General features: G+C 70.5%; 102 protein-coding genes, 1 pseudogene and 1 riboswitch (1 of these 104 cut by a window edge). Of the genes and pseudogenes, 47 read left to right on the top strand and 56 right to left on the bottom strand.

Annotated elements, in window-relative coordinates; all coding sequences use genetic code 11:
- The 6 genes from ACFSKW_RS47950 to ACFSKW_RS47925 form a co-directional block, all read right to left on the bottom strand.
- A protein-coding gene (locus ACFSKW_RS47950) for a hypothetical protein (protein ID WP_379581304.1) crosses the window boundary here: on the bottom strand, positions 1-1,186 show its 5' portion. It extends 101 nt beyond the left edge of the window; only the first 1,186 of its 1,287 coding nucleotides appear in the window; its start codon is at positions 1,184-1,186; its stop codon lies beyond the left edge, outside the window.
- Between the two features lie 43 nt (positions 1,187-1,229).
- Positions 1,230-2,396 (bottom strand): glycosyltransferase, encoded by a 1,167-nt coding sequence (locus ACFSKW_RS47945; protein ID WP_379581303.1) that lies wholly within the window; start codon positions 2,394-2,396, stop codon positions 1,230-1,232.
- Positions 2,397-2,492: 96 nt separating this feature from the next.
- On the bottom strand, positions 2,493-3,848 hold the full coding sequence (locus tag ACFSKW_RS47940; RefSeq protein WP_379581302.1) for an MFS transporter: 1,356 nt from the start codon (positions 3,846-3,848) through the stop codon (positions 2,493-2,495).
- Positions 3,845-7,075 (bottom strand): MMPL family transporter, encoded by a 3,231-nt coding sequence (locus ACFSKW_RS47935; RefSeq protein ID WP_379581301.1) that lies wholly within the window; start codon positions 7,073-7,075, stop codon positions 3,845-3,847. The genes ACFSKW_RS47940 and ACFSKW_RS47935 overlap by 4 nt, the downstream gene beginning before the upstream one ends.
- Positions 7,068-8,681, bottom strand: coding sequence for a fatty acyl-AMP ligase (locus ACFSKW_RS47930; protein WP_379581300.1), 1,614 nt, complete (start codon positions 8,679-8,681; stop codon positions 7,068-7,070). The genes ACFSKW_RS47935 and ACFSKW_RS47930 overlap by 8 nt, the downstream gene beginning before the upstream one ends.
- 124 nt (positions 8,682-8,805) lie before the next feature.
- The gene (locus tag ACFSKW_RS47925; protein WP_379581299.1) at positions 8,806-9,441 is read right to left on the bottom strand and encodes a hypothetical protein; all 636 of its coding nucleotides are present in this window, start codon (positions 9,439-9,441) and stop codon (positions 8,806-8,808) included.
- A gap of 63 nt (positions 9,442-9,504) precedes the next feature.
- Here ACFSKW_RS47925 and ACFSKW_RS47920 point away from each other — a divergent pair, with 63 nt between their 5' ends.
- The 7 genes from ACFSKW_RS47920 (at position 9,505) to ACFSKW_RS47890 (ending at position 16,092) form a co-directional block, all read left to right on the top strand.
- The gene (locus tag ACFSKW_RS47920) at positions 9,505-10,131 is read left to right on the top strand and encodes an IclR family transcriptional regulator (protein ID WP_379581298.1); all 627 of its coding nucleotides are present in this window, start codon (positions 9,505-9,507) and stop codon (positions 10,129-10,131) included.
- Positions 10,132-10,203: 72 nt separating this feature from the next.
- Positions 10,204-11,364: a homogentisate 1,2-dioxygenase gene (locus ACFSKW_RS47915; RefSeq protein ID WP_379581297.1), complete on the top strand. Its 1,161-nt coding sequence runs from the start codon at positions 10,204-10,206 to the stop codon at positions 11,362-11,364.
- The gene (locus tag ACFSKW_RS47910; protein ID WP_379581296.1) at positions 11,361-12,119 is read left to right on the top strand and encodes a hypothetical protein; all 759 of its coding nucleotides are present in this window, start codon (positions 11,361-11,363) and stop codon (positions 12,117-12,119) included. The genes ACFSKW_RS47915 and ACFSKW_RS47910 overlap by 4 nt, the downstream gene beginning before the upstream one ends.
- The gene (fahA, locus tag ACFSKW_RS47905; protein ID WP_379581295.1) at positions 12,119-13,216 is read left to right on the top strand and encodes a fumarylacetoacetase; all 1,098 of its coding nucleotides are present in this window, start codon (positions 12,119-12,121) and stop codon (positions 13,214-13,216) included. Before ACFSKW_RS47910 ends, fahA begins: the two co-directional genes overlap by 1 nt.
- A gap of 52 nt (positions 13,217-13,268) precedes the next feature.
- Positions 13,269-14,465: a L,D-transpeptidase gene (locus ACFSKW_RS47900; protein WP_379581294.1), complete on the top strand. Its 1,197-nt coding sequence runs from the start codon at positions 13,269-13,271 to the stop codon at positions 14,463-14,465.
- Between the two features lie 120 nt (positions 14,466-14,585).
- Positions 14,586-15,017: an NfeD family protein gene (locus tag ACFSKW_RS47895; protein ID WP_379581293.1), complete on the top strand. Its 432-nt coding sequence runs from the start codon at positions 14,586-14,588 to the stop codon at positions 15,015-15,017.
- A gap of 7 nt (positions 15,018-15,024) precedes the next feature.
- Positions 15,025-16,092, top strand: a complete 1,068-nt coding sequence (locus ACFSKW_RS47890; RefSeq protein WP_379581292.1) for an SPFH domain-containing protein — start codon at positions 15,025-15,027, stop codon at positions 16,090-16,092.
- A 50-nt stretch (positions 16,093-16,142) separates the two neighbouring features.
- On the opposite strand, the gene ACFSKW_RS47885 is transcribed toward ACFSKW_RS47890, so the two are convergent.
- The 8 genes from ACFSKW_RS47885 to ACFSKW_RS47850 form a co-directional block, all read right to left on the bottom strand.
- Positions 16,143-16,808 (bottom strand): hypothetical protein, encoded by a 666-nt coding sequence (locus ACFSKW_RS47885; RefSeq protein WP_379581291.1) that lies wholly within the window; start codon positions 16,806-16,808, stop codon positions 16,143-16,145.
- On the bottom strand, positions 16,805-17,377 hold the full coding sequence (locus tag ACFSKW_RS47880) for an RNA polymerase sigma factor (protein WP_379581290.1): 573 nt from the start codon (positions 17,375-17,377) through the stop codon (positions 16,805-16,807). The genes ACFSKW_RS47885 and ACFSKW_RS47880 overlap by 4 nt, the downstream gene beginning before the upstream one ends.
- 145 nt (positions 17,378-17,522) lie before the next feature.
- On the bottom strand, positions 17,523-19,394 hold the full coding sequence (locus tag ACFSKW_RS47875; protein WP_379581289.1) for a hypothetical protein: 1,872 nt from the start codon (positions 19,392-19,394) through the stop codon (positions 17,523-17,525).
- Between the two features lie 2 nt (positions 19,395-19,396).
- Positions 19,397-20,566, bottom strand: a complete 1,170-nt coding sequence (locus ACFSKW_RS47870) for a Gfo/Idh/MocA family protein (RefSeq protein ID WP_379581288.1) — start codon at positions 20,564-20,566, stop codon at positions 19,397-19,399.
- Positions 20,567-20,596: 30 nt separating this feature from the next.
- Entirely contained in the window at positions 20,597-22,222 is a 1,626-nt protein-coding gene (locus tag ACFSKW_RS47865; protein ID WP_379581287.1) for a type 2 periplasmic-binding domain-containing protein, read from the bottom strand.
- 24 nt (positions 22,223-22,246) lie between these two features.
- Positions 22,247-23,128 (bottom strand): carbohydrate ABC transporter permease, encoded by an 882-nt coding sequence (locus ACFSKW_RS47860; protein WP_379581286.1) that lies wholly within the window; start codon positions 23,126-23,128, stop codon positions 22,247-22,249.
- A complete protein-coding gene (locus ACFSKW_RS47855) occupies positions 23,125-24,009 on the bottom strand; it encodes an ABC transporter permease (protein WP_379581285.1) in 885 nt (294 codons plus the stop codon). Before ACFSKW_RS47855 ends, ACFSKW_RS47860 begins: the two co-directional genes overlap by 4 nt.
- A gap of 235 nt (positions 24,010-24,244) precedes the next feature.
- Positions 24,245-25,378 (bottom strand): ROK family transcriptional regulator, encoded by a 1,134-nt coding sequence (locus tag ACFSKW_RS47850; RefSeq protein WP_379581284.1) that lies wholly within the window; start codon positions 25,376-25,378, stop codon positions 24,245-24,247.
- A 139-nt stretch (positions 25,379-25,517) separates the two neighbouring features.
- Between ACFSKW_RS47850 and tdh the strand changes: the two genes are divergently transcribed.
- The 3 genes from tdh to ACFSKW_RS47835 all read left to right on the top strand — a co-directional run bounded on the left by tdh (position 25,518) and on the right by ACFSKW_RS47835 (position 28,901).
- Entirely contained in the window at positions 25,518-26,561 is a 1,044-nt protein-coding gene (tdh, locus tag ACFSKW_RS47845) for an L-threonine 3-dehydrogenase (RefSeq protein WP_379581283.1), read from the top strand.
- A 48-nt stretch (positions 26,562-26,609) separates the two neighbouring features.
- On the top strand, positions 26,610-27,782 hold the full coding sequence (locus ACFSKW_RS47840; protein ID WP_379581282.1) for a glycine C-acetyltransferase: 1,173 nt from the start codon (positions 26,610-26,612) through the stop codon (positions 27,780-27,782).
- Positions 27,783-28,019: 237 nt separating this feature from the next.
- Entirely contained in the window at positions 28,020-28,901 is an 882-nt protein-coding gene (locus ACFSKW_RS47835; RefSeq protein ID WP_379581281.1) for a LysR family transcriptional regulator, read from the top strand.
- A 176-nt stretch (positions 28,902-29,077) separates the two neighbouring features.
- On the opposite strand, the gene ACFSKW_RS47830 is transcribed toward ACFSKW_RS47835, so the two are convergent.
- Complete coding sequence (locus tag ACFSKW_RS47830; RefSeq protein WP_379581280.1) at positions 29,078-29,527, bottom strand: hypothetical protein; 450 nt, start codon at positions 29,525-29,527, stop codon at positions 29,078-29,080.
- Between the two features lie 145 nt (positions 29,528-29,672).
- On the opposite strand from ACFSKW_RS47830, the gene ACFSKW_RS47825 reads away from it, so the two are divergent.
- Positions 29,673-30,497 (top strand): SAM-dependent methyltransferase, encoded by an 825-nt coding sequence (locus ACFSKW_RS47825; RefSeq protein WP_379581279.1) that lies wholly within the window; start codon positions 29,673-29,675, stop codon positions 30,495-30,497.
- Positions 30,498-30,501: 4 nt separating this feature from the next.
- Here the strand turns inward: ACFSKW_RS47825 and ACFSKW_RS47820 are convergent, their stop codons facing one another.
- Positions 30,502-31,356 (bottom strand): amidohydrolase family protein, encoded by an 855-nt coding sequence (locus ACFSKW_RS47820; protein ID WP_379581278.1) that lies wholly within the window; start codon positions 31,354-31,356, stop codon positions 30,502-30,504.
- Positions 31,357-31,451: 95 nt separating this feature from the next.
- Here ACFSKW_RS47820 and ACFSKW_RS47815 point away from each other — a divergent pair, with 95 nt between their 5' ends.
- The 4 genes from ACFSKW_RS47815 (at position 31,452) to ACFSKW_RS47800 (ending at position 35,337) form a co-directional block, all read left to right on the top strand.
- Positions 31,452-32,387: a TIGR04222 domain-containing membrane protein gene (locus ACFSKW_RS47815; RefSeq protein WP_379581277.1), complete on the top strand. Its 936-nt coding sequence runs from the start codon at positions 31,452-31,454 to the stop codon at positions 32,385-32,387.
- 225 nt (positions 32,388-32,612) lie between these two features.
- Complete coding sequence (locus ACFSKW_RS47810) at positions 32,613-33,113, top strand: GNAT family N-acetyltransferase (RefSeq protein ID WP_379581276.1); 501 nt, start codon at positions 32,613-32,615, stop codon at positions 33,111-33,113.
- Between the two features lie 379 nt (positions 33,114-33,492).
- Entirely contained in the window at positions 33,493-34,092 is a 600-nt protein-coding gene (locus tag ACFSKW_RS47805) for a TetR/AcrR family transcriptional regulator (protein WP_379581275.1), read from the top strand.
- A gap of 36 nt (positions 34,093-34,128) precedes the next feature.
- Positions 34,129-35,337: a cytochrome P450 gene (locus tag ACFSKW_RS47800; protein ID WP_379581274.1), complete on the top strand. Its 1,209-nt coding sequence runs from the start codon at positions 34,129-34,131 to the stop codon at positions 35,335-35,337.
- 36 nt (positions 35,338-35,373) lie between these two features.
- Here ACFSKW_RS47800 and ACFSKW_RS47795 read toward each other — a convergent pair whose 3' ends face one another.
- The 8 genes from ACFSKW_RS47795 to ACFSKW_RS47760 form a co-directional block, all read right to left on the bottom strand.
- Complete coding sequence (locus tag ACFSKW_RS47795) at positions 35,374-36,966, bottom strand: GTPase (protein ID WP_379581273.1); 1,593 nt, start codon at positions 36,964-36,966, stop codon at positions 35,374-35,376.
- On the bottom strand, positions 36,963-38,777 hold the full coding sequence (locus tag ACFSKW_RS47790; protein ID WP_379581272.1) for a GTPase family protein: 1,815 nt from the start codon (positions 38,775-38,777) through the stop codon (positions 36,963-36,965). The genes ACFSKW_RS47795 and ACFSKW_RS47790 overlap by 4 nt, the downstream gene beginning before the upstream one ends.
- 68 nt (positions 38,778-38,845) lie before the next feature.
- Positions 38,846-39,535: a response regulator transcription factor gene (locus ACFSKW_RS47785; RefSeq protein WP_379581478.1), complete on the bottom strand. Its 690-nt coding sequence runs from the start codon at positions 39,533-39,535 to the stop codon at positions 38,846-38,848.
- 33 nt (positions 39,536-39,568) lie between these two features.
- A complete protein-coding gene (locus ACFSKW_RS47780; RefSeq protein WP_379581271.1) occupies positions 39,569-40,942 on the bottom strand; it encodes a sensor histidine kinase in 1,374 nt (457 codons plus the stop codon).
- Positions 40,939-41,640, bottom strand: coding sequence for a response regulator transcription factor (locus ACFSKW_RS47775; RefSeq protein WP_379581270.1), 702 nt, complete (start codon positions 41,638-41,640; stop codon positions 40,939-40,941). Before ACFSKW_RS47775 ends, ACFSKW_RS47780 begins: the two co-directional genes overlap by 4 nt.
- Before the next feature lie 26 nt (positions 41,641-41,666).
- Complete coding sequence (gene lhgO, locus ACFSKW_RS47770; RefSeq protein ID WP_379581269.1) at positions 41,667-42,821, bottom strand: L-2-hydroxyglutarate oxidase; 1,155 nt, start codon at positions 42,819-42,821, stop codon at positions 41,667-41,669.
- Positions 42,818-43,780 (bottom strand): NAD-dependent epimerase/dehydratase family protein, encoded by a 963-nt coding sequence (locus ACFSKW_RS47765; RefSeq protein ID WP_379581268.1) that lies wholly within the window; start codon positions 43,778-43,780, stop codon positions 42,818-42,820. Before ACFSKW_RS47765 ends, lhgO begins: the two co-directional genes overlap by 4 nt.
- 64 nt (positions 43,781-43,844) lie before the next feature.
- A complete protein-coding gene (locus ACFSKW_RS47760) occupies positions 43,845-44,369 on the bottom strand; it encodes a class I SAM-dependent DNA methyltransferase (protein WP_379581267.1) in 525 nt (174 codons plus the stop codon).
- A 242-nt stretch (positions 44,370-44,611) separates the two neighbouring features.
- Here ACFSKW_RS47760 and ACFSKW_RS47755 point away from each other — a divergent pair, with 242 nt between their 5' ends.
- Complete coding sequence (locus ACFSKW_RS47755; RefSeq protein WP_379581266.1) at positions 44,612-44,986, top strand: hypothetical protein; 375 nt, start codon at positions 44,612-44,614, stop codon at positions 44,984-44,986.
- Here ACFSKW_RS47755 and ACFSKW_RS47750 read toward each other — a convergent pair.
- The 3 genes from ACFSKW_RS47750 to ACFSKW_RS47740 all read right to left on the bottom strand — a co-directional run bounded on the left by ACFSKW_RS47750 (position 44,958) and on the right by ACFSKW_RS47740 (position 50,112).
- The gene (locus ACFSKW_RS47750; protein ID WP_379581265.1) at positions 44,958-48,215 is read right to left on the bottom strand and encodes an SCO7613 C-terminal domain-containing membrane protein; all 3,258 of its coding nucleotides are present in this window, start codon (positions 48,213-48,215) and stop codon (positions 44,958-44,960) included. The genes ACFSKW_RS47755 and ACFSKW_RS47750 overlap by 29 nt on opposite strands.
- A gap of 159 nt (positions 48,216-48,374) precedes the next feature.
- The gene (locus ACFSKW_RS47745) at positions 48,375-49,538 is read right to left on the bottom strand and encodes a hypothetical protein (RefSeq protein ID WP_379581264.1); all 1,164 of its coding nucleotides are present in this window, start codon (positions 49,536-49,538) and stop codon (positions 48,375-48,377) included.
- Positions 49,539-49,638: 100 nt separating this feature from the next.
- On the bottom strand, positions 49,639-50,112 hold the full coding sequence (locus tag ACFSKW_RS47740) for a hypothetical protein (RefSeq protein WP_379581263.1): 474 nt from the start codon (positions 50,110-50,112) through the stop codon (positions 49,639-49,641).
- Between the two features lie 336 nt (positions 50,113-50,448).
- Here ACFSKW_RS47740 and ACFSKW_RS47735 point away from each other — a divergent pair, with 336 nt between their 5' ends.
- Entirely contained in the window at positions 50,449-51,417 is a 969-nt protein-coding gene (locus tag ACFSKW_RS47735; RefSeq protein ID WP_379581262.1) for an aldo/keto reductase, read from the top strand.
- Positions 51,418-51,421: 4 nt separating this feature from the next.
- Here ACFSKW_RS47735 and ACFSKW_RS47730 read toward each other — a convergent pair whose 3' ends face one another.
- Positions 51,422-51,673 carry a DUF2530 domain-containing protein gene (locus ACFSKW_RS47730; protein ID WP_379581261.1) on the bottom strand — a complete coding sequence of 84 codons (252 nt, stop codon included), beginning with the start codon at positions 51,671-51,673 and terminating at the stop codon, positions 51,422-51,424.
- 107 nt (positions 51,674-51,780) lie between these two features.
- Between ACFSKW_RS47730 and ACFSKW_RS47725 the strand changes: the two genes are divergently transcribed.
- Positions 51,781-53,235, top strand: coding sequence for an NCS2 family permease (locus ACFSKW_RS47725; protein ID WP_379581260.1), 1,455 nt, complete (start codon positions 51,781-51,783; stop codon positions 53,233-53,235).
- Here ACFSKW_RS47725 and ACFSKW_RS47720 read toward each other — a convergent pair.
- Positions 53,213-54,112, bottom strand: coding sequence for a hypothetical protein (locus tag ACFSKW_RS47720; RefSeq protein WP_379581259.1), 900 nt, complete (start codon positions 54,110-54,112; stop codon positions 53,213-53,215). The two genes, ACFSKW_RS47725 and ACFSKW_RS47720, sit on opposite strands and share 23 nt — an antisense overlap.
- Positions 54,113-54,254: 142 nt before the next feature.
- Between ACFSKW_RS47720 and ACFSKW_RS47715 the strand changes: the two genes are divergently transcribed.
- The 3 genes from ACFSKW_RS47715 (at position 54,255) to thpR (ending at position 56,557) form a co-directional block, all read left to right on the top strand.
- Positions 54,255-54,647, top strand: coding sequence for a MarR family winged helix-turn-helix transcriptional regulator (locus tag ACFSKW_RS47715; protein ID WP_379581477.1), 393 nt, complete (start codon positions 54,255-54,257; stop codon positions 54,645-54,647).
- 23 nt (positions 54,648-54,670) lie between these two features.
- Entirely contained in the window at positions 54,671-55,891 is a 1,221-nt protein-coding gene (locus ACFSKW_RS47710; protein WP_379581258.1) for an MFS transporter, read from the top strand.
- Between the two features lie 120 nt (positions 55,892-56,011).
- Positions 56,012-56,557 carry an RNA 2',3'-cyclic phosphodiesterase gene (gene thpR, locus ACFSKW_RS47705; protein WP_379581257.1) on the top strand — a complete coding sequence of 182 codons (546 nt, stop codon included), beginning with the start codon at positions 56,012-56,014 and terminating at the stop codon, positions 56,555-56,557.
- A 110-nt stretch (positions 56,558-56,667) separates the two neighbouring features.
- Here the strand turns inward: thpR and ACFSKW_RS47700 are convergent, their stop codons facing one another.
- The 3 genes from ACFSKW_RS47700 to ACFSKW_RS47690 form a co-directional block, all read right to left on the bottom strand.
- Complete coding sequence (locus ACFSKW_RS47700) at positions 56,668-58,098, bottom strand: carboxylesterase/lipase family protein (RefSeq protein WP_379581256.1); 1,431 nt, start codon at positions 58,096-58,098, stop codon at positions 56,668-56,670.
- 182 nt (positions 58,099-58,280) lie between these two features.
- Positions 58,281-61,238 carry a sacsin N-terminal ATP-binding-like domain-containing protein gene (locus tag ACFSKW_RS47695; protein WP_379581475.1) on the bottom strand — a complete coding sequence of 986 codons (2,958 nt, stop codon included), beginning with the start codon at positions 61,236-61,238 and terminating at the stop codon, positions 58,281-58,283.
- 88 nt (positions 61,239-61,326) lie between these two features.
- Positions 61,327-62,130: a DUF3027 domain-containing protein gene (locus ACFSKW_RS47690; RefSeq protein WP_379581255.1), complete on the bottom strand. Its 804-nt coding sequence runs from the start codon at positions 62,128-62,130 to the stop codon at positions 61,327-61,329.
- Between the two features lie 124 nt (positions 62,131-62,254).
- Between ACFSKW_RS47690 and ACFSKW_RS47685 the strand changes: the two genes are divergently transcribed.
- The gene (locus ACFSKW_RS47685) at positions 62,255-63,748 is read left to right on the top strand and encodes an MFS transporter (RefSeq protein WP_379581254.1); all 1,494 of its coding nucleotides are present in this window, start codon (positions 62,255-62,257) and stop codon (positions 63,746-63,748) included.
- Here the strand turns inward: ACFSKW_RS47685 and ACFSKW_RS47680 are convergent, their stop codons facing one another.
- Both ACFSKW_RS47680 and ACFSKW_RS47675 read right to left on the bottom strand, forming a co-directional pair.
- A complete protein-coding gene (locus ACFSKW_RS47680; protein WP_358131093.1) occupies positions 63,749-64,141 on the bottom strand; it encodes a cold-shock protein in 393 nt (130 codons plus the stop codon). It lies immediately after the preceding gene.
- A 175-nt stretch (positions 64,142-64,316) separates the two neighbouring features.
- The gene (locus tag ACFSKW_RS47675; RefSeq protein WP_379581253.1) at positions 64,317-64,919 is read right to left on the bottom strand and encodes an HAD family hydrolase; all 603 of its coding nucleotides are present in this window, start codon (positions 64,917-64,919) and stop codon (positions 64,317-64,319) included.
- Between the two features lie 75 nt (positions 64,920-64,994).
- Here ACFSKW_RS47675 and ACFSKW_RS47670 point away from each other — a divergent pair, with 75 nt between their 5' ends.
- Both ACFSKW_RS47670 and ACFSKW_RS47665 read left to right on the top strand, forming a co-directional pair.
- A complete protein-coding gene (locus tag ACFSKW_RS47670; RefSeq protein ID WP_379581252.1) occupies positions 64,995-65,351 on the top strand; it encodes a hypothetical protein in 357 nt (118 codons plus the stop codon).
- Between the two features lie 125 nt (positions 65,352-65,476).
- Positions 65,477-66,094, top strand: coding sequence for a TetR/AcrR family transcriptional regulator (locus ACFSKW_RS47665; protein ID WP_379581251.1), 618 nt, complete (start codon positions 65,477-65,479; stop codon positions 66,092-66,094).
- On the opposite strand, the gene ACFSKW_RS47660 is transcribed toward ACFSKW_RS47665, so the two are convergent.
- A complete protein-coding gene (locus ACFSKW_RS47660; protein WP_379581250.1) occupies positions 66,087-66,911 on the bottom strand; it encodes a hypothetical protein in 825 nt (274 codons plus the stop codon). The two genes, ACFSKW_RS47665 and ACFSKW_RS47660, sit on opposite strands and share 8 nt — an antisense overlap.
- Before the next feature lie 44 nt (positions 66,912-66,955).
- Between ACFSKW_RS47660 and ACFSKW_RS47655 the strand changes: the two genes are divergently transcribed.
- From ACFSKW_RS47655 to ACFSKW_RS47640, 4 genes are all read left to right on the top strand, one after another.
- Complete coding sequence (locus ACFSKW_RS47655; protein ID WP_379581249.1) at positions 66,956-69,268, top strand: helicase-associated domain-containing protein; 2,313 nt, start codon at positions 66,956-66,958, stop codon at positions 69,266-69,268.
- A 105-nt stretch (positions 69,269-69,373) separates the two neighbouring features.
- A complete protein-coding gene (locus ACFSKW_RS47650) occupies positions 69,374-70,837 on the top strand; it encodes an AMP-binding protein (RefSeq protein ID WP_379581248.1) in 1,464 nt (487 codons plus the stop codon).
- A 57-nt stretch (positions 70,838-70,894) separates the two neighbouring features.
- The gene (locus tag ACFSKW_RS47645) at positions 70,895-71,299 is read left to right on the top strand and encodes a hypothetical protein (protein ID WP_379581247.1); all 405 of its coding nucleotides are present in this window, start codon (positions 70,895-70,897) and stop codon (positions 71,297-71,299) included.
- Positions 71,300-71,356: 57 nt separating this feature from the next.
- Positions 71,357-72,997, top strand: a complete 1,641-nt coding sequence (locus tag ACFSKW_RS47640) for a DNA repair helicase XPB (RefSeq protein ID WP_379581246.1) — start codon at positions 71,357-71,359, stop codon at positions 72,995-72,997.
- A 173-nt stretch (positions 72,998-73,170) separates the two neighbouring features.
- Here ACFSKW_RS47640 and ACFSKW_RS47635 read toward each other — a convergent pair whose 3' ends face one another.
- Complete coding sequence (locus ACFSKW_RS47635; protein ID WP_379581245.1) at positions 73,171-73,473, bottom strand: hypothetical protein; 303 nt, start codon at positions 73,471-73,473, stop codon at positions 73,171-73,173.
- Between the two features lie 105 nt (positions 73,474-73,578).
- Here ACFSKW_RS47635 and ACFSKW_RS47630 point away from each other — a divergent pair, with 105 nt between their 5' ends.
- Positions 73,579-75,576: a HelD family protein gene (locus ACFSKW_RS47630; RefSeq protein WP_379581244.1), complete on the top strand. Its 1,998-nt coding sequence runs from the start codon at positions 73,579-73,581 to the stop codon at positions 75,574-75,576.
- Between the two features lie 94 nt (positions 75,577-75,670).
- Here the strand turns inward: ACFSKW_RS47630 and groL are convergent, their stop codons facing one another.
- The 6 genes from groL to ACFSKW_RS47600 all read right to left on the bottom strand — a co-directional run bounded on the left by groL (position 75,671) and on the right by ACFSKW_RS47600 (position 80,659).
- Complete coding sequence (gene groL, locus ACFSKW_RS47625; protein WP_379581243.1) at positions 75,671-77,299, bottom strand: chaperonin GroEL; 1,629 nt, start codon at positions 77,297-77,299, stop codon at positions 75,671-75,673.
- A gap of 191 nt (positions 77,300-77,490) precedes the next feature.
- Entirely contained in the window at positions 77,491-77,634 is a 144-nt protein-coding gene (locus ACFSKW_RS47620; protein ID WP_379581242.1) for a hypothetical protein, read from the bottom strand.
- A 123-nt stretch (positions 77,635-77,757) separates the two neighbouring features.
- Complete coding sequence (locus ACFSKW_RS47615) at positions 77,758-77,958, bottom strand: cold-shock protein (protein ID WP_106250594.1); 201 nt, start codon at positions 77,956-77,958, stop codon at positions 77,758-77,760.
- A gap of 402 nt (positions 77,959-78,360) precedes the next feature.
- On the bottom strand, positions 78,361-78,636 hold the full coding sequence (locus ACFSKW_RS47610; RefSeq protein ID WP_379581241.1) for a MoaD/ThiS family protein: 276 nt from the start codon (positions 78,634-78,636) through the stop codon (positions 78,361-78,363).
- 17 nt (positions 78,637-78,653) lie between these two features.
- Positions 78,654-79,886, bottom strand: a complete 1,233-nt coding sequence (gene thrC, locus ACFSKW_RS47605) for a threonine synthase (protein WP_379581240.1) — start codon at positions 79,884-79,886, stop codon at positions 78,654-78,656.
- Positions 79,887-79,899: 13 nt separating this feature from the next.
- Positions 79,900-80,039: riboswitch (SAM riboswitch) on the bottom strand.
- A 59-nt stretch (positions 80,040-80,098) separates the two neighbouring features.
- Positions 80,099-80,659, bottom strand: a complete 561-nt coding sequence (locus tag ACFSKW_RS47600) for an RNA polymerase sigma factor (protein WP_183654570.1) — start codon at positions 80,657-80,659, stop codon at positions 80,099-80,101.
- 23 nt (positions 80,660-80,682) lie between these two features.
- On the opposite strand from ACFSKW_RS47600, the gene ACFSKW_RS47595 reads away from it, so the two are divergent.
- Complete coding sequence (locus ACFSKW_RS47595) at positions 80,683-82,110, top strand: alpha,alpha-trehalose-phosphate synthase (UDP-forming) (RefSeq protein WP_379581239.1); 1,428 nt, start codon at positions 80,683-80,685, stop codon at positions 82,108-82,110.
- 14 nt (positions 82,111-82,124) lie between these two features.
- A complete protein-coding gene (locus ACFSKW_RS47590; protein WP_379581238.1) occupies positions 82,125-82,439 on the top strand; it encodes a hypothetical protein in 315 nt (104 codons plus the stop codon).
- Here ACFSKW_RS47590 and ACFSKW_RS47585 read toward each other — a convergent pair.
- From ACFSKW_RS47585 to ACFSKW_RS47575, 3 genes are read right to left on the bottom strand one after another with little or no spacing between them, the layout of a single operon-like run.
- Complete coding sequence (locus ACFSKW_RS47585; protein ID WP_379581237.1) at positions 82,417-82,956, bottom strand: hypothetical protein; 540 nt, start codon at positions 82,954-82,956, stop codon at positions 82,417-82,419. The genes ACFSKW_RS47590 and ACFSKW_RS47585 overlap by 23 nt on opposite strands.
- Before the next feature lie 10 nt (positions 82,957-82,966).
- Positions 82,967-83,764 (bottom strand): trehalose-phosphatase, encoded by a 798-nt coding sequence (gene otsB, locus ACFSKW_RS47580; RefSeq protein WP_379581236.1) that lies wholly within the window; start codon positions 83,762-83,764, stop codon positions 82,967-82,969.
- Between the two features lie 25 nt (positions 83,765-83,789).
- On the bottom strand, positions 83,790-84,089 hold the full coding sequence (locus ACFSKW_RS47575) for a DUF3263 domain-containing protein (protein ID WP_379581235.1): 300 nt from the start codon (positions 84,087-84,089) through the stop codon (positions 83,790-83,792).
- A 92-nt stretch (positions 84,090-84,181) separates the two neighbouring features.
- On the opposite strand from ACFSKW_RS47575, the gene ACFSKW_RS47570 reads away from it, so the two are divergent.
- From ACFSKW_RS47570 to ACFSKW_RS47545, 6 genes are all read left to right on the top strand, one after another.
- Positions 84,182-84,988, top strand: coding sequence for an SAM hydrolase/SAM-dependent halogenase family protein (locus ACFSKW_RS47570; protein ID WP_379581234.1), 807 nt, complete (start codon positions 84,182-84,184; stop codon positions 84,986-84,988).
- A gap of 298 nt (positions 84,989-85,286) precedes the next feature.
- On the top strand, positions 85,287-85,823 hold the full coding sequence (locus tag ACFSKW_RS47565) for a hypothetical protein (protein WP_379581233.1): 537 nt from the start codon (positions 85,287-85,289) through the stop codon (positions 85,821-85,823).
- Positions 85,820-86,956, top strand: coding sequence for a type VII secretion-associated serine protease mycosin (mycP, locus tag ACFSKW_RS47560; RefSeq protein ID WP_379581232.1), 1,137 nt, complete (start codon positions 85,820-85,822; stop codon positions 86,954-86,956). Before ACFSKW_RS47565 ends, mycP begins: the two co-directional genes overlap by 4 nt.
- Before the next feature lie 33 nt (positions 86,957-86,989).
- Positions 86,990-87,367, top strand: coding sequence for a Zn-ribbon domain-containing OB-fold protein (locus ACFSKW_RS47555; RefSeq protein WP_379581231.1), 378 nt, complete (start codon positions 86,990-86,992; stop codon positions 87,365-87,367).
- Positions 87,364-88,548, top strand: coding sequence for a lipid-transfer protein (locus tag ACFSKW_RS47550; RefSeq protein WP_379581230.1), 1,185 nt, complete (start codon positions 87,364-87,366; stop codon positions 88,546-88,548). Before ACFSKW_RS47555 ends, ACFSKW_RS47550 begins: the two co-directional genes overlap by 4 nt.
- Positions 88,549-88,655: 107 nt before the next feature.
- On the top strand, positions 88,656-89,813 hold the full coding sequence (locus ACFSKW_RS47545; RefSeq protein ID WP_379581229.1) for a hypothetical protein: 1,158 nt from the start codon (positions 88,656-88,658) through the stop codon (positions 89,811-89,813).
- A gap of 56 nt (positions 89,814-89,869) precedes the next feature.
- On the opposite strand, the gene ACFSKW_RS47540 is transcribed toward ACFSKW_RS47545, so the two are convergent.
- The 5 genes from ACFSKW_RS47540 to ACFSKW_RS47520 all read right to left on the bottom strand — a co-directional run bounded on the left by ACFSKW_RS47540 (position 89,870) and on the right by ACFSKW_RS47520 (position 95,560).
- Positions 89,870-90,886 (bottom strand): ABC transporter ATP-binding protein, encoded by a 1,017-nt coding sequence (locus ACFSKW_RS47540; RefSeq protein WP_379581228.1) that lies wholly within the window; start codon positions 90,884-90,886, stop codon positions 89,870-89,872.
- Positions 90,870-91,910 carry an ABC transporter ATP-binding protein gene (locus tag ACFSKW_RS47535; RefSeq protein ID WP_379581227.1) on the bottom strand — a complete coding sequence of 347 codons (1,041 nt, stop codon included), beginning with the start codon at positions 91,908-91,910 and terminating at the stop codon, positions 90,870-90,872. The genes ACFSKW_RS47540 and ACFSKW_RS47535 overlap by 17 nt, the downstream gene beginning before the upstream one ends.
- A gap of 16 nt (positions 91,911-91,926) precedes the next feature.
- Positions 91,927-92,841 carry an ABC transporter permease gene (locus ACFSKW_RS47530; RefSeq protein ID WP_379581226.1) on the bottom strand — a complete coding sequence of 305 codons (915 nt, stop codon included), beginning with the start codon at positions 92,839-92,841 and terminating at the stop codon, positions 91,927-91,929.
- Positions 92,834-93,775, bottom strand: a complete 942-nt coding sequence (locus ACFSKW_RS47525; RefSeq protein WP_379581225.1) for an ABC transporter permease — start codon at positions 93,773-93,775, stop codon at positions 92,834-92,836. The genes ACFSKW_RS47530 and ACFSKW_RS47525 overlap by 8 nt, the downstream gene beginning before the upstream one ends.
- Before the next feature lie 114 nt (positions 93,776-93,889).
- Positions 93,890-95,560 (bottom strand): peptide ABC transporter substrate-binding protein, encoded by a 1,671-nt coding sequence (locus ACFSKW_RS47520; RefSeq protein WP_379581224.1) that lies wholly within the window; start codon positions 95,558-95,560, stop codon positions 93,890-93,892.
- 480 nt (positions 95,561-96,040) lie between these two features.
- Between ACFSKW_RS47520 and ACFSKW_RS47515 the strand changes: the two genes are divergently transcribed.
- The 4 genes from ACFSKW_RS47515 to ACFSKW_RS47500 all read left to right on the top strand — a co-directional run bounded on the left by ACFSKW_RS47515 (position 96,041) and on the right by ACFSKW_RS47500 (position 98,696).
- The gene (locus ACFSKW_RS47515; protein ID WP_379581223.1) at positions 96,041-96,955 is read left to right on the top strand and encodes an ABC transporter permease; all 915 of its coding nucleotides are present in this window, start codon (positions 96,041-96,043) and stop codon (positions 96,953-96,955) included.
- Positions 96,948-97,799 carry an ABC transporter ATP-binding protein gene (locus ACFSKW_RS47510; protein ID WP_379581222.1) on the top strand — a complete coding sequence of 284 codons (852 nt, stop codon included), beginning with the start codon at positions 96,948-96,950 and terminating at the stop codon, positions 97,797-97,799. Before ACFSKW_RS47515 ends, ACFSKW_RS47510 begins: the two co-directional genes overlap by 8 nt.
- Positions 97,800-97,921: 122 nt before the next feature.
- Complete coding sequence (locus tag ACFSKW_RS47505; protein WP_379581221.1) at positions 97,922-98,443, top strand: YbhB/YbcL family Raf kinase inhibitor-like protein; 522 nt, start codon at positions 97,922-97,924, stop codon at positions 98,441-98,443.
- Between the two features lie 97 nt (positions 98,444-98,540).
- Positions 98,541-98,696, top strand: a complete 156-nt coding sequence (locus ACFSKW_RS47500) for a hypothetical protein (RefSeq protein WP_192781480.1) — start codon at positions 98,541-98,543, stop codon at positions 98,694-98,696.
- 575 nt (positions 98,697-99,271) lie between these two features.
- On the opposite strand, the gene ACFSKW_RS47495 is transcribed toward ACFSKW_RS47500, so the two are convergent.
- Positions 99,272-100,078, bottom strand: a complete 807-nt coding sequence (locus ACFSKW_RS47495; RefSeq protein ID WP_379581220.1) for a hypothetical protein — start codon at positions 100,076-100,078, stop codon at positions 99,272-99,274.
- 377 nt (positions 100,079-100,455) lie between these two features.
- Positions 100,456-101,778: a KamA family radical SAM protein gene (locus ACFSKW_RS47490; protein WP_379581219.1), complete on the bottom strand. Its 1,323-nt coding sequence runs from the start codon at positions 101,776-101,778 to the stop codon at positions 100,456-100,458.
- Positions 101,779-101,954: 176 nt separating this feature from the next.
- Between ACFSKW_RS47490 and ACFSKW_RS47485 the strand changes: the two genes are divergently transcribed.
- The 5 genes from ACFSKW_RS47485 to ACFSKW_RS47465 all read left to right on the top strand — a co-directional run bounded on the left by ACFSKW_RS47485 (position 101,955) and on the right by ACFSKW_RS47465 (position 108,961).
- Positions 101,955-102,512: a DUF1707 SHOCT-like domain-containing protein gene (locus tag ACFSKW_RS47485; RefSeq protein ID WP_379581218.1), complete on the top strand. Its 558-nt coding sequence runs from the start codon at positions 101,955-101,957 to the stop codon at positions 102,510-102,512.
- A 55-nt stretch (positions 102,513-102,567) separates the two neighbouring features.
- Positions 102,568-103,554 carry a phosphate acyltransferase PlsX gene (gene plsX / locus ACFSKW_RS47480; RefSeq protein WP_379581473.1) on the top strand — a complete coding sequence of 329 codons (987 nt, stop codon included), beginning with the start codon at positions 102,568-102,570 and terminating at the stop codon, positions 103,552-103,554.
- Positions 103,555-103,606: 52 nt separating this feature from the next.
- Entirely contained in the window at positions 103,607-105,814 is a 2,208-nt protein-coding gene (locus tag ACFSKW_RS47475) for an HAD-IC family P-type ATPase (protein WP_379581217.1), read from the top strand.
- Positions 105,811-107,538 (top strand): arginine--tRNA ligase, encoded by a 1,728-nt coding sequence (argS, locus tag ACFSKW_RS47470; protein WP_379581216.1) that lies wholly within the window; start codon positions 105,811-105,813, stop codon positions 107,536-107,538. Before ACFSKW_RS47475 ends, argS begins: the two co-directional genes overlap by 4 nt.
- Positions 107,539-107,629: 91 nt before the next feature.
- Positions 107,630-108,961 (top strand): hypothetical protein, encoded by a 1,332-nt coding sequence (locus ACFSKW_RS47465; protein WP_379581215.1) that lies wholly within the window; start codon positions 107,630-107,632, stop codon positions 108,959-108,961.
- 102 nt (positions 108,962-109,063) lie between these two features.
- Here the strand turns inward: ACFSKW_RS47465 and ACFSKW_RS47460 are convergent, their stop codons facing one another.
- Positions 109,064-109,444 carry a cell division protein SepF gene (locus ACFSKW_RS47460; protein WP_379581214.1) on the bottom strand — a complete coding sequence of 127 codons (381 nt, stop codon included), beginning with the start codon at positions 109,442-109,444 and terminating at the stop codon, positions 109,064-109,066.
- 166 nt (positions 109,445-109,610) lie between these two features.
- Here ACFSKW_RS47460 and ACFSKW_RS47455 point away from each other — a divergent pair, with 166 nt between their 5' ends.
- The gene (locus ACFSKW_RS47455; protein ID WP_379581213.1) at positions 109,611-110,558 is read left to right on the top strand and encodes a PhzF family phenazine biosynthesis protein; all 948 of its coding nucleotides are present in this window, start codon (positions 109,611-109,613) and stop codon (positions 110,556-110,558) included.
- A gap of 164 nt (positions 110,559-110,722) precedes the next feature.
- Here the strand turns inward: ACFSKW_RS47455 and ACFSKW_RS47450 are convergent, their stop codons facing one another.
- From ACFSKW_RS47450 to ACFSKW_RS47435, 3 genes and pseudogenes are all read right to left on the bottom strand, one after another.
- Positions 110,723-111,109, bottom strand: a complete 387-nt coding sequence (locus tag ACFSKW_RS47450; RefSeq protein ID WP_379581212.1) for a nuclear transport factor 2 family protein — start codon at positions 111,107-111,109, stop codon at positions 110,723-110,725.
- 55 nt (positions 111,110-111,164) lie between these two features.
- Positions 111,165-111,317 (bottom strand): annotated as a pseudogene (locus ACFSKW_RS47445) (IS5/IS1182 family transposase); the annotation flags it as partial.
- Between the two features lie 250 nt (positions 111,318-111,567).
- Entirely contained in the window at positions 111,568-112,251 is a 684-nt protein-coding gene (locus tag ACFSKW_RS47435) for a maleylpyruvate isomerase family mycothiol-dependent enzyme (protein ID WP_379581211.1), read from the bottom strand.
- Between the last annotated feature and the right edge of the window lie 424 nt (positions 112,252-112,675).

The following is a 112,675-nucleotide window of genomic DNA, read 5'->3' as shown; positions in this document are numbered from 1 at the left end:
GGCGCGGCTTGACCTCGCTGAGCCTGGCGAGCTGCTCCCAGGTGGCGTTGCCTGCCAGCTTCTCCCCGAGCACCCTGTTGACCGCGCCCTTGGCGTCCTGCCAGCGCGTCCACAGCGTCACGGTCTCGGCCGCGTCGGACTGCAGCGGCGTCGCCACCCGCTCGGTGATCGTCTTCAGCGCCTGGTCGGCGGTCAGCTTCGAGGAACCGGGCGCGGTGAAGACCGCGTCCTCGGCACCGATCGTGGCGTAGGCGTCCCACGCGCGGGCCCTGACCTGGATCCACTGGTTGCGCTGGGCGGCGGCGGCGTCGATCTTCCAGGCGGCGTACTCGGTGGCCAGGTGGCCGTTGTCGAGGGAGAGCTGGTCGACCAGGCCCTTGGACAGCCACGCGCCGACGCGCTCGGGGTCGAGCAGCGGGTACTTCTTGCCGATCTCGGTCTTGCACGCCTCGTTCGCCCCGCAGCCCAGCACCGGCACGACCGTGTGCAGGGCCAGCTTCCTGCCCGGGACCGCGTCACGCAGGGCTGCCGCCGCCTCGGTCACGAACCTGTCGATCTCCTCGGCGGAGGTGAACGTCTGGTTGTAGCCGAGCTGGGAGCTGAACCTGATGCCCGTGACGCCCTGCTGCAGCGCCAGCGCACCCACCCGCTTCACGGCCTCCGCGAGCTTGCCCGCCTTCCAGTCGTCGGCCAGGTCGGTGTCGATCCAGACCCGCAGCCCCGCCGCGGTCGCGGCCTTGACCGCCTGTCCTTCGGCGGTCTCGGCGGCGGTCTTCACCGCGGCCGCCGACAGCTCGGAGGGGTCGACGTAGCAGTCCTTCGCCCCACCTTCGCACTCGGGCGTGCCGCCGCCGTCGTTCTCCCCTGCGGGGTCGGGGTCGCCCACATCGCCGGAGGTGCTGTCGTCGGGCACTTCGGGGCAGCTGTTGCCCTCCTCGGTGCAGTCGATCGTCGGGCTGTCGACGGGCACGGTGTTCCGCATGTTCTCGCCGTCGTTGTCCAGCCAGAACCTGGCGATGTCGGCGGCCTCCTCCGGCGTCGCCATCCACCTGCAGACGACGTACGCGGGGGTGTCGCTCGACATCAGGTCGTTGCAGCTCCTGGGGTCGTTGTCCGACCAGGCAGGGACGCCGATGCCCAGCAGCGAAAGCGCCAGGCCGATGACGAAGATCTTCCGGAAACGCATGTCGCCTACTTCGCGGGGGGATCAAAGGTGGGCAAGTAGCACACTATCCGGACAGTTGTAAGAGATCCACTGCTTGTCGCACTCCGTCTTCCACCCGCAGTCGAGCGGCCAGTCGAGGATTCGGTACGGCACGCAGCACCCTCGCCGCCAGCGCCTCGGCGGTGAGGCGCCTGACCGGCAGCGGCGCGGGGCCCGCCCCGAGCGCGGCGACGCGCGCACCCCAGAAGTGCTGGTCGGCGAAGAACGGGCAGACGATGTTCGGCACACCCGCCGTGAGGCCGGTCGCCGTGGTGCCCGCCCCGCCATGATGGACGACGGCGGACACGAGCGGGAAGAGCGCGCCATGATCGACCTCCTCGACCTGCAGGACGTTCGCCGAACGCTCCACGTCCAGCCCCTGGACCACGGCCCGCACCCCCGCCAGCCTGAGCGCCTGGAGGACCCGCGTGGCCAGCCCCTCGGGCGGGCGCATGCTGCCGAACCCGACGAACACCGGCCGCGGCCCCTCCTCGACGAAGGCCGTGATCTCATCCGGCAGCGGCCCAGGCGGCAGCCGCCAGTAGCCGGTGAGGTGGACCCTCGCGGGCCAGTCCCGCGGCCTGGGCACGACCAGCGGGCTCACCGCGCACAGCACGGGCGCCTCGCGCCCCCGGCGTGCGGGGCCGAGCCCGAAAACCGAGCGCCGCAGCCTGTCGACCATCCGGCCCAGGACGAGCGAGCTCAGCCTCTCGATCACCGCGTAACTGACCCTGTTGCCCCATCCGCCGAGAGTGCGCGCGGGCACGAGCGGATTGGGGAAGGCGGCCGTGGGATGGCTGGGCTGGAAGTGCATCAGCAGGTACGGCATGCCGTACCGCTCCGAGAGGTGCGCGCCCATGCCGCCGAGCGCAGGGGCGAGGACCAGGTCGGCGTCGCGGGCGGCCGCGTCGACCTCGACCACCAGCTTCTCGGCGAGCGGTTCGACGACCCGCCTGAATCCGGAGACGAACCCGAGGGGGCCGCTGCGCAGCCACGCCTGGCCCTCGTCCGAGTCGAGCACGGCGACGGGGTCCACGCTGAGCGGCGCGAGGGCGAGCCCGTCCATCAGCGGCGCGTAGCGCGGAGCGGCGACGACCGTGACGTCGTGGCCGCGCGCTCGCACCCCGCGGCCCAGCGCGACGCACGGCTGAGTGTCGCCCCGCGAGCCGAACGCCAGGATCGCGACCTTCACCGCAGCGCCGCCACACGCACAGCCACCCCCACCAGGACCGCGACCTTCACCACAGCGCCGCCACGCTCACAGCCGCCCCTACCAGGATCGCGACCTTCACCGCAGCGCCGCCACGCTCACGGCTGCCCCCACCAGGACCAGCGCCGCCGCCACCAGCAACCCCGCCGAGTAGCCCGAGGCGAACGTCCCCGCGCTCTGCACGATCACCCCGATCGCCGCGATCCCGAACAGCCCGGAGATCTCCCTGCCCACGGTGAAGACGCCGCCCGCGACCCCCGCCCGCGTCTCGGGGACCGCTCCCAGGACCGCCGAGCCGAGAGGCATCGTCAGCGCGGACCCGACCCCGATCGCGCACACGGCGGGCAGCAACTCGCCCCACCCGTCGCCGGGCCCGAGGAAGGCGACCGACCCCATCCCCGCCGCCACGAGCACCAGCCCCGCCGCGACGGTCCTGCCCGCTCCCATCCGCCGCTCCACCAGCGGCACCAGCGGCGTCACCGCCACGACCAGGACGGCGAGCGGCACGAACGCCACACCCGAGGCGGTCGGCGAGAAGCCCAGCACCCCCTGCAGGAAGATCGCCGTGTAGAAGAAGACGCCGTTCACGCCGAGGCCCCACAACACCTGGGCGACCACACCGCCGGTGAAGGACCGGGCCGTGAACAGCGCCAGGTCCACCATGGGCTCGGCCGCCCGCCGCTCGACCACGACGAACGCCACCGCCCCCACCGCGCACGCCACCCCCGCCGCGACGATCACCGGCGACGTCCAGCCGTACTCGGAGCCGTGGATCAGCGCGAACGTGCCCGCCGACAGCACCACCGCAGAGGCGGCCACGCCCGGCAGGTCCACGCGCGCCGCGCCCCTCTCCCTGCCCTCGGGGACGACGGCGAGGGCCAGCGCGATCACCGCCGCCCCGACGGGCACGTTGATCAGGAACACCCACGTCCAGTGCGCGTGCTGGCTCAGGTACCCGCCGACCACCGGCCCGAGCGCCAGCGCTCCGGCACCCGACGCCATCCACACGGCCACACCCGCCGACCGCTGCCGCTCGTCCTTCCCCGCGAGGACGGCGAGCGTCGCGGGCAGGATCAGCGCCGCGCCCACCCCTTGGACGAGCCTCGCGGCGACCAGCAGCTGGACCGTGGTCGCCAGCCCGGCGCCCAGCGACGCTCCCGTGAACGTCACCAGGCCCGCCACGAGGACCCTCCTGCGCCCGTACACGTCGGCGAGGCGACCGCCGGCGAGCATGAGGCCCGCGAAGGTCATGATGTAGCTGGTCGCCACCCACTCCAGAGCCGCGAGCCCGGCGCCGAGATCCGCCCTGATGGTGGGGAGCGCGACGGTGACGACCGTGTTGTCCAGCGTCGTCACGAACCCGGCGAGCGCCACCACCACGAAGAGCGGCCACGTCCTGGCGCTCCTGGCCCCGTGGAGGGCGAGCTGGGTCATCCGTCCACCTCCTGCCAGCTCCACCCGGGGCCGTCGGGGTCGGCCCTGACGACCCTGGTCCGTGGCCTGACCTTCACCCAGGTCAGCCGGGGCTCGGGGGCGGCCCCGCCCTGTTCCCGCGCCTCCTGTCCCTGGGACGGCTGTTCCCGGGCCGGCTGTCCCCGGGCCGGCTGCTCCCGGGACGACTGCTCCCGGGCCGGCTGTTCCCGGGACGACTGCTCCCGGGACGGTTCCCTGCGGGGCCTGCGAGGAGCGGTGGTGCCGGGATACGGGTTGAGCCCCCGCCTGCGTCGCACGCTCCTCCCGTTGACCGGCTCGGCCCTCCCGTTGACCGGCTCGGCGGGCGCCGGGTGAGGGGTGGCGAAGGCCGGTGCGACGGGGTCGGTGTCCGCCCCAAAGAGCGAGCCGCGGTCGAGCACGGGGCCCAGGTCGGTGTCGAGCGGGCGGACGGGCGCGGGACCGGCCGGGAGACGGACGGCGGGCGCGGGACGGCGCTCGTCCTCGTCGGCCCACTGCCAGCCTGGTCCGTCGAGGTTGGGCCTGACGACCCGCCGGGTGCTCGCCGCCGCCTCCACCCGCTCCCTGGACACGACGGCGGGCGCGGGTTCGGACACGGGAAGAGCGGCAGGCGCGGCGAAGGGGGCGGCGGACGCAGGAGGAGGGGCGGGCGCGGCAAGCGGAGCGGGCGTGGGCACGGGCAGGGAGACGGGCGCAGGAGAGGAGGCAGGCTCGACAAGCGGAGCGGGGGCGGGCGCAGAAAGAGGGTTGGGCGCAGGAGAGGGGGCAGGCGCGGCAAGCGGAGCGGAAGCGGGCGCAGAAGGGGATGCGGGCGCGGGCGGCATCGGGAGGGCGGCCGTGGAACGCGGCGCCGTCACGGGAGGCGGCGCGGGCGCAGGGGCCGGGGCTGTCACGGGGTGGGGCGCGGGCACAGGCTCGGACCGGACGCGGGACACAGACCGGGTGGAAGACGCGGGCCGGGCCGGAGACGCGGACAGGGCCGGAGACGCGGACTGGGTGGGAGGGGCCTTGGCGGGATCGTCGGCGGCGTGCTCGCGGAGCTCGATCCGGCGGTGAAGGCCGCGTAAGGGGCCGGGCAGCCACCAGTTCGCCGCCCCCATCAGCCGCATCGTCGCGGGCACCAGCAGGGCGCGTACCAGCGTGGCGTCGACCACGATCGCCACGAACATCCCGACCCCGAGAAGCTTCACGATCGTGATCCCCGCCGTCGAGAACGCCCCGATGACCACCAGCAGCAGCAGCGCGGCGCTGGTGATGATCCCGCCGGTCTTCTGCAGCCCGGCCGCCACGGCGGCAGTGTTGTCGCCCGTCCGCAGCCACTCGGCCCGTACCCGGGACAGCAGGAACAGCTCGTAGTCCATCGACAGCCCGAACACCACCGCGAGGATCAGCACCGTGACCGTCGCCTCGATGGTGCCGGTGGGCGTGAACCCGAGGAGGGTGGCCAGGTTCCCGTACTGGAACGCCCACACGATCACGCCGAAGGAGGCGCCGATCGACAGGACGTTCATCAGCAGCGCCTTGAGCGGCAGCAGCAGCGATCCGAACGCCGCGAACAGCAGGACGAAGGTCGCCCCACAGACCACGAGCACCATCCATGGCAGGGTCGCGGTGAGGCTGGCGATCAGGTCCATCTGCGCGGCGGTGGGCCCGCCGACGACCACCGACCTGACGTTGGGCTCGGGCGCCATCGCTCTGATCAGCGTGACCAGCGAACGCGCCGAGGGCGACATCGGGTCGCCCTCGTAGCGGACGGCCAGCCGTACGGCGCCGTTGGTCTGGGAGAAGCCGGTGACGTCGACGCCCGTGACTCCGGGAAGGCGGCGCAGGCGGTCGGTGAAGGGTTTGACGTCCGTGGGCAGGACAGGGGTGACGGGGCTGACCACTGTGTGGCCCTGGCCGAGCGGTCCGGGCAGGAGCGGGTCGTTCTCCTGGAAGTCGCGTTCGACCAGCACGTGCACGTCGATCGCGGCCATGGAGTTCTTGGCGAAGGAGGTGTCGATCGCCTCCGCGACCTGGCGGCTCTCGACCCGCGCGGGCAGCACCCTGTGGTCGACGTTGCCGAACTGCACGTCGACGAACGGCAGCGCGAGCGAGATCAGAACCGCGGTGACCCCGACGAGGTACAGCAGCGGTGTGCGCATCACGCTGGAGGCGACGGCGTGCCACGCCCCGCCGTTCCTCGGCCCGCCGAAGGAGGGGGTCAGGCGCAGCGCGTCCACCCGCGGGCCGAGGATCCCGAGGACGGCGGGCAGCACCACGAGCGCGGCCGCCATCGCGACGAGCACGACGGCGGCGGCGCCGAGCCCGATCGAGCGCAGGAACATCTGCGGGAACAGCAGCAGTCCGAGCAGCGCGGTCGCCACCGTCAGCCCCGAGAAGGCCACCGTCCTGCCGGCCGTGGCCATGGTCGCCACGACGGCCGCCTCGGTGGACGCCCCTCGTCTGATCTCCTCGCGGAACGCGCTGAGGACGAACAGGGAGTAGTCGATCGCCAGGCCTAGTCCGAGCATGGTGACGACGTTCAGCGAGAACACCGACACCTCGGTGACCTCGGTCAGCAGCCGCAGCAGGACCAGCGCGCCGAGCACCGACAGCAGCCCGACCAGGAGCGGCAGTCCGGCGGCGACCAGGCTGCCGAAGACCAGCACGAGCAGCACCAGCAGTACCGGCATGGAGATCGCCTCGGCCCTGGCCAGGTCGGCGCCCGTCTGCGTGTTGAGGTCGTCGAGCAGCGGCACGGCTCCGCCGATCTTGACGGTGAGACCTTCGACGGTTCGCAGCCGCCGCTCGATGGCGGCGTAGGCCCGCTGCTTGTCGCCCTTGAGGGTGATCAGCGCGTAGGTCGAGCGCGAGTCGCGCGAGATCATCTTGGCCGAGTGGGTGGTCCAGTACGTCGTCATCCGCCGCACGTGGATGGCCGGCAGGCGGCGCAGCGAGTCGTGGACGGCCTTCTTGTACCTCCTGTCGCGGGCCGACACCGTGGGATGCGTGTAGAGCACCACCACGTCGGGCGAGTCGCCGCTGTACCAGTCGTCGTTCCAGGTCGCCGACGTGGTCGACTCGGCCGCGGGGTCCTCGAATCCTCCGTCCGCCATCCGCCCGAACACCTCCAGGCCGAAGGGCGCGACGAGTACCGCGGCGGCCACGCTCAGGACGAGGAGCGTCCAGCGGCCGCGGTGGACGAACCGGCCCAGCGACTCAAACAAGCACGCCCTCCAGATAGGCCTGCCGGCAGGCCCGCCGGGCGATCTTCCCGCTGGAGGTGCGCGGCACGGCGCCCGCCGCCACCAGCACGACCTCCGCCGCCACCTCGTGGTCGCGCGAGATCGCGGCGCGGACCGCGCTGATCACGCTCTCCTGGTCGCGCTCCAGTCGTGACCGCTCGGCCACGACGACGAGCCGTTCCGTCTCCGCCCCCGGCACGGCGAACGCGGCCACGTGTCCCCTGCGCACCCCGTCGGAGGCCTCCTGCGTGGTCGCCTCGATGTCCTGCGGGTAGTGGTTGCGCCCGTCGACGATCACCAGGTCCTTGATTCGCCCGGTGATGTAGAGCTCTCCCTCGTGGATCACGCCGAGGTCGCCCGTGCGCAGCCATCCGTCGACGAAGACCTCCGCGGTGCGCGTGGGGTCGCGCCAGTAGGCGCGGGCCACGTTCGGCCCGCGTACCTGGATCTCCCCCACCTGTCCGTCGCCGGCGGAGTCGATGCGCACCTGCTGCCCGGTCGGCCTGCCGCAGGAGACGAGCGTGCTGGCGAACCCCTGCCCGCCGTACGGCACGGCCTGCCCTTCCTCCAGGGCGTTCCTGTCGAAGCCGGTGACCAGAGGCGGCTCGTGGATCGAGCCCGCGGCGACGAAGACCGTCGCCTCGGCCAGGCCGTAGCCGGGCGTGTGCGCTTCGGGACGAAGGCCGTAGGGGCCGAAGACGGAGGCGAACCTGGAGATGGTCGAGGGCCGGACGGGCTCGGCCCCGTTGAGCATGACCCGCACCCCTGACAGGTCGAGCCCTTCGAGGTCGGCGGGGTCGGTGGCTCGTGCGGCCGTGTACTCGAAGGCGAAGTTCGGGCCGCCGGTGTAGACGTCGTCGTGCCCTGACAGCAGCCGCATCCACCGCGTGGGCTTCATGACGAAGGCCACGGGGTCCATGAACACCGCCCGGTTCCCGCCGACGATCGGGCACGCGATGATCGCGATCAGCCCCATGTCGTGGAAGAGCGGCAGCCACAGGGCGGCGACCGAGGTGCGGGGCCTGGCGTCGAAGGCCTCCCAGAGCTGGGCGGCGTTGGCGCTGACGTTGCCGTGCGAGATCTCCACCCCGGCAGGCGCCCTGGTCGAACCCGAGGTGTACTGCAGGTAGGCGAGGTCGTCGGGGCCGATCGGCTCGTCCTCCCACTCGTCGGCGAGCAGGTCGGAGACGGTGTCGACGGCGATGACGGCCTTGGCGGGCGGGAGTCCGGACATGGCGGCGCTGGTCGTCAGCACGACCACGGGATCGGCGTCGGCATAGGCGAGGGCGAGCCGTTCGGCGTGGCCCGGCAGTTCGGGCGAGAACAGCGGCACGGCCACCACCCGGGCGTACATGGCGCCGAGCATCGCCACCACGTACTCCAGGCTCTGCGGCGCGAGGATGGCGGCTCTGTCGCCGGGGGCGCAGACCTCGCGCAGTCTCACGGCCAGCGCCCTGGCCTTGAGATCGACCTGCCGCCAGGTCAGCGTGTGCTCCTGCCCGTCGCCCAGGTAGTCGACGAAGGTGTAGGCGGGCGCGTCGGGGATCTCCCGCGCCCATCGCGCGATCCGGCCGATCAGAACGTCCATGCCGAAAGTCCCCTCGCCGCTGACAGGGACCTAGCAAATTACGGCAGAAAGGCGTGCGATTCTTGCCAAACGCCTGCACATTCCGCTTCCGGTCTTGTTACCAGCGTGACAACCAGCAGGCCCGCTAGGCGATCATGAGGCGGACGACCACGCCGGAGCAGTCGCTCGCCACGCAGATCCGCACCGGGACGGCGAACACGCCGGGCCGGGTCGGCACGCCGCCCACATGCCCGTCGGGGCCGATCGTGATGCCAGGGGGGAGCTGGCGCGGGTCGATCACGGTGAAGGTGGGCAGCACGCCTCGGGGGCCGCCCTCGATCTCGATCTCGCCGTCGATCATCACGCCGACACGGCCGGGGAAGGTGAGCTGGCTGGGCGACCACGACGCCCTCTTGTGCACGATGATCGTGATCGGCTCGCGTGTGCAGGTCCCGCCCTTGCACATCGAGATCATGGCGTTGTAGGTGCCGGGCCGCGTCGGCTTGCCGTACAGGAAGCCGAGCTCGGAGACGCCGACGCCGGGGGCGACGGCGGCGCGTTCGAAGTAGTAGACGTTGGCGGTCGTCAGCAGCCGCTCGTCGACGTCGACCCCCTCGGTGAGGTGGAAGACGTTCTCGACGAGCAGGTTCGGGTGGCTGTGGTTCTGGATCACGGGAGTGTCGCGGACCATGGAGACGGGCTGCGTGCCCATGGACGGAAGCAGTGGAATGGCCGCGAGCACGGCCGTGACGGCCGCGAGAGCGAGCCATTTCAACTGCATGACGGATTACCTACCCTTCCGCAGCTCAGCGTCACACTCCGCGCACACGGACATAATCAGGGCATGGCTGAATCCGCCCAGACGCTTGAGCGTGGGCTCCATCTGCTCAGGCTGCTCGCCGACGGCCACGGCGGGCGCACGCCGACCGAGCTGGCCACGCAGCTCTCGCTGAGCCGCCCTGTGGTCTACCGGTTGCTGACCTCGTTGCAGAACGAGGGGTTCGTCCGGCGTGACCGCGAGGGCAAGGCCCACCTCGGGTACGGCGTGCTGGTGCTGGCCCAGGCCGTGCAGCCACTGCTGAGGGCGGCGGCGCTGCCGACGCTGCGCCGGCTGGCCGAGCAGGTCGGCGCGACGGCGCATCTCACGGTGGCCGAGGGCGACGACGGTCTGGCCGTGGCCGTGGTGGAGCCCTCGTGGACGAACATGCACGTCGCCTACAGGGAGGGCGCGCGGCATCCGCTCAGCAAGGGCGCCGCGGGGCAGGCGATTCTGGCGATGCGCGCGGGTGACTCCGGTTATCTCGTCACGGAGGGGCAGTTGCAGGAGGGCGCGCGCGGCGTCGCCGCACCTGTCACGGGACTGCCGTGGCTGGAGGCGTCGGTGGGCGTCGTGACGTTCGGGCCGCTGGACGAGGAGGTCGGCCCCCGGGTGGTCGAGGCCGCCCAGGAGCTTACTGTCGCGCTCGGTTGACATCCCGTCGCTGATAAAGGACCGTAAATACGGATAGAGGACACTATTGTCCGATTAACGGACGGAGTTGCGATGCCGTACTACCGCCAGGTGGGCGAGGTCCCGCGCAAGCGCCACGTGCAGTTCAAGCGCCCTGACGGCGGGCTGTACGCGGAGGAGTTGATGGGCGAGGAGGGCTTCTCCGCCGACTCGTCACTGCTGTACCACCGTTACCTGCCGACCGCGATCATCAAGGCCGAGGCGGTGGAGCCGCCGCTGCCGTCGATCGCGTCGCCCAACCTCCCGCTCTCGCCCCGCCACTTCCGCACCCAGGATCTGACCAGCGCGGGTGACCTGGTCAGCGGGCGGATCCTGCTGTCGGCCAACAACGACGTCCGATTGTCGTACGTCACCACCGACCGGCCCAGCGAGCTCTACCGCAACTCCAAGGGCGACGAGTGCGTCTACATCCAGCGGGGCGACGTCCGCTTCGAGTCGACCTACGGCGCCATCGAGGCGGGCGAGGGCGACTACGTGGTGATCCCCACCGGCACGATCCACCGCTGGGTGCCGTCGGGCCAGGTGAACGCGCTGGTCATCGAGGCGTCCGGGCACATCAGGCCGCCGAAGCGCTACCTGTCGCAGTACGGCCAGTTCCTTGAGCACGCCCCCTACTGCGAGCGCGACCTCAGGACGCCGCAGGAGCCGCTGATCGAGGAGGGCGAGGAGGTCCCCGTCCTGGTGCGCACGCGCGGCGGGCTCACCAGGCTGACCTACCGCAACCACCCCTTCGACGTCGTCGGATGGGACGGCTACCTCTATCCCTACGCCTTCAACATCGAGGACTTCGAGCCCGTGGTGAAGAAGACCCACGCGCCACCGCCGGTCCACCAGACCTTCGAGGGGCCCGGCTTCGTGGTCTGCTCGTTCATGCCCCGCCCGCTCGACTTCCACCCCGAAGCGGTCCCGATCCCCTACAACCACCACAACGTCGACTCCGACGAGTTCATGTTCTACGTGGGCGGCGACTACTCCGCGAGGGCCGGCTCAGGGATCGACGTCGGCTCGATCTCCCTGCATCCCGCGGGCTTCACCCACGGCCCGCAGCCGGGCGCGGTCGAGGCGGTGATCGCCGCTGGGGCCACCCACACCAGCGAGATGGCCGTCATGGTCGACACCTTCCGCCCGCTCGACCTCGGCGACGGCGCGCTGTCCTGCGAGGACCCCGGCTACGCATGGACCTGGGCCCGATGAGCGCCTTCGAGTGCGGCACCCCGCCGCTGAAGACGACGCTCTTCTCCGCGCTGGTCGACGACGCCGGGCTGTTCCCTCCGACCTCCCTGCACATGGACGAGGCGGTGGCCCGCCACCAGCGCGACCTGGAGGCGGGCAGCCCCGTACTGACGCACCGCTTCCTGTGCCCGACCAGCCGCCTCGACGGCCTGCGCCGGCAGGCGCAGCAGCCGCGGCTGATCGGGCTGATCGTCGACACCGAGACCCTTCCCGACTTCTCCGACCTGCCGGTGGACTTCGTCGAGAGCCGCGAGGTGCGGCCGGTGCCGGAGAACGTCAGGCTGTTCGTCGAGGTCCACCCCAGGAAGATCGTGCACGTGCCGCACGGGGTGGGGCTCAAGGTGCGCTGCGGCGGCATGACCGCCGACGCCTTTCCCTCGGTCGCCGAGCTGGCCGAGTTCATCACGTACTGCGCCGAGCACGACCAGCCGTTCAAGGCCACCGCGGGGCTTCACCACGCCGTGCGCCACTTCGACCCCTCGCTCGGCGTCGACAGGCACGGCTTCCTCAACCTCGTCCTCGCCGTGTGCGCGGCCGTCGAGAAGCGCGATCCCATGAGGGTGCTCGCCTCCACCGACGTCGGCGAGCTGGTCCGGCAGGCGCACGACGTACCCGACGAGACGGCGCAGACCGCCAGGAGACTCCTGGTCAGCTACGGCTCATGCAGCACGGCCGCACCCGTCGACGACCTGAAGACCCTCGGATTGGACGCCTGATGAGCTGGGGACTCGACAACCTGCCCTACGGGGTCTTCTCGCGGGCCGGCCAGACGCCCCGCGTCGGCGTGCGGTACGGCGACGCCGTCCTCGACCTGGCCGCCGCCCTGCACGACGAGGTGTTCACCACCGGCTCGCTGAACGCCTTCATGGCCCGCGGCCACCGGGCGTGGCGTGACACGCGCGCGCTGATCGTCAACAAGCTGTCGACCGACAGGTCGCTCGTCCAGCCCCACCTGGTCCCGCTCGACCAGGTGACGCTGCACCTGCCGTTCGAGGTCGCCGACTACGTCGACTTCTACTGCTCGATCGAGCACGCCTCGAACCTCGGCAGGATGTTCCGCCCCGACGACGAGCCGTTGAAGCCGAACTGGCGGCACCTGCCCGTCGGCTACCACGGCAGGGCGGGCACCGTCGTCGTGTCGGGCACCCCCGTCGCCCGCCCGAACGGGCAACTCGGGGCCGGCAGGTTCGGACCGACCGCGAAGCTGGACATCGAGGCCGAGCTGGGCTTCGTCGTGGGCTCGCCCGACGGGGGCTCCTTCGAGGAGCGCGTCTTCGGGGTGACGCTGGTCAACGACTGGAGCGCGCGCGACATCCAGGCGTGGGAGTACGTGCCCCTCGGGCCCTTCCTCGGCAAGTCGTTCGCGACCTCGATCTCGCCGTGGGTGACCCCGCTGGAGGCGCTGCCCAGGATCGAAGGCCGGGCGCAGGAGCCCGCGCCGCTCCCGTATCTGGCGCGTGAGGGTGACTGGGGGCTGGACATCGCGCTGGAGGTCGAGCTGAACGGCGAGATCGTCTCGCGTCCGCCGTACAGGAACATGTACTGGACGCCCGACCAGATGCTGGCGCACATGACCGTGAACGGCGCGACGCTCAGGACGGGCGACCTGTTCGCCAGCGGCACGATCTCCGGGGAGAGCCCCGACACACGGGGTTCGTTCATCGAACTCACGTGGAACGGGACGGAGCCGCTCAAGCTGGGCGACGGGCAGGCCAGAACGTTCCTGGAGGACGGCGACACCGTCACGATCCGCGCCACGGCCGGCGACATCAGTTTGGGAGAGGTGTCGGGAATCGTCACCCCGCGTGCCTGACCGCTCACTCCTCGCTAAACTCCTGGGGTTTGTCCCGGAGTGAAGGAGTGAGATGCGGCACGCCCTCCTGCTGATCGGCGGCCTGGCGCTGCCGATCAGCGGCTGCACCGCGGTGACGGCGACCCGGCCGAAGCCCCCCGCACCGGTGATCGCCGTCTCACCCGCCTTCGACGACGTCGACGCCAGGCCCGACAAGGGCCTGGTCGTCAAGGTCCGCGGCGGCAGGCTCGGCGACGTCTCGGTCCACGCGGGCGGCACGGCCGTCCCCGGCACGCTGGACCCGACGGGCACGGTGTGGCGCTCGACCTGGACGCTCCCGCCAGGCGTCGAGCACGTCGTGACGGCCACCGCGGCAGGGCCAGGCGGTCCCGGCACGCTGGTCATGGGGCGCTTCCGCACCCGTCCGGCCGAGCGCACGTTCAGGGTGCTCTCGGTGTCGCCGATGCCGGGCGAGACCGTCGGCGTCGGCACGCCCATCGTCGTCACCTTCGACACCCCCGTCAGGAACAAGGCCGCCGTCGAGCGCGCGCTGGAGGTGCGCTCCACCAAGCAGGTCGAGGGAGCGTGGCGGTGGCTCAGCGACACCCAGGCCGTCTACCGGACCAGGCACTACTGGCCGGCCAGGCAGCAGGTCGCGTTCACCGCCCACCTCGCCGGGGTCAGATCCGCCCCCGGCGTGTACGGCACCGCCGACCACGCGCTCACCTTCGCCATCGGGCGCGAGCAGGTGAGTACCGTCGACACCGTCAGGCACCAGATGGTCGTGCGGCGCGACGGCAGGGTCGTGCAGCGGATGGCGATCAGCGCGGGCAAGGCCACCACCCGCGAGTACACCACGACCAGCGGCGTCCACCTGACCATGGACAAGGGCAACCCGGTCAGGATGGTCTCACCGGGCAGGAAGAAGGGCGATCCAGGCTTCTACGACGTGCTGATCGACCACGCGGTGCGGATCTCCAACAGCGGCGAGTACGTCCACGCCAAGAACAACGTCTGGGCGCAGGGGCGGCTGAACGTCAGCCACGGCTGCGTCAACGCCCGGCCCGACCAGGCGGCCTGGTTCTACGACACGTCGCTGCGGGGCGACCCTGTCACCGTCATCGGGACCACCCGCGAGCTGGAGTGGCACAACGGGTGGGGCTACTGGCAGTTGCCATGGGATCGGTGGATCATGGGCAGCGCGCTCCACGATGCCCGGCCTCCCGCCGGCTGGGTCGAGCACGCGCCCGAGCCCGACGCCCTTCCCTGACATCCGGACACGCCATCAATCGGTACCGCTGAAGACTGCCATGCCGGTAATCGGAGGATTACCGTAGAGAGGGAACTCCTTTGGGACGCGGGCCCGTTTTCCTTACAGGAGGGCCGGAGTATGGATGATTGGGTCATCTGGATAATCCTCGCCGTCGTACTCGGCGTTGCCGAGATCTTCTCCCTCACCGCCGCCCTCGGCCTGCTGGCCGCCTCCGCGCTGCTCACCTCACTGGTGGCGGCGGCCGGCCTGCCGATCCCCCTGCAGTTCCTTGTCTTCACCGCCGCCTCCGCCGCCGGTCTGCTCGTCGTCAGGCCGATCGCCATGCGAAGCATCCGCCAGCCTCCCCACCAGCGTTTCGGCGTCGAGGCGCTCGTGGGCAAGTCCGCCTACGTCGTCAGCGAGGTCACAGGGCGCTCCGGCCTGGTCCGCATCGGCGGCGAGGAGTGGACGGCACGGGCGTACGACGAAACCGTGGTGATCCCTGCCGGAGCGACCGTGGACGTCATCGAGATCGAGGGGGCCACCGCCCTCGTCTACCCTCGGGAGTGATCGTAATATGGCGCTACTCATAGCGGGACTGCTCGTCGCGCTGTTCGCGGTGTTCACCGTGCTGCGTGCCGTACGGATCGTGCCCCAGGCACGCGCGCGCAACGTGGAGCGCCTGGGCCGCTACCACCGCACGCTGAAGCCGGGCCTGAACTTCGTGATCCCCTACATCGACCGCGTCTACCCCATGATCGACCTGCGTGAGCAGGTGGTCTCCTTCAGGCCACAGCCCGTCATCACCGAGGACAACCTGGTCGTCGAGATCGACACCGTCCTCTACTTCCAGGTCACCGACCCGCGCGCGGCCGCCTACGAGATCGCCAACTACATCCAGGCGGTCGAGCAGCTCACGGTCACCACGCTGCGCAACGTCGTCGGTTCCATGGACCTGGAGAAGACGCTCACCTCCCGCGACACCATCAACAGCCAGCTGCGCGGCGTCCTCGACGAGGCGACGGGCAAGTGGGGGCTGCGCGTCAACCGTGTCGAGATCAAGGCCATCGACCCGCCCAAGACGATCAAGGACGCGATGGAGAAGCAGATGCGCGCCGAGCGGGACAAGCGCGCCGCCATCCTGAGCGCCGAGGGCCAGCGCCAGTCGCAGATCCTGACCGCCGAAGGCGACAAGCAGGGCGCGATCCTGCGCGCCGAGGGCGAGCGCACCTCCGCCATCCTCAAGGCCGAGGGCCAGTCGCGCGCCATCGACCAGGTGTTCCAGGCCGTCCACCGGAACGACCCCGACCCCAAGCTGCTCGCCTACCAGTACCTCCAGGTGCTGCCGCAACTCGCCCAGGGTCAGGGCAACACGTTCTGGGTCATTCCCAGCGAGGTGACCTCGGCCCTGCAGGGCGTCTCCAAGGCGTTCACCGAGGCGCTGCCGCCGTCCGCGGCCACGCGCACCACCTCACCCGAGTCCTCCGAGGCGCAGGAGGAGATCGCCCGCGCGGCCGAGGCGGCCGCGGAGGCCGTGGCCGACGCCCGCGAGGCGGAGACCACGTCGGGGCCGCGGGAGCTGCCCCGCCCCGTCCCGGAGCCCAGCCCCTTCCCCGATCTGGAGAAGAACCACCAGGAGGCATGACCAGGGAGGAAGGGGCCGTGGGAAGCACTCCCGCGGCCCCTTCGCCGGCCCTAGTCCTTTCCTTCCAGCAGGACGTAGTCCGGTCCTTCGATGCCCCCGACGGAGCCGTTCGGGTCGTCGACCAGCGTGCACTCGGCGACGGGTCCGTTGGAGACCCGGGTCCAGAGACGCGCGACCGTGATGTCGGAGTCGTCGCGGACTCTGAGCTCCAGCACCGCGGTCTGCCCCTCCTTCACCCACGAAGGGTCGACGGTGAAGCCGAACCTGGATTCCGATTCCGGCGAAACGGACATGCCCGGATGGGCGAACGTCTTGCTGATGGCCGTCCCGTTGGGCACCCAGCTCTCGCTGCGCGGCTGCGGGTCGCACCGCTGGCCCTCGGGGACGTAGTCGACGACGGCGTTCAGCCCCATCGCGCGCAGGTCCGCCTGCAGCGCGTCCGGGTTCCTCGCCTCGTTGATCGTGATGTGGATGGTCCCGTCGGGGTTCTTGGCGATCGCGTAGGCGGGGGCACCGCCGCCGAAGACGAGCGGCGCTCCCACCGCCATCGCCACGGCCAGCCCCAGGGCGGGCAGCAGTACCGCAGGGCGCGGCAGCAGCCGACGGTGCCTGGGCTGTATCTCGGTCATGACGAACTCCTTGAGTTGCCGGTGACGGCCCTCAGGAAGATCGCGCTCCGCAGGTGGCGGCAGCAGCCTCGCCAGCTCCTCGTTCATCGGATCTCCTTCATCGGGCTTCGGTCACCCATTACCTGTCGCGGCGGGGAGACCGGTTCCAGCTTCTTCCGCGCCCTGGACAACCGGGATTTCACCGTGCCCACGGGCACGCCGAGCGCCTCGGCCGCCTCCGCGTAGTTCAGGCCCGACCAGACGCACAACGCGACGACCTCCTGCTCGTGACGGCGCAGCGCGCCGTAGGCCTGCCTGATCGCGGCCAGCCGCTCGGCGTCGTCGATGCGTCCCGCGACCTCGTCGGCGAAGTCGGCCACCGCCTCGGCCCTCGGCATCCGCGCCATCGCGTCCTGATGCCTGCGTACGGCTCGCCGCATGTTGCGCACGACGTTGGTGGCGACGCCGAGTAACCACGGGCGCAGCGACCCTCCGTCGGCGTCGAGCTTCCGCCTGAGCCGCCACGCCTCCAGGAACGTCAGTGACAGCGCGTCCTCGGCGGCGGCCCAGTCGCCGAGCACGCGGTAGGCATGATGGAAGACGGCGCGGCCGTACTCGTCGAAGAGCTGCGCGAACGCGTCGGCGTCACCATCACGTATCCGGGCACGAAAGGACATGTCCACGCATAGGACTGTCCGCGGCGCGTCCCGGGTTCCCTGTACGAGCGAACCCGGCCGCCACGAAGGCGACCGGGTCAGGTCTCACCCGTACCGCACCCGGCGGTGGACCAGGCGCGGCCCGGCTGCCACGGCCGGTTTCCGGTCAGGCGGCGTCCCATTCGAGCAGGAGGTAGCCGCGATGGGGAACGGTCGCCGTCGAAGGGTCGACGGGCACGGGAGGCGCCAAGGGGCGCAGCAGGGTCGCGGTCGCCGATGAGGGCACGCCTGCGACCGGGCGGGCGGGGTCGGCCGAGCCGTTGGCGATCGCAAGACGCCACCGGTCGCCGACCTTGGCCAGGTGGGGCAGCAGGTGCGGGCCGCCCGTCACCATCGGGAAGTCGCCGCCCAGGAAACCGATCGCCTCCTGGGCGAGGCGGCGGCCGTCGTCGCAGCGGCCGAGCCGTTCGGGCGCGCACGCGGCGATCGTGTGGACCCGCCCGCCGAGCGCGTTGACGAAGCTGACCCGCCCCGCGCCCCACGGTTCGAAGCGCGGGCTGAGGATCTCCGTCCAGACCTCGGCGGCCTGCGCAGGGCGCAGCCGGGCCACCGCGTCCTGCACGTTCACGCTCAGCAGCGCGCCGCCGTCCACGAGCCGCTCGATGCTGTACGGCGTGCGCGAAGGCCGCTCCCGAGCCACGATCTCCGCGACCGTGACGCCGAGCAGGTCGCCGAATCCGCGCTCGGCCAGGATCGAAGCGGCCCTGCCGTCCAGCAGCAGCCCGCCGCGCAGCAGTTCCAGCGGGTCGGGAACCGCCCAGGCCAGCTCGCCGAACAGCGCGGTCACGGGCGCGACGCCGGCCCGGATCGGCACGCCGTACGGCAGGAGGAAGTCGGCGGCGCGCAGCGGATCGGCGGTCAGGCCCTCCATCGTGCCGTCGCCGGGAAGCGAGGCCGCGGCTGAGGGCCACCACGGGACGCCGACGCCGGCCGTGACAGGGGAAGGGGTGAGGGTGGCGTCGAGCGCGGGCCTGGAGGCGTCCAGCATCCGGCCGACGCGAGGGTAGCGCCGCGGGTCTCCGGTGACGAAGGGGAAGACGTCGAGCAGCAGCGCGTCGGCTCCCGACAGGTGTGCCGCGACCATCTCCGACCAGGTCTGGGTGTCGGCCTTCGACCACTCGGTGTGCTTCCAGTTCTCCACCTCGGGCGCGACCTCGACGCCCGGAGGGCGCAGCGGGCGCTGGAGCTCCAGCATGGCGATGGAGTAGGCCAGCGTCCTGCCGACGGTGTCGCTGTAGGGGGCGAAGTGCGGCCTGTGCACCCGCGCCCGCTCGAACAGCGCGCCCCAGTCGCGGCCCTCGACGGAGGCGACGCCGAGTCCGGAGCTCATGACGCCCAGCTCGGCACGGCCGCCGACCGCCTGCCGTACGGCGTCGACGGCTTCGAGCTGCGCCTCGCGCCAGGTCCGCTGGAGCAGCTCGCGCCACGGGTGCGGCGGCCCCGTGACGGCGGCCACCAGCTCCTGCCTGGTGGGCTTCTCGCCCGCCAGCAGCGCGAACCGGTCAAGCATCTCGGGCTCGAACCCGCCACCCCAGGTCAGCGGCGAGTGGTTGTGGAAGCGCAGGTCGTCCTCCAGCCAGAGCACGCGGAAGCCGAGCTCGGCGAAGCGGCCGTAGTGCGCCGCGAGCCACGACCGCCACGCCGGGCAGGCGAACGAGGCGGTCGTGGTGGACACCTCGCCGAGCGGGGAGACCATCGGCGCGAAGCCCGCGTCCTGGACCCTGCCCCTGTCGGCGTGGCCGGTGGTCACCCACGGGTTGAGGCTGACGCTCAGACCGCGCTCGGCCAGGACGTTCCTGGCCGAGCGCACCAGCTCGAACCACAGGTCCTCCTCGGCGCCGAGAAGGTGCCCGGGGTGGAGCTCCTCCGCGCCGAACATCAGCACGACCTCCTCCACGCCGTGCTCGACGCAGAAGTCGGCCAGCGGACGCGGGTCGGCGCCCGGCAGGACCTGGTAACGCAGGTGGTAACGGGTCAAGATCAGACCTGACCGCGGTCGAAGTAGGCGATCAGCTCGGGGTCGAGCGGCGGCACGTCGTACGGCATGCCGCCGTCACGCAGCGACATCGTGGCCATGTAGCCCGCGGCCACGCTCATGCGGGCCGCCACCGGCGAGGTGTCGGTGACGCCGCCCTCCCGCACGAACCTGTTGAACTCGCCGATGATCCCGGTGTCCGCGCCGCCGTGCGAGCCCTTGGCGTCAGGCACCTGGTAGGCGATGTCGCAGTCGTCGCGGTAGGACGAGGGCCCGGTGTTCCACACCTTCACGGTGTCGCCGGGGCCGTCGCCGAAGTTCTCCAGCCTGCCCTCGGTCCCGATGACCGTGTAGTTGCGCACGTAGTCGGGGCTGAAGTGGCACTGCTGGTAGGCGGCGATGATCCCGTTGTCGAGCCGCATGTTCATGACCGACACGTCCTCCACGTCGACGACGTGGTGAAGGTTCTTCCGCTCGGTGGGCGGCCACTCGAACTCCTTCAGCCAGTTGTCGGGCCGAGGGGTGCCGGGCTCGCGCCGCGGCAGGTCGCCGTAGAGCATCAGGTCGCCGAGCGCGTTGACCCTGGTGGTGTAGCCGCCGGCGAGCCAGTGGATGACGTCCAGGTCGTGCGCGGCCTTCTGCAGCAGCAGGCCCGTCGTGCGGGTGCGGTCGGCGTGCCAGTCCTTGAAGTAGTAGTCGCCGCCGTAGGACACGAAGTGACGCACCCAGATGGTCTTCGGCTCGCCGATGACGCCCTTCTGGATGATGTCGCGCATCAGGCGGACCACGCCCATGTGGCGCATGTTGTGCCCCACGTAGAGCCTGGTCCCCGTCCGCTTCGCGGTGCGCAGGATGTTGTCGCAGCCCTCGACCGTGATGTGCAGCGGCTTTTCCAGGTAGACGGCCTTGCCCGCCTCCAGGGCCGCCACCGCGATGCGCTCGTGGGTGTCGTCGGGCGTCATCACGATGACGGCGTCGAGGTCCTTCCTGTCCAGCAGCTCGCGGTAGTCCTCGGTGAGGATCTCCGCCTCGAAGCGCCCCGCCTGGCGCTTGAGCACTGCCGGGTCGGAGTCGCACAGCGCGGCCACGACCGACCCCTTGCCGGGCCGGTGCGCCGACAGGGCCAGGCTGGTTCGCAGCCCGAGGCCGATGACTCCGATGCGCAGGTCTTCCACTTCTGTCCTTTCCTTGACGTACGGCGGGACTCAGCCCTTGGCGATGGAGGCCTCGTACTCGGCCTTCATCGCGGCGCCGCCCTTGTCCATCCACTTCTTGACGAAGTCCTGCCAGCCCGACAGCGGCTTGCGGCCCGTGACGAAGTCCACGATCGCGTCCGACGCCATCGTGCTCAGCTCGCCGTTCTTCTGCGTGTAGGTGTCGGAGAAGTGACCGGTGGTGACCCGCGGCTGGAGCAGCGGCGCGACCTTGGTCTCGAAGTCGTGGATGAGCTTGGTGCGCTCGGGCTGCCCCGGCAGGAACAGCGCGGAGGGCGAGCCGATCACGAACTGCAGCGGCTGCACGGTCGTGGGCACCTCGGCCGTGCCCTTGTCGGTGAAGGCGAGGTCGCCGTCCTTCTTGGTGAAGTGCGTGCCCTCGACGCCGAAGTTGACCAGCTGGTACTCCTCGGTGCCGAACGGCGCGGCCAGGTAGTTGAGCACGCCCAGCAGCGTCTCGATGCGCGCCTTGTCGACCTTGTTGCTGATCGCGGTGAACCCGACCGAGCCGAGGCCCGCGTTGTAGACGGGTTTGGACGACGGGGTCGCGGCGAAGGGCACGATGGCGCCGAGGTTGTACTTCTGGGTCTTGGCGTCGTTGAGGAAGCCGGGGAAGGACTCGACGTAGGCGCCGATCTGGCCGTTGGCCACCTTGTCCTTGATGGTGGCCAGGGCGGGGTCGGGCCAGAACAGGTTGGCCTTGAAGCACTTGACCGCGAACTCCAGCGCGGCGAGGTACTCCTGCGTCTCGTACTGGTGGGTCAGCTTGCCGCCTTCGAGCTTCCACGTGTTCGGCGCGCCGTACCAGTGGCTGAACATGTGGACGTGGTTCACGTAGGAGGGCTCGAGCGGGTACTTGTTCTTCTTGACGTCGAGCAGCTGCTTGGTCTTGTCGAAGAAGTCGTCGGCGCTGGTGAAGGTGGCGCCGCCGACCGGCTGCCAGTAGTCGGTGTTGACGAGGAAGACCTGGCCGAACTTGCTGTAGGACACCGCGACGCCGTACAGCTTGCCGTCGGTGACGGCCGACTTCCACGCCACATCACCGAGGTTGGCCAGGTTCGGGTACTTCTTGATCGCGTCGCCGCTCAGGTAGGACGTCAGGTCGTGGAACTTGGCCGCCAGCAGTTCGGGCACCCGCTGCAGGCCCTGGTTCGGCGGGAACCAGACGAGGTCGGGCAGGTCGTCGCTGGCGATGATCGCGTTGAACTTGTCGGGGTAGCCGTCGCCGACCACGATGTTCATGGCCCACTCGGAGCCCAGCGCCTTGTTGAGCTCCTGCAGGTAGGCGCTCTGGCCGGGGGCGGGCGGGGCCACGTCCCAGGTCTGGGTGAGCGAGGTGATCTTCTTGCCGTCGCCGGGAGGGGCGGCGACGGACTTGACCAGCTCGGTGGGGTACTTCAGGTAGGCGGGGTCCTGGCCCGCGTCGATGGGCAGGTCGGGCGTGGGGATCTTCGCGGCGGTGAAGGTGGGGAGCGCGAGCTTCTTCGACAGCTCGGCCCCGCCCTTCTTGACGCCGGCCGCGCCGCCACCCTCGCCCCCGCAGGCGGCGAGCCCTGCGACGGTGACGCCGGCGAGTGCGAGTCCGAGGAAGCCGCGGCGGGACATGGTTGAGGACATGGTTTCTCCTGGAAAGGGTGCGGTTCAGCCCTTGATGGCGCCCGTGAGGACGCCCTTGGTGAAGTACTTCTGGAGGAAGGGGTAGACGGCCAGGATCGGCACCAGCGCGATGACCAGCACGGCCATCTGCACGGAGGAGGCGGGCAGGTCCCGCACGATCGCGACGTCGGAGCCCGTGGCGGAGGTGCCGCGGAAGATGAACTGCCGCAGCACGACCTGGATCGGGTGCATGGACTGGTCGTTGATGTAGAGGATCGCGTTGAAGAAGGTGTTCCAGTAGGAGACCGCGTAGAACAGGCCCACCACGGCGATCACGGCCTTGGACAGCGGGATCGCGATCCGCCACAGCATGCGCCACTCGGTGCAGCCGTCCATGCGCGCCGCCTCGAACAGCTCCTCGGGCAGGTTCTGGAAGAAGGCCCTGACCACGACCACGTTGAACGCGTTGACCAGCACGGGCACGATCAGCGACTGGTAGGTGTCGATCATGCCGAGCTCCTTGACCATCAGGTAGCTCGGGATCATGCCGGGGGTGAACAGGAACGTGGCCAGCACCATCAGCAGGATCGGCTTGCCGCCGAGCATGCCTCTGCGGGAGAGCGCGTATCCGAGGAAGACCGTGCACAGCAGGCTGAGCGCGGTGCCGGCGAGCGTGATGCCGATGCTGATCAGCACGGATCTGGTGACCGCGCCGCCTGACAGGATCAGGCTGTAGGCCTCGAAGGTCGGCTTGGAGGGGAACAGCACGTAGCTGCCGCCGTTGGCGATGCTCTCCGCGCGCCCCATCAGGCTGGTGCCGAGCGCGAGCCCGAACGGGTACAGCACGGCCAGCACGATGGCGGTGAGGACGACGAACTTCAGCGCGCGCCCCGCGATCGTCGGGCGTTCCATCCATGGCGGCCTCATCGGTAGATCCCCTGCTCTCCGAAGCGGTGTGCGAGTTTGTTGGCCGCGTAGATCAACGCCGCGCCGATGAGGCCCTTCATCAGGCCGGCCGCGGTGCTCATGCCCCAGTCGCCGTCGCGGATGCCGTGGTAATAGACGTAGGTGTCGATGACCTCGGACGCGCCCGCGCCGACCGCGTCCCGCTGCAGGACCATCTGCTCGAATCCGACGGAGAGGATGTCGCCGAGGCGCAGGATCAGCATCATGAGGATGACCGAGCGGATGCCGGGCAGCGTCACGTGCCACAGGCGGCGCTTCCAGTCGGCGCCGTCGATGGCGGCGGCCTCGTACTGGTTCATGTCGATCGCGGTGATCGCCGCCAGGAAGATGATCGTGCCCCAGCCGCAGTCCTTCCAGATCACCTGCGCCGTGACGAGCAGCTTGAAGGTGTCGGGGTTGGACATCAGGTTGCCGATGGTGACGCCGTGGGAGTTCAGGAAGCCGCTCACGGTGCCCGCGCCGCCGATGACCTGCTGGAACATCGCGACCACGACGACCCACGACAGGAAGTGGGGCAGGTAGACGACCGACTGGATGAAACGCTTGATCCGGTGGCCGACCAGCGAGTTCAGCAGCAGGGCGAGCGCGATCGGCGCGGGGAAGTAGAGCAGGAGCTGCAGCGCGGTGATCTGGAGCGTGTTGCTGACCGCGGACCAGAACTCCGGCTCCGCCAGGAGCATCGTGAAGTTCTCCCAGCCCACCCATGGGCTGCCCGAGATGCCGAGGAACGGCGCGTAGTCCTTGAACGCGATCACGTTGCCCAGCAGCGGGACGTAGAAGAAGACGACGAAGTACAGGGCTCCGGGCACGCACAGCGCCAGCAGCGTCCAGTCGCGTCTCAACCGATCGCGGATGGTCCGCCGCTGAGGGCGGACGTCCGTATGGACTTCCACTACGGGGGTTGCCGTGGACGCGACCACGTCTCACCTCCAAGTCAGAACGGGTGGGGTCTCAACGAGTGACTGGAGGCTAACCCGCGTTTATGCAAACAACTAGGGTTAATCGAGCACAAAGCAGCAGAAGATGCGCAGCATCTATCGCTTCGTGACAGTTTCGTGACTGATTTATACAGAGCGTCTATGAAAACAGCACTGTGTCGGCGTGGTTGAGCGCCATCCGCACCGCGCCGAGCGTGATCGACTCGCTGCTCAGCTCCGATGCCACGACCCTGGGCGGGTACAGGCAGACCTCGTCCAGGTAGCTCTGGATCGGCTCGACCAGCAGGTCACCGGCGGTCGACAGGCTGCCGCCGATCACCACCATCTCCGGGTCGAGCGGGTTGACGATGCTGACCAGACCGCCCGCCAGGTGGCGGGCGAACCTCGACACCGCCTCCGCGGCCTGCGCGTCGCCCGCCCGCGCCCTGGCGATGGCGAACTCCGCGCTCTCCCGCGTGGACCTCAGCTCACCCGGCTCCACGGCCATGGCGTAGTCGAGCACGTGCCTGAACGCCGACCAGTGGTCACCCGCCTGCACGCCGATCTCGCCCGAGGCCGCGTGCGCCCCCCTGTACGGCACGCCGCCGATGAGGAAGCCCAGCCCGAGCCTGTCGCCGGTGAACAGGTAGACCACGTCGCTCATGCCCTGGGCGGCGCCACGCCAGTGCTCGGCCAGCACCGCCAGCCGCATGTCGTTCTCGACGAGGATCGGCGAGGGGACGCGCTTCTCCAGCTCGGCCCGCAGCTCCACCCCCGTCCACCCGGGCAGTACGACGCTCTTGACGACCCTGCCCTCGCCGTCGACCACGCCGGTGGTTCCGACGCCCACCGCCACCAGCTCGGACACCTCGCACCCCGCCTCCGCGGCGGCCCTGGTGACCAGGTCGCGCACCATGGCCAGCCGTTCGGCCGCCGAGGCGTCACGCGGCAGCGGTTCCCTGCAGGAGGCCAGGATGGTGCCGCCGAGATCGGCGGCCATCGTGCGGACGCTGGACGAGCCGATGCCCACGCCGACCACGTGGCCCGCGGAGGCGCGGAACCTGTAGCGGCGGGCGGGACGGCCGCGCTGCCTGTCGCCCTGCTCCTCCTCGCACTCCTCGGCCCAGCCCTCGCCCAACAGGTCCTCGACGATGACCTCCGCCGTCGGCCTCGACACCCTCGCCGCCCTGGCCAGTTCGGTCAGCGTGGCGTCTCCCGCCCCGCGCATGGCGCGCAGGATCGCGGCGGAGTTGAGCTTCCGCAGGAGGGACGCGTCACCGCTGACCTGTCTCATGACGGTCATTCTACTTTGACAAGGTTCTTTCGATAAATCATGTAGCGATGCTGACAGAGCCGTTAAGAAAACCTCGATGGACACGGGGGGTGATCACCGGCACAGTGCGTAAGGTTGTCAGGAGGGGGAAACGACCGTCATGAAAGCACTGGTCAAGCAGAAGGCCGAGCCTGGCCTGTGGCTGATGGACGTGCCAGAGCCCGTCGTCGGGCCCGGCGAGGTCAAGATCAAGGTGCTGCGCACCGGGATCTGCGGCACGGACCTCCACATCCGCAAATATGACGACTGGGCGAAGAGCACGCTGAAGCTGCCCCTGGTCGTCGGGCACGAGTTCTCCGGCGAGGTCGTCGAGGTCGCGCCGGGCATCGAGGACATCAAGGTCGGCGACCTGGTCAGCGGCGAGGGCCACATCGTGTGCGGCAAGTGCCGCAACTGCATGGCAGGCCGCCGCCACCTGTGCATCAACACCATCGGGCTCGGCGTCAACCGTGACGGCGCGTTCGCCGAGTACGTGACGCTGCCGGCGTCCAACGTCTGGGTCCACCGCGTCCCCGTCGACCCCGACGTCGCGGCGATCTTCGACCCGTTCGGCAACGCCGTCCACACCGCGCTCTCCTTCCCCCTGGTCGGCGAGGACGTGCTGGTGACAGGCGCCGGCCCGATCGGGCTGATGGCCGCCGCCGTCGCCACCCACGTGGGCGCCCGCAACGTCGTGATCACCGACGTCAGCCCCGAACGGCTTGAACTGGCCGGGAAGCTGGGCGTCAGCCTCGCGCTGAACATCACCCAGGACTCCATCGCCGACGGCGTGAAGCGGCTCGGCATGCGCGAGGGCTTCGACGTGGGCCTGGAGATGTCCGGCCACCCGCAGGCGATGCGCGACATGATCGCGAACATGACCCACGGCGGCAGGATCGCCATGCTCGGCCTGCCCGCCGAGGAGTTCGCGATCGACTGGGCCACGGTCGTCACCTCGATGATCACCATCAAGGGCATCTACGGCCGCGAGATGTACGAGACCTGGTACAACATGTCGGTCCTGCTGGAGAAGGGGCTCGACCTCTCCCCCGTGATCACCGACAGGTTCTCCTACCGCGACTTCGACGCCGCCTTCGACACCGCGGCCAGCGGCAGGACCGGCAAGGTCATCCTCCACTGGAGCGACGCCTCACCCCGCGCGTGACCCCCGAAGGCGTCCCCCTCACCAGATCACGATGGATTGGAGCGTGTGATGTTCGGAAAGACGCGGGATGACCTGCGGGCCACACTGGACGAGATCGCCTCAGCGGGGCTGCTCAAGCCCGAACGCGTCATCACCACCCCGCAGAACGCCACGGTCGGCGTCGCGGGCCGCGAGGTGCTGAACTTCTGCGCCAACAACTACCTCGGCCTCGCCGACAACGCCGAAGTGATCGAGACCGCCAAGGAGGCGCTCGACACGTGGGGCTTCGGCATGGCCTCCGTACGCTTCATCTGCGGCACGCAGGAGGTCCACAAGGAGCTCGAATCACGCCTTTCCGACTTCCTCGGCATGGAGGACACCGTCCTCTACAGCTCCTGCTTCGACGCCAACGGCGGCGTGTTCGAGACGCTGCTCGACGCGCAGGACGCCGTGATCTCCGACGCGCTCAACCACGCCAGCATCATCGACGGCATCAGGCTGTCCAAGGCCCGCCGCTACCGGTACGCCAACCGTGACATGGCCGAGCTCGAGGCCAGGCTCAAGGAGGCGTCCGACGCGCGGCGCAAGCTGATCGTGACCGACGGCGTCTTCTCCATGGACGGCTACCTCGCGCCGCTGCGGGAGATCTGCGACCTGGCCGACCAGTACGGCGCGATGGTCATGGTGGACGACTCCCACGCGGTCGGCTTCGTCGGCCCGACCGGGCGCGGCACCCCCGAGCTGCACGGGGTCACCGACAGGGTCGACATCATCACCGGCACTCTCGGCAAGGCACTGGGCGGGGCGAGCGGCGGCTACGTGTCGGCCCGCAAGGAGATCTGCGAGCTGCTGCGGCAGCGCTCGCGCCCCTACCTGTTCTCCAACTCGCTCGCGCCGGTCATCGCGTCGGCGTCGCTGCGCATCCTCGACCTGCTGGAGAGCTCCAGCGAGGCGCGCGAGCGGCTGCGCGACAACACGCTGCGTTTCCGGACGCAGATGACCGAGGCAGGGTTCGACGTGCTGCCGGGCGACCACCCGATCGCACCCGTGATGATCGGAGACGCCGCCGAGGCCGCCGCGATGGCCGAGCGCCTGCTCGACCAGGGCATCTACGTGATCGGCTTCTCCTACCCCGTGGTCCCGCACGGCCAGGCCCGTATCCGGGTGCAGCTGTCGGCCGCTCACTCGCCCGAAGACGTCGACCGCGCGGTCGCCGCGTTCGTCGCCGCCCGCGACAGCTGATCCTCCGGTACGGCAAGCGGGTCAGCGGCCACCGCGGTCACCGCTGACCGCCCGTCCATCACGCCACTCCAGCGGGACTCCGGCGAGGCCACCGTCACGCCACTCCAGCGGAACTCCGGCGAGGCCACCGTCACGCCACTCCAGCGGAACTCCGGCGAGGCCACTGTCACGCCTGCCTCGCCGGGGTGGCCCCGCCGGGTGGCCTGGTCGCCTGCCGTACGGCGTCACAATGGGTTCGTGATTGACACTCGCCGGTTGCGGACGTTGCGAGCGGTGGCGGACCACGGCACGGTGACCGCGGCGGCCGCCGCGCTGCACGTCACGCCCTCGGCCGTCTCCCAGCAGCTCGGCGCGCTCGAACACGAGGTGGGCCACCGTCTGTTCGCCCGCGACGGCCGCGGCATCAGGCTCACCGCCGTGGGCCGCATCATGCTCGCTCACGCCGACGAGGTCCTCGCCCAGCTCGAACGCGCGCAGGCCGAGGTCGCCGCGTACACGACGGGTTCGGCGGGCGAGGTGACGGTCGCCTCGTTCGCCACCGCGATCAGCGTCGTGCTGGCCCCCGCCATCAGCGCCCTGCGCGTGACCGCGCCCGCGTTGAAGATCCGTGTCCTGGACGCCGAGGGCGACCGCGGCCTCACCCTGCTGCTCGACGACGAGGCGGACCTGACGATCGCGGTGGAGTATCGCGGCGCGCCCGACGACCAGCGGCTGACCCGTCTGCCCCTCTACGCCGAGCCTTTCGACCTGCTGCTCCCCGTGGACCACGCCCCCGCCTCCTCGTTGTCGGAGGTGGCCGGCGAGCCGTGGATCGGCCCCTATCCCGGCAATCCGGTCCACGACGTGATCACGTTCGCCTGCGAGCGGGAGGGTTTCACGCCGGGGTTCGCGCACTCCTCTGACGACTTCCGCGCCGTCGTCGCGCTGGTGGGGGCGGGTGCGGGTGTCGCGCTCGTGCCCCGCATGGCGTTGCGCGATCTCGACCTGTCCAGCGTGATCGTCTGCCGGATCCCCGGCCCCGAGCGCCGCGTCTTCGCGGCCGTCCGCCGCGGCGCCGATCTCCACCCGCTCCTGCGCCCGCTCCTCGCCACTCTCACCGCCGGCCGCCCGCTGGACTGACACCCGCCCACCTGCCCAGCCCGCGGTCCGACGCCCGCACTCCTGCCCAGCCCGCCGGACCCACGCCCGCCCACCTGACCCAGACCGCCGGACCGGCGCCCGCACTCCTGCCCAGCCCGCCGGACCCACGCCCGCCCACCTGACCCAGACCGCCGGACCGGCGCCCGCACTCCTGCTCAGCCGACCGGCCGGGGGTCGTGCACGGTCGGGACGCCGCCTTCGCGGTGCGCGCGGCGGACGTCCTCGACGAACTCGCGGGAGAACATCGTCGTCAGCGTGGCGACGCCGCCTCGGGTGACCCTGATCTCGCCGTGCCTGATCTCGCCGACCAGTTTGACGGTGAAACCGCCGGTGGTGGCGGGTCGCTCCCGGTCCTTGACGCCGCCGCGACCGGTGACGCGCAGGCCCCACTGGTCGACCACCGCGTTGTCCGGCAGCAGCAGCCTGAGCGTGGACCGCTCGGCATCGACGCGAACCTCGACGTCGCCCTCGGGCAGGGCCCTGAGGTCGAGGACGGCGTAGCCGCGCCTGGCGCGGACCTCGAACCTGTTGGCCTCGGTCCAGCGGCCGAGCTTCTTGGTGGCGGTGTCGAAGGCCTCGACGCGCACGACGGTGGTGTTCTCCATGACCGACCTCGTTCCGTTTCTCTTGATTCCCAAGACGTTTTTATCTTGGCTCTCAAGCTACTTGAATGTCAAGAGAAATCTCAACGATCTTTCGCGGATGGCCGAGTAGCATGGCGCTCCGGAGGTTTGAGACGAAGGAGACGCGGTGGCTGAGTTAGAGCGGGTTCCTCCCGGCGTCGACCCCACGGTGCCGAGTTCAGCGCGCGTCTACGACTACCTGCTCGGCGGTAAGGACCACCTCGCGATCGACCGCGCCGTGGCCGAGGCGCTCCTCGCGGTAGCGCCGGACACGCGGCTGGTGGCTCGCGCCAACAGGATCTTCCTGGCCAGGGCGGTACGCCACCTGGCCGAGCAGGGGGTGCGCCAGTTCATCGACCTGGGCACCGGCATCCCGACCTCGCCCAGCGTCCACGAGGTGGCCCGCGAGGTGAACCCCGCGTGCCGGGTGATCTACGTGGACTACGATCCGGTGGTGCGGCTGCACACCCAGGTACTGCTGGCCGACGTGCCGGGCGTCGCCGGCATCCAGGCCGACCTGCGCCGCCCCAAGGACATCCTCGGCGATCCGCATGTCACCGGCCTCATCGACTTCGACCAGCCCGTCGGGGTGCTGATGGTCGGCGTGCTGCACTTCGTCATGGACGAGGAGAACCCCGCGGGGATCGTGGCCGCCTTCAGGGAGCGCATGGCGCCGGGCAGCCACCTGGTGATATCCCACACGATGGCCGAGAGCGCGCCCGAGGCGCTCGCCCAACTGAAGATGGCCACGGCGAACTCGCCCGCGCAGGGCAGGTTCCGCGATCACTCCCAGGTCGCGCGGCTGTTCGACGGCTTCGAGCTCATCGGCCCCGGCCTGGTTCCCGTGCAGGACTGGCGGATCGGTGACGAGGACGAGGACCAGATCAGCCTCCTCGACGGCCCGCCGCGGCTGCGCGTCGACGGCGGCGTCGCCCGCCTGATCCGGACCTGACGCCTCAGCCCTCCTTCTCCGGATCCCAGCCCTCGGCCCCCAGCTTGAACACACGGCGAGCCGCGCCCCCGAGGAAGTCCTCTCGCGCATCGGGGGTCAGACCCAGCTCGTCGACCTGGGCGAGAGCGCGGTCGTGAGAGAGCTGCGGCCAGTTCGTCCCGAACATCACCTTGCCCCTGCCGTAGGTGTTCATGAAGTGCACCAGCTGCGGCGGGTAGTAGCGGGGCAGGTAGGCCGAGGTGTCGATGAAGACGTTGTCGTGCTTCCACGCGACGCCGATCATCTCGTCGGTCCACGGGTGCCCGATGTGCCCGCCGACGATCACCAGCTCGGGCAGGTCCAGCGCGATCCTGTCCAGGTAGGGCACCGGCCGGCCCGTCTCGGACGGCTTCAGCGGGCCCGTGTGCCCGACCTGGGTGCAGAAGGGGACGCCGAGCTCGACGCAGGTCGTGTACAGCGGGTAGTAGAGCCGGTGGTCGGGCGGCAGCTCCCACAGCCACGGCACCATCCGCAGCCCGACGAAACCCAGCTCCTCCACCGCGCGGCGCAGCTCCGCGACGGCCGCGACGGGATGGGCCAGGTTCACCGCCGCGAGCCCCGCGAACCGGTCGGGGTAGGCCGCGGTGAAGGTGGCGACGTCGTCATTGCTGATCACCCACCCGCCGGGCCGGTGCCACGCCGACAGCAGGAGCATGTCGACGCCGGCCGCGTCCATCAGCGTGACGAGCTCGCCGGGGGTGACGGGCGTGTCGATCAGGTCGGCGCTCCCCGACTTCTCGAACAGCCGCCGGATCTCCGGCATGGGCAGCCTGCCGGGCCGTCCGCCCATGGTGGGCTGAGCCCAGACATCGATAATCACCTTCCCAGCCTCTCCCGCACCGCCCTGACGATCAATGCTGCGCAGGCGAAAGATCGTGCAGGACCGCTCAACGATGCTCCCAACATCGCGGCAGGATGGGGGAGAAGCTCGAACCGCGACATCAGGAGGCGATCATCGATCTCGTCTTACTACTCCTGGCCTGCTGCGTCATGGCGGTCTCCCTGGCCGGCGCCCTGAGGGTGCGCCCGGCCCGCTACCCCGCCCACGCGGACGTCGACAGGGACCGGCTCGCCTATCTGGCGGGCGGCCGCACCCGCGTCATCAACGCCGCGCTGGCCGAACTGTCCGCGAGGGGCACGGTCACGATCTCCGCCACCCGCCGCATCCAGGTCTCTTCCTCTGATCCGGACGCGCGCGGACCGATCGAGACCGTCCTGGTCGAGGCCTCCCGCGGCTCCGGTGACGGGCTGGAGGTCCATCTGGCGCACCAGGTCCTCACGGACGACGACGTCGAGCGGATCATCGGCAAGGGCTGGGTGACCGAGCGGGCGACGGAGCGGGCCCGCCGCCTGCTGGGCGTCACGGCCGGCGCCGCCGCGCTCGGCCTGGTCGGCACGCTCGTCCTGCTGGGTCTGCGCGTGGTCCCCGCCGCGACACTGACGTTCGCCGCGGCCGGGGTGTTCGGCCTGGCCGCCGCCGGCAGTATGGCCGGTCACTGGACCGCGGGACGGGTCTCCCGGCTGCTGCGGGAGGCGCGGCTCGCCCATCCCCAGGGCGAGCGTCCCGCCCGGCCTTCGCCCGAGGCCGTCGGGCGCGGCGTGGCACTGCACGGCCTGCAGGAACTGCCCGACCGCCGGGTCAGGGCCGCGCTCGGCCACCAGCCCCGCCCGCACCCCCAGCCCATCCGGCGCACCCGCCGCAAGACCGGCCGCAAGCGGTACGGGGGCGGCTACCACCACACCTACGACACCGGTGGCGGCACGGGTGACGGAGGCGGGGGCTGGGGCTGGGGCGACGGCGGAGGCGGAGGGGGCGGTGGTGACGGAGGCGGAGGCGGAGGCGGGGGCTGACGGGTCCTCATGGGCGCGCTCGCTACTGGCCAGGGCGGCGGGGTAGTCGTTGATCGGGACTCCGACCGCGGAAGGTGCCACCCGGCTGCTAGCCTGCTGCGGCACGCGCGAGACGAGGGAGGTCGATGAATATGGCTGCGCACGAGCCTCTTCGTCATGCCCTCGTCCGGGCCGCCGCACGATGAACGCGCGGCCCGGACCCCACCCAAGACCAGGAGTCTTCGCGTGTCCACCTTTCATCTGTCCGGCCTCGACCTGATCACCGACCGTCTCCTCCTGCGGCCCTGGCCGCCCGCCGAGATCAGCGCCGTTCTCGACGGCCTCCGGTCCGCGCACTGGGCCGAGGACTTCCCCGCCGAGGGCGACAGGGTCATCGCCGGGTTCGTCGCCGAGCATCCCGAAGCCACCGGCGAGTACGGCCAGCGCCAGATCGTCGAGCGGGAGAGCGGCCTCGTGGTCGGCGCCATCGGCCTGTTCTGGCCGCCCGGCGACGGCTCCATCGAGATCGGCTACGGCGTCGTGCCCTCCAGGCGGGGGCGCGGCTACGCGACCGAGGCCACCCGCGCCATGGTGGAGTTCGCCCTCACCGCGCCGGGCGTGCGCACCGTGCGCGCCAGGGTGGAGCTGTCGAACCCCGGATCGGCGCGCGTGCTGGAGAAGGCGGGGTTGCGGGCGCTGAGCCGTGACGCCACGCTCGCCCACTACGCCACCGCGTCGGCCGGCTAGCACCGAGAGGACCGGCGGCCCCCGCCGCCGGTCCTCCTCATCGATCGTCGCCCCGAGTCCTTGTGCCCCGCGCATGCCGAGGCGCCCCGCGCATGCCGAGGCGCCCCGCGCATGCCGAGGTGCCCCGCGCATGCCGAGGTGCCCCGCGCATGCCGAGGTGCCCCGCGCATGCCGAGGTGCCCCGCGCATGCCGAGGTGCCCCGCGCATGCCGAGGCGCGCCACGCATGCCGAGCCGGCCGCCCTGCACGCCTCTGAAGGTCGAGGTCTCTCCTTCGACGGGCCGTGCGCCGCGACCCAGCCCTTGACGGATGCGCGCCGCCGGATGAATATCGAAGGACCGATATATATCGGAACCCCGATATTTCAGGATGGGCGGCGATGGCGACGCAGGACCAGCGCAGGGCCGAGACCAGGTCCAGGCTGATCGACGCCGCCGCCGAACTGTTCGCGAAGAAGGGGTTCCACGCCGTGTCCGCCGAGGCCGTGGCCGATGCGGCCGGCCGTACGACGGGCGCGCTCTACAACCACTTCGGCGGCAAGGAAGGCCTGCTGCTGGCCCTCCTGGAGGTGTGGAAGGACCAGACCGCGGCCGACCTGCTCGCCGGATTCGAGGAGATCACCGAGTTCGACGACCGGCTGTCCGCGCTGTTCGACGTGCTGACCCGACAGGACGAGGATCGCGGTGCGTCATGGCTCCTGCTGGAGATGGAGCTGTGGCTGCACGGCGCGCGCGATCCCGCCATCGGCGAACCGCTGGCCAGGCGGTACGCCGATATCAGGGCCAGGCTCGCGGAGGGGCTGTCCGACTGGGCGGCCTTCGCGGGGGTGCCGCTCCGCCGTACGCCCGAGAGGACGGCGGTGGCCGTGCTCGGGGTGCTGATCGGCTGCGCGGTCCAGCACCGGCTCGACCCGCCCGCCGTGGAACGGCGGGCCGTCGTCGAGAGCCTGCGCGACCTCCTGGGCCTGCCCGACCCCTGACACCGATCTCCCCATCGCGCCGACAAGGGAGCCCCCATGCGCATCGACCTGCTCAAGGACACCTGGGAGAAGGAAGTACCGCACGACCAGTTCGCCTACCTGCGCGCGAACGCCCCCGTCCACTGGCACGACGTCCCCGGCGACACCGGCTTCTGGGCCGTCACCAGGCATCAGGACGTGCGGGCCGTCAGCCGCGACGCGCAGACCTGGTCCACCGAACTGGGCACGACGTTCATCCGCACGCAGACGCCCGAGTTCATCGCCATCGCGGCACTGACGCTGCTGAACATGGACCCGCCCAAGCAGTCGCGCTACCGGCGCCTGGTCAGCGCGGGTTTCACCCCCAAGATGATCGCTCAGCTCGCGGGCACCGTACGCAGGCGCGCCGAGCGCATCGCCGACAGGGTCGTCGAGCGGGACGGCGAGGTGGAGTTCGTGGAGGAGGTGGCGCAGCACCTGCCTCTGGAGATGATCTGCGAGCTCATCGGCGTCCCCGAGAGCGACCACCACCTGATCTTCGACTGGTCCAACCGGATGGTCGGCTTCCAGGACCCCGACTTCCGCACCACCCCCGAGGACGGCGAGATCGCCTCCGCGGAGATCTTCGCCTACTGCGACGCGCTGGTGGACGAGCGCCGCGCCCGCCCGCGCGACGACATCCTCACCGCGCTCGTGCAGGCGGAGGTGGACGGCGACCGGCTGACAAGGGAGGAGATCGACTCCTTCTTCGTGATCCTCTGCGTCGCCGGCAACGAGACCACCCGCAACCTCATCGCGCACGCCATGAGCGCGCTCATCGCCCACCCAGGCGCCTACCGCGAGCTGCGGGCGAACCTCGACGACGAGGCGCTGTGGCGGAGCGCTACCGAGGAATTCCTGCGCTGGGGCTCCTCGATCCACAACTTCCGCCGGACGGCCACGCGCGACACCTCGCTGCGCGGCGTGCCCATCGCCGCGGGCGAGAAGGTGGTGACGTTCTACGCCTCGGCCAACCGCGACGAGGAGGTGTTCGCCGACCCGCACACCTTCGACATCCGCAGAACCCCCAACGATCACCTGACGTTCGGGGGCGGAGGACCCCACTTCTGCCTGGGCGCGAACCTGGCCAGGCTCCAGATCATGTGCATGATCCGCGAGCTCCTGCGCCGCTTCCCCTCGGCCGAGCACACCGCCCCCGTCCAGCGGATGCGCTCGGACTTCATCAACGGCGTCAAACGCATGCCGGTTCGCTTCGCGACCTCGTGAACCGCGGGCGGTCGCCGGAGCCCTGGGACCGTGGCCTCAGGACCCGGCGGCCCCGAGGGCCTCGGTGAAGCGGGTGTACCGGTCGAGCTCCTCCTTCACCGGCTCCAGCACCAGTTCGTCTCCCACGCGCGCCACACCGGACCGCAGCACCCTGGCCACGCGCCTGGCCCTGCGCCGGCCGCCCAGCACCGCGGCCAGCCTGGACAACAGCGCGATCAGCAGACCCGCCAGCGCCCCGCCGATCAGCAGGACCGTCGGCCACGGCAGCTCGCCGACCGTCGGCAGCCTGGGCTCGGGCAACCTCAGGTAGGTCAGCGCGAACAGCGCGCCGAGCCAGACCGCGCCGAGCACCGCCGCCCCGAACACCATCCACTGCAGCCCTCCGACGGCCCCCCACCAGCGCGGCCTGCGGGCCACGCCGATCGTGGCCGTGGCCACCACCTTGTCGAGCGCCGCCGCCAGGTCGCCTTCGCGGGACCTGGCGGCGTGCCGTACGGCGGCGGCCCACGGCGCGGGCAGGTCTCGCGCGGACGCCTCGCCCACGTCTCTGATCGCAGTCTCCATGCGCGCCCTCTGCACGGCCGACGCCTCGGGCAGCGAGGACCTGCCGATCAGCTCGCCCCTCGCGCCGCTGCCGAGACCGAGCCTGCGCAGCGGGTCGGGCCTGAACCTGCGCATCCACCTGGTCATCGGCCAGCCGGTCGCGGCCACCGCCCGGTGCGTGTGGGCCCTGGCGACCGCCTCCACCACCAGCGGGACGCCCGCCGCCTCGGCCAGCGCCGCCGTGAGCCGCCCCTCATCGGGTACGGCGGAGCCGGCCGCGCCCGCCTGCCCGCAGGCGGCCAGCCGCGCGGCGGCGGTGGACACATCGGCCGACAGGCGCGCCGCCCACGACGCGCGTTCGGCGACACGCTCGTCCAGCAGCGCACGCAGCTCGCCCATGCCCGCACCGGTCCTGGCCGAGACGCCCAGCACGGGCACGCCGTGCAGGCCGTCCTCGTCGAGCAGGCGGCGCAGGTCGGCCAGGCAGCGTTCGGCCGCGCCCGGCGGCAGCGTGTCGATCTGGTTGAGCACGACCACCATCACCTCGCCGTGCGCGGCCAGCGGGCGCAGATAGCGCTCGTGGAGGGCGGCGTCGGCGTACTTCTGCGGGTCCACCACCCACACCAGCAGGTCGACCAGCTCGACGAGCCTGTCCACCTCCAGCCGGTGGCTCAGCTCGATGGAGTCGTGGTCGGGCAGGTCGAGCAGGACGAGTCCCTGCGGATCGCCGGTCACCGCGTGGCGGCGCGGCACCTCCAGCCAGTCGAGCAGCGGGCCCGCGCCCGCGCCGTCCCACAGCGCGGCCTGGGCGGTCGAGGTGGTCGGCCTGGTGACGCCCACCCTGGCAAGCTCGCCCCCGGCCATCACGTTGAACAGCGACGACTTGCCGCTGCCCGTCGCGCCCGCGAGGGCGACCACCGTGTGGTCGACCGAGAGGCTGCGCCGTACGCCGGCCCGCCCGGCCACCTCCAGGGCCGCCGCGACCGGCTCGGCGGGGAGCCTGCCCTCCGCCAGCTCGGCCGCCTCCAGCAAGCTGGTCAACCGGTCGTCCAGCGAGGGGCCCTCCTTGCGCCGCAAGAGCTTCACTCCTCCCCCTCCCCCCTGCCCGGCGGTTTCCGCTCGGCGTTCTCACCCGGATCCAGCGGTTTCCGCGCGCCCTCCCCCATGTCCAGTGGTTCGCGCCCGGCACTCTCGCCCGAGGGGAGCTCCGTCTTGTGCTCGCGGACCGCCTCCGCCGCCTCCAGCAGGTCGGCCGCCAGGCCCTCCGGCACCGCGACCTCCTCCAGCAGCGACGTGAACCTCGCCGCCTCCGCGTCCAGCAGCGTCTTCACCCTCGCCCGCAGATCCTCCCTGGCCTTGGCCGTCAGCGTGCGCACCGCCTGGTCGCCGAAGATGGCCTCCAGAACCTTCTGGGACAGCACCGACGTGCCGCCCGCGATGCCGATCTCCACGCCCGTCAGCCCTCCCGTGGAGGCGAAGACGGCGAGCATGAGCAGCAGCCCCGCCCCGTTGACGCCGAAGGAGGCCACCCGCGCGGTGGTGCGCCTGGCCGCGCCCTCCTCCCTGACCAGGTCGAGGACGTAGCTCTGCCATCCGCGCACCACGTCGTCGTAGTCGAGGCCCGACGAGGCACGCCCCAGCCTGGCGGCCGTGACCGCCCCCGCCTTGTTCAGCAGGTCCATGCCGCCTGGCGCCGCCGTCCACCCGTCGAGCGCGCGCTCGGCCGCGCCGTCCGCCGCGCCCCTGATCAGCGAGGCGACCCCGCTCTCCAGCGCCACCCGCAGCCTGACCTGCGGCGCCTGCCCACCGGTGAACAGCGCCGCCAGCCGGTCGCGCAGCCATCCGACGCGGGATTCGAGCGAGCGCATGAGGTCGCCGGTGCCGATGAAGTCCTGCCATCGCGCCATCACCTCGCCGCGCAGCAGCGAGCCGTCCCTCATGCCCTCGTCGAAGTCGGCCATCCCGCCCGAGTAGGCGGCACAGACGATCTCGGCCAGCCGTTCGGTGCCCTTGCGCTGCACGGCGACGGCCGAGGCCAGCGCGGGCACCCGGTCCGCGAGGCTGTCCAGCGCGCCCGCGAGCGTCTGCCGCACCACTCGCGCCCGCGCGGCCGAGGAGGCGGCGAGCCCGCCGAGCCACTCGCTGATCGGCCGCACGGCGGCGGGGTGCAGGCGCCCCTTCTCGGTCAGCAGCACCGCCTCCTGGACGGTGAACAGCGGCGTGCCCGCGAGGCCGTTGGCCTCCAGCAGGCGGGTCAGGTCGGCGGAGACGGGCTCGACCGCGTCGGGCGGGACCCTGTCGAGGATGATCGCGAGGGCGGTGCTCCGTTCGCGCGCCGAGCGAAGGAAGCTCCACGGGACCTCGTCGGCGTACCGGGCCGCGGTCGTCACGAACAGCCACAGATCGGCCGCCGCGAGCAGCTGCGCCGCCAGCTCCCTGTTCGCGGTCACCACCGAGTCGATGTCGGGCGCGTCCAGCAGCGCGAGGCCCTGCGGGAGCGAGGGCACGGTCACGACGCGCAGCGTGCCTGGATCGCCCGAGGATCCGGTCACGCGCGGCAGCCCTGGCAGGACCTCCATGGACATGAACCACGGGGTGTCGGCGGTGCCCGCCACCAGCGTCGGCGTCAGCGTGGTGGGCCGCAGCACGCCAGGCTCGGAGACGTCGGCCCCCACCAGCGAGTTGACCAGCGTCGACTTGCCGGCGCCCGTGGATCCGCCCACCACCGCCAGCAGCGGCGCGTCGATCGCCAGCAGCCTGGGCAGCAGGTAGTCGTCCAGTTGTCCCTTCAGCTCGCGCAGCGCCCGCCTGTCGGCCTCCACCTCGCCGATGGCCAGAGGGAACAGGTCGGTGGAGAGCAGGCGCCGCAGCGAACGCAAGGCCTCGAGGAGGTCCATGGAACCACGCTAGTCATTGGAATCGTCCATGTAGGACCGCCACGACGGATATTTGTGACACGTCTTCCTCACGAGTCGGGCGGTGGCTCTCTGAGCACATACCCGACGCTCCGCAGCGTGTGGATCAGCCGCGGCTCCACGTCGTCGACCTTGCGCCGCAGGTACGACACGTACGACTCGACCACGCCGGCGTCGCCGCCGAAGTCGTAGTTCCACACGTGGTCGAGGATCTGCGCCTTGGACAGCACCCTGCCCGCGTTGGCCATGAAGTAGTGCAGCAGCTTGTACTCCGTCGGCGACAGGTGCACCTGCCGCCCGCCGCGCCACACCTCGCGCTCCGTCTCGTCCAGCACCAGATCGGCCACCTGCAGGCGGGCGCCGCCCACTTCCCCCCTGGTACGGCGGAGCACCGCCTGCACCCTGGCCAGCACCTCCTCCAGGCTGAACGGCTTGGTCACGTAGTCGGAGCCGAGCCCGAGCCCGGTCAGCTTGTCGTCGACCGCGTCCCGCGCGGTCAGGAACAGCACGGGCGCGTCCAGCCGCTTGGCCACCTCGAACCCGTCGAGGTCCGGCAGCATCACGTCGAGCACCACGAGATCAGGTCTGGCCCGCTCGGCGATCTCCACGGCCTCCAGACCGTCGGCTGCGGTCAGCACCTCGAAGCCGGAGAAGCGCAGGCTGGCGGAGAGCAGGTCGCGAATGCTCGGCTCGTCGTCCACCACCAGGATCAACGCCTCAGGTGTGTTCACATCCGCCAGCGTGCCTCAGCAGCCTGAGGAAAAGCTGAAGGGTTACTCAGGAGCGAGTGGGAGTTCGACCCGGAACGTCGCGCCGTCACCCGGCACGCTGCGCACGACCACGCTTCCGCCGTGCGCCTCCATGAGCGCCTCGACGATCGCCAGGCCGAGGCCGCTGCCCCTGTCGTCCTCCGACCTGCGGGCGCGGGCGGAGTCCGCGCGGTAGAACCGCTCGAAGACCCTTTCGGCCTGTTCGGGGGTGAGCCCCGGGCCCTTGTCGACCACTTCGAGGAACACCGTGTCGCCGGTCGCGCCGACCCTGATCGTGACGGGGGTGTCCGGGGGCGTGTGCGTGAGCGCGTTCGACATGAGGTTGCCGACGACCTGGCGCAGCCGTACCTCGTCGCCGGAGACGATGAGGGCGGCGCCGCCGACGACCTCCAGCGAGATGCCGCGCTCGGGAGCCAGGATGCGGGCGTCGTGGACGGCGTCGGCGGCCAGCGCGAGCATGTCGACGGGCCGCATCTGCAGCGGACGCTGCTGGTCCACCCTGGCCAGCAGCAGCAGGTCGTCGACCAGCAGGCTCATCCTGCCCGCCGCCCGCTCGACGCGGCCGAGCATCTCGGCGGGGTCGGCCTCCGGGTTCTGCCTGGCGTACTCGGCGAAGCCGCGGATCGTGGTCAGCGGCGTGCGCAGCTCGTGCGCGGCGTCGGCGACGAAGCGCCGCATCCGCTCCTCCGACCTGCTGGCCGCGTTCTCCGACGCGGTCCGCGCCGCGAACGCCGCCTCGATCTGGGCGAGCATGCCGTTGAGCGCGCGGGCCAGCCGCCCCACCTCGGTGCGGGGGTCGCCGTCCGGCACCCTCCTGCCGAGCTCGCCGCCCGCGATGGCCTCCGCCGTACGCTCGATCTGGGCCAGCGGGCGCATGCTCTTGCGCACGGTCGTGATGCCCACGACGGTCAGGATCAGCATGATGCCGCCGCCGCCGAGCAGCTCGATGAGGGCCAGCCTGCGGGTGATCTGCGTGACCTCCTCCAGGTCCATGGCGATCAGTACGGTGGCGTTCTGCGGCCCGCGCACCTGCTGCACGCGCCACTCCCCGTCGCCCGAGGCCGCGGGGACGGTCCTGGGCACGACGGGCGGGGGCACGGGCACGACGGGTGGCGGCCGGTGGTCGGCGTCGAGTCCGCTGACCCACGGACCGCCCGCCTTGACGATCGCGTCAGGCTCCAGGACGAGGTTTCTCAGCCCTGGAGCGCCCTTGTGCTGGACCCGGATGAGCGCCCTGGCCGCCACCACGGAGATCTGCGTGTCCACCCGGTCGATGAGGTAGTTGTGCAGGACCGAGACGCTGAGCACGCCGATGAACGTGAGCCCGAACGCCAGCAGCAGGAGAGTCGCGGCGATGAGCTTGATCCGGAGGGTCATTGCTCGGGAGGGCTGCGCAGGACGTAGCCCACGCCGCGCAGCGTGTGGATGAGCCGCGGCTCCTTGTTGTCGATCTTGCGCCGGAGCACGGACACGTACGACTCGACGATGCCCACCTCGCCCCTGAAGTCGTAGTCCCAGACATGGTCGAGGATCTGCGGCTTCGACAGCACCCTGCCCGAGTTCGCCATGAGGTAGCGCAGGAGCTTGAACTCCGTCGGCGACAGCGACACGGGCCTGCCGCCTCTCCACACCTCGTGGCTCTCCTCGTCCAGCTCGATGTCGGCGAAGGTCAGCCGGGGCGGCGGCGCCTGCGGATCTCCCGAGGTACGGCGGAGCACCGCGCGGATCCTGGCCACCACCTCCTCCAGGCTGAACGGTTTGGTGACGTAGTCGTCGCCGCCGATCGTCAGCCCGCGGATCTTGTCCTCGGTCTCGTCACGAGCGGTGAGGAACACCACCGGCGTGCCCTGCCCGCTGCTGCGCAGCCGCCGCACGACCTCGAACCCGTCCAGGTCCGGCAGCATCACGTCGAGCACGACGAGGTCGGGGCGGTGACGCAGCACGGCGGTGACCGCGTCGAGCCCGCTCTTCGCGGTGGACACCTCGAAACCCGCGAACCTCAGGCTCGCGGCGAGTAGCTCGAGGATGTTCGGCTCGTCCTCGACGATCAGCAGGCGTGCTTCCACGGCATCCATAGTGGCCATCACATCTAAGAATGCCCTTAATGGGCGAGTGCTGGGACAATCCCCGCGATATGCCTAGCTATCGCGAGGCTGGAAGTGGCGGCGGGCGAGGGCGCGTTGCGCACCAGCGCGATACGGCCATGAAGGTCGATCACGAAGTCGTCGACCATGCCGCCGTCGCGGGCCACCGCCTGGGCCCGCACGCCACCCTCGGTGGGTTCGAGGTCCGCGGAGCCGATCGAGGGGACATAGCGCCTGGCGGCCCTGACGAACGCGCCCTTGACCGCCGAGCCGTACAGCTCCCTGAGGCCGGTGCGCCAGTGCCTGCGGGCGAGCCTCCTGGTGCCCTCCCAGGTCAGCAGGGCTCGCACGTCGCCGAGCACCGCGTTGGGCCCGACCAGCACCTCGCCGTCGATCCGCCTGGTCAGGTGAACGCCGAGGAAGGGATAGCGCGGGTCGGGAACCGGGTAGATCAGGCCGCGCACGAGGTCCTTCGCCGATCCGGCCAGCGCGTAGTACTCGCCCTTGAACGGCACGATCCGCACCTCGCCCAGCTCGCCCGCCATCCTGGCGACGGCGTCCGTGCCGAGGCCCGCGCAGGCCACGAGGCTGTCGAAGGCGAACCTCCTGCGTCCCGCCAGCACCTCCACCTTGCTCGCGCCCTCGCGGATCGCCTTGACCGGGTGGGCCAGCCGTACCGAGCCGCCCAGCTCGGCCACGTCGCGCGCCAGCCTGCGCGCCACGGCGGGGAAGTCGGCGATCGCGGTGTGCGGCGAGTGGACGGCGGCCACGCCGACGGCGTGCGGCTCGACCTCCCGCAGGCCGAGCGCGTCGAGCTCGGCGATTCCCGGCACCCCGTTGGCCCTCGCCCGCTCGGCGAGCGCCCGCAGCGCGGGCCGCTCGGCCGCGGTGGAGGCGACCACCAGCTTGCCCACCTCCTCGTACGGCAGGCCGTGCTCGGCGCAGTACTCGCGCAGCAGAGCCACGCCCTCCCTGCACAGGGTCGCCTTGAGCGAGCCGGGCGGGTAGTAGATGCCCGCGTGCACGACCCCGCTGTTGTGCCCCGTCTGGTGGGCGCCGACCCTGGTCTCCCCTTCGAGGACGGTCACCTCGGCGCCCCGGGTGCGCGCGAGCTCCCGGGCGACGGCCAAGCCGACGATGCCCGCTCCGATGACGCCGATCCGCTCTGTCATAAGGTCAAGTGTCCTTCGGCGATGAGCCACCTCACGGTGTCCTCGATGGTTTTCTCCACAGGTCTCAGTGCGATCCCCAGGTCGCGCAGCGTCGGGACGTCGTCGGTGGGGACCAGCGTCAGCATGAAGTCGGCGGCGTCGCGGGTCAGCGGGTAGTCGAAGGGGACGACACGTTTCAGCACGTCGAGCGCGGAGCCCAGCGACCGGAAGAGGGCGCCGGGCACCCTGAAGCGCCGCACCCTGCGTCCCGTGACGTCCTCGCAGACCGCCGCCACCTGCTCCCAGGTCAGGAAGTGCCCGCCTAGAAGATAGCGGCGGGCGCCCTTGCCGGGGGTGAAACACCGGGCGAGAGCGACGGCCAGATCGCGCACGTCGAGCACGCTCACCCCGCCCGGCACGATCGGCCAGCCCTGCCGCAGCCCCGCCCTGAAGCCCTCGTTGAGCGCGTCGAGCGTGGGCTGGCCCGGGCCGACGACGCCACCGGGGTAGACGATCGTCACGCCTTCGAGGTCTCTGGCGTAGCGCTCGCCGTACAGCTTGCTCATGCCGTACGCGTTGCGCGGCTTGGCCAGCGGGCTGTCCACGGTGATGACCGGCTCGGTCGGCGGCACGAACACCGCGACGGTGGAAACGTGCACGACCGGGTCCAGGCCCAGGTCCACGGCCTGCGCGAGCACGTTCTTCAGGCCGCGGACGTTCGCGCCGTGCAGGTCGACGTCGTGTCCCGTCAGGCCCATGTCCGCGGCCGCGTGCAGGACGGCGTCACACTGCTCCAGAGCATCGCGTACGGCCTCCGCGTCCCTGATGTCCGCCTCGTAGAGGACACCGGGGACCTTGAACACCTTCTTCGCCTTTTCCGGATTTCTCACCAGAAGGAGGCATTCGTGGCCCGCCTCCCGCAACGCGGCGACCGCGTGGGAACCGATGAAGCCGGACGCACCCGTCACCAACACGCGCATGGCCTGGAAGCTAGCGCCCGGATGTATCCCCGCTCCATCGAACGTGTGACGATAAGATCGCGCATCACTGGGCCGGTTTGCGAGCCACGAGGTAGGCCGGCTGGATCCGCTCGTTCTTCTCGTCGCGCTCGCGCACCAGCCGGGCCACTTCGACGAACCCCGCCCCGCCCAGGAACTCGGCGACCCGGTCCGGTGACCGCAGGTAGTGGTCGAGCGAGATGGCGTGACCGAACGCCTCCGTCCTGCGCACCCGCTCATCACCGACCTGGAACGACAGCAGCACGTGACCACCCGGAGCCAGCACCCGAGAGAACTCGGCGAACACCTCCGGCAGTCGCTCCTGCGGGATGTGGATGATCGAGTGCAGGGCCACGATGCCGCCGAGGGCGGCCTCCGGCAGGTCCAGCGCCGTCATCGAGCCCTGGTCGAAGCGCAGGCCCGGATGCGCCCGCCGAGCCAGCACGACCATCCGCGGCGACAGGTCGACCCCGAGAACGCTCAGCCCCAACGCGTGCAGGCGTGCCGTCACGTGGCCGTGACCGCACCCGAGGTCGGCGACCGGTCCCGTCCCCTGGACAAGCTCGGCCACCGGCCTCCCGCCGGAGTGGCCGCTCCAGGTCCGCGAAGCGGCGAGATCCCGTCCGATCACGCACGATCGGACGGGACCCGTCGCCGCCGGTCCGGTCGTCAGCCTGGAACCCGTCGTTCAGACCCTCGGCGTTCGTTCCCGTGGTGTACGCGAAGGCGACCGACGAGGTGACGGTGACCGTCACCGACCCTGTCGGGACAGCAGTGCATGCAACACGAATCGAACCTGAGTACGATTAACGCATGTATCTCCCGCCGGAGTGGCCGCCCGAGGTCCGTCCACCCAGCGTTCCGGACTGGGAGACCTCGGCCGTGGCCTGGTTGCTCGACGCCGTCCCCCCCGACTACCGGGCCTACGACGTATTGCGGCGCCACCCCATAGCCTTGGCCAGGATGGCGCACCACCACGTCAGATCGGCCATCGAGGCCGCCAGAGCGGGATACCGGGGTGCGGCCCTCGAACTCAAGAGTCACCTCCCGCCCCACGCCGTCGAGGCGGTGCTCGACGTCTACCGCCAGGAAGGTCCGCGCCTGGTCCGTCTGGCCCGCTCCATCGAGGTCGTCGAGCGGGCCCTGCGCGGCGACGGCTTCACCGCAACCTTGCGACAGCGTCCCTGAGCCTGCGCATGTCGCGCTTGCGCGCCTCGTAGGTCGCGCCCACCACCACGAGCAGCAGGCCGCCGAGCGCCATCGGCACCCACCTCGGCACCACGCCGAACAGGTCGGCGATCCACGGCGCCAGCTCCCGCACCGCCACGATCGCCACCGTGACGCCGCCCATGACGGTCGGCGCCTGCAGCCTCCACCTGGCGCCCGCCAGCGTCACGACCAGCGCGGCCGCCCCGAGGAGCAGCGCCCTGAGCGGCGTGGCCTCCTGCACCAGGCTCGGCCCGAACGCCAACGCCAGGCCAGGGGCGTACACCGGCCACGACGACAGCTCCTTCCCCCGCGCCCGCCACCATCCGGTGGCCAGCAGCAGCACCGCGAACGGCAGTGTGTACGCCTCCACGGCCCGCACGCCGTACGACGCCGCCACCGCGACCACCTCGCACGCCACCAGCACGCCCGCCAGCGCCATCCACCGGAACCGCGCCTCCCGCGCCGCACCCGCGCCACTCCCGACGCCCGCGCCCCCAAACCGCTCCGCGCCCGTGCCACTCCCGACGCCCGCGCCCCCAAACCGCTCCGCGCCCGTGCCACTTCTGACGCCCGGGCCCCCGAGCCGCTCCTCCCCCGGAGCGTGCGCGCCCGCCTCCGCTCCAGGAGACCCGCCGATCGCGGGCTCCGGTCGCGCCGCCCAGAGGAGGCCCGTGAGCGCCGCGACGGCCGCCAGCGCGGGCAGCACCGCCAACGTCGCCGTCTCCACCGCCAGGGCCCAGCCGAGCGCCAACGACCCCAGCCACAGCGCCGCCCCCGTGCTCGCCCACCGGGTCACCGCGCCCCCGCGCCCTGCGGCCGCCATCCCCGCCGCGAGCGCCGCCGCCACGACCAGCATCACCAGTACCACCGGATACGGCAGCCGCACCGCCACCGGCACCGCCGCCACCACGACCGCGCCCGCCGCCACCGCGAAGGCCGGTCTGGTCGCCAACGCGAGCGCCGCCCCCGCCACACCCAGCACCACCAGCGCCAGCGGCCTGCTCCCCGTGAACGCCGGCGCGCCGCTCCACGTCATGAACGCTCCCAGGTACGCCCTCAGCGTCCCCACCAGCACGTCCCCTTCGACCAGCAGCGCCACGACCGCCATCACGGTCGCCGTCACCCGCCCGGCCGCCGCCGCCCACGAGCCGCCGAAGCCGCTTCCCCCGACCCCGGAGCCGCTCCCTGCTGCCCCGGAGGCGCTCCCCGCCATCCCCGCGACGTTCCCTGCCGTCCCGGAGGCGCTCCCCGCCGTCCCGGAGGCGCTCCCCGCCATCCCGGAGGCGCTCCCCGCCATCCCGGGGACGCGCGTGCCGTACCAGCCGAGCAGCGCCAGCGCCGCGCCCGCCGCGATCCCGGTCGCCGCCGCGTCCCTGGCGAACACGCCGAGCCCGTCCAGCGCCACCCACACCAGTCCCGCCCCCGCGAGGGACGCCCCCACCAGCGCCGCCGGCCTCCGGTACAGCGCGCCCCACGCCACCAGCAACGCGCCCAGCACCGCGTACGCCACCGGCCGCTGATCCAGCGCCCACAGCACCGCGAATCCGCCCGAGACGCCCGCCGGCCACGCCCAGGGCGCGGCCCCGAACCGCACCACGGCCAACGTGCACCCCAACGCCACGGCCAGCAGGACGCCGACCGTCACGGTGTACGGCAGCCCGTAGGCCACCGGCGCCACCAGCGCCGCCGCTACCGCGAACACCGCGACCGCCCACCGCGCCCTGCCCATGATCAGCGGCAGGGTCGCCAGCAGGGCCAGAACGACGGGAGCCGCGCGCAGCATGACGAGCGTCCCGTCGGTCCAGAACTCCTCGGCCAGCACGGGCGCGTCCAGCATGGCGATCAGCGCCTGCGGCACCACGGCGACGCCGCTGACCAGCGCGAGACCCGCCCCCGCGTAGGCGTACGGCGTGCGCAGCCGTACCGGAAGCCGGCCGGCCAGCGCCGTGACCGCCAGCGCGGCCACCGTGTACGGCACCACCCGCCAGTCCTCGGGCAGCAGCCCGAACACGAACGCGCCCGCCGCGGCGACCAGCGCCGTCGCCGACCCGGCGGCCGCGACGTTCCTGCCCGTCTCGTCCGCCGACCTGAACGCGACGTACCCGCCGACCACGGCCAGCGCGACCAGTGCACCCGCGTGCCACGCCCCGTCGAAGGTGAACGAGGAGAGTCCCGCCCACAGCAACGCGATCGTCCAGGTGGCCGCCAGGCACACCGTCGCCGTCACGCGCACTCCCCTGGCGCGCGAAGCGAGGGTCCAGATGGCAGCGTCCACCGCCGCCGTGGCGGCCAGCGCGGCGCTCGGCCAGCCGTGCCCCTCCCCGACTGACAGCAAAGGCAGCGGCGCCTGCACGAGCACGACCGCCAGCGGCATCGGCACCTTCAGCGGCGACACCCTGCCGTAGACGGCGGCGGCCGCGGCCACCACCACGAGCGTGGCCGCCGTGTAGTCCCATCCGTCCAGGGCGCCGGCCAGGCCGACCCTGCGCGCCGCGTACCCGTCGAGCAGCATCAACGCCAGCCCGAGCACGCCGATGGTCTCCGCGGTCGCGTTGAGCCGCCGCCGGAGCAGCAGCGCCGGTACGGCCAGCGTCACCCCCGTCAGGCCCGCCAGGATCGCGGCCCTGCCGCCGATCCCGAGGTGCCCCCAGCTCACGACCGTGAACACGATCGCGGCCACGGCCAGCATCAGGCCGCCGAGGACGAGCAGCACGTTCTGCGCCGTCCTCCTCGACACCTCGCCTCGCCCGGCCCCGCTCGCCCCGCCGGCCGTGCCACCGCCCATCCGGCCGCCCGCCCCGCCGGCTCCCGCGACCCCCGCGGCCCTCGGAAACCCTGGGTGTCCTGCGGCCCCTGGAAACCCCCGGTGCCCTGCGGCCCCCGCCGGTCCCGACAGCGCTCCGGCCCCCGCCGGACCCGGGAGCGGGGCGGACCCCTCAGGACCCGGGAACGCGGTGGATCCCGGCAGCCGGGCGGGCCCCGCCTCCGAGGGCATGGGAGTACCGCCCGCAGGCCCTTCAGGAGCCTCTCGCCCGTCCGCGCCGCCATGAGGGGTCGAGGCCACGCCCTCCCGCACCGCCTGCCCCGCGAACCGGGCCCGGTCGGCGCGCAGGAGCGAGAGCAGGTGCTCCCGCCGGCCCCTCAGCTCGGTCTCGCGCGCCCTCAGCCCCGCCAGCGCCCCGTCGACCTGCCAGAGCTCCACCGCCACCGGCCCTGCCAGCGGCAACGCGCACCGAGGACAAGCGGCCACGGGCTGGGCAATGAGAAGCCCACAATCAGGACAGTTCACGTGCATGCCGAGAACAATGCCGGAACCACTTGATGATCGCTTGCGCGCTGCTACTCAGACGGATCTGAGCATCCGGACTCAGCGCGTTCTTCTCGCGATGACCGTGATCACCCCGGTCGCCCCCACCGCCACCGCCAGCCACAACAGGACGTCCCGCCCGCTGATCCCTCCGGCGGCGTCCGCCTTCTCCGCGTCCGCCGCGACCTCCCTGTCCGAGGAGGACTGCCCGGACGACGTCGTCCCCTTGGAAGCGGATGCCTCGTCGGGCGCGGAGGCCTCCTCCGACGCCGACGCCTCATCGGGGCGGGCCGACGACGAGGGCAGCGCCTTGGCGGGCAGCGGCACCCGGTAGACCGGGCTGTCGGCCCCCTCGCTCCCCGTCAGCAGCGCCTTGCCGTCCCTGGTGTACGCGATCGACTCCGCCTGGTCGAGCGCGGGCATCGACACCTTCGCCAGCTGCTCGTCGAACCCGCTGAACACCGTCGCGGAGAAGTAGGTGCGGATGACGAAGCTCGACCCGTCAGGCGCGTAGGCGGCGTCCGTCGCCATGATCGGCGCGGAGCCCACCCTGCGCAGGATGTTGGTCCTGTCCGTGCGCAACCGCCTGGGCGCCTCGTAGATCGCCCCCGCGAACTGCTTGGTCACCACGAACAGCCGGCCGGTCTTGGGGTTGACCATGATGCCTTCGGCGTTGTGCCCGCCGTCCTCGTACTTGAAGCGGTAACGCACCGCGGGCAGCGTCGCGTCCCGCAGCGTGGAGGGCTCCGCCACCTTGTAGATCGAGATGTCCGGCCACGCGCCGTCGAAGTTGTCGCCGATGTCGGCGAACCACAGCACCCCCCGTCCGGTCGCGGGATCCTTGACGGCCGCCATCGCCTCCCAGTCCCGCGCCTGCGCTCCGCGCAGGGTGAAGGTCGCCCTGGTCTTCCCGTCGGCGCCGAGCGCGTAGAAGATCGGCCCGGCGTCGCTGTCGTTGTGGGTGTAGACGATGCCGTCCCGGGTCGGCGACAGCGCCAGCCCGCTCGACTCGGTGATCCTCGGGTCGGAGATCTTGAACTCGATCTTCTCCTGTTCGGCCTCCGCGGGGTCCGCCGAGGGCCCACCCCGCGCGGGAGCACCGCCCTCCGAGGCCGATCCGGCACGCGTCGAGGCGGCGTGCGCCGAGATGGCGAAGGCAGGAGCCACCGGCAGCACGATCGCCACCACGAGCCCAGCAAACGTGCGAACCAGGACTTCCCCCATCCGCCCATCATGCCCCAGCGATGACCATCACCACGTGAGCGCAGTGCCCGGAGAATGCCCGGCGGAGGGGAGGAACGGCCCCGACGAGTGAGCGCGAGCGTCACTTGACGGCGGGCCCATCACCCGTGACCGACAGGAATCCGCACCCCTGCAGGGTCGCCAGGAGGACGTTGTTGGCCAGCATGGCCGTCCACAGTCCCGCCAGGCCCCACGCTTCCACGACGGGCCCTGCCGCGACTGCGAGCAGGCTCCAGCCGACCGCGAGCGAGCCCAGGCTCAGGCCGGACCTCTTCATCGCGGTCAGCGCGAAGCCCATCACCGCGGACGCCGCCTCCACCAGCGTCGACGCGAGCGTGATCACCAGTACGGCGGACACCTGACCGCGTACCGCCTCGTCGCCGGTGAACAAGGTGATCAGCGGACCGTCGCAGGCCGGCACCAGGAGCGCGCCGGCCGACGCCCCGCAGGAGGCGAGGACCAGTGCCACGCGGGCGACACGCCGTCTGCCCGGCCCCCCGCAGGCGCGGGCGATCTCCGGCACCGCCGCCTGGGCCACCGCGAGCGCGGGCAGCATCAGGAACCCGGCCGTCCCCTGCCGACCGGCCGTCCGAGCGCCCCGCGCAGCGCGTGGCTCGCCACGGCGGCGCCGATGAGCGACGAGCAGAGGAAGGGCAGACGACGGCGATGGCGGGAGCGGTGGCCACGACGATCGCGCCTGCCGTACCGATGAGGAGGGCCAGCCAGCGGGCGTCGCGCAGGACGGGGATCGCGGCCGCGGGGTCGTCGCGGTGCAGGGCGACGAAGGGCCCGAGCCCGCGGAGAGCGCCCAGCCGAGGCCGGCCTGAAAACACGCGGGGAACCGGGTGGAGGGCTGGCCTGGAGTGGACTCCAGGTTCTTAGGGTGGGTGTCATGGAATACGTGAACCTTGGACGCAGTGGCCTCAAGGTCAGCCCGCTCTGTCTCGGCACGATGAACTTCGGCCCGCTGACGACGGAGGAAGACTCCTTCGCGATCATGGACAGGGCCCACGAACTCGGTCTCAACTTCTTCGACACCGCCGACGTGTACGGCTGGAAGACCGGCGAAGGCGTCACCGAGAACATCGTCGGCCGGTGGTTCGCCCAGGGCGGCGGGCGCAGGGAGCGTACGGTCATCGCCACGAAGTTCCACGGCAAGATGGGCGAGTGGCCGAACGAGGGCATGCAGTCCGCCCTGCACATCCGCAGGGCCTGTGACGCGTCGCTCAAGCGTCTCCAGACCGACTACATCGACATCTTCCAGGCGCACCACATCGGCAGGGAGACCCCGTTCGACGAGTTCTGGGAGGCGATCGAGGTCCTCAGGGCGCAAGGGAAGATCATTTACGCCGGCTCGTCGAACTACGCCGGATGGCACATCGCCAAGGCGCAGGAGACGGCCGCGAAGCGCAACACGTTCGGGCTGGTCAGCGAGCAGAGCCACTACAACCTGCTCACCCGCGCGGTCGAGCTGGAGGTGCTGCCCGCGTGCGAGGACTACGGTCTCGGCGTCATCCCGTGGAGCCCGCTGGCGGGCGGCCTGCTCGGCGGCGTGCTGCGCAAGATCGACAAGGGCCGCTCGGCCTCCGAGAACATGGTCAAGCAGCTGGACAAGCACCGCGACAAGATCGAGCAGTACGAGGCGTTCTGCGACGAGCTCGGCGAGGACCCCGCGCACGTCGGTCTCGCCTGGCTGCTGACCAGGCCCGCGGTGGTCTCACCGATCATCGGCCCGCGCACGATGGAGCAGCTCGAAGGCGCCATGCGCACGCTGGAGATCACGCTCGACGAGAAGGCGCTGGCCCGCCTCGACGAGATCTTCCCCGGCCACAAGACCGCGCCCGAGGACTACGCCTGGTGACGCGCTAGATCGGGGGTTCGACGGGAGCCTCGTCGGCCGGAAGCCGTTTGCGGCTCCTCCGGCCGACGAACCAGTAGCCGAAGCCGCCGAACACGATCCCCGTCGCGCAGGTCCAGATCCACCACGCGTGGTCGGGCCCGGGTCGCGCGATCAGCAGCACGACCAACCCGACCGCCCAGAGCGCGGTTCCGCCGAGCACCGCGGCCCGGTCGTTGGTCTCGAGCGGCTCAGGATCCGGACGCCATGCCTGCTTCACGCCAGCCAGCCTAGTCGACGTGCCATTTCGCGCGATATGGCAGCAAATCCGTCTCGATAAGGTCGCAAGGTCTTTTCGCAGGTGGCAAGCCCTGCCACTCTTCGCGCGTGAAAGACACCATTACCCCTCCATCGTCCGGGCTTGACCGATTCTTCTCCATCACCGAACGGGGCTCGACCCTGTCCCGCGAGGTGCGCGGCGGCTTGGCCACGTTCTTCACGATGGCCTACATCGTCGTCCTCAACCCGATCATCATCGCGACCGTCAAGGACGCCGACGGCCAGTTCATCGGCGACGGCCTGGTCGCCAACGTGCCGCTGGTCGCCTCGGGCACCGCGTTCGTCGCGGGCCTGCTGTCGATCCTCATGGGCGTGGTCGGCAGGGTGCCGTTCGCGATGGCGGCGGGCCTCGGTCTCAACGCCTTCGTGACGTACGGCATCGCCTCCCAGATGTCGTGGGAAGAGGCGATGGGACTGGTCTTCCTCGAAGGTGTCATCATCGGCATCCTCGTGCTGACCGGGTTCCGCGTGGCCGTGTTCAACGCCATCCCCGTCCCGTTGAAGACCGCGATCAGCGTCGGCATCGGCCTGTTCATCGCGCTGATCGGCTTCGTGGACGCCGGTTTCGTGCGCCGCGTCGCCGCCGGACCTCCGCTGGAGATGGGCATCTCGGGCGCGCTGACCTCGTGGCCGCTGTTCGTCTTCATCCTCGGCCTGCTGGCCACGGCGGTGCTCGTGGCGCGCAAGGTGAAGGGCGCCATCCTCATCGGCATCGTCGGCACCACCGTGCTCGCGATGATCGTCGAGGCGCTGACCAAGACCGGCGCCGCCTCTAAGGAGAACCCCTCGGGCTGGCAGCTCAACGTGCCGACCATGCCCAAGGACGTCTTCGGATTCCACAACCCGCTCACGCTGTTCACCGAGTTCGACCCGTTCGGCGCGTTCAGCCGGGTGTCGGTGATCCTGGCGATCCTGTTCGTCTTCACCCTGCTCGTCACCGACTTCTTCGACACGATGGGCACCATCGTGGGCGTCGGCCGCCAGGCGGGGCTGGTCGGCGAGGACGGGCAGCTGCCGCGTACCCGCGAGATCCTGCTGGTCGACTCCATCGGCGCGGCCGCGGGCGGCGCGGGCTCGGTCTCGTCGAACACCACCTACATCGAGTCGGCCTCGGGCGTGGCGGAAGGCGCGAGGACCGGCCTGGCCGGCGTGGTCACCGGCGTGCTGTTCCTGCTGTCGATCCTGGTCGCGCCGCTGGTCGTCGTCGTGCCGTACGAGGCCGCCGCGCCCGCGCTCGTCGTGGTCGGCTTCATGATGATGACCGCGGTCAGGGAGATCGACTGGCACGACTTCGACATCGCGATCCCGGCGTTCCTGACGATCGTGCTCATGCCGTTCACCTATTCGATCTCCAACGGCATCGGCGCGGGCTTCGTCAGCTACGTGCTGATCCAGGCGGTCAAGGGCAAGGGCCGCGACGTCCACCCGCTGCTGTGGGTGGTCGCGGGGCTGTTCGTGGTGTACTTCGCGCTCGGCCCGATCAGGAGCCTGCTGGGCGTGTGACGTCAGTGACCGGCTCGGCCGCCTCCACCCCTGGGGCCGGCCGAGCTCGGCCGAGCATCACGATCGCCGCGGCGGCGAGATAGGCGCCGGTGTACCAGAAGGGCGACATCCGGCCCTCCGCCTCGATGTGCTCCAGCGGTGGCAGCTCGCTCTCGGTACGGACGTCGGCGATCACCACCCCGCCGCCCTCCGCGGGGTACTGCCAGATCTCGCCGGAAGGGATGACGCCCTCGCCCGACTCCTTGACGACGACGCGCTTCTCGGCAATCGCCGCCTGGCGGGCCTCGTAGCCGTACGAGAGCGGGAGGAGGGCCGCTGAGACGCCGGCGGCGGCGCCGACGGCCAGCGCGCCGACGGTGACCGCGCGCACCCAGAGCCGCCGCGTCGCGACGGCCAGAAGGACCAGGGCGCTGAGCACACCTGATCCGAACAGCAGCTCGATCGCGAGCCAGTCCGGCAGCGAGAACCAGGCCAGGCCGCCGAACCGCAGGTCGGCCTCGGCGACGAGGAAGGGAACGGCCACCGCGGTTGTTGGCAGCAGGTACGGCGGCGCCGGCCGCCGCCGCTTCACCAGGTCGGCCGCCGCCACGAGCACCACGCATGCCGCCGTCGCGACGGGCCCTGAGGCGCCTTCGAAGAGCATCGGCCTGCCGTACTCGTAGGCGAGGACCGACAATGCGGGAACGGACAGCGTGCCCGCGATACCCGCCAGTGCCAGTGTCCGATGTCGCGTACCGTCGGCGCGGACGGCGAGCAACGCGAGCGCCACGAGGAAGAGGGTCGGCAGCAGAGGTGGAACCGACTCCGCCGAGAGGGCGTGGACGGCCGGCTCCCATGCCGAAACCACGGCCGCCGCGACCCAGAATAAGAAGTGCACGGCCCACTGTATCGATGGGTGAGACGGAAACAGCTGGAGGGAATAGCGTGGCAGCCCATATAGTTAGCAAAGGTAATGAGACGTGCTAACGAATCCCCCTCGCAAGACGGACCTGCGCAGCGACGCGGGCCTGGCATCAGCCCTGCGCGTGTCGCTGGCGCGGCTGACCAGAAGACTTCGACGACAGGCGGCGGCACACACCCTGACACCCACGCAGTTCGCGACGCTCGCCGCCGTGGAACGGCATTCAGGGATAACCCCCGGCGAATTGGCCGAGCTCGAGAAGGTGCAACCGCCCTCGATGACACGGGTGATCGCCATGCTCGAGGAGCGCGGATTGGTCGCGCGCTCACCGCACCCGACCGACCGGCGGCAGGTGACCGTGGCGGTGACCGACTCCGCCAAGGCGCTGCTGAAGGAGGAGCGCCGGCTGAAGGAAGCGTGGCTGACGCAGCGCTTGAAGGAGCTGACACCCGAGGAGCGGGCGGTGCTCCGCCAAGCGGCACCGATTCTGGAGAAGCTCAGCAAGATATAGAGCCTGACGAACCCAGGACCGGAATGTTCCGGTCTCTCAGGGTTCACAACTACCGGCTGTTCGCGGCCGGTGGTGTCGTCTCCAACGTCGGCACCTGGATGCAGCGCACCGCCCAGGACTGGCTGGTGCTCGACCTCACTCACGGCAGCGCGGCGGCCCTCGGCACCACGACCGCGCTGCAGTTCCTCCCGCAGCTCATGTTCGGCCTGTTCGGCGGCGTCCTCGCCGACCGCTACCCCAAGCGCCCCGTCCTGCTGGTCGCCCAGTCACTGATGGCGACGCTGGCGCTGACGATGGGCGTCCTCACCGTCACCGGCTCGGCCCAGGTCTGGCACGTCTACACGATGGCCTTCCTGCTCGGCGTGATCTCCTGCGTGGAGGTGCCGACCCGGCAGGCGTTCGTGGTCGAGATGGTCGGCCGTGACGACCTGCCCAACGCGATCGCGCTGAACGCCTCGATCTTCAACCTGGCGCGCGTGGTCGGCCCCGCGGTCGCGGGCGTGCTCATGTACGCCATCGGCACAGGCCCGATCTTCCTGCTGAACGCGCTGACCTTCGGCGGCGTCATCTCGAGCCTGCTGCTCATGCGCAAGGCGGAGCTGAACCCCGCCGAGCTCGTCCCGAGGGCGAAGGGCCAGCTGCGCGAGGGCCTGCGCTACGTCGTCGAGCGCTCGGAGCTGCTGCTGCCGATCCTGGTGATCGCGTTCATGGCGATGTTCACCCAGTCGTTCTCGATGTCGATCGCGCTCATGGCCCGCCAGGTCTTCGGCCAGGGAGCCTCGTCGTTCGGCGTGGCCTCCAGCGCCTTCGCCATCGGCGCGCTCGGCGGCGCCCTGCTGGCCGCCCGCCGTGCCCGACCGACGCGCAAGCTGCTCATCGCGGGCGCCATCGGGTTCGGGCTGTTCCAGGTGGTGGTGGGCCTAGCCCCGTTCTACCCGGTCTACCTCCTGCTGCTGGCCCCCACGGGCATCGCGCTGATCACCGTCAACACCGCGGCCAACTCACTGGTACAGATGTCGACCTCGCCCGACATGCGCGGCCGGGTCATGGGCATCTACGTGCTGGTCTTCACCGGCGGCGCCCCGATCGGCGCGCCCCTGATCGGCTGGATCGCCGACCTGGGCGGACCGCGGGTCGGCGTCATGATCGGCGGCGTGCTCACGCTCGCGGGAACCGGTCTGGCCATCATGCTCACCCGCGCGATCGGCGCCCGCCGTACCCGCCCGGCACTCGCCACCGCGTGATCGGCGCCCGCGGTACCCGCCCGGCACTCGCCACCGCGTGATCGCCGCCCGCGGTACCCGCCCGGCATGACCTGAGCCCCCGCCCGCCGGTCCGCGACCGCGGGCGGGACAATCGGTCGTGTGAGACTGTTCGCCGCGATCGTCCCCCCGCCCGACATCCTCGACGAGGTGGCCGCCGCGCTGACGCCCGTCACGGGGCTGGTGGAGGGCGTCCGCTGGCCCGACAGGGCCACCTGGCATCTCACGCTCGCCTTCTACGGCGAGGTACCCGAACATGTCCTTCCCGACCTGGAGGAACGGCTGGCCCGCGCCGCCGCCCGCCACCCCGCCAAACGCCTGGCCTTCACCGGCGCGGGCGCGTTCTCCAAGCGCGTGCTCTGGCTGGGCCTCGCCGGCGACCCTCTGGTACGGCTGGCCGCCTCCGCGAGCGCCGCGGGACGGCGGGCCGGAGCCGCGCAGACCGACGACAAGCCCTTCCGCCCCCATCTGACGATCGCCCGCGCCAAGCACCCCACCGACCTGCGCCCCCTGGTGGAGGCGCTGTCGTCGTTCGAGGGGTCGAGCTGGTCGGCCGACTCGGTCCACCTGGTCCGCAGCCACCTGGGCGCGTCGGTGAGGTACGAGTCACTCGGACATTGGGCTCTCGCACCCGATGACCGGGGTTAGGCTGCACCGCGTGGACCGTCCTCGTTTCTGGCTTCTTCCGACCGTGCTCGCCGTGCTGCTGCTCATCGTCATCGTCGGCGCGGTGCTGACCTGACGCGCGGAGCGCGCTCTCAGCCGCCCCGCCGCTCCCAGACGCGGTAGGAGCCGGCCAGCGGGTAGTCCTCGTCGCGGGGCGTGGTGTCCCAGATCCTGGTACGGCGGTGCTCGAGGTCGAAACGCGGCCAGCCTGGATCGCCCGAGGTCGCGAAGGCGGCCCACGCCGTACGGATCCGCTCGGACAGCGCGGCGAAGCCGTCCGGAACCGGGGAGCCCAGCAGCCGGGCCGCGTACCTGCTGCCGCCGTCGCCGAAGACGAACGGCACGTCGACACCGTGACCGGCTCCCACGGCGGCCCCCTGCCACGCGAAGTCGTACAGCCAGGTCCTGCCGCCCGCGCGCGCGTGCGCCTCGGCCACTCTGGTGGTCGGCATCCGGACCAGCGCGTCCGACATCATGACGACGAACAGGTCCGCGTCGCCGCGTCCTGGATGGGCGGCGCGATAGGCGTCCGCCGCGTCCTGGCCGAGCCCGATCGCCGCCGCCACCGCCGCCAGGTCGACGCCCGACGGATCGAAGCCCGGCGCGATCCCCCTGTACTCCTCGTGGGTGAACCCGCAGATCAGGTCGACCTCCCTGCCCGCGCCCTCCCGCATCGCCTCCCACGGCGGCCCGGTGACCAGGTCACCGTCGACGACGGGCCCGAACGCGCTCATCCCTGCCTGCGGTCCGGTCAGCGGCGCGTCCTGCACGGCGAGGATCGCCTCGGGCGGCAGCGCCGCGAAGCCCTCCAGGCTCGCGCGCACGCCCGCCGCGGCGGCGAGCGTCCCCGTCACCCGCTCGGCGTCGGCGACGTCGCGGTAGCCGTCCGGGACGCTCTGCGCGATCGCGCGCCCGAACAGGTCCTTGGCGGCCGGCGCGGCCATCAGCAGGGCCACCGAGGCGGCGCCCGCCGAATGGCCGACGACGGTCACGTTGCCGGGGTCGCCGCCGAACGCCGCGATGTCGCGCCGCACCCATTCCAGCGCGGCGATCTGATCGCGCAGGCCCCGGTTGTCCAGCACGCCGGGCAGGTGGCCGAAGCCCTCGAAGCCGACCCGGTAGTTGAACGTCACCACCACGACCCCCGAGCGGGCGAGGGTCGCGGCGTCGAAGTGCGGCATGCTCGACGAGCCCGTCTTCCACATGCCGCCGTGGATCCACACCATGACGGGCAGGCGGCCGGCGCCCAGGTCGGGGGTCCAGACGTTCAGCGTCAGGCAGTCCATCCCGTCGCCGGGCCGCCAGATCGGCGGGACGCCCGGCGCGGGCGGCGCCTGCGGCGGCGCGGGCCCGAACGCGGAGGCGTCGCGCACGCCGTCCCACGCCGCCGGCCGGGCCGGCGGCTGGAAGCGCAGCGGCCCTTCGGGAGCGGCGGCGAACGGGATCCCCTTGAAGGCGGCGACGCCGTCCTCCTCCCGCCCCCGGACCAGGCCCAGGGCGGTCTTCACCACGGTGTCGGTCACCTGACGGACGCTAGGCGGCGCGGCCGCCTGAGACAACCTGGACGACCGCGCGAGACCCGCCCCCGCAATCCACGAGCCCCGGGTCGGACGGCGCGAGCCGGGGGAAGTCCTGGGGCGGCCGCGAAGGCCAGGACAGGTCGGACGGCGCGAGCCGCGGGGAGTCCTGGGAGCGGACGCGAAGGTCAGGACAGGTCGGACTCCGCGAGCAGGAGCGGCACCGCCGAAGGGTCGCGCAGCAGGGCGGCGACGGCCAGGCGGTCGTTCCACTGCCCCGTCGCCCACGCCAGCCCGCGCGCCAGCCCGTCGACCCCGTCGCAGTGCACCATTCCGTCGAAGTACCGCCACGCGCACGGCATGCCGTCGACCAGCAGCTTCTCGTGCTCGACGTACACCTCGGGAGCCGACGGCAGCAGCGACTTCACCTCCGCGGGCACCGGCCGCTCCACCCCTGACGAGGTGACCTGCCCCGTCACCAGCTCGCCCGCCAGCGGCAGGTCGACCAGCTCCGACAGCGACTCGGCCAGATCGAAGGGCGCCAGCACCAGCGGCCGGTCGGTCACCAGTTGCAGCAGGTCGGGGGCTTCGACGACCACCGCGTCGTCGGCGGAGGCGATGACGATGTCGCCGCCGAGCACGGCCCGCACGGAGGACGGCGGCGCCACCCGTGAGGGTTCGACGGCCGCCAGCGCCATCCACAGCGACCGGAGCTGGGCCCTGTCGACGGTGACCGCCGGATCCGCCAGGAGCTCCAGGAGCTCCTCAGGCCCACCGTGAGCGGCCAGCAGGTCGGTCAGCGTCGTGCGTACCCCCAGCATCGCCAGCGCGCCGGAGTCGAGCCCTGAGGGCGCCTCGTCGTACAGCCCGGTCAGCAGCGGGTCGGCTCCTGGAAGGCGCAGCTCCACGGGCCGCCGCCCGTCGAGGACCCGGTGTGTGGACAGCCACCAGGCGGTGTAGGAGGGCACCTCGACGCCCTCGACGCGCAGCGGGAGCAGCGCGCCCCGCAGCGGCGGCCTGGTGATCAGCGCGAGCGCGGCGGGCCAGTCGGCGACCAGCTCCAGGTCGCGGATGGCGGTGAACTCGGGCACCACCGGCGGCACCTCGAGCGAGGGCAGCAGGTCGTGCACGAACTCGAGCCAGGCGTCCTCCTCGTCGAGGTCGTGGTCGCACGAGTCGACGTCGAGCAGCACGTCGGAGTCGTTGACGACGGCGAACCCGTCGAGCACGCCGACGGCGGTGAGCACGCGCGCGTCGTAGGTGTCGGCGGCCACGCCGAAGCCCGCGTCGTCGACGAGCAGCCCGGCCAGCGCGCCCGTGGGCAGCAGCAGCTCGCCCGCAGGGTAGAGCGAGCCGTCGTCGCCGCGCAGCGCCAGCTCCGACAGCCACGGCTCCTCGCCCGGCGTCAGCCCCGCCGCGTCGACCAGGGACAGCACGGCCCGCGCCACGGCGTCGGGGTCGTCGCTGTCGAACGACTGCGACACCGCCGTCTTGGTGAGCGGGTCGTCGAGGACGGCGCGCGGCGTGGCCTCGAAGGCGCCGAGGCGCAGCAGCAGCGGGTGCGCCGCGTCGGGGTGGACGATGCGCAGGCCGAGCGGCGCGAGGTCGAGCGGCGCGCTGAGGATGAGCGTGCCGCGGGGCCCGCGCACGAGCCGCCCGTCGGCCAGCGGCACGGGCAGCGCGCCGAGCGCCTCGGGGTCGTCGCCGGGCAGCACCTCGTAGAGGGAGCGCCACCACGACGGGTCACGCCCCTCGATCGCCTCGCCGGACAGCTGGTCGACGACCTCGGCGAGCTCCACCCTGCGGACGCCGAGCGCGGACAGCGCGGGATGCCTGGCCGGCCAGCCCGCGGGCAGCAGGCCCGGCACGATCTCGGCCAGCACCGCCAGCAACTCGCCCGAGCCGTGGACCGCGGACGCCTCCCTGCCCGAGACCACCCACCCGTCGGCGGACGGCTCGCGCACCGGATGCTCGACCTGCCAGGCGGCGTCGGGGTCGTAGAGCGCGGCGTCGTCGAAGGAGGGCGAGGTCACCACGGGCGCGGGCGCCGACAGGGCAGGCAGCAGCGGCACGTCGGGCAGCAGGCGCAGGATCGCGCGTCTGATGCGGGCGTCGAGCTCGCCCTTGCCCATGAGCGCGGGCACCAGGTCGAGGAGCCGGGGCGTGCGCGGCAGCTCCTCGAGCAGCCTGACGTAGGTCTCGGCGACGCGCTCGATGAGGAAGTCGGTCAGCTTCCCGTGGGCGACGTGACGCCTGTCGGTGGCCATCGGGAAGGAGGCGATGAGCAGCGCGGGCAGGTCGAGCGGCTCGTCGGAGGGCGTCGGCGCGTGGACGACCTGCGGCACGGGCAGCGGACCCGCCTCCACCGGTACGGCCCAGCGCACCGACCAGTACGGCCTGGCACGTTCCTCCGTCGGCCGGTCGGCGAAGTAGGCGGCGACCTCCTCGGCGGCGAACTCGCCCGAGGCCGAGACGACGTGCCAGCCGGAGGGCTCGACCGTGCGGGTGACCCCGTCGACGGTGATCTCGATCGAGGTCAGCGCGGGCATGCCGAGCAGCAGCGCGGGGCTCGTCTCCTCGAGCATCCGCCGCACCGCGTCGACGGCCGAGGGGCGCAGCGGCAGCAGTACCGACGTCTCGAAACCGTCGGGCACCTCGACGGTGGCGGGGAACGGCAGCCGCAGCAGCGGCACGTGGCCCTCCCGCGAGGCCAGCTCGGCGGCCAGGCCCGGCTCGGCGGCCACCACCTCGGCCGTCTCCTCTCGCGACCAGCGGACCGCTCCCGTCGACCGCGAGCCGATCGACGGCTCATCACAGACGGACACGATCGCGGCGAAGCCGACGCCGAAGCGCCCTGCCGCGCCGATGTGATCACGCTTGGCCGACACCCGCAGCGTCGACAGGCCCTCGACTCCCGCGGCGTCGAGCGGCGCACCCGTGTTGGCGGCCGTGAGCACGCCGTCGCGCAACTCCAGCCGCAGCACGCCCGGCACGCCCGCGCGCAGGGCCGCGTCGGCCGCGTTCTGCGCCAGCTCGACGATCAGACGGTCGCGGTAGCCGCCGAGGGCGAAGTCCTCTTCGGCGTTGGCGTCCTCGCGGAAGCGCGCGGGCGAGGCCTGCCAGGCCGTGAGTACGGCGGCGCGCATCCGGTCAGTGCCAAAGGTGTCCACGGGGCTAACTCCTAAAACGAGAGAGGGGCCACCGAAGGCTAGCGGTCCGTGCCGACAATCCTGATCAGGAGTGGCCGAGCTCCTCCGAGCCCGACTCCTCGACCGACCCCGACTCGACCTCGATCAGGTCGTAGCCCAGGTCGTCGAGGATCGGCGAGGCCTGCTCGACCGGCGGCGGCATGACCGCGGCCTCGGAATGGGCGCCGCAGCCGTGGTCGGCGGCGACGACCTTGCCGTCGTCCGGCGCGTACTCGTTGGCGCACACGCCGAACTCGCCCCGCAGGCCGCCCGCGAGCGGCCAGAAGAAGCCGCAGGTGGAGCACTGGGCGGGGGCGGCGTGCGCGATCGGCGTGTGCGGCCCGTGGGCGCCTGAGTGCCAGCGCTTGGCGGCGCGGTCCCTGCCGATGGCCGACAGCACCCTGGCCCTGCCGAGGCCGTACTCGAAGATCATCTGATGGTCGAGCTCTTCGTCGGCCCCGCCGGTGAAGCCGGGCACGAGCCTGTCGTCGTCCTCGGACGTGGGCAGCAGATCGCCGACGCCCAGGTCGCCCGGCCGCAGCCGCTCACTCCACGGCAGCCACGGGGGCGCGAGCATCGCCCCGGTTCCGGGTAGCAGGACGGCTTCGCTGACCGTGACGTTCTTGGCGCGAGAGGCGCGCGTCACGGTCACCGCCCATCGCCAGCCCTTGTAGGCCCGGTCGAGGCAGGCGAAATAATGTGTAACGATCCGGTCGCCCTCGCCCTCGTAGCCCAGGTGCGCACCGGGCTCTCCCGGTCGGGCGAGCTCTCGCGCGGCCTCCAGCGCGAGCTCGACGGCGGCGACACAGGCCTGGTCAGGCGGGGAGACGCGGGTCCTGGTCCTGGTCAAAGGCCCGCTCCCGCCGCAAGGTGCTGTTCGCTCACACTCCATTCTCACCCATGGATGGACGTGCGAGCACCCGCGTCGGGTAAGACTGGTAAGCGTGGATCGTGTGCTGTCGTGGGTGAAACGGGTGAGTCTTGCGCTTGGGCGGGCCGGCCGTTCGACCGCGACCGGCACCAAGCGGGCAGGGCTCGCCACGGCGCGGGGCACCAGGCGGGTCGGGCTGGCCACCGCGAGTGGCGCGCAGCGGGTCGGCCACGCGACGCGGCGGCTGACACACGCCCAGGGCGCCGGCCGCACGGGCCTCGGCCGCCTCATCGAGCTCACGGCCGCCAACAGCGCGGGCGACTCGCTCATCACGCTGGCGCTGGCCGGCACCATCTTCTTCGGGCTGCCCGTCAACGAGGCGCGTGGCCAGGTGGCGCTCTACCTGTTGATCACGATGATCCCGTTCGCGGTGGTCGCGCCGTTCGTCGGGCCCGTGCTCGACCGGTTCAGGTCGGGCCGCCGCTACGTGATGGCCGGCACGCTGTTCGCCCGCGGCCTGCTCTGCTTCGCCATGGCCGCCGCCGTCGGGCCCGGCGACGTGCTGACGCTGTTCGCGGGCGCGCTCGGGGTGCTCGTGCTGTCCAAGGCCTACAACGTCTCCCGCGCGGCGATCATGCCGAGCGTGCTGCCCGCCGACATCACGCTGGTGAGCGCCAACGCAAGGGTCGCGCTGTTCTCGCTGGTGGCCGCGGGCATCGCGGTGCCGATCGCGGCGGGCCTGACCGCCTGGCTCGGCGCCGCGTGGGTGCTGCGCCTGGCGATGGTGGTCTTCCTGCTGCTCGGCGTCTTCGCCGTACGGCTGCCGCGCCACGTCGACTCGCCCGACCTGGAGGAGGAGGACGAGCGAGGAGAGCGGGCGCGATGGAGGACGCTGCTCAACGTCGGACCCGCCGTGACCGAGGCGATGCGGGCCAACGCCGCCATCCGCCTCTTCTCCGGCTTCCTGCTGTTCTTCCTGCTCTTCCTGGTGCAGGACGGGCACCTGAAGGACCTGCCCACGACCACCACGATCGCGATGCTGGCCGCGGCGGCGGGGCTCGGCGGCTTGGCGGGCGCGGCCGTCGCCAACTGGGCGCGCAACCACTCGCCCCAGCTCATCGTGCTGCTCACGCTGGCCGTGAGCCTCGTGACGGCGGGCGTCACCGCGTTCCTGTTCGGCCTGTGGGCCGCGGTCGCGGTGGCATTGATCGCCGCGTTCGCTCAGGAGCTCGGCAAGCTGGCGCTCGACGCGATCGTGCAGCGCGAGATCGGCGAGGAGGTGCGCTCGTCCACCTTCGGCGTGGTCGAGGCGCTGCTCCAGGTCGCCTGGGTGTTCGGCGGGCTCGTCGGGCTGCTGGTCTCGGACTGGTCGGCCGGTCCCGGCGGGCTTACGGCGATGGCCGTGGTGCTCGCCCTCGCCCTCGGTTCCCTCCTGGTGCTCAGGAGGGCGAGGGTCAAGGCGCGCGACGCCAAGGTGCAGGCCAAGGTGAACGACGCCAGGAACGACGCCAGGACGACCGACGTCGCGGTGGTCGAGGTCGCCGACCCGCCGCCCGCGCCGACGACCACCAAGCCGCTGACCAACCCGCACGGGTGATCAGTCGAGGTCGTCGGCGACCGCGCGCAGTACCGAGGCGACCTTCTTGGAGTGGGCGGGGTCGGGCTGCTTGCCCCGCTGGTACGACTCGGAGATGACGTCGAGCAGCTTGATGAGGTCTTCGACGATCACGACCATCTCGTCGGGCTTCTTCCGCTTGCCCTTCGGCTTGGTCTTGGCCAGCGTCGGCGGCTGCTCGAGGATCCGCACCGACAGCGCCTGCTGTCCCCTGCGCCCCTCGGCCACGCCGAACTCGACCTTCTGACCGGGCTTGAGCGGCTCCGCGCCAGTGGGAAGCGCGGAGGAATGCACGAAGACCTCACCGCCGTCGTCGCGGGTGAGGAAGCCGAAACCCTTGTCGGCGTCGTACCACTTGACCTTGCCACTCGGCACAGGGGGGACCTCGTTCATGCTGTCGGGAAAGATGAATGGAAGTAGGTTATGCCCAGCAGAGCCGGAGAGCGACCGGGTAAATCCGCATCTCTAATGAGAAACGTGCCCCTCGGTCCGTCACGCCACGCCTGCGAGCGCCGAGGTTCCTGGTGGCGGTCCCAGCCGCGCGTTTCCATTAGTTCCAGCGGCCGAACCAGGCGGCGAACTCCGTCAGATCCGCCAGTGCCACATCGGCTCCGTGATCACGCAACTCTCCCACCGTGTAAGGGCCCGTCGCGACCGTCACGCTGACGGCGCCTCCCGCTCGCGCCGCCTCGATGTCCGCGACGTGGTCTCCAACATAGGCGGCCGCGCCGAAGCGCGCGAGAGCCGATCCCTTGTCGGCACCGAACACCGATCCCACGATCTCGTCGACCTTGAAGCCGAGCAGTTCGACGGTGCTGGTGGCGTCGCGCAGGTTCTTCCCCGTCACGACGATCACCCGCCCTCCGGCCTCCCTGACGGCCTGGACGGCGTCGTGCGCGCCGGACATGGCCGTGTGCACGGGAACGGCGACGTCGGGGTAGAGCCGCCTGAACAGGGTGGCGGCCGCGGCCACGTCCTCGTGCGGCAGCCAGTTCGCCAGTTCCTGCTCCAGCGGAGGGCCGAGGCGAGTGATCACGGTCGCGCTGTCGATGGCGACGCCGAGCCGTACGGCGAGCTGGTCGTAGACGGCCGCGATCCCCGATCGAGTGTCCGCCAGCGTCATATCAAGGTCGAATCCCACTGATTTCCCCACGGGTGAAGAGTAACGGTCGCTGGTATGGCACCGTTGAAGTGGGAAGAAAGGAATTACTTATCCAAGGGAGCGGCCATGGCGGAAAGTCAGGGGACCAGGCCTCATCGCCCGGCACGACCGGCCGCCCAGAAAACGGTGAGCGTGTGGCGGCGCACGGCCGACTTCGCCGTGTGGGCCGTCAGGGTCGTCTCGCGGCTGGCCGCGCTCATTCTCGTTCTCTACATCGCTTTCACGATCTTTCCCACCAATCCCGCGAACTCGCTCGTCCGGTTCGTCGAGTCGTTCGCCACCTCGCTGTCGCTCGGCCTGTACGACCTGTTCCAGCTGGCGGACGCGCGCTGGCAGGTGCTGGTCAACTACGGCCTGGCCGCCCTGGTGTGGCTGATCATGGGGTCGGCCGTGGCGAGCCTGATCCGGCGCGTCACGCCGTAGCGACTATGGTCCTTACCCATGAGAAACGTGCCAATCGGACCGCCGCCGGGTCCCTAGACTGGCACGAAGGTGACGCGGCGGTCTGATGAGCACATTTCTCGTCGGTTGGAGGTACTAGGAACGACATGGCCAGATCGACGCGCGAGCGGATCGTCGACGAAGCCCTCCGGCTGTTCGCCGAGCGGGGCTACTCCGCCACCTCGGTGGCCGAGATCGAGGCCGCCGCCGGGCTCTCTCCAGGGGCGGGAGGCCTCTACCGCCACTTCAAGTCGAAGTACGAGGTGCTCGCCGCGGCGATGCACGAGCACGCCGCGCGCACGCGCACCCAGGTGGCCGACAGCCTCGCCCAGCTCAGCAGCATGGAGTCCTCGGCCGATCTGGAGGAACGCCTGTCTCACCTGTGCAGGGCGGGCCTGGCCAAGGTGCGCGAGGAGAGCGAGCTGACCAGGGTGTTCTTCCGCGACCTGAGCCAGTTCCCCGAACTGGTCGCGGTCGTGCGCGAGGGGCTGCTGCAGCCGATGTTCGACGCGATCACCTCCTGGTTCCGCGCCCAGCCCGAGTACGCCGAGGTCGACGTCGACTGGACCGGCATCGGCGCGGTGCTCGGCGGCGCCGTCGTCCACTACCGGCTGTTCCAGGAGACGGTGGGCGAGTCGCCGGGCCACGCGGAGAAGGACCAGTTCGTCGCCGCATGGGTACGGCTGGCCGTCGGCCTGCTGCCCGCGCCCGCACCGGTCAGCTGACGTCCCACAGCCGGTAGGCGAGCCAGACCACGCCCAGCCCCGTGAAGATCATGAACATGACGCCGCTGACCGCGAAGAACTGCTCGACGAAGGCGTTGAACCCGCCGGCGCTCTCGGCCCGCAGGGCGGCGATCACCACCCCGCCGACGGCGTAGCCGAAGATCGGCGCGCCGAGCCCGGTCATCCGGTCCTTGAAGGACCAACTGTCACTCGTCAGCGCGGTCGCCGCCCCGACCGCCCACACGATCGCGGGCAGCTGGAAAATCGCGACGGCGGGCAGGCCGAACGGCACGAGCAGCGCGGCCAGCACGAGCAGCCCCATCGCGAGGACCTCGCGCGGATGGGCCTTGACGAGCGTCCTGGCGTCCCTGCCGCCTGTCGCCATGGGGTTGGCCCTGGCCATCGCCGCCCTGCGCAGCCCCGCGAAGGGCAGGCCGCGCTCCGCCCTCGCGGCCAGTTCGGCCCGCGCCTCCCGCCTGCTGCGCGCCACGCCGGGCGGAACGTCGTCCACGACGCGCGGGAAGACCGCCGTGTCCTTGCCGGCCGGCCGTACCTCGGGCTCCGCCTGGACCTGGGGCACCTCGGACGCGCCGCTGAGGCGGCGCGCCTCCCGCTCGACGAGGGCGGCGGGGTCGCCGAACCTGGCGAGGACCTTGGCCACGGCCTTCGGGTCCTCGCTGCCGGCGCGCTCGGACTCGATGCGGGCCCTCAGCCGCTTGACGAAGTCGAGCCGGTGGTCCTGGCGCAACACGCCGTGGGCGGCGTCGGCCGCCCTGCTGACGAAGTCCAGGACGAGCTGGTCGGCTCGTTCGATCACGCAAGCCATGCTGCCCGAATCCGCAGGAACATACCATTGCAATGATGGAGTTCACCCAGTGGATCAGGGAGCGCACCGACGAGCAGCTGGGTGCGCTCGTTTCGGCGCGCCCCGAGCTGATCACGCCGGTCCCCGCTCACCTGGAGGGGCTCGCCACGCGCGCGGGCAGCCCCTCGGCCATCGGCCGCGCGCTCGACAGGCTCGACAGGTTCGCGCTGGCCGTGGTGGAGACGCTGGCCGTGGCCGGCTCCGTGGACAAGCCCGCGCTCGGCCGCCTGCTCGAAAGGGCCGTGGACGGCGAGGTCCCGCTCGACGACGCTCTCGACCGTCTCCGCGCGCTCGCCCTGGTCTACGGGCCCGACGAGGCGCCGGAGCTGGCCCCCGGCGTCCGCAAGGTGCTGGACGACCCCGCCGGGCTCGGCCCTCCCGTCGTGGAGGTGTTCCGCCACCATCCGCCCGAGCAGCTCGAGGAGATCGCCGACGACATCGCCCCCGGCACCGAGGGAACGGGCAAGGAGCGGCTCGCCGCGGCCATGGCCGAACCCGGCAAGCTCGTCGAGGAGGTCTCTCCTCCCGCCCGGCAGGCGCTGGAGGAGCTGGCGTGGGGGCCGCCGAGCGGCAGGGTGCCCAACGCCCGCCGCGCCGTCCGCGTCGGCACCGCCCGCTCGCCGATCGAGGAGTTGCTGGCCAGAGGGCTGCTGGCCGCCACCGGCGAGGAGAGCGTGTCGCTGCCCCGCGAGGTCGGCCTGTACCTGCGCGAAGGACGCGTCCACCGCGACCTGTCGCCCGAGGCGCCGCCGCTGGAGGGCTCCGAACGCTCCCAGCAGCTCGCCGACAGGACCGCCGCGGGCCAGGCGTTCACGTTCGTGCGGGCGGTCGAGGAGCTGTGCGAGCGCTGGAGCCTCGACGCCCCCGGCGTCCTGCGCACCGGCGGCCTCGGCGTGCGCGACCTCAAGCGCACCGCCACGCAGCTCGACCTGCCCGAGTGGGCCGCCGCGCTGGTCGTCGAGGTCGCCCACGCCGCGGGACTGGTCGGCTCGGGCGGCAGCGTCGACGGCGAGTGGCTGCCCACCCCCGCCTACGACACCTGGCGCGTCAGGCCGACCGAGGACCGCTGGGTCACGCTGGCCGCCACCTGGCTGCACACCGACCGCGTGCCAGGCATCGTGGGCGAGCGTGACGAGCGCGACCGCCTGCTCAACGCGCTCCACCCCGACCTGCGCCGCTCCTCGGCGCCAGAGGTACGGCAGGCGACGCTCCGCGTGCTCGCCGCCGCCCCCGGCCTGGCGCCCAGCCGCGAGTCGGTCCTGCGGCGCCTGGCGTGGGAGCAGCCCAGGCGGCGCGGCCCGCTGCGCGAGCAGCTCACCGACTTCACCCTGCGCGAAGCCGAGCAGCTCGGCTTCACCGGGCTCGGCGTGCTGTCCGCGCCTGGCCGTGCCGTACTGGCGGGCTCGGGCGAGGCCGCCGCCGTCCTGGCCCCGCTGCTTCCCGAACCCGTCGACCACGTGCTGCTCCAGGCCGACCTCACCGCCGTCGCGCCCGGCCCCCTCACCAGCGAGCTGGCGCGCTGGCTGACGCTCGCAGCCGACGTGGAGTCCACGGGAGGGGCGACCGTCTACCGGTTCGGCGAGTCGTCCATCAGGCGGGCGCTCGACGCCGGGCAGGGCGCCGACGAGCTGCTGTCCATGCTCGCCCGCCACTCCGCCACGCCCGTGCCGCAGCCGCTGTCCTACCTGGTGGCCGACGTGGCCCGCAGGCACGGCAGGATGCGCGTCGGCACGGCCAGTGCCTACATCCGCAGCGACGACCCTTCCATGCTCGACCAGCTCATCGCCGACCGGCGCTCGACGCCGCTGCGGCTGCGGCGGCTGGCCCCCACCGTCATCGCCTCCCGCACCTCCAGGGCCGCGTTGGTCGACTCGCTGAGGGCGATGGGGTTCGCGCCCGTCCCCGAGTCGCTGGAGGGGGACGTCATCCTCACCCAGCTCGACGCCAGGCGCACCGAAGGGCTGCCGACCGCCAGGGCGGTCTCGTCGTTCAACGGGCTCGACCCGGACGTGGTGGCCGCCGCCGTACGCGCCATGCGGGCCGGCGACGCCCGTCGCGCCCCGCTGGAGGCGCCCGACGGGTCGGTGCCCCGCGGCCCCGCGACCACCACGATCTCCGCCCTGCAGGACGCGATCCGGCAGGGGGTGCGGGTGTGGATCGGGTACCTCGACTCCCAGGGCAACGCCACCAGCCGCATCCTGGAGCCCGCGCGGATGGAGGGCGGCTACCTGACGGCCTACGACGAGACCCGCGCGGCGGTCCACCGCTTCGCCCTCCACCGCATCACCGGGGTCGCCACCGTCACCTGAGCTCGCCGGGAACGGCCGTCGGCCGGGGAGAGCGACGGTCTCGGGTCGGACGCAATAGCCGGGCTCCCGTTGACTCCACCCCCGTGAGCCGATCAACGTAAGGACGTGACGAACCACACGCTGGGCCGCCTGGCAGAGGAGTCGTGGGCCCGCTTCGACGACCACGACGCCGTCTTCTACGAAGGCGTCTGGCACCGCGGTCACACCCTCGCCGAACGCGCCAGGCGCGTCACCGGCGGCCTGATCCGAGCCGGCGTCCGTCCCGGCGACCGCGTGGTCGTGATGATGGTGACCAGTCCCGACGTCCCCGTCGTCTACCAGGCCGTCTGGGCGGCGGGCGCGGTCGTGACCCCCGTGGTGTTCCTGGTCGGCGTGGAGGAGCTGCGCCACATCGTCATCGACAGCGGCGCCACCGCGATCGTGACGTCCGCGGAGTTGCTCGACACGGTCCACGCCGCCGAGCCACAGATCCCGATATTTGTGGATACGGGGGAGCTGGCCGAGGCGGCCGAGCACGGGCCCGTGCCGCGGGACCCCGCCGATCTGGCCGCCGTGATGTACACGGGCGGCACCACCGGCAGGGCCAAGGGCGTCATGCTCAGCCACGCGGGCCTGTGGCAGGTCGCGAAGGACGCCTACGACCTGGCCTACCAGCCGGGCGTCACCAGGGCGATCGTCCCCGTCCCCCTCTCCCACGCCTACGGCCTGATCGTGTCGATCGCCGGCCTGCACGCCAGGGAGCCGCAGCAGTCCGTCCTCATGCGCTGGTTCGACCCCAAGGCGTTCCTGCGGCTGGCCGTCGAGCAGCGCGTGCAGTACGGAACCGTCGTGCCCTCCATGCTCCAGATGCTGCTCGCCGAGCCCCTCGAGGACACCCCGCTGCCCGACCTGCGCCACCTGACCTGCGGCGCGGCCCCGCTGGGCCGCGCGCTGCTGGAGGAGTTCGAACGGCGCGTACCCGGCGTGCAGATCCTGGAGGGGTACGGCCTGACCGAGACCAGCGCCGTCACCACCTTCAACCCGCCCGGCAGGCGTAAGCCCGGCAGCGTCGGCCTCCCGCTTCCCGGCTACACGATCACGATCAGGGACGACGCGGGCGAGGACGTGGAGACGGGCGACATCGGCGAGATCTGCGTCGCCGGCGAGTCGCTGATGCTCGGCTACTGGGGCGGCCTCGGCTCCCCCGTCGTGGACGGCGAGCTGCGCACGGGCGACATCGGCTGCCTCGACGACGACGGCTACCTGTATGTCGTGGACAGGAAGAAGGACCTCGTCATCAGGGGCGGCTTCAACGTCTTCCCCCGCGACGTCGAGGACGCGCTGAACGCCCATCCGTCCGTCGCGATGTCAGGCGTGGTGGGCCGCCCCGACCCCGTGCACGGAGAGGAGGTCGTGGCCTTCGTCCAGCTGGTCCCCGGGGGCACGGCCACCGCCGACGAGCTGATCGCCTGGGCGCGGGAGCGCGTCGGCAGGGTGAAGTACCCGCGAGAGATTCATTTCACCGATCATGTGCCCGTGACCAGCGTGCTCAAGCTCGATCGCAAGGCACTGCGTGCCCGTCTCGCCTAATCGCCCCGTCATTTCGTGATATCTGTTGACACGGCTAGTGAGCGAGAAGGTGACACAGTGAGCAGCGGTTACGACAACTCCGGCGAGCAGAGCCCCTACGGCCAGCAGCAGCCGTACGGCTCGCCGTACAACCAGAGCGGCCAGAACCCCTACGGCCCGCCGTACGGCCAGCAGCAGCCCGGCTACGGCTACGGGTACCCGCCGCCCCAGCAGGGCCCCCGCACGCACGCGATCGTCGCGCTCGTCATCAGCATCGTGCTCGCGCTGAGCTGCTACGTCACACCCGGCGGCATCGCCGGCGCGATCCTGGCGGGCATCGCCCTCGGACAGGTCGACACCATGCCCGACAAGGCGCGCAACCTGCTCAAATGGACATGGATCAGCATCGGCATCAATGTCGTGCTGATCGTTCTGGGCGTCGGTACGATCATCGCGCTGGGAGTATCGGGGAACCTGGACTAACCGCCGGCCTCCGGGTGTTGGATATGCGGTAGCCGTACCGACCCCGGAGAGAAGCCTGTGAACGACGGCCCACTGATCGTCCAATCCGACAAGACCTTGCTGCTCGAGGTCGACCACGAACGGGCCGACGAGTGTCGCAAGGCGATCGCGCCCTTCGCCGAGCTCGAGCGGGCACCCGAGCACGTCCACACCTACCGCGTCACGCCACTCGCCCTGTGGAACGCGCGGGCCGCCGGCCATGACGCCGAGCAGGTCATCGACGCGCTGATCGGGTTCAGCCGCTACCCGGTGCCCCACGCGCTGCTCGTCGACGTGGCCGAGACGATGGCCCGCTACGGCAGGCTGCGGCTGGAGAAGGACCCGGCTCACGGCCTGGTCCTGGCCTCCACCGACCGCGCGGTGCTCGAAGAGGTGCTGCGCTCGAAGAAGATCCAGCCGATGCTGGGCGATCGCATCGGCGGCGACTCCGTCGCCGTGCACCCGAGCGAGCGCGGGAACATCAAGCAGGCGCTGCTCAAGCTCGGCTGGCCGGCCGAGGACCTGGCGGGCTACGTCGACGGCGAGAGCCACCCGATCAAGCTGCTGCAGGACGGCTGGGCGCTGCGTCCCTACCAGCAGGAGGCGGCCGACGCGTTCTGGCACGGCGGCTCGGGCGTGGTCGTGCTGCCCTGCGGCGCGGGCAAGACGATCGTCGGCGCGGCGGCGATGGCCCACGCGGAGGCCACGACGCTGATCCTCGTGACCAACACCGTCTCCGCCCACCAGTGGAAGCAGGAGCTGCTCAAGCGCACCTCGCTCACCGAGGACGAGATCGGCGAGTACTCCGGCAGCAAGAAGGAGATCCGGCCCGTCACCATCGCCACCTACCAGGTGATGACGACCAAGCGGAAGGGCGTCTACGCCCACCTGGAGCTGTTCGACGCCCGCGACTGGGGGCTCATCGTCTACGACGAGGTCCACCTGCTGCCCGCGCCGATCTTCAGGATGACCGCCGACCTGCAGGCCAGACGCCGGGTCGGGCTCACCGCGACGCTCGTGCGCGAGGACGGCCGCGAGGGCGACGTGTTCTCCCTCATCGGCCCCAAGCGCTACGACGCGCCGTGGAAGGAGATGGAGAACCAGGGCTGGATCGCGCCCGCCGACTGCGTCGAGGTGCGGGTCACGCTGTCCGACGAGGAGCGCCTGACGTACGCGATGGCGGAGGCGGAGGAGCGCTACAGGTTCGCCGCGACCACGCCGTCCAAGACGCGGGTGACCGAGGCACTGGTCAGGAGGCACCTCGGCGAGCAGGTGCTGGTCATCGGCCAGTACATCGACCAGCTCGACGAGCTCGCCGAGCATCTCAACGCGCCGGTCATCAAGGGCGAGACGCGGATCAAGGAGCGGGAGCGGCTGTTCCAGGCCTTCCGCGACAAGGAGCTGCAGGTGCTCGTCGTCTCCAAGGTGGCCAACTTCTCCATCGACCTGCCGGAGGCGGCCGTCGCCATCCAGGTGTCGGGCACCTTCGGGTCACGGCAGGAGGAGGCCCAACGGCTCGGCAGGGTGCTGCGGCCGAAGGCCGACGGCGGGGGCGCGCGCTTCTACACGGTGGTCTCCCGTGACACGGTCGATCAGGAGTTCGCCGCGCACCGCCAGCGGTTCCTGGCCGAACAGGGCTACGCTTACCAGATCATCGACGCCGACGACGTACACCAGTGAAAAGGCTCGCGCGAAAGCCCTCGCGCGAGCCGGACGCCTAGGTCCACGAAACCCCGCGGGCCTTGAACAATCGGACCACCCCCTCACCGGCAAAAGCTGTCGCGATGCGACATACCCCCATGATCCGTCGAATCCACCGGACATGCCCGGATTTTTCGGATTTTGGGGAGCGATTACTGGGCCAGCATCCCGCCGACGAAGAGCACACCCTCCGCGATCACCCACGCCAGCACCGCGCTACCGATCAGTACGGCGAACCGTGCGGGGAACAGCCACGCGCTCACCGTGAGAAAGGCCGCGAGCACCGCGAACAACCCTGACAGGGTCGAGACGCTGTCGAGCCGCTCCGCGCACGCCACGGAGGTCTCCCCGTCGGTGCAGAACGCCTCGAGCCCCCAGCCGGCGAAGACCGACAGCCCCCACAGAGCCGCCAGCAAAAGGCTGGCGACCGTCGGAATGACTGGGGAGATCCTCACGCCGCCTCCTGATTAATCGATTGGAAGCTCCCGAGCCCGGGGGTAAGCTCAACGGTTCGCTGCCTTGTCTACCACCTCCGTTGACGAATGGGGAGGCGCTTTCGCATGCCCGGAAACCAGTTGGCCCCTGACATACCCACCGATGTGCTCGGCGACGAGCGAGCCCATCTGGCCCAGTCCCGCGCGGCGCTGAAAGCGATGCGCGAGCACGCCCAGTCGCTGTCGGCGGACGCCGCGGGCGACTGGGTCTCGCAGCAGATCCTGCAGTCGTTGCTCGATCAGCGGGTCGCGGCGCTCGCCGACCATCCCGACACTCCCCTGTTCTTCGGCAGGCTCGACAGGGAAGATCATGACGATCTCCCCGGCGTCATCTACGTCGGCCGCCGCCACGTCCACGACGGCGCCAGCCGCCCGCTGGTGATCGACTGGCGCGCGCCCGTCTCACGCGCCTTCTACCAGGCCAGCCCCACCGACCCCATGGGCGTCGTACGGCGGCGCCGCTTCGGCTACCACGGCGGCGACCTGACCGCCTTCGAGGACGAGCCCCTCAACGAGGGCGCCGACTTCGGCCCTTCGCAGATCCTCACCGAGGAGATCGAGCGCCCCCGCACCGGCCCCATGCGCGACATCGTGGCCACCATCCAGCCCGACCAGGACGAGATCGTCCGCGCCGCGCTGACCCAGACCGTCTGCGTCCAGGGCGCGCCCGGAACGGGGAAGACGGCGGTCGGCCTGCACCGTGCCGCCTACCTGCTGTTCACCCACCGTGAGAAGCTCGCCCGCGCCGGCGTCATGATCGTCGGCCCGAACAAGGCGTTCCTGTCCTACATCTCCTCCGTGCTGCCCGCCCTCGGCGAGGTCAAGGTCGACCAGACCACCGTCGCCGAGCTGCTCGGCGAGCACGACGCCCCCGAGGACCCGCTCGTCGCCGCGGTCAAGGGCGACGCCCGCATGGCCAAGGTGCTGGAGCGCGCCCTGTGGCTGCACATCGTCAAACCCACCGAGGGCCTCGTCTACACCAGGGGCGTCCACCGTTTCAGGGTCGCCGACTACGAGGTGCGCGAGATGGTCGCCTCGCTGCGCGGCACCACGAGGTACGGCCCCGGCCGGGCAGCCCTCGCCCAGCGGCTGGCCCACCAGGTGCTGGTCCGCATGGAACAGCGCGGCGACTCGCCCGACGACAGGGTCCAGGACGCGGTGGCCAGGTCGAAGCCCGTCAAGCAGCTGGTCGACTCGGTGTGGCCGAAGCTGACGCCCGCCCAGGTGCTCTTCCGCCTGCTGTCGGACGCCGAGTTCCTCGCCTCGGCCGCGAGGTCGGACCTGTCGGCCGAGGAGCAGGAGGCCCTGCTGTGGCGCAAGCCGTACCGGTCGTGGAAGTCGGCCAGGTGGTCGGCCGCCGACGCGGCTCTCCTCGACGAGCTCGCCGACCTCATCGAGCGCACGGCCTCCATCGGCCACCTGGTCGTCGACGAGGCGCAGGACCTGTCGGAGATGCAGCTGCGCGCGCTCGGCCGGCGCTGCCGCACCGGCTCGGCCACCGTCCTCGGCGACCTCGCCCAGGGCACCACCCCGTGGTCGACCCGCTCGTGGGCGACCGTGCTCGAGCACCTGGGCCAGGACTCCGGCGAGGTCACCGAGCTCACGCTCGGCTTCCGCGTGCCCCGCGAGGTGCTCGACTACGCCGCCCGGCTGCTGCCCGCCATCGCCCCTGACCTGGCTCCCCCGCGCTCGCTGCGCCCGGGTCAGGGCTCGCTGGCGGTACGGCAGGGCGGCGAGGTCGCCGACGCCGTCCGCGACGCGCTCGCCAGGGAGGGCTCGATCGGCGTCATCGTTCCCGACGGCATGGCCGGCGCGGTCTCGGCGTCTCTCGACGGCGTCCCGCACGCCGTCCTGGGGCCTGACTCGACCGAGGAGCACCGGCTGCTGGTGATCCCCGCCACGCTGGCCAAGGGTCTGGAGTACGACCATGTCATCGTCGTGGAGCCCGCCGACATCGTCGAGGCCGAGCCGCGCGGCCTGGCCAGGCTCTACGTGGTGCTCACCCGCGCGGTCACCTCGCTGACCATCCTGCACGCCAAGCCGCTGCCCGCCCAGCTGGCGTAGGACGCCCGTAAGCCCGGGGACGGAAAGAGCGGACAAAAGAAAAAGGGCGACCCCGAGGGGTCGCCCTGATTCGTCAGGACTGAGAAGCCAGGACTTAGAAGTCCATGTCTCCGCCGCCGGGCATGCCCGCCGGAGCAGCCGCGTTCTTCTCGGGCTTCTCGGCGATGACGGCCTCGGTGGTGAGGAACAGCGCCGCGATGGAGGCGGCGTTCTGCAGCGCGGAGCGCGTCACCTTGGCCGGGTCGAGAATGCCCGCCTCGAACATGTTGACGTACTCGCCGGTCGCGGCGTTGAGGCCCTCACCCGGGGTGAGGTTGCGCACGCGCTCGACCACGACGCCGCCCTCGAGGCCGGCGTTGACCGCGATCTGCTTCAGCGGCTCCTCCAGCGCCTTCTTCACGATCGCCGCGCCGGTGGCCTCGTCACTCTGGAGCTCGAGCTTGTCGAACGCCTTGGTGCCGGCCTGCAGCAGCGCCACGCCACCGCCGGGGACGATGCCCTCCTCGACGGCCGCCTTCGCGTTGCGAACGGCGTCCTCGATGCGGTGCTTGCGCTCCTTGAGCTCGACCTCGGTCGCGGCGCCCGCCTTGATGACGGCGACGCCACCGGCGAGCTTGGCCAGGCGCTCCTGGAGCTTCTCGCGGTCGTAGTCGGAGTCGGTGCGCTCGATCTCGGCGCGGATCTCGTTGACCCGGCCGGCGATCTGCTCGGGGTCACCGGCACCGTCGACGATGGTGGTCTCGTCCTTGGTGACGACGACCTTGCGGGCGCGGCCGAGCAGGTCGAGGGTGGCGGACTCGAGCTTGAGGCCGACCTCCTCGGCGATGACCTGACCGCCGGTCAGGGTCGCGATGTCGCCCAGCATCGCCTTGCGGCGGTCGCCGAAGCCGGGAGCCTTGACGGCGACCGACTTGAACAGGCCGCGGATCTTGTTGACGACCAGGGTGGCCAGAGCCTCGCCCTCGATGTCCTCAGCGATGATCAGCAGCGGCTTGCCGGACTGCACGACCTTGTCGAGCAGGGGCAGCAGGTCCTTGTTGGCCGAGATCTTCGAGTTGACGATGAGGATGTAGGGGTCCTCAAGGACCGCCTCCATGCGCTCAGGGTCGGTCACGAAGTAACCGGAGACGTAGCCCTTGTCGAAGCGCATGCCCTCGGTGAGCTCAAGCTCGAGGCCGAAGGTGTTGCTCTCCTCGACGGTGATGACGCCTTCCTTGCCGACCTTGTCCATCGCCTCGGCGATGAGGTTGCCGATCTCGGCGTCACCGGCGGAGATGGAGGCGGTGGAGGCGATCTGCTCCTTGGTCTCCACGTCCTTGGCGAGCTTGGAGAGCTCCTCGCTCACGCGCTCCACGGCGGCCTCGATGCCCTTCTTCAGGGACATCGGGTTGGCGCCTGCGGCCACGTTGCGCAGGCCCTCGCGAACCAGCGCCTGGGCGAGCACGGTGGCGGTGGTGGTGCCGTCACCCGCGACGTCGTCCGTCTTCTTGGCGACTTCCTTGACCAGCTCGGCGCCGATCTTCTCCCACGGGTCCTCGAGCTCGATCTCCTTGGCGATGGACACGCCATCGTTGGTGATCGTGGGAGCGCCCCACTTCTTCTCCAGCACGACGTTGCGGCCCTTGGGGCCGAGGGTCACCTTGACGGCGTCGGCGAGCTGGTTCATACCGCGCTCGAGACCGCGCCGGGCGTCCTCGTCAAACGCGATCATCTTGGCTGCCATAAGGCTAGACCTCCCAGATGCAGGGTGGCTTTCAGCGGACCGAGCCGACGCCCGCGACGGCATGGGCCCGACTCCATTCGGCGGGCCCCATCGTCTCGATCCCAGTTTCTGGCACTCTCATAACGAGAGTGCTAACGAACTGTTTAGCACTCTACCCTGGCGAGTGCAACCGAGAGGCACTTCCCCGCAGGTCAGCCTAGCAAGTTGGTCATCATCAGGACCTGTTCTCTGGTCAAGCCCGCGCCCATCACATCGTCACGTGGCGGTTCGGTCTCGTGGAGCTCGACCATGTCCTCGGGCAGAACCCGCCCGGGCAGCTCAGACCAACGTCCCATGACTCCAGAGTACGGCGGGCAGGCCCGACCGGCTGACGCGGATCAGGCCTGCCGAATCGACGAAAAGGACATGACAGATCCTCACGGACTGCGCTGCCGTGTGAGCTGCCGGTTCTTGATGGTTCAGACCGTCCTGACGGATTCCGCCTGGGGACCCTTCTGGCCCTGGGTTATCTCGAACTCGACCCGCTGGCCCTGCTCGAGCGACCGATAGCCATCCATCATGATCGCTGAGTAATGGACGAAAACATCCTTACCACCGTCTACCGCGATGAAGCCGTAGCCCTTGTCCGCGTTGAACCACTTGACGGTGCCCTGCGCCACTTCCGACTCCTCTTACTTGGCTCTGGACCCCGCCCATTCACTCGCGAGATCCGCGATCGGCACGACTTATGGGGAAATCAGCCGGACGATCGCCCTCGACCATACCTGTGGCATGCCGTAGAACAACAGAGTCAATCGCCAAACTACTTCTCGGTGTTCGCGGTAGGCATTCTTGTAGTCGCGGAAAGGTTAGTTAAATGTTCCATCTTCTTGCGAAAAACAACGTGTCGCCCGCGCCCCGAGCTGCGGCCTTTCCTCGCAGCGGTCCCAGGAGCCCCTGCCCACACGGCCACGGCGGCGTCCAGCTGCCCCTCAGGAGGAAGAAGCGCCTTAAAAACGGTCAAAGGACATGAAAACGCCCGCGAGGAAAACCTCGCGGGCGTTCGTGACGACCGAAAAGGGTCAGCCGCCGGCCACGGCGGGGATGATGGAGATCTGCGCGCCTTCAGGGGTGACGCTGTCGAGTCCGCCCACGAATCGGACATCCTCTTCCCCAACATAAACGTTGACAAAACGGCGAATCTTGCCCGATTCATCCAAAATTCGCGCACCGATACCCGGGTAGTCGGCGTCCAGCTTCTGCAGCACCTCGCGAAGCGTGGCGCCCTCGCCGCTCACCTCCGCGCTGCCGTTCGTGTACGTGCGCAGGATGGTGGGAATCCGCACCGAAACGCTCATGACTTCTACCTTTCCTTTCAGACAGCCGCGCGGAACGCGTCAAGGGACGGCCTGATCACGGCCGTGGGCGTCGCGTCGTCCGCGATCGCGTCGAGCGTCTTGAGACCGTCACCGGTGTTGAGGACCACGGTGGTCAGCGAGGGGTCGAGCTGCCCCGTGTCGACGAGCTTCTTCAGCACGCCCACGGTCACCCCGCCCGCGGTCTCGGCGAAGACGCCCTCCGTCGACGCCAGCAGCTTGATCGCCGACACCACCTCGGCGTCGGTCACGTCCTCGACCGCCCCGCCCGTACGGCGCGCGATGTCGAGCACGTACGGCCCGTCGGCCGGGTTGCCGATGGCCAGCGACTTGGCGATGGTGTCCGGCTTGACCGGCTGCACCACGTCGTGGCCTGCCTTGAAGGCCGTGGAGACCGGCGAGCAGCCGAGCGCCTGCGCGCCGAAGATCTTGTAGGGGGTGTCCTCGACCAGCCCGAGCGCGATCAGCTCCTTGAAGCCCTTGTCGATCTTCGTGAGCTGCGACCCCGAGGCCACCGGGATGATGATCTGGTCCGGCAGCCGCCAGCCGAGCTGCTCGGCGATCTCGTAGGCCAGCGTCTTGGAACCCTCGGCGTAGTAGGGCCGCAGGTTGACGTTGACGAAGCCCCACTTGTCACCCAGCGGGTCGCCGATGAGCTCCGAGCAGAAGCGGTTGACCTCGTCGTAGGTGCCCTGGATGCCGACCAGCTTGCCGCCGAAGACGCGCGCCATGGCGATCTTGGCCTGCTCCAGGTCGGCCGGGATGAACACGCAGGCGTCGAGTCCCGCGCGGGCGGCGGCCGCGGTCACCGCGCCGGCCAGGTTGCCGGTGGACGAGCACGACAGGGTGTGGAAGCCGAAGTTGCGCGCCGCCTCGACGGCGATGGCGACCACGCGGTCCTTGAAGGAGTGGGTGGGGTTGCCCGAGTCGTCCTTCACGTGCAGGTCGCGGATGCCGAGGGCCTTGCCCAGGTTGTCGGCCTTGACGAGCTTCGTCCAGCCGGGGTTCATGTTCTGCTTGCTCGCCACGTCGACGGGCACCGGCAGCAGCGAGCGGTAACGCCAGATGTTGGCCGGTCCTGCCTCGATGTCGGCGCGGGACACGGACCCGAACGAGTAGGCCACCTCGAGCGGCCCGAAACACTCCAGACACGCGAAGCTGGGGCCGAGGTCGTAGCGCGCGCCGCACTCGCGGCAGGACAGAGCGACAGCAGGACCGAAGTCAAGCGACATGAAGCGAGGCCTTCCCTCATCTTCGTCTGCGACCGCCTTGGTCACAGACCGGAATTGGCACCTGTCCCGGCCGGCCTCGTCACTTCACGAGTTCAGTCCGGGAGGGTTGCCGGGGCTTCGCAGGGCCGGTCCCTCCACCCCTCTGGATGAGCAATATGGAGTTGTGGGCATCACGATACCCGGCCGTGCCCCTGACACGACCAACCGTCTCGCTAGCTGAGACGATATGTATCACCAAGCGCGGCCTGCACGTACTTGCGCGCCTGGTGGATCCGCGACTTCGCGGTGCCGAGCGGGATGCCCAGCTGCTCGGCCACCTCGTTGTAGTCGAGCTGGACGATGTCGCGCAGCACCAGCGCCTGGGCCAGGTCGGGCTTGTCGGCCTCCAGCGCCTCCATCGCGTCGAGCAGGTCGAGCCTCGACCCCGCGATGACGCTCACCCTGCGCACGTCGGGCTTCTGGACGGGCAGCTCCTCCGAGGTCTGCTCGGCGGCCCTGCGCTTCAGCGACCTGTAGGTGGTGCGCGCGCAGTTGGCCGTCACGATGTGCAGCCAGGTGCTGAACCTGGCCCTGCCCTCGAAACGCCCGATGTTGCGGGCCACGGCGAGCAGGGTGTCCTGGCAGGCCTCCTCGGCGTCCTGGTGGTACGGCAGGATACGGGCGCAGTGTCGCAGCACGTCGGGTTCGATCCGCTTCAGGAGCTCGCCAAGCGCGCGATGATCGCCTCCCGCGGCGGAGCGGGCCAGTTCCTCGGTTAGCTCATCTAGGGCCATAGCGAGATCCTATGTTCGGGGTCATGGTGGATGTTGTGAACAGCGTTCTTGTGGCTTCCAACCGTGGCCCTGTCTCCTTCACCGTTTCCGACGACGGCGACCTGACCATGAAACGCGGTGGCGGGGGCCTGGTTTCCGGGCTCTCGGGAGTGGTCAGGGACGAGGGCGTGCTCTGGGTGTGCGCCGCGCTGTCCGACGGCGACCGCAGCGCCGCACGGCTTGCTCCTGGCGGGCGGCTCGACCAGGCGGGCTACGACACCGGCAAGTTGCGCATGCTGGACATCCCCCCTGCGACCTTCCACCGCGCGTACAACGCGGTGGCCAACTCGACCCTCTGGTTCGTCAACCACCTGCTGTACGACACGCCTAACGCCCCCTATTTCGGCACCAGGTTCACGAAGGAGTGGGAGTCCTACCGCGACTACAACGGCGCGTTTGCGCTGGCACTGGCCGAGGAGGCCGGCCACGGCGCCAAGGTGATGGTGCAGGACTACCACCTGACGCTCACCCCCGCGATGCTCCGCGCCGAACGCCCCGACCTGCGGATCGCCCACTTCAGCCACACGCCGTGGGCGCCTCCCGAGTACTTCTCGCTGCTGCCGGACGAGGTCGCGCGCGAGGTGCTCGAAGGCATCCTCGGCGCCGACCACGCCGGATTCCTGACCGAGCGGTGGGCCGGCGCGTTCATGGACTGCTGCCAGAGCCTGCTGGGCGCCAAGGTCTTCGACAGGACGGTCAGCCACGAGGGCCGCACCACCCGCATCGGCGTGCACGGCCTCGGCGTCGACGGCGACTCGCTGTGGAAGCGTGCCTGCGAGCCCGACGTCGAGTCCAACATGGCCGCGCTGCGCGAGCAGGTCGGCGACCGCAGGCTGATCGTGCGCATCGACCGTACCGAGCTGTCGAAGAACATCGTGCGCGGCCTGCTGGCCTACAGGGAGTTCCTGGCCGCCCACCCCGAATGGCATGGTCGGGTGGTACACCTCGCCTTCGCCTACCCATCCCGCCACGACCTGCCCGAATACCGCGAATACACCGCCGCTGTGCAACGCTGCGCCAAGGAGATCGAGGACGAGTACGCCACCGAGGACTGGGATCCGCTGATCCTCAACGTCAACGACGACTACCCGCGCTCCCTCGCCGCCTACCGCCTCGCCGACGTGCTGCTGGTCAACCCCATCCGCGATGGCATGAACCTGGTCGCCAAGGAGGGCCCGATCCTGTCCCCGCGCTGCGCGCTCGTGCTCTCGCGCGAGGCGGGCGCGGCGGCCGAGCTGGGCGCCGACGCCCTCGTGATCAACCCCTACGACGTCGGCGAGACGGCCGAGGCACTGCGCGCGGGACTGGAGATGCCGGAGGAGGAGCGGATACGGCGATGCGCGAGGCTCAAGAAGGCCGCCACCGCCCTTCCCCCGCGGCGATGGCTCGGCGAGCAGCTTGCCAGCCTCTGACCGGCTGACCCCTCGTGTTACCGGCCACCCTCACCGGCTTCGCGATCGCGGGCGGCTTCGGCTCGGTCATGCTCTACACCGCGATGGCCGCGCTGAGCGACCACCAGGGGCGGGACGCCGGCGCCGGCCGGGGTGATCGCCGTCTCCGGCGACCGCCCCGACCTGGCCTCGGCGGCCTCGCCCGTGTGGGCCGGGCCAGCCATGGGCGTGGGCCGTTCGCCCTCGGCGCCCTCGCCGACGGCTACGGCACGAACACCGCGTTCCTGATGGTGCCCGTGCTGGCGGGCCTGGCCGCGGGCGGGGTGCTCAGCGCCAGACGGCCCGCTTGAGCGCGGCCCCCAGCCCTGGCGTCGACCACTCGTCCACGATCAGGATCTTCGACGCGGGCAGGTACCAGATCCGCTGCGGGTAGGTCACCTTGGTCGGCTTGAAGGTCTGCTGGCTGTGACAGGTGATCTTCCACTCCCTGTGGTACGCCTTGTGCCCGCTGCCGACCTGCCTGAGCCCCGAGACCGTCGGCTTCTCCGGCAGCGGGGAGGAGTAGTAGCGCTTGTCGTGCGTGCACTCCATCACGCCGCTGCTGGGGTGGTAGGGCTGGTCGACCCTGAACGGGTTGCCCTCCGAGGCGTACTTGATGCTTTGCGGGCCGTGCAGCCAGAACCCCTGGCAGTCGACCGCCTTCTTGCTGCACGGTCCGGTGATCACATGGACGGAGCCGAAGCCGGACTTCTTGACCTTCCACGCGGCGGGCACCTTGATCGTCGCACCTCTGAAGGACAGCGACTGCGTGTCGGTGTGGGCTCCGGTCAGGACGAGCGAGGCCGTCACGGCCAATGTCATCAGCATGAGCGCGAAGCTAGCCTGCCCCGGTTGCAGATGAATCGCGGATCGCTGCCGACAGCTCGGTCAGCAGCGCGACGACGCCTTCGGGCCCGTCGACGACCAGGTCGGCGCGCTCGGCGAGCTCGGTGACCTCCGTCGAGCCGCTGCACACGGTCACTCCGGGGAGCCCGGAGGCCCGCACGGCCTCGAACGCCGCCAGGTCGCCCAGGTCGTCGCCGGCGAACAGCACCGACCGTGCCGCCCTCTCGGCCAGGAACAGGTCGAGCGCGTGCCCCTTGTCCATGCCGGGCGGCCGCAGCTCCAGCACCATCCGGCCCGGCTCGACGACGAGGCCGTGCGCCGCCGCCAGCTTCGCGAGCGGCTCGCGCAGCCGCTCCAGCGACTGCCTGGGGTCGGGGGCGCGCCTGGTGTGCACGGCCACCGCCCGCTGCTTGTCCTCGATCGTCACGCCCTGGATGCCCTCGACCAGGCGCGGCAGCTCCGCCTTCGCCCGCATGACGCCTGGTGGCGGCGGCGGGGCGCTCACCCTGCCGCCCTCCCAGCGCTCGAACCCGTAGTGACCGAGCACCACCAGTCCCTGAACCTTCTCCAGCCCGGGGCCGTACTCGATGACGGTGGCGGCCGGCCTGCCGGTCACGATCACCACCGCCTTGACCCTGCCGCCCAGCTCGGCGAGGACGGGCGGGGCGGCGGGATGGCTCCTGGCATCGCGGGGGTCGGGCACGATCGGCGCGAGCGTGCCGTCGAAGTCGAGCCCGATCACCGCGCCGCCCGGATCGCGCACAATGGCTTGGATTCCTGGATTGCTCATCACGCGGCTGGCCGTACCCAGGCAGTCAGGGGCGCATTCCCAGCCTGCGGGCCGCGCGCTCCCTCTGGCGGGCCGCCCTCAACCGCCGCAGGCGCTTGACCAGCATCGGGTCGTGCTCCATCGCCTCAGGCCTGTCGATGAGATCGCCCAGCAATTGGTAGTAGCGAGTGGCGGAGAACCCGAAGGCGTCGCGGATCGCGTGCTCCTTTGCGCCCGCGTGACGCCACCACTGGCGCTCGAAGGCGAGGATCCTCAGGTCGCGCTCGGACAGGGGTCGTGGTGGTTCCTGGGCAGCACTGTCACCGCTGACCGGTGCAGTGTCCATGGTCTCCTCCTCGGTCGGCGCGGCCCGTGGCCCATCGTAATGTGCGGAGTGCGGCTGTTCACGGCGGTTGAGGAGACGTACAGTCACGAAGTGTGAGCCCAGTCATCACGCTTCTCACCGACTACGGACTCGAAGACGGGTATGTGGCCGCCTGTCACGGAGTGATCGCCAGGATCGCTCCGCAGGTCCGCGTGATCGACGTGTGCCACCTCGTGCCGTCGGGCGACGTCCGCAGAGGCGCGGCGATCCTCGCTCAGACCGTCCCCTACCTGCCCGAGGGGATCCACGTCGGGATCGTCGACCCCGGCGCGGGCGGCGCCCGCCGCGCGGTCGCCGTCGAGGCGGGCGGCCGGATCTACATCGGCCCCGACAACGGGCTGCTGTCCTGGGCGATCACCACCAGCGGGGGCGCCACGGCCGCCTACGAGATCACCAACAGGGACCTGTTCCTCACCCCCGTCTCGCCCACCTTCCACGGCCGTGACCTCTTCTCGCCCGTGGCGGCCCGCCTGTCGACGGGGCGCAAGCTGTCGGACGTCGGGCCGGAGATCCCGCTGGACAGGCTCGCCTCCCTGCCCTCGCCCGTCACGCATGTGCGTGAGGGGGCGGTGGAGGGCGAGGTCGTCTCGGTGGACAGGTTCGGCAACACCCAGCTGTCGATCGCGGCCGACGACCTGGCCGCGGTCGGGGTCCGGGTCGGGGACACGCTGGGGGTGTGGATGGGGCGGCGGCAGCTCTCGTTGCCCTATCGCGAGTCGTTCGCCGCGGTTCCGCCTGGGGAACTGGTGGCCTTCACGGACTCGGCCGGGTTGATCGCGCTGGCGGTCAACTCGGGGGACGCGGCCCAGCGCCTCGGTCTCCCGCCCGGCGCCCACGTCCGCCTCTGCGCCCTGCCTTGACCGGCCGTCCGCGGTCGGTGGCGGCGTGCCCGTCCGCAGGCCGGGGCTCCGGGTTTTCCGAGGACGGCACGACAGGAGAAACCCGACTCTCGGGGCGATCGTCCTGGTGAAACCGGTGTGACAAAAGGGGTTTATGTGGGTGAAGAGCCGGAAGTGGTAGTTACACCGCGTATCGGGCTGTTTACCGAACCGTCGGATTGAGCCATCGCGCGCGTGCCAGAATTCACCGCACCGAAGCGTCCCTCTCCCCCCTTCCGAGGCCGACGTGATCCGACTCTCCCTAGCCCTCATCCCCATCATGACCATGATCTGGCCGAACACCGAGCCCCCGGTGGCGGAGCGATGGCGAGCATGGCCGGCCTCCGAGGTCTTCCCCGCCAGGCTCGCGGGCACCACACCGTCGGGCGCCCGCACCGCCTACGTCCTGGCCGGCATCGCGCCCGAGACCCCGTGCACCCGCGCCTTCCATCGCGACACCGGCCTGCACGGGTGCCTCACCGCTTTGCGCGCCACCTACGTCGACAGCACCCAGACCTTCGCCGCCACCGCCGGCATCGCCGTCCTCACCGGCCCTCCCGCGCGCCGGGACGAGCCCCGCGACGCCAGGCCCGCCACCGTCAGGCCCTACACCGTCCCCGGCGGTCCCGCCGAGCTGTTCGGCTCCCGGCAGTACATCACCGGCGCGCGGGTGAGCTCCGACGACCGCTACGTCGTCATGACCGCGGCCGGGTACACCGACGGCAGGCCGTACACGAAGGACGAGAGCGCGACGCCGCGCCTGCGCAGAGTGGCCCGCGAGCTGGCGGTGGCGATCCACCGGCGGCTCACCGGATGAGGCGGGCGCTCGCCGCCCCGCTGGTGGCCGCCCTGCTCGCGATCAGCACGCCGACGGTCGCCGACGAGGTGGCGGCCACCGCGCGCGAACGGCAGTGGCAGCTCGGCACGCTGCACATGGAGCAGGCCTGGCGCCTCACCAGGGGCGCCGGCGTCACGGTGGCCGTGCTGGACACCGGTGTCGACGCCCGCCACCCCGACCTGGCGGGAGCGGTCGTCAAGGGCCCCGACCTCACGGGACAGGCTCCCGGCGGCGGCCGCTGGGGCCACCACGGCACGGGCATGGCCAGCCTGATCGCCGGGCGCGGCCACGGCAAGGGCAGGGCCGACGGGGTCATCGGCATCGCGCCCGAGTCGACCGTGCTGTCGGTGCGGGTGACGCTGGAGAACGACGATCCGCGCCGCGAGCTGCAGCGCACCAGGACCCGCGGGCAGGACTCGCTGGCCAGGGGCATCCGCTACGCGGTCGACCACGGAGCACAGGTGATCAGCATGTCGCTCGGGGGCGGCAGCGGCACATGGGAGGGTTCGGCCGCCGAGGAGGAGGCCGTGCAGTACGCGCTGGAGCGCGGCGCGGTGCTCGTCGCGTCGGCGGGCAACGACGGCGACGGCCCCAACAGGAAGAACTTCCCCGCCGCCTACCCCGGGGTGATCGCGGTCGGCGCGGTCGACAGGAAGCTGAAGGTGGCGGGCTTCTCCAACCGCCAGACCTACCTGTCCGTGGTCGCGCCGGGCAAGCAGATCGTCAGCGCCGACGGCCCCCGCTCCTACGTGATCGGCGACGGCACCAGCTCGGCCGCCGCGATGGTGGCCGGCATCGCCGCGCTGGTCAGGTCCGCCTACCCCGACCTCACCCCGCTGCAGGTACGGCGGGCGATCGAGAGCGGCGCCGACAGGGAGGGGCACAGCAAGGACTACGGCCACGGCGTGGTGAACGCGGCTCACGCGCTGGCCGAGGCCCGCCGCCTGGGCGAGCGGGATCCGGTCACCACGCCCGCGGGCCGGCCGTACTTCGGCGGCGGCCCGTCGGACCAGGGGACGGACACCAGACTGCTGGTGATCGCCGCGCTGCTGGCGCTGGCGGCGACGATGGCGGCCAGGGTGGTGGCGCTCAGCAGGAGGAGGCGGCGCTAGTACCGAGCAAGCGCTTGTGTGATACTGCTCCTCATGACGTGGTTCGACGGCATCGACCTGCTCGGCACCCGCTGCACGACCTGCCAGGCCGTCTTCTTCCCTCCGCACCACGGCTTCTGCCGCGACCCGCTGTGCGAGGGAGAAGACCTCGTAGAGCACAGGCTGTCCAGGCGCGGCACCGTGTGGTCCTACACCAACGCCTGCTACCCGCCGCCCGCGCCGTTCGTGGCGGCCGAGCCGTACGAGCCGGTGACGCTCGCGGCGGTGGAGCTCGACGAGGAACGTATCGTCGTGCTCGGCCAGGTGAAGGACCTGACCGTCGACGACCTCAGCGTCGGGATGGAAGTGGAGCTGACCGCCGGCACGCTCGCCGACGGCCACGCCGTCTGGATGTGGGGGCTGCCGCGATGAGCGTGGTCGTGATCGGCGCGGGCATGCACCCGTGGGGCAAGCAGGGCAGGTCCTTCCACGAGTACGGCGTGGTCGCCGCCAGGGCCGCCCTCGCCGACGCGGGCATCGCCTGGAGCGACGTGCAGTTCGTCGTGGGCGCGGACACGATCAGGAACGGCTACCCGGGCTTCGTCGCGGGCGCCACCTACGCCCGCGCGCTCGGCTGGTCGGGCGTCCGCATCGCCTCCTGCTACGCCGCCTGCGCCTCCGGCGCCCAGGCCCTCGACCTCGCCCGCACCAGGATCATGGCGGGCCTCTGCGACGTCGCCATGGTCATCGGCGCCGACGCCACCCCCAAGGGCTTCTTCACGCCCGTCGGAGGCGACCGGCCCGACGATCCCGACTGGCTGCGCTTCCGCCTGCTCGGCGCCACCAACCCCGCCTACTTCGCGCTCTCCGCCCGCAGGCGGATGGCCCTGTACGGCTCGACGCCCGACGACTTCGCCGCGGTCAAGGTCAAGAACGCCCTCGCGGGATCGCTGAACCCCAACGCCCGCTACCGCAAGCCCGTCACGGCGGCGGAGGTCCACGCCTCCCCCATGGTCGCCGACCCGCTGCGCCTCATGGACATCTGCGCCACCTCCGACGGCGGCGCGGCGCTCGTGCTCGCCTCCGCCGCCTACGCCCGCAGGATCGGCGCGCCAGGCCCGGTGACGCTCGCCGCGGTCGCGACGGTCACGCCCACCTACCCCAAGACCGTTCTCGACCTGCCCGACTTCGCCACCGACCCGCCCGTGCGCGAAAGCGTCCCCTTCCGTGCCGCCCTCGCCCACGCGGCCTACGAGGAGGCCGGGCTCGGACCCCGCGACCTGTCCTTCGCCGAGGTCTACGACCTTTCCACCGCGCTCGAGCTGGACTGGATGGAGGACCTCGGCCTGTGCGCGAGGGGCGAGGCCGACAAGCTCCTGCGCGCGGGCGACACCGCGCTCGGCGGCCGGATCCCCGTGAACCCCTCGGGCGGCCTGGCCTCCTTCGGCGAGGCGATCCCCGCCCAGGCGATCGCGCAGGTCTGCGAACTGACCTGGCAGTTGCGAGGTACCGCGGGCGCCCGGCAGGTCGCGCACGCCCGCGTGGGCATGGCCGTCAACCAGGGACTCTTTGGTCACGGTTCGGCGATCATCGCTATGGGTGACCCGGATTGATCTATTAACCCCTGACATGTTCTACTGATGAACACGGACAGTAACTGTCAATTACGGAACGTGTTGGATCTCGCGTTCTGGCACGTTGCCTTCAGGGGGAATTTTCCATGATCCGTCATATTCTCGTCGGCGCCGCCGCCACGCTCGGACTCGCGATGGCAGGACCCGTCTCAGCCGCTTCTGCCGAAGCGTTCCACGGCCCCGACCCCATCAGCGATCTCACCGCCACCGGCGCGACCGCACCCGCCACAGGCGCCGCCGCTCCCGCCACGGGAGCTGCGGCGCCTGCCACCACCGCGGCCGAGACCACCACAGGCTCGGCAGCACCCGCCACCAACGCGGTAGCACCCACCGACGATGAGGCACTCGTCACGGACGACACGGCACTCGTCACGGACGACACGGCACTCGTCACGGACGATGTGGCGCCCGCTACGGAGGCGGTAGCACCCGCCACGAACGATGCGGCACCCGCCACGGGGGCGGTAGCACCCGCCACCAACGCTGTGGCACCCGCTACGGACGCTGTGGCACCCGCCACAGGCGCGGCGGCTCCCGTCGCCGCCAACTCGATGGCACCCGCCACCAACGCGGCCGCTCCCGTCACGGGCGCCGCGGCTCCTGTTTCCGACGCGGCGGCTCCCGTGACAGACGCTGTCGCTCCGGTCACGGGCGCTGCGGCCCCGGCGACAGTTCCTGTCACGGGTCTGCCCGGCGCCACCGGCGCGGCCGCACCCGTCACGGGCGCAGCGGCACCCGCCACCGACACGAAGGCTCCCGCCACGAGCGCGGTGGCCCCCGCCACCAACGCGATGGCGCCCGCCTCCGGCACGAAGGCACCGACCACGAACGCGGTGGCCCCGGTCACCGACACGAAGGCGTCCTCCACCGACACGAAGGCACCTGTCACCTACGCGGTGGCACCGGCCAACTCGGTGGCACCCGCCACCAACACGATGGCACCCGCCACGACCGCGGTGGCCCCGGCCACCAACATGAAGGCCACGACCGCGGTGGCCCCCGCCACCAACATGAAGGCACCCGCCACGAGCGCGGTGGCCCCCGCCACCAACGCGATGGCGCCCGCCTCCGGCACGAAGGCACCGACCACGAACGCGGTGGCCCCGGCCACCGACACGAAGGCGTCCTCCACCGACACGAAGGCACCTGTCACCTACGCGGTGGCACCCGCCACCAAGGCGGTCGCCTCCGGTAAGGCGACGCCGGTCGGCCACCTTCTCGGCGCGGTTCCCGCCACCAGGTAGGGCAGCAACGAAGAAGCTCCCCACCCAAAGGCGTGCGGGGAGCTTCTTCACGGAACTCAGCCGGCGTGCACCACGTCGTGCGTCTCGGCGAAGTGGCACGCGCTCTCATGGCTCGTGCCCGGCCTGATCTGCAGCAGCGGCTCCTGCTCGGCGCAGATCTCCTGCGCCTTCCAACAGCGGGTGCGGAAGCGGCAGCCCGACGGGGGGTTGGCAGGCGAGGGCGGGTCGCCCTGCAGGATGATCCGCTCGCGCTGCTCCCTCCCCTCGGGGTCGGGCACCGGCACCGCCGACAGCAGCGCCTGCGTGTAGGGGTGGGCGGGCTTGTCGTAGATCTCGGTGTCCTTGCCGAGCTCGACGAACTTGCCCAGATACATCACCCCGACCCGGTCGGAGATGTGGCGCACCACCGACAGGTCGTGGGCGATGAAGATGTAGGCCAGGTCGAACTCGTTCTGCAGCCGCTCCAGCAGGTTGATGACCTGCGCCTGGATCGACACGTCCAGCGCCGACACCGGCTCGTCGCAGACGATGACCTCCGGCTGGAGCGCCAGTCCTCGCGCGATGCCGATGCGCTGACGCTGACCGCCGGAGAACTGGTGCGGGTAGCGGTTGACGTGGTCGGGGTTGAGGCCGACCACCTCCAGCAGCTCCTGCACCTTCTTGCGCCTGTCGCCCTTGGGCGCGACCTCGGTGTGGATGTCGTACGGCTCGCCGATGATGTCGCCGACGGTCATCCTGGGGTTCAGCGAGGTGTAGGGGTCCTGCATCACCATCTGGATGTTGCGGCGCATCCGCTTGAGCTCCGCGCCCCTGGCGTTGGCGATCTCACGGCCGTTCACCTTGACCGAGCCCGAGGTCGGCCGCTCCAGCGCCATCAGCAGCTTGGCCAGCGTCGACTTGCCGCAGCCGGACTCGCCGACGATGCCGAGGGTCTCACCCTTGTTCAGGTCGAACGAGACGCCGTCGACGGCCTTGATCGCGCCGATCTGCCGCTTGAGGACGATGCCCTGGGTCAACGGGAAGTGCTTGACCAGGTCGCGGACCTCGAGGATCGGCTCACCCACGGCTGCCATCGAGGACCTCCCTCCAGTAGTGGCAGGCGCTGCCGCGCACGCCGCTGATCTCGTAGAGCGGGGGGACGTCGGTCACGCAGTTGTCCTGCCGGTAGGGACACCGGGGGTGGAACGCGCAGCCTGAGGGCATGTCGAGCAGGTTGGGCGGCAGGCCCTTGATCGCGTACAGCTCCTGGCCCTTCATGTCGACCCTGGGGATCGAGTCGAGCAGGCCCTTGGAGTAGGGGTGCGCGGGGGCCTTGTAGATGTCGTACACCGGGGCGTTCTCGACGATCCGCCCGCCGTACATGACCGAGATCTTGTCCGCGACGTCGGCGACCACACCGAGGTCGTGGGTGATCAGGATCAGGCCCATGTTGCTCTCGCGCTGGAGCTCCGCGAGGAGCTCCATGATCTGGGCCTGCACGGTCACGTCGAGCGCGGTGGTCGGCTCGTCGGCGATCAGCACCTCGGGGTCGAGCGCGATGGACATCGCGATCATGATGCGCTGGCGCATGCCACCGGAGAACTGGTGCGGGTAGTCGTTCACCCGCTGCCTGGCCGCGGGGATGCGCACCCTGTCCATCAGCTCGACGGCCTTCTTCGTGGCGTCGCGCTTGCTCATCCCGCGGTGCACGCGGAACATCTCGCTGATCTGCCAGCCCACGGTGAAGACCGGGTTCAGCGCGGAGAGCGCGTCCTGGAAGATCATCGCGATGCGCTCGCCGCGGACCTGGGTCCTGGCCTCCTCCGACAGCCTCAGCAGGTCGGTGCCGTGGAAACGGATCTCCCCCTGGGGGATCTTCGCGGGCGGCATGTCGAGAATGCCCATGATCGCCTGCGCGGTCACGGACTTGCCCGAACCCGACTCACCGAGGACGGCGAGCGTCTCACCGGCGTTCAGCGAGTAGCTGACGCCGTTGACCGCCCTGACGACGCCCGCCCTGGTGTGGAACTCCACGTGCAGGTTGTCCACGGCCAGCAGCGGCTCGTTGCCCAGCCCTCCCTCGGCCGGCAACACGTCCAGTGCCGATTTCTTCTTCATTGCGATTCCCCCCTCTCTATCGCAGCTTCGGGTCGAGTGCGTCTCGTACGGCATCGCCGATCATGACGAAGCTCAGGACCGTGATGCTCAGGAAGACCGCCGGGAAGATCAGCGGTTCCGGAGCCATCAGGAACCTGTTGCGCGCGTCGGCGATCATCAGACCCCACGAGATGTTGGGCGACTGGATGCCGACACCGAGGAACGACAGCGCCGCCTCGCCCGCGATGAACACGCCCAGGTTCATCGTGCAGACCACGATGACGGGCGCCAGCGCGTTGGGCAGGATGTGCCGCACCGACAGGCGCCACGGGCTCGCGCCCAGCGCACGCGCCGCGGTGACGTAGTCCTGGTTCTTGGCGGTGATGACGGCCGCGCGCATGATGCGCAGCACCATCGGCCAGGCCAGGATCGCCAGCGCGATCACGACCGTCCAGACGCCCGCCTGGTCCCTTCCGACGACCGACAGCAGCAGCAGCGCGCCGAGGATCGAGGGGATGGCGAAGAAGATCTCGGCCACGCGGGAGAGGATCACGTCGACCCAGTGCCCGTAGAAGCCGGCGATCAGGCCGAGAGCGCCGCCGACCAGGCCGGTCACCAGCGAGGTCAGCACGCCGACCAGGATCGAGACCCGAGCGCCGTGGATGACGCGCGCGTAGGTGTCACAGCCCTGGTTGTCCAGGCCGAACCAGTGGGCCGAGCTGATGCCCTGGCGGGCGTCGGCCAGGTTGCAGGCCGTGGGGTTCTGCGGCGCGAACACCCCGGGGAAGATCGCCATCAGGATCAGCACGACCGCGATGAACGAGCCGATCACGAAGACCTTGTTCCTGCGCAGGTCGTACCAGGCGTCAGACCAGAGGCTGGCCGGCTTCTTCTCCTTCGGCTTCCTGCGCGAGGGCGCCTTGGGCGCCGTGACGGTGTTCAGGTCACTCATAGCGGATCCTGGGGTCGAGGACGGCGTACAGCAGGTCGACGATGAGGTTCGCGAGCAGGTAGACCAGGACGAGAACCGTGACGATGCCGACCACGACGGCGTTCTCACGCCGTGCGACCGACTGGAAGAGCTGCTGGCCGATCCCGTTCAGGTTGAAGATCGCCTCGGTGATCACCGCGCCACCCATCAGTGAGCCGAGGTCGGCGCCCAGATAGGTGATCAGGGGGATCAGCGAGTTGCGCAACGCGTGCCTGCCGAGGACCCTCCGGCGCGGCATGCCCTTGGCGATCGCCGTGCGGATGTAGTCGGCCCTCAGGGTCTCCATGAGGCTGGTTCTGGTGAGCCGGACCAGGTAGGCGATCGACGTGCCCGCGAGTACGAAGCCCGGCACGAGGAAGCTCCGCCACCCCGCGTCGGTGCCCGAGATGGGGAAGAAGTCGATGCCCAGGGACGTCTTGAGCTTGACGCCGAGAACGAGCTGCAGGACGAAGCCGCTCACCAGGGTGGGCACCGACACCAGCAGCAGCGTCAGGGCCAGGATGCTGTAGTCCTCCCAGCGGCCGCGGCGCAGAGCCGCGAGCAGACCGAGACCGAGACCGACGATCCCCTCGATGACGAGAGCCGTCAACGCGAGCTGGATGGTGACCCCGAACTTGCCCGCGAACAGATCATTGACCTGGACGCCCTGGAAGGTCTCACCGAAGTCGCCGACGAAGACGCCGGTGATGTAGTGCCAGTACTGCACGATCAGCGGATCGTTGAGCCCGTACTGCTCACGCAGCTGCGCCGCGAGCACGGGGTCGATGCGTCGTTCACCGCCCAGGATGGCCACGGGATCGCCGGGCAGGGCATAGACGGTGCAGAAGATGAGAAATGTGGAACCCAGCAGAACAGGGATCGCCTGGAGCAGGCGCCTGATCGCATAGCGGCCCATGATGTCTCCCGATCATTGCGAAGGGCAGCCCGGCAACCTCCCGGGCTGCCCTCAGTTGTCAGGGCCCCTCCGGCAGGCATCTGGTGGACGCCTACCGGAGAGTGCGGGTCATGGTCAGGAAGCCCGCTCGACCTTGGCGAGGTCGATCCGCTCGAACGGGTCGATGGTCACGTTCTTGACGTTCTGCGAGTAACCACCGTTGGTCTGGTAGAAGTACACCGGCACGTACGGCATGTCCTTCACCAGCATGTCAGCGGCCTGCTGGTAGAGCTTGACGCCTTCCTGGTCGCTCTTGGCGGAGTCGCCCTGGACGAGCAGGTCGTCGAAGTCCTTGTTCGAGTAGCGGCCGTGGTTGGAGCTACCGCCGGTGCCGAAGATCGGGCGGAGGTAGTTCTCGATGGACGGGTAGTCCATGATCCAGGCCATGCGGAAGGCACCGCCGACCTTGCCCTTGTCCAGCTCGTCCAGGATGGACGCGAAGGACTCGTAGGGCTCGGCCTTCACGTCGACGCCCAGGTTCTGGCGCAGGTTGTTGGCGGCGGCCTCGATCCACTCCTTGTGGCCGCCGTCACCGTTGTAGGAGAGGGTGATGGGGCCCTTGCCGCCACCGTTCTTCTCCCACAGCTCCTTGGCCTTGGCGGGGTCGTAGACGCACGCGTCGCAGGCGCCCTTGCGGTAGCCGGCCACGACGGGGCTGACGAAGTCGTCGGCCGGCACGCGGGTGCCGGAGAAGACCTGCTCCGTGATGGTCTTCCTGTCGATGGCCATCGAGACGGCCTTGCGCAGCTCGACGTTCTTGGCCCACGCCTCGCCGTTCTTGGTGTTGAAGCCGAAGTAGCCCACACCGGAGGACGCCTGCTCGATGTAGCGGTCACCCAGCTCCTGCTTGGCGGTGGCGATGGCCTCGGGCGGCAGCTGGTCCATGATGTCCAGGTTGCCGGCGCGCAGCTCGTTCCACGAGGTGCCCTTGTCGCTGGAGATCTTGAAGTCGACCGCGTCGATCTTCGCCTTGCCCTCGACGAACTCGTCGTAGCGCACGACGGAGATGGTGGTGTCCGTCGCGAGCTTGAACGGCTTGGCCATCTTGAAGGGGCCGTTGCCGACGGGGCTCTCGCCGAACTCCTTCTTGATGCCACCGTTGCCGTCGAAGGCGACGGAGGGCATCGGCATGAAGGTGGTGTAGCCGAGCATCGTCTTGAAGCCGGAGTAGGAGTGCGCCAGCGTGACGGTGAAGGTCTTGTCGTCGACGACCTTGAGGCCCGCGAGGGTCTTGGCCTTGGGCTCGGGGGCCTTCTGCGGGCCCTCCTCGCCGTCGGGGTCGGCGGGGGCGACGTCCTCGTAGCCCTGGACGGCGGAGAAGAAGTGGCCGCCTTCCTGGACGTTGGGGCCGTAGGCGGCGGCGTTCCACGCGTCGACGTAGCTCTTGGCGGTGACGGCCTCGCCGTTGTGGAACTTGTAGCCGTCCTTCAGCTTGATCGTCCAGACCTTGGACTCGGCGTCAGGCTCGATGGACTCCGCGCCACGAAGGATCACGTTCTTGTCCTTGTCGTAGTCGACAAGGCCGACGAACAGCGCGTTCAGCACCTCGGCACCACTGGTGTCATTGGTGTTGATGGGGCTCAGCTCGTGCTGGGGCTTGGCGATATCAACCGTGACCGGCTTGGCTGAGGATCCGCTGCCCTTGTCGTTGCCGGCCGTCCCACCGCCGCCGCTACCACACGCGGCGACTGCGACGGCCAGCAGCGCGGTACCGGCGACGATCTGTGCGCCCTTAGTAACACGCATTAGTAGATTTTCCTCCCTCTACAGGTGGGCGTAAGCGCTGAGCTGCGAAGTCCTAGGCAGCCTGACGGAGGGTCCTTGTCAATCCCCCGGGTTTGGCTGACATGGTCAAACCAGCTGACGCCCTGCCAGTCGATCGCGACTATCCCTCACTACTTGCCACCAGCGAGTCTCTGGCACATTGCAGTTCGGTCACACGTCTGCGCGCTCAGCGTCACACCCATCCGCCCACCGGCCGAAGGGAACCCTTTATGGGGACAAACCGGTCACGAGGGGATGAGTAAGGCGCCTGAACTGTCGAGTCAAATTACACCTCATCGGACAGTGCTCTCACCGCGCTCACACCGCGAGCGCTCCTGGGCTACCGTTGACCAAGTCTTGGGAGGCACCTGGAACCCGTCTCCCCCAAGACGACGTCCAAGTCTCTGTGGTAAACCGCCGCCCGAAGCACCTCACCTACCTGGATCCAATAGAGTCCATGCCATGAGCCAGCCGGAATCCGCTGTCGCGGACGCCCAGGCGGGCGGCCGCAGCGGGGAGCCGCTGAGCAAGCTCGCCAAGCGATACGGGCTTCGTCGTGCCATCGCACGACCGAGGTTCCCCGCCTACCTGCGCCAGTTGTGGGAGCGGCGGCACTTCATCATGACGTACGCGACCTCGCGCAACGTCTCGAAGTACAGCAGCTCGGCGCTCGGCCAGCTGTGGCAGGTGCTCACACCGCTGCTGAACGCCGGCATCTACTACGTGATGTTCGGCCTCATCCTGGGCGGCAAGGGCAACATCCACAACTACCCCGCCTTCCTGCTGACGGGGATGTTCGTCTTCACCTACACGCAGCGGTCGGTGACGGCGGGCGCCAAGTCGATCTCCGGCAACCTCTCGCTGATCAGGGCGCTCCACTTCCCCCGGGCCGCGCTGCCCCTGGCGTACACGATCCAGGAGCTCCAGCAGCTCGCCATCTCCATGGGCATCCTGCTCGCGATCGTCGTGGCCACGGGTGAGTTCCCCACGTGGTTCTGGCTGATGATCCCCGTCGTGCTGGTGTTGCAGACGATGTTCAATGTCGGGGCGAGCCTCGTCATGGCCCGCGTCGGCTCCTCCATGCGCGACATGAACCAGCTGCTGCCCTTCATCATGCGCACCTGGCTCTACGCCTCCGGTGTGTTCTTCTCCATCCAGGAGAAGGTGGTCGGCGCCGCGAAACTGCCCCAGTGGGTGGCCAACGTCATGTACGCGAACCCGGCCGCCTCCTACATCGAGTTCATGCGCGACATCCTGATCCCTGGCCACCCCGTGCCGACGTGGGCTTGGATGAGCTGCGTATTCTGGGCGGTGTTCGCACTCGCCTTCGGCTTCTGGTACTTCTGGCGCGCCGAGGAGAGGTACGGCCGTGGCTGAGCTGACGGAGGAGCTGTCCCAAGTGAAGGCTGAGGAGCCCGGCGTCCCCGACAAGGACGTCAGGGTGCACCCCAACCCGGAGCCTCCCGCTCCCACGACGGGTACGCCGACCGTCATCGTCGACGACCTCCACATCGTCTACCGCGTCTACGGTGCCACCTCGGACCACGAGAAGGGCAACGCGGTCAACGCCCTCATGCGCCTCGTGAAGCGCCAGGGGCGGCCGCAGATGAAGGAGGTCCACGCCGTCAAGGGCGTGACCTTCGTGGCCTACCACGGCGACGCCATCGGCATCGTGGGCCGCAACGGCTCGGGCAAGTCGACGCTCCTGCGGGCCATCGCGGGCCTGCTGCCGCCGCACGAGGGCGCCGTCTACACCGACGGCCAGCCGTCGCTGCTCGGCGTCAACGCGGCCCTCATGCGCGAGCTGACCGGCGAGCGCAACATCGTGCTCGGCTGCTACGCCATGGGCATGACCCCCGGGCAGGTCAAGGAGGCGTACGACGAGATCGTCGACTTCTCCGGCATCGGGGAGTTCGTGCAGCTGCCCATGTCCACCTACTCCTCCGGCATGGGCGCCCGGCTGCGCTTCGCCATCTCCTCGGCCAAGACGCACGACGTGCTCCTGATCGACGAGGCGCTGGCCACGGGCGACAGGGAGTTCCGCAAGAAGAGCGAGAAGCGGATCAAGCAGATCCGCGAGTCCGCCGGCACGGTGTTCCTGGTAGCCCACGATCTCAAGGTGATCGAGGAGACCTGCAACAGGGTCATCTGGCTGCACAAGGGCAAGATCAGGATGGACGGCGATCCCAAAGAGGTCATCGCCGCCTACAACAAGGGCTGACCCTCGGGGCCGGAGAGCACGGCCCGCAGCCTCTCCGGTGACACCGGGATGCCGATCATCGTCTCCGCCCCCGCCCGGGTGGAAGATGGGGAAGGTAAGCCCGAACTCACCGGAGGTGCATCTTGCCCGCAAGGCCACCTATCCCCTATGACTTCCTGCCCGAAGTCCCCGCCCTGACCGTCGAGAGCGATGACGTCCGCGACGGAGAGCGCCTCCCCGACGCCCACGTGTTCGACGACTGGGGCATGACGGGCCAGAACCTCTCACCGCACCTGCGCTGGTCCGGCGCCCCCGAGGGCACCAGGAGCTACGCCGTCACCTGCTACGACCCCGACGCCCCCACGGGCAGCGGCTTCTGGCACTGGCTCCTGTTCGACGTCCCCGCCGACGTCACCGAACTGCCCACGGGCGCGGGCGCCGCCGACGCCAAGCTCGGCACCCAGGCGCGCAACGACTTCGGCACCAAGGCGTACGGCGGCGCCGCACCGCCTCCCGGCCACCCGCACCGGTACCTGTTCGCCGTGCACGCGCTCGGCGTCGAGTCGCTGGGCGTCGACGCCGACGCTCCCGCGGCGGTCGTCGGCTTCAACATCACCGCGAACACGCTGGCCAGAGGCTTTATCGCACCTGTGTACGAAACCTGAGCGACTCAGGAGGCAAAGGCCTGACACCGCCATCGCCGTTCCGATATGATTCGAACGCTGTTTCGAGCTGAGGAACATGATGGAGTGGGGGCGCGCGATGCGAGAGCTGTCGACCGCGATTGACCACCTGGCCATCGAGGATCCGTCTGAGATCCCCAGGGCCGAGCTCGCCGAGCAACTGATCGAGCTGCACTGGCAGATGGCCAGGCTTCAGGCCCAGATCGCCCGTCGCACGGGCGTCCGCATCACCTGACCGACACCCGCGCCCCTCCACCGCCGAGGGCCGGGCCGCAGACCCCGCACATGACGAGACCGGTGGCCTGAACCAGGCCACCGGTCTCGTGAAGCCGACCGTGATCACCATGTCGCGGAAGTACGTCGAGGAAGGAGGAAGCCGCGGCCATCGGGTGAGCCGATCGGCAGGTGGTCCGTCCCGTGAGCCCATGGCCCACGCCCGCCGGCCGAGTCGGCCCGCCCGGGGCCGCCGCTTCTTTCCCATCTCGCGATCGCCACGCTCGCCTGCCCGACGTCCGTCCCATCGTCGTCGAAGGCTTCGTGGTGTCACGGGCGCCGTTGCGGCGCGGAAGGGACACTCACGGGAGCGTCCCTTCGACAGGCCCCTGCCACGCACATGGGGAGGCGCTCGGCGTGGCTTGCCGTACGGGGTCGCATCCATCCGCACAGGCTCTGACGCGCGGTCCCGGTCCCGCCAAGCTCCGGAGAGGATCGTGCCCGCGGTCAGGTGTGCTGGATGCGACGCCCCAGGGGAGCCATCGCGCGGCGAGCCATGGGCACCGTACGGCCCGTCGCGGCGCGCGCCCTCCGATGTCAGTGCTGGGCGGCGAGGTCGGTCGTCTGAGCGACCGACTCGGTGACCGCGCCCTGCGTCTCGCTGGCCGAGCTGATCCCCCTGTTGGCGTTGTTGTCGACGACGTCGGTGGCGGCATCGACGAGCGGGGCGATCTCGTCGATGGAGAGGGCGCCCACGAGGCCGGGCAGCGACTCCATGACCGGCGCGGCCTCGGCCGGCGTCGCCTCGCGGACCGCGGGTGCCAGCTCGACCCTTTCCGCCTCGGTCTGGACCGGCTCGACGGCGCCGTGCGAGGCCGCCTCCTGCTCCCTCAGGCCCAGGAAGGTGCCCCGGTCGGCGGGAGAGGTCGAGCTGGACGAGCTGCTGGAGCTGGAGCTGGAGCTGCTGGAGCTGGAGCTGCTGGCGGCGTCCTGGCGGTCCGCGACACCGAACAGCTCGGCCGCGACGCTGTCCTCCGGCATCGAAGCGCGGACGACCTCGCTCGGGCTGCCCTTCATGACCGCCTGGAGGAGCCGGTCGACCGAGTCCATGGGCCCGTCGAGATCGAGGCCGTGCGAGGCCACAGGGACCTCGTGACCGTTGAGGAGGACGCCGCTCCCGGCCACCGGGCCGGTTCCGTCGATGCCGTTCTCCGAGACCACCCGTACACCGTCGGTGACCACTGCGCTGTGGCGGAGCCCTGCCGTCGCGTCCGTTCCGGAGAAGGACACGTCGATGCCTCCCCCGGCGGAGCGGTAGGAGTTGTCGGCCTGGGCGGGCACGGCCACGGCCGCGGCGAGCCCGCAAATGGCGACGGCTACCGCCGCCTTGATAATACGGTTCATGATTGCCTTCCCGGCTCTTATTCGATTCGCGTTGTTCGCCATTCGAATCGCGATTCGAAGTCCCCCGAAAGCCGGCGTGCGCGCTATGGCGCCATACGGAGCGCGCACCGCCCGACTGAGCTACCGAGGCAGTTCTATCACCACCTCGAGCGGGCGGGATCGCCGTGAAACCCGGAGGCCACCGTTGCTGGGGCTCCAGCTCGGGATCAAGCGGGCGGCTGACAAGTCCGGACATGGGGAGGGTGGATTTCGGATATTCCCCCGACGCCCAGTCAGTCGATCAATGGAGTCCCACCGGCCCGGTACAACGGCTCGGAAAACAAATGTCCCGGGCCGGGGGTTCAGATTTTTCTGTTGCTGGATATCCGCTTGACCGCTCAGGCCGACAGGAGAGCTTCCTGCGCGGCCGTCTCCCACGGGAAGCGATCGGCGAAGGCCGGCCGCAGGTCCGTCAGCCACGCGGCCTGCGGGTCATAGCGGGCGAAGAACGGCCTGCCGACCAACGAGGGGTCCCGCGACTGGATGAGGTGGAGCACGAAGACCTTCTGCCCCGCGATCTCGGTGACGCCGTCGACACAGACCTTGCCGGGCGTCGCGGACATCGAAGGCCCCCGCACCGTACGGCAGAGCCCCGACACCGAGGCGTATGCGTCCCTGAAGACCTCGTACGCCTGGGCGAGCGGCACGGCGAAGTAGTCCTGGGGACCCGTGTCCCGCTCGACGAACATGTAGTAGGGGATCATCCCCATCCCGAGCTGCTGCCGCCACATCGACGACCACACCTCGGGATCGTCGTTGATGGACCTGATCAGCGGCGCCTGCGTGCGGATGGTCGCCCCTGAGCCGAGGATGCGGGAGACCGCCTGCGAGACCAGCGGCGACGCCAGTTCGCGCGGGTGGGAGAAGTGGGACATGAACGCGAGGTTCTTGCCCGCCTCGACCACCTGCTCGAACAGGCGCAGCGTGTCGTCGGCGTCGGGATCGGTGGTGAAGCGCTGCGGCCAGTAGGCCAGGGACTTGGTGCCTATCCGGATCGACTCCAGCTGCTCGACCTCGAGCAGCGGCTCGACGTAGCGCCTGAGCACGGACTCGCCCATGATCATCGGGTCGCCGCCGGTCAGCAGCACGCTCGTGACCTCAGGATGCTCGCCCAGGTAGGCCACGAGCTGTTCGACGTCGTCGGAGGCGAACTTCAGGTCCGCGTCGCCCACGAACTGCGCCCACCTGAAGCAGTAGGTGCAGTAGGCGTGACACGTCTGCCCCTGCTTAGGGAAGAAGAGTACGGTTTCGGGATATTTGTGCTGCATGCCCGGCACGGGCTCCTTGCCGATGCGCGGCACGTTGAGAGAGAGCTGCCCCGCCGGATGCGGGTTGAGCTTCATCCGCACCCGGTTGGCCTCGGCCTGGATCTCCGCGTTCGGCGCCTCGGCCTTCAGCAGGTCGGCGAGCCTGTCCACATCGGGGCTCGGCAGCATGTCCGCCTGCGGGAAGACCAGGCGGTAGATAGGGTCGTCGGGCGCGGCCGACCAGTCGATGAGTTCATCCACGACGTAGGCGTTGGTCCGAAAGGGCAAGACTGTCGCCACCGCCCTCACCTTCAGCCGCTGGGTCTCATCGAGGCCCGCCCGGAGAAGGAGCTCGTCCAGATGCTTGGAGGTGTAGGCCTTGAAGCGTCGCGTTCCCGCTTGGTTCAAGATCACTAGGCCTTTCCCATCTTTTTTGTTCGATCGGATGTAAACCTGTGAACCCTGTCGCGCGTCTAGGGGCTCTTATACCCGGACGCGGCCAGGACACGTTCTGGTTCCACAGAAACCCAAGTTTCTGCCGAGCTTCGGTCACTCGCGACATATCGCGAAGGGACATACACTGGCGGATTGTGACCGACGACGCAGCAATGCGAGCCTCCGACGCCGACCGCGACCGCGTCGCAGCCGTCCTCGGGGAGGCCCTCGCCACCGGCCGACTCACCAGCGTCGAGCACGCCGACCGCCTCGAGGCCGCCTACACGGCCAAGACCGTCGGCGAGCTCGTCCCCATCACCCACGACCTCCCCGACATCGCGACCTCCGCCAGACCCGCGCTGGTCGAACAGCAGACCGTGAACGCGGTCTTCAGCAAGGTCATCCGCAAGGGCCGCTGGGTGGCCTCACGGCACACCAGGCTGAGCGCCACCTTCGGCGCCCTCATCATGGACCTGTCCGACGCCGTCCTGCCCGGCAGGGAGATCACGATCGAGGCCGACGCCCGCTTCAGCAAAATGATCATCAGAGTCCCCGAGAACGCACACGTCATCGACGAGGGCGCGTCGATGTTCGGCAAGCGCAACGTCTCGGGCGGATCGGGCGGCGACGGCCCGCTGATCCGGGTCACGGGACGATCCATGTTCGCCAAGGTCATCGTGGCCCGAGGGGTCACTGACTGGAACCTGGCATAACAACCATACGATTCGAACTGTGCCAGAGCCCGAACCGCCGATAGCGCTCGACGCCATGGGCGGCGACCACGCGCCATACGAGATCGTGGCCGGCGCCGTGCACGCGGTCAGGGAGCGCGGCCTGCCGATCGTCCTGGTCGGCTCGCCGCGCGTGCTCTACGAGTCGCTGGCCGACCACGACGCCACCTCCGAGATCCCGATCGTGCGGGCCGAGGAGGCTCTCGCCATGGACGAGGGCGCGCTCGCCAGCCTGCGCCGTCCCCGCTCCAGCATCGCGGTCGCCTGCCACCTGCTCAGGCGGGGCGACGCCTCCGCCGTGGTGTCGGCCGGTTCGACCGGCGGCGTCGTCGCCACCGGCAAGCTCCGGCTCAAGGCCCAGCAGTCGGTGCTCAGGCCCGCCCTCGCCGTCGCCCTCCCCACCAGGCCCAGGCCCACGATCCTGCTCGACGCCGGCGCCAACGCCGAGGTCAAGCCGGAGATGCTGGTGCAGTTCGCGCACCTGGGCTCCGCCTACGCCGAAACCGCCTACGACGTCCGCGACCCCCGCGTCGGCCTGCTCACCATCGGCTCCGAACCCGAGAAGGGCACCAAGCTCGTCAAGCGCGCGCACGAGTTGCTGCGTGCCGCCCCCGGCATCGACTTCCTCGGCAACATCGAGGGCCACGACCTGCTGACCGGCGAGGCCGACGTCATCGTGACCGACGGCTTCACCGGCAACGTCGCGCTCAAGACCATGGAGGGTGCCGTCCGCTACGCCTTCACCGAGCTGCGCGAATCCATCAACACCAGCACGATCGCCAGGATGGGCGCCCTCATGCAGCGGGCCCGCCTGCGGGAGCTGTCCCACCGGCTCGACTCCGAGGCGTACGGCGGCGCCGCCCTGCTCGGGCTGAACGGCACGGTCGTCATCGCCCACGGCGCCGCCAAGGCGGCCGCCGTCAGCGCCGCGTGCCAGCTCGCCGCCACCCTGTCCCGCCGGGGCATCGTCAGCCGCATCGGCGAACGCCTGGCCGCAGGCCACCGTCCCCACCGGCTATGGTGATCTTTACCACGATATTCGGGGGGATCGCGTGGAAGGCCTGACATCTGCCCAGGTGGCAGTAGCCAAGAAGAACACCGTCCCGCGCAGGACGAGCCGATCGCTGTCGGCGATCATCAGAGCCAACGTCTTCACGTTCTTCAACCTGGTGATCGGCGTGCTGTGGGCACTCATCCTGATCTTCGGTCAGTGGCAGGACAGCCTGTTCGGCCTGGTGATCGTGGCCAACTCGATGATCGGCATCGTCCAGGAACTCCGGGCCAAACGCACGCTCGACAGGCTCGCCGTGGTGAACGAGGCACCCGTCACCGTCAGGAGGGACGGCAGGGACGAGCTCGTCCACCCCGAGGAGATCGCGCTCGGCGACGTGATCCTGCTCGGACCGGGCGACCGGGTGCTGGTCGACGGCGAGGTCGTCGCCGCCCAAGGTCTGGAGATCGACGAGTCGCTGCTCACCGGCGAGGCCGACCCCGTCCACAAGAAGCCCGGCGATCAGATGCTGTCCGGCAGCTTCGCCGTCGCGGGCTCCGGCGCGTTCGTCGCGACGAAGGTCGGCGAGGACGCCTACGCCGCCGTGCTCACCCGGCAGGCCAGCAGGTTCTCCCTCGCCCACTCCGACCTGCGCGACGGCGTCGCGAAGTTCATCAAGTACATCACCTGGCTGGTCATCCCGATCGGCGCCCTGCTGATCTACAGCCAGCTGCGCCACAACGAGGACTTCGGTTCGGCCATCACCGGCGCCGTCGCCGGCATCGTCACCATGATCCCCGAAGGCCTGGTACTGATGACCAGCATCGCCTTCGCCGTCGGCGTCGTACGGCTCGGCCAGCGCGACGCCCTCGTCCAGGAACTGCCCGCCATCGAAGGCCTGGCCAGAGTGGACGTCCTGTGCGTCGACAAGACCGGCACCCTCACCGCCGGCGGCATGGACGTCGACGAGGTGATCCCACTGCGCCAGGACGCCCCCGTCGGCTCCGCCCTCGCCGCGCTGGCCCACGCCGACCCCCGCCCCAACGCCACCGCCCAGGCCATCCAGGCCTGCTACCCCGAGGCGCCCGGCTGGACCAGCACCGACATCGTGCCGTTCTCGTCGGCCCGCAAGTGGAGCGGCGCCACCTTCGACGGCCACGGCACCTGGTCGCTCGGCGCCCCCGACGTGCTGCTCCCACCGGGCACCCAGGAGTACGGCACCGCCGCGACGCTGGCCGCCACCGGCGCCCGCGTGGTCGCGCTCTGCCGTACCGAGAACAGGGAGCCCGTCGCGCTGATCACCCTCAAACAGCGGATCAGGCCCGACGCCCGCGAGACGCTCAAGTACTTCGCCGAGCAGGGCGTCACCGTCAAGGTCATCTCCGGCGACAACCCCGACGCGGTGTCGGCCATCGCCACCTATCTCGACATCCCCGGCGGCGACAGGGCCGTCGACGCCAGGACCCTCCCCTCGGACGACGACGAGAAGCTCGCCGAGATCCTGGAGAGCCACACCGTCTTCGGCAGGGTCACCCCGCAGCAGAAGAGGCTGTTCGTCGCGGCGCTCCAGTCGCGCGGCCACACCGTGGCGATGACCGGCGACGGCGTCAACGACGTGCTCGCGCTCAAGGACGCCGACCTCGGCATCGCGATGGGCGCGGGCAGCCCCGCCACCAAGGCCGTCGCCCAGGTCGTGCTGCTGGACAACAAGTTCGCCTCGCTGCCGGAGGTCGTCGCCGAGGGGCGCAGGGTGCTCGCCAACATCGAGCGGGTGTCGAACCTCTTCCTCACCAAGACCTTCTACGCCATCGCGCTGTCGCTCGTGGTCGGCGTCCTCGGCATGGTGTTCCCGTTCGCGCCCCGGCACTCGACCCTGGTCAACGCGCTGACCATCGGCGTCCCCGCCCTGTTCCTCGCGCTCGGCCCCACGGCCGAGCGGTCCCTGCCGGGGTTCGTGCCGCGCGTGCTCCGCTTCGCCGTACCGGCGGGGCTGATCACCGGGGCCGGCGTGATCCTCTCCTTCTCCGCCGCGGGCGGCGACCGCACCGCGGCGGTCGTCACGCTCTTCCTCGTCACCTGGTGGGTGCTCATCCTCATCGCCAGGCCGCTCAACGCCTGGAAGATCATGCTGGTCGGCGCGATGGCGATTCTGTTCGCCCTCGCGCTCGCCATCCCCTTCACCCGCGCGTTCTTCGAGCTCGGGACGGGCGGTTGGACGGCCGTCGGAATCTCCGCCGCGGCCGCGGCAGGCATCAGCATCGCGGTCAAGCTCACCGGTACCCTTAGAACATGACCGACCCGCAGATAGTGCTCACCGAGCGCGTCCAGCAGGCGCTGGCCCACGCGTTCGGTCCCGAGTACGCCGACGCAGACCCGCTGATCCGGCCCTCCCAGTTCGCCGACTTCCAGGCGAACGTCGCGATGAGCCTGGCCAAGCGCCTGCGACGAGCCCCGCGGGAGGTCGCACAGGAGATCGCCGACCAGCTCGCCGACTTCCCCGGCACCGTCGAGGTCAGCGGTCCCGGCTTCCTCAACATCGCCCTGTCCGACGACTGGGTCACCGAGCAGGCCGCCGAGATGCTCGCCGACCCGCGCACCGGCGTCGGCACCGCCACGCCGCCCCAGCGCGTGGTGATCGACTACTCCGCGCCCAACGCGGCCAAGGAGATGCACGTCGGCCACCTGCGCACCACGATCGTGGGCGACGCCATGGCCCGCGTCTACGAACACCTCGGCAGCACCGTCATCCGCCAGAACCACCTCGGCGACTGGGGCACGCCGTTCGGCATGCTCATCGAGCACCTGCTCGACATCGGCGAGGACGCCGCCGTCGCCCAGCTCGAAGCCGGCCAGGGCACCGAGTACTACCAGGCGGCCCGCGCCCAGTTCGACAGCGACGAGTCCTTCAAGGCCCGCTCCCGGCAGCGGGTCACCACGCTGCAGTCGGGCGACCCCGAGACCATGCGGCTGTGGCACGTCTTCATGGACGCCACCATCCGCTACTTCGACAAGGTCTACGCGATGCTCGGCGTCACGCTCACCGACGCCGACATCGCGGGCGAGAGCATGTACAACGCGATGCTCGAGAAGACCTGCGACGATCTGGAGTCCATGGGCGTCGCGACCATGAGCGAGGGCGCGCTCTGCCTGTTCCCGCCCGGGTTCACCGGCTCCGACGACAAGCCGCTCCCGCTGATCATCCGCAAGAGCGACGGCGGTTACGGCTACGCCTCGACCGACATGGCCGCGATCCGCTACCGGGTCGACGACCTCAAGGCCGACCGTGTCCTCTACGTCGTCGGCGCCGACCAGGCGCTCCACTTCCGCATGGTCTTCGCCGCCGCCAGGCAGGCCGGATGGCTGCCCGACACGGTCTCCGCCGAGCACGTCCAGATCGGCATGATGCTCGGCAAGGACGGCCGCCGCTTCAAGACCCGCTCCGGCGAGTCGGTCAAGCTGACGGACCTGCTCCAGGAGGCCGTCGACCGCGCGTCCGCGGCCATCGCCGACCGCGGCTACGACGACGAGACCAAGGCCGAGATCGCCCACGCGGTGGGCATGGGCGCGGTCAAGTACGCCGACCTGTCGATCAGCCACGACAGCGAGTACGTCTTCGACTTCGACCGCATGCTCGGCTTCTCCGGCAACACCGGTCCCTACATGCAGTACGCCACGGCCAGGATCCGCTCCATCTTCCGCAAGGCCGCCGTCGAGCCCGAGAACGCGCACGGCCCGATCGTCCTCGGTGTACCCGCCGAGCGCGCGCTCGCCCTGCACCTGCTCGGCTTCGGCGCGGTCGTCGACCAGGTCGCCGACCTGGTCGAGCCGCACCGGCTCGGCGCCTTCCTGTTCGAGACGGCCAGCCTCTTCAGCACCTTCTACGAGGAGTGCCCGGTCCTCAAGGACGAGGTCGACGCCGACACCCGCGCCTCCAGGCTCGCCCTGTGCGCGCTGACCCTGCGGGTGCTCGAAACCGGCCTCGACCTCCTGGGAGTCCCCGTACCTGATCGCATGTGAGCCATGGGCGCGCCTCCGCAAGGTTGGCGCGCCCCCCGGCTAGGCTTTACGCGGTCATGAAGTGAGGCCGATATTGGGGGAGTTCTCTGCCTTGGCAACGGATCTGACCGCGAGCCCCCAGGCCACCACGGAGCTCCACCGGTACGTCGAGGCACTGCTGGCCAACCTCGCCGCCGACAGCTCCACGCCGCTGGCCGCCCCCACCTTCCAGGACGACGGCTCGTCCTGGCTGCCGCCCGCCGTTCAGGCCCTCGTCACGATCCTCGCCGGCGACGACCCGCTCGAACCGCTGACCAAGGCGGCGACTCGCGACCAGCAGAACACCGCGCTCTTCCTCTGCCTCGCCCTGGCCGTCGCCGGCCATGGCGACCGCATCCACGCCTCATGGCTCGGCACCGCCTTCGGCGCGCTGTCCCTCGAACGGCCCGTCACCCACGGCCAGCGCGCGCTGTGGCTCGCCGCCGCCAGAGGCGCGTACGGCCCGGCCGGCAAGATCTTCGTGCTGCGCAAGCTCGACGCGCTCGCCATCCCCGAGCATGCCGAGGTCAGCGAATGGCTGCAGGCCCTCGTCCCCGGCGAGCCCGCCGTCGTCGTACCCGCCGCACTCGTCGACTTCCCCGAACTCGCCGAGATCCCCGAGCTGGCCAAGCCCGTCCAGGCCGCGGCCAGGCTCGCCAGGCTGCGCGCCCGCTGCACCGAGATCACGTCGACCAGGCAGGCCGACTCCGAGTCGCGCACTCCGCTCATCAACGCCGCCGCCACCCCCGCCACGGCGTGGGCGGAGGAGGAACCGCTGGCCGTCCTACGCTCGATGGCGGGCCTCGGCGGCGCCCCAGGGCCGATGGCCTCGCTCGTCAGTCACCTGCTCGACGACCTGCGCCCCGGCTCCGATCCGTACCTGGCCGCCATCGCCCTGCACGTGGCCGCGCCCATCCTGCGCGGCGTCGCCGAAGGCCTGGCCGCCGACACCGAGCTGGCGCCGCCCGACGCGATCACCGTGCCGGTGCTCGGCCACCCGCTGGTGCTCCACCCCGAGGGCCCCGACGCGACCTCCATGGCCGACGCCGAACGCGAGATCATCGCCGACGGCGTGCCGGACCGCGGGCTGCCCTGGCTCGCCTACGTCTCGCTGGGACTGGCCGTCGCGCTCCTCGTGGCCGCCGTCGTCCTGTGGTGGCCGTTCGCGCTCCTCGGCGCCGCCCTCGCGGGACTGGGCGGATGGCGGCTCTGGCGGCTACGGCAGGCCAAGCTCTCCGACGCCGCATACGTCGAGCAGCGGCTGGCCGAACTCAAAGACCTCGCCGACGGCGCCGTCTGGGCGCTGCACGCCTACGCGCGCGAAGCGGAGGACCGCGCCAAACAGGCGGCAGAGGACACCGCCGAACTCACCCGGCTCCTCCGCCGCGGACCCCGCGCCGCATAGCCGGCCGCGTCACGCGGCACGCCACAAAGCGCACCTGGCCCGAACCTGACATAAGCGCCAGACCAGCCTCCCCAAGGCCGGCCCGGCGCGCAGTCACACACGTCAGGTGTTCTCGATCTCCACATGCGCGGGCGCCAGGAGGAACACCCGGTCCGCGATGCGCTCGATCCGACCCTCGCACCCGTAAGCCAGCCCGGCCGCGAAGTCGACCATCCTGGTGGCCTCCGGCATCGGCATGCCGGTGACATCCATGATGACCGTCTGGCCCTCGCGGAAATGCTGCCCGATCATCGGTGCGTCGTTGTACTTCAGCGGCTGGACCATCACGATCCGTGACGACTCGACGGTGGACCGCCACCGCTTCGCGGCACGCTCCGACGCCGGCATGTACTCGTCTTCGTACTGCTCGTCGTCGTATCCGTCATCGTATTGGTCGATCCCGCCCAGGCCAAGGTAGCTCACCACCTTGCGCACTGCCCCCATCGGCTTGTCCTTTCCTCAGGAACTCACCGTAATCGGCACGTCCCTACACATTGGACGGTAACCGACTCTTTGGCGTTCGCCATGCGACACGCCCAACACTTATTCCATTTTGTACGGCAAGCGTCCTGGTTTCGACTGGATATCTGCCACCTATAGCATCGACGACATGCGCCTGTTCACCGTCGACGCCTTCACTCCCACAGCATTCCAGGGTAATCCTGCCGCTGTCTGCCTCCTGGAGTCACGCGCTTCCGACACTTGGATGCAGTCCGTAGCCGCCGAGATGCGGCTCTCGGAGACGGCGTTCCTGCTCGGTAATTCGTTGCGCTGGTTCACCCCGGTGGCCGAGGTATCGCTGTGCGGACACGCGACCCTGGCCACCGCCCATGTGCTCTATTCCACAGGAGCGGCCACCGGTGAGATCAAATTCACGACGAAGAGCGGAATCCTCACCGTCAATCGCTCCGACGACGGACTCATCTCGATGGATTTCCCCGCCAAAGAAGTGACGCCTGCCACAGTTCCCGACGGACTGGAAAAGGCCCTTGGAGCTGCGGTTGTAGGCGTCGGACACAGCCAGTTGGACCTGCTGGTCGAGCTCGAATCCGAGGAGGCCGTCCGCTCCCTCGACCCCGACATCGCCGCCCTCGAAAGGATCGACGCCCGCGGCGTCATCGTGACCGCCCGCGCCGCCGCGCCCACCCCGGAACCCCCGGCACCCGCCGCCCTGGAAGGCGCCGCCGCCCGCGGCCCGGAAACCCCGGCTTCCGCCGCCCCGGAAGGCGCCGCCGCCCCCGGCCCGCGCCCAACCGGCTCCCCCGCCCCGGACCCGATCTCCGCCGGCCCTGCCGTCGGATCCTCCCCCGCCGTCTCGTATGACTACGTGTCCCGATTCTTCGCCCCACGCGTCGGCGTCCCCGAAGACCCGGTCACCGGCTCGGCCCACTGCGCCCTCGCCCCGTTCTGGTCGGCCCGCCTCGGCCGGGCATCGCTCGTCGGCCGCCAACTGTCGGCCCGCGGCGGCACCATCCGCACCACCGTCCGCGGCGACCGCGTGGACCTGGCCGGCCGAGCCGTCACCGTCCTCTCCGGAACCCTCCACATCACCCCCTAGCCGACCGGCCCCTACGCTCCGAGCCGCCAGTCGTCACACCCTGAGCCCGTCCGGCCATCGCATGCGCACGCCGTCCGAACCTCCATGAGTCCGGCACACCCCCACACCGCAGCACGCTCGCCGCGGGGTAGCAGGAGGCGTAGCAGGTAAGGGTGGTGGAGGGCTTACCAGCGCTCCACCAGATGCTCGCGACCAGACGGCGGATCGTACGGCTCTGGCCAGTAATCGGTGATCCGGCTGATCAGTCCCTGGTCGGAGATCTCGAACCACACGCACGCGTCCTGACGCTCGGCGCCGACGCGCGCGTCGATCAGCGCCGCCGCCTGGCGACCGTCAGCGACCACTTGCCGCACCTGGAGGTGCCAATCGCCGGGATACTCCATGTTGAACTGGAGGAAGGCCGACTTACCACGGATCCGTTCACGGCTCTGTGGCATCTCATACACCACGTCCTCGGCAAGCAGAGCGCCAAAGCCCTCCCAATCACGTCGCTCGGCACTGTCAACGTAGGCATGTACGGCACGACGGGTTCTGATTGTCTCCTCGTCCACGCGTCGGACCCTATATCCGAGCACCGACACTTGATCTGCCGCGTGATGGAGGTCCTCATCCTGAGTGGCGACCGTCTTCGACGGCTTGCAGTACGAGAATCGCCTGGATGATCCCGGTCGCGCGGTGAAGGCAACAGCGCAGGCGAACCAGGATCATCCGCGTCGTGAGTGTGGCCACGGCTCGCTCTCCCATGGCCAACCGGGCGTAGGTGTCGCCGCCTCGCAAGTGAGCCGGTACCAGCAAGGCCTGGCGACCGGCTGTCAGCCTTCTGATCGACTATGAACACACGCAGGCTCCGCTAGGACCAGCGCGCTTACGTCCAACTGAGTTGGGCAAAGCTGCCGCGTAACCCAAGCAGCCGCGATCTCCCCGTCCTCCTCCACCAGTTCACCCAGGATGGAAAGGCTCATGGCGTCAGGCGTGTGTGCCGGCCCAGTGAACCTTCCCAGTCACAGCCCTAGGCGGTCAGAGGACCCGACAGCAGATGTTCCCCCGCGTCGCGATCGCCGTCCCACACCAGGCCGTCGTCGTCAGGAGACATCCGTCCCCACAACATCAGCAGCAATCCCTCCGCCGTGCCCGACACCTTGGCAACGGGCATGCCCTGCCCATACGTCCACGATCGGCCGATGTCAGCGGCATCGAGCCGGAGCGCCTTGTCGGGCAGCTGCGCTCGCCCCCGCACGATCTGGCGCGGCGCCATCACCTCGAACACCTCCGCCACGCCCTCCCCTGCCAACTCCGGATCGAACGGCCGAGCCGTACCGATCGCCCGCTCGGCATCCCAGCGATGCAACAACGCCTCCACGCACCGGCGCCGCTGCCAGAAGCCGACCGTCTCCGGCGGGTGGAACGTCCATGCCTCCCTCGACGGATCGGTGTCCAACGCTTTGAGCAACGTGTCCGACGCCGCATCGAACCACCGAGCCAACCCCGCACGATCCTTCGGCGCCGCGGGCGGCACGTAGTCGCCGCGCCTTTCCGTCACTGCCTTGGCCGCCCACAGGTTCGATCCCCCCAGGTGTTCGGCGAGTTCGCGCAATGTCCAGTCGCCGCAATGCTCGATCGGTGCCGACAGATCACCATCGAGGCACGCTCGGAAGGCACCCAATTCGTGTCGGAGATGTAGAAGAAGATCCATGCCTGGCAACGTAGCCGACCGCTCCGACAGTCCCCCCTCCTGCCAGCCGCCCCCAGCCACAATCCCTCCTCCCACTCCAGCCCCAGGCCCACGACTCTCAGGGGGGTCGTGGGATCTCCTGCGGCACTGTGCCGGCGCGGTGTGGAGGCGCGGTGTGGAGGCGCGGTGTGGAGGCGCGGTGTGGAGGCGCGGTGTGGAGGCGCGGTGTGGAGGCGCGGTGTGGAGGCGCGGTGTGGAGGCGCGGTGTGGAGGCGCGGTGTGGAGGCGCCACGGCCCGTGGACGGGCCGGGCGCACGGGCGTGCCGAATGCCCCCGTAAACGCAGAAAGGCCCCGCCGGGCATAACCCGGCAGGGCCTAACTAACAAGAATTGCGCGGCGGCGACCTACTCTCCCACACCCTCCCGAGTGCAGTACCATCGGCGC

The sequence above is a fragment of the Nonomuraea mangrovi genome, assembly GCF_042681425.1.
GTDB lineage: Bacteria > Actinomycetota > Actinomycetes > Streptosporangiales > Streptosporangiaceae > Nonomuraea > Nonomuraea mangrovi.
Note: the sequence above shows the minus strand (reverse complement) of the source record. Positions and strands in the feature narration are given on the sequence as shown.

What these genes read in the sequence shown, in the direction of transcription:
- ACFSKW_RS47550 (WP_379581230.1), top strand. Translation starts at nt 87,364, where the DNA reads ATGAGCGTGGTCGTGATCGGCGCGGGCATGCACCCGTGGGGCAAGCAG.
- ACFSKW_RS47745 (WP_379581264.1), bottom strand. Translation starts at nt 49,538, where the DNA reads ATGGGGGAAGTCCTGGTTCGCACGTTTGCTGGGCTCGTGGTGGCGATC.
- ACFSKW_RS47805 (WP_379581275.1), top strand. Translation starts at nt 33,493, where the DNA reads ATGGCGACGCAGGACCAGCGCAGGGCCGAGACCAGGTCCAGGCTGATC.
- ACFSKW_RS47525 (WP_379581225.1), bottom strand. Translation starts at nt 93,775, where the DNA reads ATGGGCCGCTATGCGATCAGGCGCCTGCTCCAGGCGATCCCTGTTCTG.
- ACFSKW_RS47555 (WP_379581231.1), top strand. Translation starts at nt 86,990, where the DNA reads ATGACGTGGTTCGACGGCATCGACCTGCTCGGCACCCGCTGCACGACC.
- lhgO (WP_379581269.1), bottom strand. Translation starts at nt 42,821, where the DNA reads ATGACAGAGCGGATCGGCGTCATCGGAGCGGGCATCGTCGGCTTGGCC.
- groL (WP_379581243.1), bottom strand. Translation starts at nt 77,299, where the DNA reads ATGGCAGCCAAGATGATCGCGTTTGACGAGGACGCCCGGCGCGGTCTC.
- ACFSKW_RS47890 (WP_379581292.1), top strand. Translation starts at nt 15,025, where the DNA reads ATGGCGCTACTCATAGCGGGACTGCTCGTCGCGCTGTTCGCGGTGTTC.
- ACFSKW_RS47530 (WP_379581226.1), bottom strand. Translation starts at nt 92,841, where the DNA reads ATGAGTGACCTGAACACCGTCACGGCGCCCAAGGCGCCCTCGCGCAGG.
- ACFSKW_RS47455 (WP_379581213.1), top strand. Translation starts at nt 109,611, where the DNA reads ATGCGCCTGTTCACCGTCGACGCCTTCACTCCCACAGCATTCCAGGGT.
- ACFSKW_RS47460 (WP_379581214.1), bottom strand. Translation starts at nt 109,444, where the DNA reads ATGGGGGCAGTGCGCAAGGTGGTGAGCTACCTTGGCCTGGGCGGGATC.
- argS (WP_379581216.1), top strand. Translation starts at nt 105,811, where the DNA reads ATGACCGACCCGCAGATAGTGCTCACCGAGCGCGTCCAGCAGGCGCTG.
- ACFSKW_RS47630 (WP_379581244.1), top strand. Translation starts at nt 73,579, where the DNA reads ATGCCCGGAAACCAGTTGGCCCCTGACATACCCACCGATGTGCTCGGC.
- ACFSKW_RS47930 (WP_379581300.1), bottom strand. Translation starts at nt 8,681, where the DNA reads ATGGACGTTCTGATCGGCCGGATCGCGCGATGGGCGCGGGAGATCCCC.
- otsB (WP_379581236.1), bottom strand. Translation starts at nt 83,764, where the DNA reads ATGAGCAATCCAGGAATCCAAGCCATTGTGCGCGATCCGGGCGGCGCG.
- ACFSKW_RS47600 (WP_183654570.1), bottom strand. Translation starts at nt 80,659, where the DNA reads ATGGCCCTAGATGAGCTAACCGAGGAACTGGCCCGCTCCGCCGCGGGA.
- ACFSKW_RS47545 (WP_379581229.1), top strand. Translation starts at nt 88,656, where the DNA reads ATGATCCGTCATATTCTCGTCGGCGCCGCCGCCACGCTCGGACTCGCG.
- ACFSKW_RS47670 (WP_379581252.1), top strand. Translation starts at nt 64,995, where the DNA reads ATGGCGGAAAGTCAGGGGACCAGGCCTCATCGCCCGGCACGACCGGCC.
- ACFSKW_RS47620 (WP_379581242.1), bottom strand. Translation starts at nt 77,634, where the DNA reads ATGGGACGTTGGTCTGAGCTGCCCGGGCGGGTTCTGCCCGAGGACATG.
- ACFSKW_RS47575 (WP_379581235.1), bottom strand. Translation starts at nt 84,089, where the DNA reads ATGGACACTGCACCGGTCAGCGGTGACAGTGCTGCCCAGGAACCACCA.
- ACFSKW_RS47895 (WP_379581293.1), top strand. Translation starts at nt 14,586, where the DNA reads ATGGATGATTGGGTCATCTGGATAATCCTCGCCGTCGTACTCGGCGTT.
- ACFSKW_RS47885 (WP_379581291.1), bottom strand. Translation starts at nt 16,808, where the DNA reads ATGAACGAGGAGCTGGCGAGGCTGCTGCCGCCACCTGCGGAGCGCGAT.
- ACFSKW_RS47800 (WP_379581274.1), top strand. Translation starts at nt 34,129, where the DNA reads ATGCGCATCGACCTGCTCAAGGACACCTGGGAGAAGGAAGTACCGCAC.
- ACFSKW_RS47520 (WP_379581224.1), bottom strand. Translation starts at nt 95,560, where the DNA reads ATGCGTGTTACTAAGGGCGCACAGATCGTCGCCGGTACCGCGCTGCTG.
- ACFSKW_RS47775 (WP_379581270.1), bottom strand. Translation starts at nt 41,640, where the DNA reads ATGGATGCCGTGGAAGCACGCCTGCTGATCGTCGAGGACGAGCCGAAC.
- mycP (WP_379581232.1), top strand. Translation starts at nt 85,820, where the DNA reads ATGAGGCGGGCGCTCGCCGCCCCGCTGGTGGCCGCCCTGCTCGCGATC.
- ACFSKW_RS47595 (WP_379581239.1), top strand. Translation starts at nt 80,683, where the DNA reads ATGGTGGATGTTGTGAACAGCGTTCTTGTGGCTTCCAACCGTGGCCCT.
- ACFSKW_RS47920 (WP_379581298.1), top strand. Translation starts at nt 9,505, where the DNA reads ATGGCTGAATCCGCCCAGACGCTTGAGCGTGGGCTCCATCTGCTCAGG.
- ACFSKW_RS47900 (WP_379581294.1), top strand. Translation starts at nt 13,269, where the DNA reads ATGCGGCACGCCCTCCTGCTGATCGGCGGCCTGGCGCTGCCGATCAGC.
- ACFSKW_RS47865 (WP_379581287.1), bottom strand. Translation starts at nt 22,222, where the DNA reads ATGTCCTCAACCATGTCCCGCCGCGGCTTCCTCGGACTCGCACTCGCC.
- ACFSKW_RS47740 (WP_379581263.1), bottom strand. Translation starts at nt 50,112, where the DNA reads ATGCTGCCCGCGCTCGCGGTGGCCCAGGCGGCGGTGCCGGAGATCGCC.
- thrC (WP_379581240.1), bottom strand. Translation starts at nt 79,886, where the DNA reads ATGTCGCTTGACTTCGGTCCTGCTGTCGCTCTGTCCTGCCGCGAGTGC.
- ACFSKW_RS47925 (WP_379581299.1), bottom strand. Translation starts at nt 9,441, where the DNA reads ATGCAGTTGAAATGGCTCGCTCTCGCGGCCGTCACGGCCGTGCTCGCG.
- ACFSKW_RS47840 (WP_379581282.1), top strand. Translation starts at nt 26,610, where the DNA reads ATGTTCGGAAAGACGCGGGATGACCTGCGGGCCACACTGGACGAGATC.
- ACFSKW_RS47940 (WP_379581302.1), bottom strand. Translation starts at nt 3,848, where the DNA reads ATGACCCAGCTCGCCCTCCACGGGGCCAGGAGCGCCAGGACGTGGCCG.
- fahA (WP_379581295.1), top strand. Translation starts at nt 12,119, where the DNA reads ATGAGCTGGGGACTCGACAACCTGCCCTACGGGGTCTTCTCGCGGGCC.
- ACFSKW_RS47585 (WP_379581237.1), bottom strand. Translation starts at nt 82,956, where the DNA reads ATGCTGATGACATTGGCCGTGACGGCCTCGCTCGTCCTGACCGGAGCC.
- ACFSKW_RS47710 (WP_379581258.1), top strand. Translation starts at nt 54,671, where the DNA reads ATGTTCCGGTCTCTCAGGGTTCACAACTACCGGCTGTTCGCGGCCGGT.
- ACFSKW_RS47695 (WP_379581475.1), bottom strand. Translation starts at nt 61,238, where the DNA reads ATGCGCGCCGCCGTACTCACGGCCTGGCAGGCCTCGCCCGCGCGCTTC.
- ACFSKW_RS47610 (WP_379581241.1), bottom strand. Translation starts at nt 78,636, where the DNA reads ATGAGCGTTTCGGTGCGGATTCCCACCATCCTGCGCACGTACACGAAC.
- ACFSKW_RS47435 (WP_379581211.1), bottom strand. Translation starts at nt 112,251, where the DNA reads ATGGATCTTCTTCTACATCTCCGACACGAATTGGGTGCCTTCCGAGCG.
- ACFSKW_RS47535 (WP_379581227.1), bottom strand. Translation starts at nt 91,910, where the DNA reads ATGAAGAAGAAATCGGCACTGGACGTGTTGCCGGCCGAGGGAGGGCTG.
- ACFSKW_RS47765 (WP_379581268.1), bottom strand. Translation starts at nt 43,780, where the DNA reads ATGCGCGTGTTGGTGACGGGTGCGTCCGGCTTCATCGGTTCCCACGCG.
- plsX (WP_379581473.1), top strand. Translation starts at nt 102,568, where the DNA reads ATGGGCGGCGACCACGCGCCATACGAGATCGTGGCCGGCGCCGTGCAC.
- ACFSKW_RS47880 (WP_379581290.1), bottom strand. Translation starts at nt 17,377, where the DNA reads ATGTCCTTTCGTGCCCGGATACGTGATGGTGACGCCGACGCGTTCGCG.
- ACFSKW_RS47755 (WP_379581266.1), top strand. Translation starts at nt 44,612, where the DNA reads ATGTATCTCCCGCCGGAGTGGCCGCCCGAGGTCCGTCCACCCAGCGTT.
- ACFSKW_RS47665 (WP_379581251.1), top strand. Translation starts at nt 65,477, where the DNA reads ATGGCCAGATCGACGCGCGAGCGGATCGTCGACGAAGCCCTCCGGCTG.
- ACFSKW_RS47500 (WP_192781480.1), top strand. Translation starts at nt 98,541, where the DNA reads ATGCGAGAGCTGTCGACCGCGATTGACCACCTGGCCATCGAGGATCCG.
- ACFSKW_RS47910 (WP_379581296.1), top strand. Translation starts at nt 11,361, where the DNA reads ATGAGCGCCTTCGAGTGCGGCACCCCGCCGCTGAAGACGACGCTCTTC.
- ACFSKW_RS47495 (WP_379581220.1), bottom strand. Translation starts at nt 100,078, where the DNA reads ATGAACCGTATTATCAAGGCGGCGGTAGCCGTCGCCATTTGCGGGCTC.
- tdh (WP_379581283.1), top strand. Translation starts at nt 25,518, where the DNA reads ATGAAAGCACTGGTCAAGCAGAAGGCCGAGCCTGGCCTGTGGCTGATG.
- ACFSKW_RS47540 (WP_379581228.1), bottom strand. Translation starts at nt 90,886, where the DNA reads ATGGCAGCCGTGGGTGAGCCGATCCTCGAGGTCCGCGACCTGGTCAAG.
- ACFSKW_RS47790 (WP_379581272.1), bottom strand. Translation starts at nt 38,777, where the DNA reads ATGGACCTCCTCGAGGCCTTGCGTTCGCTGCGGCGCCTGCTCTCCACC.
- ACFSKW_RS47735 (WP_379581262.1), top strand. Translation starts at nt 50,449, where the DNA reads ATGGAATACGTGAACCTTGGACGCAGTGGCCTCAAGGTCAGCCCGCTC.
- ACFSKW_RS47655 (WP_379581249.1), top strand. Translation starts at nt 66,956, where the DNA reads ATGGAGTTCACCCAGTGGATCAGGGAGCGCACCGACGAGCAGCTGGGT.
- ACFSKW_RS47515 (WP_379581223.1), top strand. Translation starts at nt 96,041, where the DNA reads ATGAGCCAGCCGGAATCCGCTGTCGCGGACGCCCAGGCGGGCGGCCGC.
- ACFSKW_RS47850 (WP_379581284.1), bottom strand. Translation starts at nt 25,378, where the DNA reads ATGAGACAGGTCAGCGGTGACGCGTCCCTCCTGCGGAAGCTCAACTCC.
- ACFSKW_RS47860 (WP_379581286.1), bottom strand. Translation starts at nt 23,128, where the DNA reads ATGAGGCCGCCATGGATGGAACGCCCGACGATCGCGGGGCGCGCGCTG.
- ACFSKW_RS47830 (WP_379581280.1), bottom strand. Translation starts at nt 29,527, where the DNA reads ATGGAGAACACCACCGTCGTGCGCGTCGAGGCCTTCGACACCGCCACC.
- ACFSKW_RS47565 (WP_379581233.1), top strand. Translation starts at nt 85,287, where the DNA reads ATGACCATGATCTGGCCGAACACCGAGCCCCCGGTGGCGGAGCGATGG.
- ACFSKW_RS47915 (WP_379581297.1), top strand. Translation starts at nt 10,204, where the DNA reads ATGCCGTACTACCGCCAGGTGGGCGAGGTCCCGCGCAAGCGCCACGTG.
- ACFSKW_RS47780 (WP_379581271.1), bottom strand. Translation starts at nt 40,942, where the DNA reads ATGACCCTCCGGATCAAGCTCATCGCCGCGACTCTCCTGCTGCTGGCG.
- ACFSKW_RS47815 (WP_379581277.1), top strand. Translation starts at nt 31,452, where the DNA reads ATGGGGGAGAAGCTCGAACCGCGACATCAGGAGGCGATCATCGATCTC.